The following is a 112200-nucleotide window of genomic DNA, read 5'->3' as shown; positions in this document are numbered from 1 at the left end:
GTGCGAGTTCATCGTCCCCGCCCGGCCGTCACATTGAACCGCATCCGTCGTTAACTGTACGTAGCGTGATCGTACTTGAACGTAACCGACCGCAGGCGATTGGCTGTATCCGTTGTAGTACCTCGCCCTCTAGGATCTGGGGTTTCCTTGACCACCGAGCTGCTGGCACCTCTCGATCTGGCTTTCTGGCATCTCGAAACCGCGGACCATCCCATGCACCTCGGCGCGCTCGCCGTCTTCACCGCCGCGGCCGGCACGGCGGGCGGCGCCGGTGTGCTGGAGCTGCTCGCCGCGCGCGCCGCCGCCGTTCCCCGGCTGCGGATGCGGGTACGGGACGTCCTGCTGCCCGTCGGCGGCGCCGCGTGGGCGGTGGACAAGGGCTTCGACGTACGCCGGCATGTGCGGCGGCTGCCGCTGCCCGAGGGGGACTTCGCGGCGGAGGCCGCGCGGCTGGCGGGAGAGCTGATGGAACGCCCGCTGGAACGCGGCCTACCGCCCTGGGAGATGTACGTCCTGACGCCGGGCCCGGCCGCGACGGGAGCCGGGGGAGGCCGGGGAGCCGAGGAGGGCGGCCGGCCCTTCGCCGTCCTGGTGAAACTGCACCACGCCCTGGCGGACGGAATGCGCGCCGTCGCCATCGGCGCGGGCATCTTCGACCAGATCGCCGACGCGCGGTCGGCCGGGGTCCGCAAGGTGCGTCCGGTGGCGCCCAGGTCCTGGCTGCCGGGCCCCTGGCAGGTGGCCGGCCTGGCCAGGGGCCGGATCGAGGAACTGGGCCGGGCGGTCGGCATCGGTGCCTCGGTCGTCCGGGCCAGCCGGCTCGACCCGCGCGGGACGCCCGCCCTCACCGCCGGATCCAGCGGGACACGGCGCCTCGCGACCGCCACGCTCGATCTGGAGGACGTCCAGCGGATCCGCCGGGCCACGGGCGGTACGGCCAACGACGTCCTGCTCGCCACGGTGGCCGGCGCGCTGCGGCGCTGGATGCTCGAACGGGGTGAGCGGCTGCCTGCCGTCCCGCCACGCGCCCTGGTGCCGGTCTCCCGCCGCCGGCCCGGCAGTCAGCCCGGTTCCGGCAACAAGCTCTCCGCCTATCTGCTCGCTCTGCCGGTCGCCGAGGCCGACCCCCGGGCCCGGCTCGCCGCCGTCCGCGAGGGCATGGACCGTAACAAGTCGGACGGCCCCTGGCGCGGCGCCGGCGCCGTCGCCCTGCTCGCGGACCAACTGCCGGCGCTCGCCCACCGGCTCGGGGCGCCACTGGCCGGCAACGCGGCCAGGATGCTCTTCGACATTCTCGTGACGAGCGTGCCGCTGCCGCGCTCGAGGCTCTCGCTGGGCGGCTGCCCGCTGCGCGAGGTGTATCCGATGGCGCCGCTGGCGCGCGGACAGTCCCTGGCCGTGGCGCTGTCCACGTACGGCGGCCGGGTGCATGTGGGGCTCGTCGCCGACGGCAAGGCCGTCCCCGACCTCGAACAGCTCGCGCGCGGCATGACCGACGAACTGGAGGAGCTGCTGCGGGTCATCGGATAGCCGCGGGTCAATGGCTGCGGGTCAGCCGATAGATCGGACAGCTCTTCGCGAATGAACCACAGAGAGCTGCCTCAGAGGTGTTGACGGCACCCAGTCATCCGATGAATATTCGTCGTGATCGGCGCCGCGACTTTCGGCGACGGATGACCTCGGGAGGCGGCAGCGGTATGCGGCACACCACGCTCGGACACAGTGCGGTCAGCGTGACCGGACTGTCCTTCGGGGCGGCCGGGATCGGCAATCTGTACACCCCGGTCGGACCGGAGCAGGCCGCGGCCGCGGTCGACGCCGCCTGGGACGCGGGCATCAGGTACTTCGACACCGCACCGCACTACGGTCTCGGGCTGTCCGAGCGGCGGCTCGGCGAGGCGCTGCGCAGCAGGGAGCGGAGCACGTACTCGCTCTCCACCAAAGTGGGCAGGCTGCTCGAACCCGTCCCCGGCGGTCCCGCCGGGGACGACCTGGCCAACGGCTTCGCCGTACCGGCCACGCACCGCCGCGTCTGGGACTTCAGCGCGGACGGGGTGCGCCGCAGTATCGAGGACAGCCTCGGGCGGCTCGGCCTCGACCGGATCGACATCGCCTATCTGCACGATCCGGACGGCCACGCGGAAGAAGCCTTCCAGCAGGGCTATCCGGCCCTGGAGCGGCTGCGCGCCGAAGGCGTCGTCGGCGCGATCGGCGCCGGGATGAACCAGACCGCGATGCTCACCCGCTTTCTCCGGGACACCGACGTCGATGTCGTCCTGTGCGCCGGCCGCTTCACCCTCCTCGACCAGTCGGCCCTCACCGCCCTGCTGCCCGAGGCCGCCGCGCGCGGCAAGAGCGTCGTCGTCGGCGGGGTCTTCAACTCCGGGCTGCTCGCCGACCCGCGCCCCGGCGCGATGTACGACTACGCCGCCGCGCCGCCCGCCCTGCTCGACCGGGCCCTGCGCATGGACGCCGTCACCCGGCGCCACGACATCCCCCTGCGCGCCGCGGCCCTGCACTATCCGCTCCGTCACCCGGCCGTCGCCAGTGTGCTGGTCGGCACCAGATCCGCCGCGGAGGTACAGGACGCGGCCGAACTGGCCGGGCGCACCGTCCCCGACGACCTCTGGGCCGAGCTGCGCGCCGAAGGACTGCTGACCGAGGACGGAGCCCTGTCATGAGAGTCGCCCTGCACACCACGGTCCGCGCCGACCGCGTCGAGGAGTACGAGGCCGCGCACCGCGAGGTGCCCGCCGAACTCACCGCCGCGATCCGCGCGGCGGGCGCCACCTCCTGGACGATCTGGCGCAGCGGCACCGACCTCTTCCATCTGCTGGAGTGCGAGGACTACGGCCGTCTGCTCGCCGAACTGGACCAGCTCCCGGTCAACCTCGGCTGGCAGGCGCGGATGGCGGAGCTGCTCGATGTCGTGCACGACTACTCCGCGGGCGGCGCGGACGCCGGACTGCCCGTCGTCTGGGAGCTCTGAGGCATGATGCGACAGCCGAGCGCACCGCCGACCGTCGTCGACGCCCACCATCACCTCTGGGACCTGTCCGTGCGTGACCAGGACTGGATCACCGGTTCCGCGATGGCGCCCATCCGCCGGAATTTCACCCTCGACGATCTGGAGCCGGAGGCGCGCGCCGCCGGCGTGGCGGCGACCGTTCTCGTCCAGACCATCGGCGTCGCCGAGGAGACCCCCGAATTCCTGGCGGCGGCCGCCGGCAGCGATCTCGTCGCGGGCGTCGTCGGCTGGACCGATCTCACCGCACCCGGGATCGCGGAGACGCTCGCCGCGCTGCGCGCACTGCCCGGCGGCGAGAAGCTCGTGGGGATCCGCCACCAGGTGCAGGGCGAGGCCGACCCGGAGTGGCTGCTGCGTCCGGAGGTACGGCGCGGTCTCGCCGCCGTCGCCGCGGCGGGACTCCCGTACGACCTCGTCGTCCTGCCCCACCAGCTGCCCGCCGCGGCCAGGGCGGCGGAGCTGCTGCCGGAGCTGACCTTCGTCCTCGACCATCTGGGCAAGCCGCCGATCGCCACGGGCGGGATGGAGCCCTGGGCCGGCCACGTCAGGACCCTGGCCGCCCGACCCAACACCGTCTGCAAACTCTCCGGGATGGTCACCGAGGCCGCCTGGGACTCCTGGACGGCCAACGGGCTGCGTCCGTACGCCGGCGTCGTGCTCGACGCCTTCGGGCCCGAGCGGCTGATGTTCGGCTCCGACTGGCCGGTGTGCCGGCTGGCCGCCACCTACGAGGAGGTGCTCGACGCCGCCCGTACCGTGACGGACGAACTGAGCGGCGACGAACGCGACGCGGTCTTCGGCACCACCGCGCGGCGCGTCTACGCCTTGTGAACCGGGCTCTTCCCCTGGTCCCCACCCGCCAGGAAAGCCTGTCCCACCACGCCGGGAAACGGGTCCATGCCCAGCATGGCGGTGACCGAGCCGGTGGCCAGTGAGTGCCAGGTGCCGGCCCGGCGCAGCATCGCGTGATCGCCGCCGGACAGCAGTACGGCACAGGCCTCGGCGCCCGCGGCGCGGGCGCGGGCGGCAAGATCGGTACTGCCGTGCGGGTCCGTCACCCGGTCACGGTCGCCGTGCAGGAGCACCACACGACGGCCGGCCAGCTGGTCGACCGGCTCGCCCCTCGGGCACCAGGGGGCGAGCCCCACCACCCCGCTGACCAGGCCGTGTCCGGCCACGGCCAGGGCGGCGCGGCCGCCCATCGAGTGCCCCACGAGGACCACGGGGACGGCTCCGGCCAGCTGCTCCAGCTCGTCGAGCGCCCGGCGCGCGTCGCGGGCCGCGTCGGCGCGGCTGCCGTTCCAGCCCCGGCGCCGGTAGCGCGCCCGGCCCACCACCACGTCCTGCCCTTCGGTGGCCCGGAGCACCGCCCGGGTGAACGGCCACATCCGCGCGCCCGGCAGATTGAGCCGGCTCGGCGGCGCCTCGCCCTCCGAGCGTCCGCCGTGCAGCAGCAGGACGGCGGCGCGTGGCCGCGCGGCGGTCCTGTCGAGGACCAGGGCGGGCTGGACGGCGGCTCGGCGGTCTCGTACGGGCACGTGGGGGCTTCCTTCCGACGGGGTTCGGGGGTGAGGTGTACGGCACGTCACAGTGACACCTCTCTCCCAGATGATTCGTAGCCACGGCGGCCGCGGATGCCTCATCCGGCGCACCGGTTCACCGGGCGGCCGTACGGGGCCTGCGGCACGCTGGACGCATGCCGGAAGTACCCGAAGTCGAAGCGCTGCGCGAGTTCCTCGACGGCCAGCTGGTGGGCAAGGAGATCGTCCGCGTCCTGCCCCTGACGGTCAATGCCCTCAAGACCTACGATCCGCCGCTCTCCGCACTGGAGGGCGCGACCGTCACCGGCATCGGCCGGCACGGCAAGTATCTCGACATCGTCGCGGGCGAGGCCGGGCTGCACCTCGCCATCCATCTCGCCCGCGCGGGCTGGCTCCGCTGGAAGGACTCGTTCCCGGAGGCGCCGCCGCGCCCCGGCAAGGGACCGCTCGCCCTGCGGGTCGTCCTCGCCGAGGGCGACGGGTTCGATCTGACCGAGGCGGGCACCACCAAGCGGCTCGCCGTCCATCTCGTACGCGACCCGGCGGACGTCCCCGGCATCGAGCGGCTCGGCCCCGATCCGCTCGACGCCGCCTTCGACCGCGCCGCGCTCGCCCGGCTGCTCGCCGGTGAACGGCGGCAGATCAAGGGCGCCCTGCGGGACCAGCGGCTGATCGCGGGGATCGGCAACGCGTACAGCGACGAGATCCTGCACGCCGCGAAGATGTCGCCGTTCAAGCCGGTGAAGAACCTCTCCGAGGACGAGATCACGGTCCTCTACGAGGCGATGCGCTCCACGCTGCACGAGGCCGTCGAGCGCTCCCGCGGGGTGGCCGCCGGGCGGCTCAAGGCGGAGAAGAAGAGCGGGCTGCGGGTGCACGGCCGCACCGGGGAGGCCTGCCCGGTCTGCGGTGACACCATCCGGGAGGTCTCGTTCAGCGACTCCTCGCTCCAGTACTGCCCCACCTGCCAGACGGGTGGCAAACCGCTCGCCGACCGCAGGATGTCCCGGCTGCTCAAGTAGCGGCGCAGCGCCGGCCGGGGACGCGCCGGTCAGTCGCCGCCGGTCAGCCGCCGATCGTCACCAGCCGGCGGCCGTCGGCGGCTCGTACCTCGAAGTGGTCGATCTGGTCGGGACGCAGCGCCGCCCCACCACGGGTGACCAGCGGCGAACCGTCCCCGGCGCGCGCCGCCCAGGTCGTCACGGTCTCGCGCGAGCCGTCCCGGCCCACCGCGATCAGCGCGCACACCCCGGAGGCGCCGGGACGGATCAGCTCCAGGCCGACATCCGTCCCCCAGGCCTTCTCCGCGGCCGTCACGACGGCAGCCGTCCCCGTCGCCCGGTCCGACGCGGTCCAGCGCGCGGTCACCCCGGCCCCCGGTCCTGGCCCCGGTCCTGGCCCCGGGCCGGGAGCCGCGCCGAGGACGGCGAGCGGACCGCCCACCACGAGCACCGCCACCGCGGCCACCAGCGCGAGCCGCCGCCTGCGGCTCCCGCGCCGCCAGGCCGACCTGCGGTCGAGCATCCCGGCCAGCAGCTCCGGGCTCGTCGCCGCGAACGGCGCCACCTCGGCGGGGGTCCGCCGCGCGTACTCGTCGAGCTGCGCCCGCACCCCGCCGAACTCCGCCAGCAGCAGCGCGCACCGCGGGCAGTCCATGAGGTGCTCCTCGAAGCGGAAGGCGTCCGTGGCGTCGAGTACGCCCAGTGCGTAGGCGCCGGCATCGCGATGGAGTTCCAAGGTCCGCATGGTGTCTGGTACGCGGCGGAGCGCCGAATCACTCAAGCCGGGCACGATCCGGGAGACACCGCCTACACTCCGGCGTCATGCTGCGCGTACTGGCCGTGGACGACGAAGAACCAGCCCTCGAAGAACTGCTCTATCTGCTCCGGGCCGACCCCCGGGTCCGTGGAGCCGAGGGTGCCACGAGCGCGACCGAGGCCCTGCGCCGCATCGGCGCCGCGCTCGACGCGGGTCCTGACGACTCCGCGGCCATCGATGTGGTCTTCCTCGACATCCATATGGCCGGGCTGACCGGCCTCGACGTCGCCAAGCTGCTCGCCGGCTTCGCCGAGCCCCCGCTGATCGTCTTCGTCACCGCGCACGAGGGCTTCGCCGTGCAGGCCTTCGATCTGAAGGCCGTCGACTATGTGCTCAAACCGGTCCGCAGGGAGCGGCTCGCCGAAGCCGTCCGCCGGGTCGCCGAACTGGTGGGGGAGCGGCCCGCCGTGCTCGACACCGCCGCCGACCAGATACCCGTCGAGCTGGGCGGGGTGATCCGCTTCGTCGCCGTCGACGACATCGCCTATGCCGAGGCGCAGGGCGACTACGCCAGGCTGTACACCGACACCGCGAGCCATCTGGTACGGATCCCCCTCACCACCCTGGAGGAGCGCTGGCGGGCCCGCGGATTCGTCCGTATCCACCGCCGCCATCTCGTCGCCCTGGCCCGGATCGACGAACTGCGGCTGGACGCGGGCGCGATGAGCGTGCGCGTCGGCGATGCCGAGCTGGCCGTGAGCCGGCGTCACGCCCGCGCGCTGCGTGATCTGCTGATGCGGCAGACCGGGCGCTGACCAGGCCCTTCCCGCCGGACAGCCCGGCTGCGTACACTCCGGCGCGGGCACCGGGCGGGACGGCGCCGGCCCGACGGCGAGGAGGCACCATGACCGGGGAGTCCGGCTCACGGCAGCCCGCGCCCCGGGCGGGCGCCTCCCGGCAGCCGGCGCCACGGCGCGAGGTCGTCACCGGCGAACCGCGCCGCGTACGGCCCCTGCCCCGCTTCCGCGCCCAGGCGGAGATCGACGAACAGACCGCCCTCGGCGACGCCTATGTCCGTTCTCTGATGCGCAGTCAACTCCGGGCCGGTCTCACCGCGTTCGGCGGGCTCGCGCTGGTCGTCGGCACCCTGCCGCTGGCCTTCGCCACCCTGCGCGACGCGACAGCCGTCTGGCTCGTGCTCGGCTTCGCCGCCTATCCGCTGCTGACGCTCCTCGCCTGGTGGTACGTACGGCGCGCGGAGCGCAACGAGCGCGACTTCGCCCGGCTCGTGGAAGGCCGGCCCGTTCCGTGAGCCAGAGCTACACGGTCACGGCCGTCACCCTCGTCGTGTTCGCCACCGTGCTCGTCGGCGCCTTCGGGCTGCGGATATCCCGGACCACCTCCGACTTCTACGTCGCCTCCCGTACGGTCAGACCCGGGCTCAACGCCGCCGCGATCAGCGGCGAGTACCTCTCCGCCGCCTCCTTCCTCGGCGTCGCCGGACTGGTGCTGCTGCACGGCCCGGACATGCTCTGGTACCCCGTCGGCTACACCGCCGGCTATCTGGTGCTGCTGGTCTTCGTCGCCGCCCCGCTGCGCCGCTCGGGGGCGTACACCCTCCCCGACTTCGCCGAGGGACGGCTCGAATCCCGTGCGGTGCGGCGGCTCGTGAGCGTCTTCGTGGTCGGGGCCGGCTGGCTCTATCTCGTGCCCCAGCTCCAGGGCGCGGGGCTGACCCTGAAGACCCTCACCGGGGCGCCCGACTGGTTCGGCGGGGTGCTCGTCGCGCTGGTCGTGGTGGTGGCCGTGGCGGCGGGCGGCATGCGCAGCATCACCTTCGTCCAGGCCTTCCAGTACTGGCTGAAGCTGACCGCGCTGCTCGTCCCCGCGATCTTCCTGCTGCTCGCCTGGCAGGGTGACGGCCGGCCGCGCGTCGACCTCGGCCTGGCGGCCGCGGTCGGGGGCCGCGGCGACCATCCGCTGTACGCGACCTACGGACTGATCGTGGCGACCTTCCTCGGGACGATGGGCCTGCCCCATGTCGTCGTCCGCTTCTACACCAGCCCCAACGGCCGGGCCGCCCGGCGTACCACCGTGGTCGTCCTGGCGCTGATCGGCGCGTTCTATCTGCTGCCGCCGGTCTACGGCGCGCTGGGCAGGCTGTACGTACCCGAACTCCCCTACGGCACGGACGCCGACGCCGCCGTCCTGCTGCTGCCGGAACGGGCGATCGGCGGACTCGGCGGGGATCTGCTCGGCGCGCTCGTCGCGGGCGGTGCCTTCGCCGCGTTCCTCTCCACCGCCTCCGGACTGACCATGGCCGTCGCGGGAGTGCTCACGCAGGATGTCCTCCCGTCGCGCGGCGTACGGCACTTCCGGCTGGCCACCCCGCTCGCCATGGCCGTACCGCTCGGCGGCTCACTGCTGGTGAGCGGGAGGATGCCGGTGGCCGACTCCGTCGGCATGGCCTTCGCGGTCTCCGCCTCCTCCTTCTGCCCGCTGCTCGTGCTGGGCATCTGGTGGCGGCGGCTCACCCCGCCCGGTGCCATCGCCGGACTGCTGCTCGGCGGCGGTCTCACGTTCGTGGCCACGGTGATCACGGTGAGCGGGGCGGTACGGTCCGGCTGGCCGCACGCGCTGCTCGCCTGGCCCGCCGTCTGGTCCGTCCCGGTCGGCTTTCTCGCGATGATCCTGGTCTCCCTGGCCACGCAGAGCCGGATACCGCCCGGCACCAACGCCGCGATGACCCGCTTCCATCTGCCGGAGGCCCTGATGCCGGGCGCCCGCGGCGGTACCGGGGGCACGCGATGAGCGGAGCTGCCCTCGCCGTACTGATCGTCCTCGGTCCGCTGCTGCTCGCGGGCGGCTTTCTGCTCGGCCGGCGCACCGCGGGCCCCGAGCGGACCAGCGATGTAGGCACCCCCGTGGAGCACGCCACCTTCGAGACCCTGCACACCGCCTCACTCGCCACCCCTCCGCTGCGGGCCGGCCTCACGGAAGAGAGCGCGCGCAAGGCGGCCCGCCGACTGCGCTCCCTGCTCGGCACCGACGCGCTCTGCCTCACCGACCGGGAGCGGGTGCTCGCCTGGGACGGTCTCGGCGAGCACCACGGCAAGCATGTGATGGACCATGTCGAGCAGCTGCTCGCCAGCGGACGCGGTACGGCCTTCGCCAGCGGCTGCCGCGATCTCGACTGCCCGCTGCGCTGGGGCGTGGCGGCCCCGCTGACCGTCGACCACCGGGTGCTCGGCACCCTCGTCGCCTACGCGCCGCGCGAGTCTGCGGTGCTGGCCAGGGCGGCCGGCGAGGTCGCCCGCTGGGTCTCCGTACAGCTGGAACTGGCCGAGCTCGACCGCTCCCGCACCCGGCTGATCGAGGCCGAGATCAGAGCCCTGCGTGCCCAGATCTCCCCGCACTTCATCTTCAACTCGCTGGCCGCCATCGCCTCGTTCGTCCGCACCGATCCCAGCCGGGCCCGTGAACTCCTGCTGGAATTCGCCGACTTCACCCGCTACTCGTTCCGCAGCCATGGCGACTTCACCACCCTCGCCGACGAACTGCACTCGATCGACCAGTATCTGGCCCTCGTCCGGGCCCGCTTCGGCGAGCGGCTCTCGGTCACTCTTCAGGTCGCCCCGGAGGTCCTTCCCGTCGCCATGCCCTTCCTGTGTCTGCAACCGCTCGTCGAGAACGCCGTCAAGCACGGCCTCGAAGGAGCGGTCACCACGAGCCGGATCACCATCAGCGCGCTCGACGCGGGCGCCGAGGCCGAAGTGGTGATCGAGGACGACGGGGTCGGTATGGAGCCGGACCGGCTGCGGCAGATCCTGCGCGGCGAGGGAGGTGCGTCCACCGGAATCGGACTGCTCAATGTGGACGAACGGCTGCGCCAGGTCTACGGGGACGCGTACGGCCTGGTCATCGAGACCGGGGTCGACGCGGGAATGAAGATCACGGTACGGATTCCCAAGTACCGCGCGGGCGTGCACGGCACCTGACAACGCCCCCTGGAAGGGGGCCGGTGCCCACGGTGTCTACGCGCGTCAGAACAGATGGATCGCCAGATGCCCCAGCGGCAGCCCCAGCTGCCAGGCCGGGGTCCACACGTGCGGACCCTCCTCCCCGCCGGCCGTGAACGGATCGTCGCCCGCCGGGCCCATGGCATCGAGGTCGGGCGCCAGCAGCTCCGTCTCCTCCAGCCACCGCCAGGCGGCGCCGGCCAGCGCCAGGTCCGGATCGCGGGTGGGCGCGTCGGCCTCGAAGGCGACCGCCTCCCGCCGGTCCAGCCGCCCGCAGACCCACTCCCGCCAGCACGTCCCGTACGCGGTGAGCGAGCGCCACTCCTCGATCCTGGCCACCACCCGCGGGCCGCCCGCCGAGTCGTCGGAGAGGAAGATGGTCAGGGCCAGGGCGTCCCGGCCCGCCCGGTACTCGAGCGTCGTCGGCGGCATCAGATCGCCGGTACGCAGCAGTTCGTCGGCGATGTACTCGGCGTACATCCACGCCATCGGCACCCGTAGGCCTCCGCCACCGGACCCTTCGGTAGATTCCGGACGCATCCTTATCCGCCTTCCTTCCCTTCCCCGAAGCCCCCTTCAGGGAGCATTGAACCGGCGGCGGCCGCCCCGCGTGGCCAGAAGGGCAGGATCGGGCGGCGGACGGGAGAGGATTGTGACGGGTGGGGCCGACGGTGCCGCGGCCGACGATGGAACAGCCGATTCCGGCGCGCATGTGCGGTCGCTGCTCGGCGCCTACGTGCTGGACGCGCTCGCCCCCGAGGAGGACCGGCGGGTCGCGGACCACCTGGCCGGCTGCGACCCGTGCGGCGCCGCCTACCTGGAGGTGGCCGACGCGCCGTCGCTGCTCGCCCTCCTGGACGAGGACGACCTGCTGTAGCCGGGCAGTGAGCGGCCCAGCGCGCGCAGGGCGTAGTACGAACGGGACTTGACCGTACCCGGCGGAATCCCCAGCACCTGCGCCGTCTCGCTCACGCTCAGCCCGCGGAAGTAGATCTGCACGAGCACCGCGCGGTGCTCGCGGCTCAGCGCCTTCACGGCCTTCCGTACATCGAGCGCGGCGACCGTGCTCTCCGTGGCGTCGTGCGGTTCTGGCGTGGCGGCGAGGACCCGGTCGCTGACCTCCGGCGGCCGCGACATCCGGCACCTGCGGGCGTCGATCGCCAGCCGGCGGCCCACGGTGAACAGCCATGGCCGCATGGAGTCGAAGGGCCCCTCGAACGCCTCCGGATGCTGCCAGGCGCGTACCAGCGTCTCCTGGAGCAGGTCCTCGGCCCGGTGCCGGTCGCCATAGGTCAGACCGAGCAGGAAGTTCAGCAGGGCGGGTCCGTGGTCGCGCTGAAGCTCCGTCAGTGCCCGTTCGCCGGTCGTCTCCGTGGCCGTGGCGGTGGTCATCGTGAACGCCCTTTCTCGCCGGGGTCGCTGTCGTGCGGTGTCGCTGCCGCCTGGCGTATCCGAGCGCATGGCGGCGCCGAGGGACAGACAGCGCGCACAGGTGTGCGACGAGCGGTCGCTCACTGCGGCGAGTGGTGCGGTGAACGGTCCGGCGGAGGCGTTCGGCCCCTTTTGATGCTTTTGTCGGCTTGGCTCCTTGACATCCATTTATATGGCTATATGGATTCATTGCGTTGGTATCCCCGGGAAAACGGAGCCTGGCCGATGACGAAGCGCATGCGACAGGGAGCGGTGGCCACTGCGGCGCTGCTGCTCGGAACGGCGGCAGCCTGCACGGGGCCGGAGAGCACCTCCGCCCCCGACCGGCCGCCGCGCCAGGGCTCCATGGCTCCCTCGGCGGCGGGCGGGGCGCCGCCGCAGCGCGGGTTCACGCTCGTCGCCTCGGGCGACGTCCTGCCGCACGACTCCGTCATCGACCGGGCGAACGACGACGGGGGCGGCGACGACTACGACTTCCGGCCGATGTTCGCCTCCGTGAAACCGGCCGTGTCCGGCGCCGATGTGGCGATCTGTCATATGGAGACCGTGTACGCGGAGGAGGACGGTCCCTTCAGCGGCTATCCGACCTTCAACTCGCCGCCCCAGATCGCCCAGGGCCTGCGCGACACCGGCTACGACTCCTGCTCCACCGCCTCCAATCACACCCTGGACGACGGAGCCCCCGGCGTACGCCGCACACTCGACGCCCTCGACAAGGCGGGCGTCAGACACGCGGGCTCGGCCCGCTCGGCCGCCGAGGCCACGCGCCCCGCCCTGATGACGGCGGGCGGCGCCAGGATCGCCCAGCTGGCGTACACGTTCGACACCAACGGCATCCCGCTCCCCGACGGACAGCCCTGGGCGGTCGGCCTGATCGACGAGCGGAAGATCGTCGCCGATGCCCGCGCCGCCCGGAAGGCCGGCGCCGACGTCGTCGTGGTCAGCGTCCACTGGGGCACCGAGTGGGAGACGGAGCCCGACGCGGAGCAGCGCAGCCTCGGCAGGAAGCTCACCGCGTCCCGCACCGGCGGCCGTCCCGACATCGATCTGATCCTCGGCACCCACGCCCATGTCCCGCAGGCGTACGAGAAGGTCAACGGCACCTGGATCATCTACGGGATGGGCGACCAGGTCTCCGGCACCATGACCAATGACGCGGGCGAGCTGGACTCGCGCGGCAACGAGGGCTCGATCGGCCGGTTCACCTTCGCGCCGCCCGCCGTGAAGGGCGAGCGCTGGCTGGTGAAGAAGGCCGAGTTCATCCCGCAGGTGATGGACCTCGGGTCAGGACGGGTGATCAATCTGCCCGAGGCCCTGCGCCAGGACCCCGACCGGGACGACTACCGCGAGGCCCAGTCGGACATCAGCGACGCGGTCCTGGGCCGCGGCGCGGCCGAAGACGGCCTCACGATGGGCCGCTAGGCCGCTAGGTCGCTGGGCCGCTGGTCGACGGGCCGCTGGTCGACGGGGCGGTTACGGGACGACCGTCACCGGCCAGCGGCCGGCCTTGACCAGCCGTACCGCCACCGAGCCGACGATCCGGTGCCCCGCCGACTCCGAGGCACCGACCACCACGGCATCCGCCTTCAGTTCGTCGGCCGCGGTGACCAGGCCGTTGTACGGGTCTCCGTGGAACGTGTGGAACTCCCAGCGCACATCCCATATGTCCTTGACCCGCTCGGTGGACGTACGGATCTCCGCCACCAGCTCCTCGGCGATCTCCCCGGTCGTGTCCGCGACCGGGGCGCCGAGTGCGGCGCCCGCGGGCAGCACGGGCTGCACATAGACGATGGCGAGGAGCGCGTTCTGCCGCCGGGCGAGACCGCCGGCGTACGCGGCGGCGCGGAGCGAGGACTGTGATCCGTCCACGCCGGCGACGATCACCTTCGGGCCGTCGGTACCGCGTTCGAATCTGGTGGGCTGCTGCTCGGTCACGCCAGGCAGGCTATCCGTTCCCCGAGGCCGGCCGGGCGGCGGTCCGCCGGAGACTTCCCGGCTACGGTGCGCCGCGCGACGCCGCAGGCCGGCGGGGTCGGCACCGGGATAGTCCCATCGGGTGCTTTCGTCCGGATATGCGGTGTTGCTGAGGCGCGCGGAGCATGGACCGTGCGAGCCATTGGTCATGAAAAAGGATCAGTTGATTCCGGGGCGCCGTGCCGTCCTGCGGATTACCGCCTGCCTCGGCGCCGCACTCACCTGCCGCCTTCTGACCGTGGAAGGACCGGCCAAGACACCCGGCCGTGCCGCACCCGCCTCCCCGCCCCAGGCGACGGGGCTGAAGGCGGCGGGACCGCCCAAGGCGCTCGTACCCCGCAATCCCTCCGCCTACCGGCTGCGGCCCATGACGGAGAGCGCCCCGGCCGGCTTCAGCAGGGCCGCCCTCCAGGTGCGCAAGGAGCCTCTCCTGGAACTGCCCGAGCTCGGCCGCTCCATCGTGCTCACCTTTGACGACGGCCCCGACCCCAACTACACCCCGGACATCCTGCGCACGCTGCGTAAGTACGACGTACGCGCGATGTTCTTCGTCTGCGGCGAGATGGCGGACGTCAACGGCGACCTGATGCGGGAGATGGCCGACGACGGACACATCATCTGCAACCACACCTGGTCGCATCCGGAACTGCCGCTGCTGCCCCCGTCCCGGATGCGCACCCAGCTGGCACGGACCAGCGACGTGATCGAGAAGACCGTCGGCACCCCGCCGCTCTGGTACCGCGCGCCCTACGGTGCCTGGAACAAGAAACTGTTCGAGATCGGCGCCAAGTTGGACATGGAACCGCTCGCCTGGACCGTCGACAGCCTCGACTGGACCAACCCGGGCACCAACAGGATCGTCAGCGGGATTCTGGACGGTGCGGGGCCGGGGGTCGTCGTCCTCTCGCACGACGCGGGCGGCAACCGCTCGCAGAGCGTGGAGGCGCTGCGCGAGTACCTGCCCTCACTGCTGGACGAGGGATACCGCATCGCCGTGCCGTACCGGTGAGCCCCCGGCCCCGTCGGGGCCACGTCGTACGGTCAGCCCCCCGCAGCCACCCCCGCAGCCCCCCGCCCCCCCGGCTGGTCAGCGCGTGCTGACCAGCCGGGCGAAGACCACGACATTGCCGTCGTAGCCGCCCGCCTTCGAGTAGCCGCCGCCGCAGGTGATCACCCGCAGCTCCGCATGGCCGGTATCGCCGTAGACCCGGGCGCCGGGGAAGTCGTTCTTGGCGAACACCTCGACCCCGTAGATCTCGAACTCCGCGACCCGGTCGTCGTACCGGGTCACCTCGATGTGCTGGCCCTTCTCCAGCGAGCCGAGCCCGAAGAAGACCGCGGGCCCGGCTTTGTTGTCGACATGGCCGACGACCACCGAGGTGCCCCGCTGGCCGGGCGATACGCCGTTCTGGTACCAGCCGGCCAGATTGGGGTCCTGCGGTGGCGGAGCCGCGATCCAGCCGTCCTGGTCGAGTCCCACGTCCACGACCGGCGCGTCGACCTTGATCGCCCGGATCCGCAACCGGGACATCGGGGCGTACGGCAGCGGCTTGACGATCGCGACGGAGGTGGCGGCGGCCGCGGGGTCGGGCCTGCTCCGGCTGTCCAGCGAGGCGGCCTGGGCCGGCTGCGGCGGCCCCAGCGGTACGTCCACCCCGTTCCGCATCATCGCGAGGCCAGTGAGCATGACGAGTGCCAGAACGCCCCAGGGCGAGCGTTTCCTCGACTCCGGAGCGCTGTGGTACTGGCCCATGGTTCTCCCTTCGTGGGCATCTGCTGGCACGCTAAGCGCGCGAGGCGGCGGCGGCGATCACTGGAGGGCGAATGGGTGGCGGAGCCGCCCGGCGATGGTCCATCCGAGTAATCGGCATATAAAAACTTCTGACGGTCTGTGACCTGCGGCTCCGTCAGGCAGAGGCGCTCCCCGGCGGCGTGTCGCCTCACCGGGGTGGACCAGTGCCGAAATGCGGTGGATGTGCGCTCCGGTGAGGGTTCGTCATGGAGGGCGTACTCGTCGAATCTCCCGGAGCACCGCTTTGGGGCGCCTTCCACTGGAGGTTCAACGATGCGTGCTTCACGCGCTTTCGCGGTGACCGCGGCCGCCTGCGCGGCCCTGGCGCTCTCTGCCCCGCTGGCTGCCGCCGGCGGTGGTTCCAACGGCCCGACCAATGTCACCGTCAACCCGTTCTCGGTCCACCAGGGCGGCACGATCGAGATCACCGTCCAGGGTTGCGGCCAAGGTGGCACCGTCACATCCAACGCCTTTCCGAGGGCCGAGCTGTCGGACAACCGGTCGGGGCGCTCCAGGGCCACGGCGAGGATTCACGACAACGCCACCCCCGGCCGTTACAACCTGGCCGTCAGGTGCAATGACAGCAACCGGGTCGAGACCCACCAGTTCGAGGTGCTCGCGGGGCGGGGCGCGCTGGGCGGCCTCGGCGGATCCATCGGGCCCAGCTCGACGGAGCTGGGGATCGGCGCGGGGCTCGTCGCCACGGCGGCCGTCGGCGGTGCGCTGTTCGTCGCGCGCCGTCGTCGCCCCTCGCTGGCCGGCGCGCGGGTCGTCTGACCGGCCTGATCACTCTCCCTCCCGGCCGGCGCTCCGGGGGCCGGAAAGCGCCCATCACGCCCGTCGCCCCGAGTCCTGAGAGGACTCGGGGCGACGGGCGTATCGCGTGCCGGGGGCGACGGGCCGGGTGGACGGTGGCTCGGCGACGGTCAGTGCCTGCGGCTCTCCGCGCGTCGGCGTGCCACATAGATGGTGCCGGTGGCCGCTGCCACCACCAGCGCCGTACCGGCGACGATCTCGGCGGTGTTCATCCCGCCGATGCTGCCGCCCACACCGCCCTGGACACCCAAGGGCGCGTCCGAGGTCGCGCCGACCGCGGGCGTCGCCACCTGGGCCGGCGTCTGGGTCGTGGCCGCGGGCGCCGCCGGCGTCTGGGTCGGGGCGGGAGCCGGCGTCTTGGCGGCGGCGGCGATGGCGAGGTTGGTCTTCGCCGACACGCCGTTGCAGGTGAAGGTCACCTCGTACTTCGCACCGGGCTTGGCGTCCCAGTCGACAGTGGCGGCCGCCGTGCTGCCCGAGGGGATGGTGACGGTGTCGAACACCCCGGAGGAGGCGGTGGCGGGGGTGCTGCACTTGGTGACGGCGAGCAGCACCTTGCCCCCTGCCGCGACCGTGGAAGGGGTGACGGTGTACCCGAACGGCGTGGCGTTGTCCTTGACGGCGGCAGCCGACGAGGCGGTGGTCAGTGCGAATGCGGCCACTCCCAGCAGAGCGGCGGATGCGGCACGTATCGCGCGCATGTCAGTCCTCCCGGTCCCCGAGGAGCAGTTGCGGAACCGATTTCCACAATGGGCAGGAATGCACCTCGATGACCGAAACGCTAGAAGCGCCCTATCACACCCGCTATCGCTGGCGGGCGAATGGGGCACGGGTGTCCCCCGAACGGGGGACACCCGTGCCGCTCAGGGCCTGGTCCGCGGCTCAGGACCCGATGCCGGGGAACAGGTCGAGGAAGGGGCCCGCGGTCGCGGCGATCCCACGGCCGTAGGGGGCGTCGAAGTCCCAGATGAGGAAGAGCAGGAAGGCGATCAGCACGCTGAAGAGCCCTGCCAGCAGCAGTTCGCGGAAGGTCCGGCGGATCTGCAGGACGAAGATCAGCCCCACGGTGACCACGGCGCCGGTGATCAGCCCGAACCAGACGACCCCGGGCATGGTGGCTCCCGCGTTCTGCCCGCGGGCGCCTCTGGCGTCGTCCGCGGCGGCCACCTCGTCGAGGAGCGGCTGATAGGCCTGGCCCTCCAGGTCGGTGCGGGGCGCGTACAGGGTGACGTCGGTGCGGAGCTTGTCGAACAGCTGCGTGCCCTTCGCGCTCAGGGCTTCATGCTCGGCCATGTGCGGCCATTCGGTACGGACCACGTACGACACGTACGCGTCGACGTCGCCCCGGATCCGCTCGCGGACGTCGGCGGGATACACCTGGACCCGCTGCTGGACCTCGTGCAGGGCCTGGGCCTCCTGGCGGACGGATTCCTGGGCCGAGCCGCGGGCCTCCCACACGCCGGCAATGGCGAGGCCCAGCACGATCGCGTAGATCACGCCGATCATCATCGTCATGTACTCCATGACGTCGGGGCTCTCGGTGGGGTCGTCGTCCTCACCGACGCGGCGGTTGTTGATGACGACGATGGTCAGGACGACCGCGCAGGCGGCGGCCATCGCGATGCTCAGAACGAGCCATTCCGACATGGAGTCTCCGTGGATCAGCGGGAGCGGGGGCGCAGTACGGCCACGGCGAGTACGGCAGGGGCCGTGATCAGGAGCATCAGCGAGACGAGGGAGGGGCCGCTCCGGGGCTGCTTGCGGGTCGCCTTGCGATAGGCGGGCAGGGCCACCGGGGCCCGCGAGGGGGCGGCGGACGGGGTCGGTGACGGCCGGTCCTGGTTCGGACGCGGAGCGGGCGGCGGTGGCTTCGGCGCCGGTGCGGGCGGCGGCGCCGGCCGGGGTGAGCGCGGCGCCGGCCGGACGGGCGGCGCCGGAGGCTCAGGTGTGACGACCGGAGGCGGCGGTGGCGGCGTGGGTGTGGGCGGTGGTGGCGGTGGGGGCGGTGGTGGTGGAGGCGGCGGCGTGGGGGTGGGCGGTGGCGGCTCGGGCGGCGGGGTCGGCGTCGGCGTAGGCGTCGGCCAGCAGTCGTCACTGCCCGAGACGGCCACGGCCGACCCCGCGCCTCCAGGACCGGACGAGGCATAGGCGCAGCTGTCGGCCTCGGCGGGCGCGGGCACAGCCGACAGCGAGATGAGTGCGGCGGCTGCCAGCAGCCGTCCGACGAGCGATCCGTACACGGGCAGGAGCTTGTTCCCGATCTGGCGTCGGCACGCCAGAAGTCATTCGAATTAGCCCGGATAGGTGGAATAAGCGGTTACAGGTTTGCGCGCCAGAAGTTTTTTCAGCCGCGTTGAACGCGGAGCGGTCCCCGGCCCGTACTTAGGACCATGAGCGGCTCACCCAGGCCCCTCGACCCCAACTGGCTTACAGAACACGGGAGTTGACATGAACACCTGGCGGAACGCCTCGCTCGCGGTGACCGCGGTGGCCGTACTGGCCCTGACGACGGCGTGCGGTCAGGAGCAGGGCACCCAGACCAACGGCCAGTCCGTCGGAGCGGCCAAGCCGGCCGCGCAGCCGGCCGACGGCGGCTACGGCTCGGACGGTGGTTACGGCTCCGACGCGGACGCCGCGGCCGCCAAGCCGGCCGGTCAACTCGCCGTGTGGGACAGCAAGAAGCTCGGAAAGGTCGTCACCGACAGCGAGGGGTTCACGCTCTACCGCTTCGACAAGGACACGGCGAGCCCGCCCACGTCGAACTGTGAGGGCGACTGCGCCACGGCCTGGCCGATCGTGTCCCCGGACAACGCCAAGGCCGCGCCCGGCGCCGATCCCTCGCTGCTCGGCGAGATCACCCGGGCCGACGGCGCGAAGCAACTCACCATCGCCGGCTGGCCGATGTACCGGTACGCCAAGGACGCCAGCCCCGGCGACGCCAACGGCCAAGGCGTGGGCGGGAGTTGGTTCGCCGCGGCCCCCGACGGCAAGAAGGCGGCCCCGGCCGGCGCCGGCGACGCGACCGCGGCCGATCTGCCGGGACTCTCGGTGCGCAAGGATCCCACGCTCGGTGAGATCGTGGTGGATTCGCGCGGAATGACGGTCTACCGGTTCAAAAAGGACTCCGCGTGGCCGATGAAGTCGGCCTGCACCGGCGCCTGTCTCGAGAAGTGGCCGGTTGTCGCCCCTGTCGAGAAGAATGACACCGAAGGCATCATCGAGAAGGGCTTCGTGACGTTCGACCGGCCCGACGGAATCAAGCAGCAGAGCATCGACTGCTGGCCGGTCTACACCTTCAGTGGTGACACAAAGCCGGGCGATACCAATGGTCAGGGCGTTGGCGGCACCTGGTTCGCGGTTTCGCCGAATGCCAAGCTGGTCGGAGCGCCCAAGTAGTCCCCCGCCGCGCCCTCCGGCCCGTCGGCCCGCCCTCACGCCCCTCCGCGTGACGGCGGGCCGGTCGCACGTGATGGGGTGTGACCAAGAACGGACCGCTAATTTCCGTTTGGGCTCGCTCTCTTGGCGGTCGATCAGTAGCCTCGGCTCGGACAACGGCCAGGTACATGGCCGCACCCCCTGAGGCGACTTGTTGGAGACATCGATGGAGCGTCCCGCCTGGGCCCCGCAAGGTATCGACATATCGGTGCCGAGCGTTTCCCGCATTTACGACTACTATCTGGGCGGTTCGCACAATTTCGAGGTGGACAGGGACGCCGCCCGCAAGGCAATGGAGTTCATGCCGGGGCTTCCCAAGATCATGAAGGCGAACCGTGCCTTCATGCGCCGCGCGGTGAAATTCGCGCTGGACGAAGGCATCACCCAGTTCCTCGACATCGGCTCCGGCATTCCGACGTACGGCAATGTCCATGAAGTCGCCGAGGCCGCCAGCCCCGACGCCCGGGTGCTCTATGTCGACCACGACCCGGTCGCCGTCGCGCACAGCCAGGCCGTCCTCGCGGGCAATGACATCGCCGGCGTCCTGAGCGCCGATCTCCGCAAGCCCGGTCAGATCCTCAACAGCCCTGAGGCAGACCGGCTGTTGGACCTGGAACGGCCGGTGGCGCTGCTGCTCGTCGCCGTTCTGCATTTCCTGGAGGACGAGGACGAGCCGTACCGCGCGGTGGCCGAGCTGCGTGACGCGCTCGCGCCCGGCAGCCTGCTCATCCTCACCCACGCCTCGTACGACGGCATCCCGCTCACGCAGGAGCAGGCGGGTGGCACCGTGGGCGTCTACAAGAACATCCGCAATCCGCTGGTGATGCGCACCCGCGAGCAGACCGCTCAGTTCTTCGAGGGCTTCGAGATGGTCGAACCGGGTCTGGTGGCCATGCCGCAGTGGCGGCCCGACAGCCCCGCCGACCTGGAGGACCCGTACGCCTTCTCGGGCTTCGCTGGAGTGGGACGCAAGGCGTGATGCCGTCGCAGCCGGCGGGCGCCGCGGCGGACCCGGACGGCCTGGAGGACAGACTCCGGCGGTTCGCGACGATCTGGAGCCGGGCGATCTTCCCGGCAACGGCCACGTCCCTGACGCGCCCCGAATTCGAATCCCATCTGCTGCCGTTGGCAAGAGAGTTGAACGAGGCGCTGCACGCGCGCCACTTCGACTCCGGGCCCGCGCAGCGGGTCGGGGCCGCCCTCGTGGCGGCGCACTGCACCGACCCCGAGGCCCTCGGCCGTACGCTCGGCGTCGTCGACTCGTATCTGGTGCTGTACTGCGGCGCCGAGGAACTCGCCGCGGAGGACAGCCGGGCCCGCTGCGCGCGCCTTCAGCACTCCCTCGCCGCCGGCTTCGCGCAGGCGCTGCGCGAGCGCACCCTCGCCGAGCAGGAGGCCATCGCACGCTCCGCGCTCGCCGCGCGCAGCGACGCGGAGGACGCGCTGCACGCCACCGAGGCCCGCTTCCGCGCGGTGTTCGAGGGCGCGGCCATCGGCATCGGCATCGCCGACCTCGACGGCAATGTGCTGGAGGTCAACGACACCCTCACCCAGATGTTCGGCGGGCTCGAACACCATGTACGCAGCCGGAACGTGAGCGAGTGGGTGCACCCCGAGGACGTACCCCACGTCTGGCCGATGTACGGCGAGCTGGTGCGTGGCGAGCGGGAGCACTTCCGGGTCGAGAAGCCGTTCTTCCGCAACGACGGCACCGTGCTCTGGACCAATCTGACGGTCTCGCTGCTGCGGGACGCCGAGGGCGCTCCGCGCTACCAGCTGGCGCTGATGGAGGACACCACCGAGCGCAGGCTGCTCAATCTGCGGCTGCGGTACGAGGCCACACACGACGCCCTGACCGGGCTGCCCAACAGGACGCTGTTCTTCGAGCGTCTGGAGAAGACCCTGTCGGCGGGCGACGGCGCGCGCTTCGGCCTCTGCTATCTCGACCTCGACGGCTTCAAGGCGATCAACGACAGCCTCGGCCACTCGTCGGGGGACCGGCTGCTGGTGGAGGTCGCGGACCGGCTGCAGAGCTGCGCCACCGCGCCGGGCGAGATGGTGGCCAGGCTCGGCGGCGACGAGTTCGTGGCGCTCACCACCGGCCATGACTCCCAGCGGTGCGTGGCCGATCTCGCCTCCCGGATCCTCGGCGCGCTGGCCACCCCCATCCGGCTCGACGGCCGGGAGTTCACGGTCCGGGGCAGCATCGGCATCGTGGAGGGGCCCACCACCGGGCGCACCCCCGCGGAGGTGCTGCGCAGCGCGGACATCACCATGTACCGGGCCAAGGCCGCGGGCGGCAACCGCTACGAGCTGGCCGACCCGGAGGCCGACGCCCGCGCCATCACCCGGCACGGACTGACCACGGCGCTCCCCGCGGCCCTGGAGCGCGGTGAGTTCTTCATCGAGTACCAGCCGCTGGTGCATCTGGACGACGGCACGGTGCACGGCGCGGAGGCGCTGGTGCGCTGGTCCCACCCGCAGCACGGCGTCCTCGGACCCGACCGGTTCATCCCCCTCGCGGAGCACACCGGACTGATCGTGCCGCTCGGCCGCTGGGTGCTGGAAGAGTCCGTACGGCAGGCGCGGTGCTGGCAGCAGCAGCTGCCGGAGGGAGCGCTCGGCGTACCGCTGCGGATCAATGTGAATCTGTCCCCCACCCAGCTGCACCACCCCGGACTCGTCGCGGAGACGGTGGAGGTGCTGGAACGGATCGGCCTCCCGCCGGGCGCGCTCTGTCTGGAGGTCACCGAGTCCGCGCTGATCGGCGCCGACGAGGATCTGCTGAAGCCGCTGCGCCAGCTCGCCGAGATGGGCGTGGACATAGCGCTCGACGACTTCGGGACCGGCTACTCGAATCTGGCGAATCTGCGCCGGCTGCCGGTGAGCGTGCTCAAGCTGGACCGTTCCTTCACCCAGGGCATGCAGCAGCATCCGGCGGACCCGGTCGATCTGAAGATCGTCGAGGGCATCGTCTCGCTCGCGCACAGCCTGGAGCTGGCCGTGACGGTGGAGGGCGTGGAGACCGGGGCGCAGGCGGAGCATCTGCGCCGGCTCGGCTGCGACACCGCGCAGGGCTGGTACTACGCGAGGCCCGGGCCGCCCGAGCAGCTTCACATGCTGTCGCTCGCGGACGCCGTGTGAGCCGCTGACCGGGGAGCGGTCCCGGCGGGTGTCCCGGCCGCGGTCCGGGTGGACAGGAGCACCTTCTGCAGTTCGCGGGCGGCGCGCGGCGGGGCGACATCGCTGCGGTGGGCGAGCGCGATCGTACGGCGCAGTCCCGGCCTGGCCAGGGCCGTGACCCGTAGATCGCGCGCCCGCGCCGCCACCATGCTCGGCACGACTGCCACCCCGAGCCCGGCCCGTACGAAACCGAGGACGGCGTCCATCTCGCCGCCCTCCACGGTGAACGACGGCTCGAACCCCTCGGCCCGGCAGGCGGCCACGGTCAGCTCGCGCAGGTCGTAGCCGTGCCGGAACATCACCAGCGGCTCGCCCTGCAGATCGGCGATCCTGACCGGGCGCCGCGGGGCCGGGGCGGCGGCCGACGAGACCACGACCAGATCCTCGTGCAGCAGCTCGACCGTGGTCAGCGCGGGGGACGGGGCCGGCAGCGGCAGCGCCACCAGGGCGAGGTCCAGCGCCCCGCGCGCCAGTTCCCGTACGAGATCGTGCGAGCCGCTCTCCTCGATCAGCAGCTCGATGCCCGGGTGGAGATCGTGGAAGGCGCGCAGCACGTCGGGCAGCAGTCCCGTGCACAGGCTCGGCGGCGCCCCCAGTCTGACCCGGCCGCGCCGCAGCTGGACCAGCTCCTGCACCTCGTGCCGGGCCGTCTCGGCGTCGGCGAGGATGCGCCGGGCGAGGGGAAGGAGCGCCTCGCCGGCGTCGGTGAGGGCGACATTGCCCCGGGCCCGGCTGAACAGCTCGGCGCCCAGCTCCTTCTCCAGCGCCCTGATCTGCTGTGACAGGGACGGCTGAGAGACATGGACCCGTTCGGCCGCGCGGGTGAAGTGCCTGGTCTCGGCGACGGCCACGAAGTAGAGAAGCTGCTGGAACTGCATACACCCATGATAGGCGCGGCCTATGGACATGAGCTGGACCATGTCTTGGACCTCTGGCCCATGGCGATCTAGCTTCGTACACATGGCTCTGGCAACGCGGACGGACGGACGGCCGTCCATGATCCGCACCCTCTGGGGATCGACCATCGGGAAGAAAACGGTCATGGCCGTGAGCGGCCTGATCATGCTCGGGTATCTCGTCGCGCACATGTACGGGAATCTCAAGATCTTCTTCGGGCTCGACTCCTTCAACGGCTACGCGCACTGGCTGCGGACCCTGGGCGAACCCGTCCTGCACTACGAGTGGGCGCTCTGGATCGTGCGGGTGGTCCTCGTCGCCGCGGTCGTCCTGCACGGTGTCTGCGCCTACCAGCTGAGCCGCCGCGACATCGCCGCCCGCCCGAGCAAGTACGTCCACAAGCGGCCACGCGCCAGTTACGCCACCTGCACCATGCGCTGGGGCGGGATCATCCTCGCCCTGTTCATCGTCTGGCACATCCTCGACCTGACGACCGGCACCCTGCACCCCGGCGGCTTCCAGTCCGGCCGTCCGTACCAGAACGTCGTGGACACCTTCTCCACCTGGTACGGCAACGTCATCTACATCGTCGCGATGCTGGCCCTCGGACTGCACATCCAGCACGGCTTCTGGAGCGCCGCCCAGACGCTCGGGGCAGGCAGCGCCGCCCGCGACCGCGTCCTCAAGACCACGGCCAACCTGCTGGCCGTGGTGCTGACCGCCGGCTTCATCGCCGTACCCGTCGCCGTCATGACCGGAGTGGTGAACTGACATGCACGACTACGCCGAATACACCACGGGTGAGCCGGTCGCCGACACCAAGGCCCCGGACGGACCCGTCGCCGAGCGCTGGAACCGGCGCCGCTTCGAGGCCGGGCTCGTCAACCCCGCCAACCGCCGCAAGCACACCGTGATCGTCGTCGGTACCGGCCTGGCGGGCGGCGCCGCGGGCGCCACCCTCGCCGAACAGGGCTACCACGTCGTCCAGTTCTGCTACCAGGACTCCCCGCGCCGCGCCCACTCCATCGCCGCCCAGGGCGGGATCAACGCCGCCAAGAACTACCGCAACGACGGCGACTCCGTGCAGCGGCTCTTCTACGACACCGTCAAGGGCGGCGACTTCCGGGCCAGGGAGTCCAATGTCCACCGCCTCGCCGAGGTCTCGGTCGAGATCATCGACCAGTGCGTCGCCCAGGGCGTGCCCTTCGCCCGGGAGTACGGCGGACTCCTCGACACCCGCTCCTTCGGCGGCGTCCAGGTCTCCCGTACCTTCTACGCGCGCGGCCAGACGGGCCAGCAGCTGCTGCTCGGCGCCTACCAGGCGCTGTCACGGCAGATCGCGGCGGGCGCCGTCGAGATGCATCCGCGTACCGAGATGCTCGACCTGATCGTGGTCGACGGGCGGGCCCGCGGCATCGTCGCCCGCGATCTGATCACCGGCAGGGTGTCCACGTACTTCGCCGACGCGGTGGTCCTCGCGTCCGGCGGCTACGGCAATGTCTTCTACCTGTCGACCAACGCGAAGAACAGCAACGCCACCGCCGCCTGGCGGGCGCACCGGCGCGGCGCCTACTTCGCCAACCCCTGCTTCACCCAGATCCACCCCACCTGCATCCCGCGCTCCGGCGAGCACCAGTCCAAGCTGACGCTGATGAGCGAGTCGCTGCGCAACGACGGCCGCATCTGGGTGCCCGCGGCGCGCGGCGACCAGCGGCCGCCGGCCGAGATCCCCGAGGCCGAGCGCGACTACTACCTGGAGCGGATCTACCCCTCCTTCGGCAATCTCGTGCCACGCGACATCGCCTCCCGGGCCGCGAAGAACGTCTGTGACGAAGGGCGCGGGGTGGGCCCCGGCGGACAGGGCGTCTATCTCGACTTCGCCGACGCCATCGGCCGTCTGGGACGCAAGGCGGTCGAGGAGAAGTACGGCAACCTCTTCGAGATGTACGAGCGGATCACCGCCGAGAACCCGTACGAGGTGCCGATGCGCATCTACCCGGCGATCCACTACACGATGGGCGGACTCTGGGTCGACTACGACCTCCAGACCACCATTCCCGGCCTGTTCGCGATCGGCGAGGCCAACTTCTCCGACCACGGCGCCAACCGCCTCGGCGCGTCCGCGCTGATGCAGGGCCTGGCCGACGGCTACTTCGTCCTGCCGTCCACCATCAACGACTACCTCGCGCGCCACCCGCACCACGACGAGATCGACGACTCCCACCCGGAGGTCGCGGAAGCCGTCGCCGACACCGAGGACCGGCTGCGGCTGCTGCTCGCCGTCGACGGCGACCGCACGCCCGACTCCTTCCACAAGGAGATCGGCGAACTCCTCTGGGACCACTGCGGGATGGCCCGCACCGAGGAGGGCCTGCGCAAGGCGCTCGACCGGATCCCGCAGATCCGCGAGGAGTTCTGGCGCCGGATCAAGGTGCCGGGCACCGGCGAGCAGCTCAACCAGTCGCTGGAGAAGGCCAATCGCATCGTCGACTATCTGGAGCTCGCCGAGCTGATGTGCCTCGACGCCCTGCACCGCGCCGAGTCCTGCGGCGGTCACTTCCGCGAGGAGTCGCAGACCGAGGGCGGTGAAGCGGCCCGCCGCGACGGGGAGTTCTCGTACGCGGCCGCCTGGGAGTTCACCGACACCGGCGCCGCGCCCGTCCTGCACAAGGAAGACCTCGTCTTCGAGTACGTCCACCCCACCCAGCGGAGCTACGCATGAGGCTCACCCTGCGCGTCTGGCGCCAGCCGGACGCCGACGCCCCCGGCGCCATGGTCACCTACGGCATCGACGACATCTCCGAGGACATGTCGTTCCTGGAGATGCTCGACGCCCTCAACGAGGAGCTGATCCTCAAGGGCGACGAGCCGGTCGCCTTCGACCACGACTGCCGCGAGGGCATCTGCGGCGCCTGCGGTGTGGTCATCAACGGCGACGCCCACGGGCCCGAGCGCACCACCACCTGCCAGCTCCACATGCGGCACTTCGAGGACGGCGACACCATCGACGTCGAGCCCTGGCGGGCCGGCGCCTTCCCGGTGGTCAAGGACCTGGTGGTGGACCGTTCCGCGTTCGACCGGATCATCGGGGCCGGCGGCTACATCACCGCCCCCACCGGCGCGGCGCCCGAGGCACACGCCACCCTGGTCCCCAAGCCCGACGCCGACCACGCCTTCGAGAACGCCGAGTGCATCGGCTGCGGCGCCTGCGTCGCGGCCTGCCCCAACGGCTCGGCGATGCTGTTCACCTCGGCCAAGGTCAACCACCTCAATGTGCTGCCGCAGGGCGCGCCCGAGCGCGAGACCCGGGTCCTCGACATGGTCGCGACGATGGACGAGGAGGGCTTCGGCGGCTGCACGCTCGCGGGCGAGTGCGCCACCGCCTGCCCGAAGGGCATCCCGCTGCCGTCGATCGCGGCGATGAACAAGGAGTGGCTGCGAGCGACCCGCAAGGTCGCGCGTTAGGTCCTGTCCGCCGGACAGGGCCTAGCGTCCGGTGAGCCCGGTGAGCGCGGCCAGTCGCCGGTACGAGTCCAGCAGCGCGGCGCGGTCGTACGTACTCGTCGTGACCAGGTACTCGTCGGCCCCGCTGCGTGCCAGCAGCTTCTCCAGACCGGCCGCCACCTCGTCCTCGGTGCCGTACAGCTGCCCGCGCAGCGCGTCCTCGAAGAGCGCGCGCTCCCGCGCGGTCATCGCGGTGGCGAGGATCGCGTCGACGGACCTGAGCGGCGGGAAGGCGCCGTGCGTGCGTGAGTACGCCGTGGACCAGGCCTCCGGGAGCAGCAGCCTGCGGGCCTCCTCGGTGGTGGCGGCGACCGCGACCGTCCCGGACACCACCACATACGGCCGCTCACCCCAGCCGGAGGGCCGGAAGTCCCTGCGGTACCCCTCGATGGCCCGGAGCATCGCCTCCTCGCCCCGTACGGCCGCGATGACCAGCGGCAGCCCGGCCTCGGCCGCGACCCGCGCGCCCTTCCCGGTGGCCAGGACGAAGGCGGGCACCCGCAGCCCCTCGGCGGGACGGGCATGGACCTGGGGATGCGCGGTCTGCGTACCGGTGAAGTAGCCGAGGAGCTCGGCGAGCTGCCCGGGGAAGTCGTCGGCGTCCTGCTTGTCCCGGCCGAGCGCCCTGCGTATCCCGTCGGTGAACCCCACCGAGCGGCCGAGACCCATGTCGATACGGCCCGGGAAGAGCGACTCCAGCACCCCGAACTGCTCGGCGACGACCAGGGGCTGATGGTTGGGCAGCATCACCCCGCCGGTGCCGACGCGGAGGGTCGAGGTCGCGGCGGCGACGGCGGCCGCGAGCACAGCCGGCGCGGAGCCGGCCACGCCCGGCACGCTGTGGTGCTCGGAGACCCAGAAGCGGTGGTAGCCGAGCGCTTCGATCCGCCCGGCGAAGCGCACGGTGTCGCGCAGCGCCTGCGGACCGTCGTGCCCCTCGCGGATGCGGGAGCGGTCCAGTACGGAGAACGGGGTCGTCGCTGCGATGCTCACACCACGTTCAACCTCCTGGCCACGCCAGGATTCCCGCACCAGATCTAGGGTGGCCGTTGTGACAGAGAACAGCAGGCCGCTGGCCGTATTCGACCTGGACGGAACGCTCGCGGAGACCGGCCACCGCCAGCACTTCCTGGAGCGGAAGCCCCGGGACTGGAACGGCTTCTTCGGCGCCGCCGGCCAGGACACGCCGCTGGCCAAGGGCGTACGGCTGGCGGCCGAGGCCGCGCGGGAGTGCGAGGTCGTGTATCTCACCGGCCGCCCGGAGCGCTGCCGCGTCGACACCCTGGCCTGGCTGACCGCGCACGGCCTGCCCGCCGGCCGGGTCTGGATGCGCCGTAACGACGACCGGCGCCCCGCCCGTACGACCAAACTGGAGGTCCTGCGCCGACTGGCCGGGAAGCGGCAGATCCAGATGCTCGTGGACGACGACGAACTGGTGTGCGCGGCGGCCGAGCGGGCGGGATTCAGGGTCGTACGGGCGGACTGGGCAAGCACGTCAGAGGCGCTGAAGGACGCGCAGGAGCGCGAGGGCCGGACCTGACGGGCCGCTCACACCCCGTCTTCCAGGCGGAAACCGACCTTCAGCCCGACCTGGTAGTGCTCGATGTCGCCGTCGACGATATGGCCGCGGACCTCTGTCACCTCGAACCAGTCCAGACCGCGGAGCGTCTGGGAGGCGCGGCCGACGGCGTTGCGGATGGCGTCGTCGATGCCTTCGTGGGAGGTGCCGACGATCTCGGTGACCCGGTAGGTGTGGTGGGACATGGGGTGGCTCTCCTCTTCACGCGTCGCGGGTGTCGCGAGTGTCACTCCACCGTGCCCCACCGGACGCCGGTCCGCGAGACGTCAGGCGGGGGGCCCGCGCCCGCCCCGCCGGCCGCCCGTACCTGTCCCGGCCTGTCCGGCCTATCCGGCCGCGGGCGCGACGTCCGCGGTGTCCTCCGCTCCGAGGTCCGCACGGAGCGGTAGGTCACGCGGCGCCGGCTCCCCGGGATCCCGGTCGTGCGCGACGCTCCCCTCCGCCGCCCCGTCCTCGAACTGCGTGCGGTACAACTCCGCGTACCGCCCCCGCGCGGCGAGCAGCACGTCGTGCGTGCCCCGTTCCACGATCCGGCCGTCCTCGACCACGAGGATCAGATCGGCGGCCCGTACGGTGGAGAGCCGGTGCGCGATCACGACGGCGGTACGGCCTTCCAGGGCTTCGGCGAGCGCCGCCTGGACCGCCGCCTCGGAGGTGTTGTCGAGATGCGCGGTCGCCTCGTCGAGGATGACGACACGCTGACGGGCGAGCAGCAGCCGGGCGATGGTCATGCGCTGGCGTTCGCCGCCGGAGAGCCGGTAGCCGCGCTCGCCGACGACGGTGTCGAGCCCGTCGGGCAGTGACCGGACGAGAGCGTCGAGGCGGGCCCGGCGCAGGACGTCCCACAGCTCGTCGTCGGTGGCTCCGGGCCGCGCGAGCAGCAGGTTCGCGCGCACGGACTCGTGGAAGAGATGACCGTCCTGGGTGACCATGCCGAGCGTGGCCCGGAGGGACTCGGCCGACAGGTCGCGTACGTCGACACCGCCGATACGGACGGCGCCCTCGTCGGTGTCGTAGAGGCGCGGGAGGAGTTGCGCGATGGTCGACTTGCCCGCGCCTGACGAGCCCACGAGGGCGACGGTCCGGCCGGGTTCGGCGCGGAACGAGATGCCGTGCAGTACCTCGGCGCCGCCGCGGGTGTCGAGCGAGGCGACCTCTTCCAGCGAGGCGAGGGAGACCTTGTCGGCGGAGGGGTAGCCGAAGCGTACGGCGTCGAACTCGACGGAGACCGGCCCGTCGGGAACCTGCCGCGCGTCGGGCCGCTCCGCGACGAGGGGCTGGAGGCCGAGGACTTCGAAGACCCGCTCGAAGCTGACGAGGGCGCTCATCACCTCGACGCGTGCGCCGGCGAGCGCGGTCAGCGGCGCGTACAGGCGGACGAGAAGCAGGGAGAGCGCGACGACGGATCCGGGGTCGAGGCTGCCGCGCAGGGCGTAGGAGCCGCCGAGCCCGTAGACGAGCGCCAGGGCCAGGGCGGAGACGAGCGTCAGGGCGGTGATGAACGTGGACTGCGCCATGGCCGTACGGACCCCGATGTCCCGTACCCTGCGGGCCCGCGCCGCGAACTCGGCGGACTCGTCGTCGGGCCGCCCGAACAGCTTGATCAGGGTGGCGCCCGGCGCCGAGAACCGCTCGGTCATCCGGTTGCCCATCGAGGCGTTGAGGTCGGCCGCCTCCCGCTGAAGTTTCGCCATGCGGGTGCCCATCCGGCGCGCGGGCACCACGAACACGGGCAGCAGGACGAGCGCGAGGAGCGTGATCCGCCAGGAGAGTGTGAGCATCACGGCGAGGGTCAGCAGCAGGGTCACCACATTGCTGACGACACCGGAGAGCGTGTTGCTGAAGGCGCGCTGGGCGCCGATGACGTCGTTGTTGAGCCGGCTGACCAGAGCGCCGGTACGGGTACGGGTGAAGAAGGCGACGGGCATGCGCTGGACGTGGTCGAAGACCGCGATCCGCAGGTCCAGGATCAGACCCTCACCGAGGGTGGCGGAGAGCCGGCGGCCGAGGAGGCCCAGGGCTGCTTCGGCGAGGGCGATGACCGCGATGAGCAGGGCGAGCCGGACCACGAGCCGCTGGTCGCCGCCGGACACGATCGCGTCGACGACCCGGCCCGCGAGGACGGGGGTCGCCACCGCGAGCAGCGCGGTGAGGACACCGAGCAGGACGAACTGGATGATGCGGCGGCGGTGCGGCCGGGCGAAACCGGCGATTCCGCGGAGGGTGGCGCGGGCGAACGGCCGGCGCTCGGGGCGGGCGTTCATGACGTTGTGCAACTGCGTCCAGGCTGTGGACTCCATACTCATGGGAGGACCGTAGAACCTCAAGCAACCTTGAGGTCAAATCGTGTGCTCGTCGTACGGAGAACGGGCGGCGAACGGGCGGCGAACCCCCCATTCCCCGTGTGCCCGGGCATTCTCTGTGTGCCCGGGCTTGACCGGCTCTTTGGTCCATACCAAAATCCCACACACCCGTGCGAATGTTTTCGCAACCCCCACGTCGGGCTCTCTCTTCGTGCCATCACGTCCAGAAGGTTGACCTACGTGAAGAACCGCTGTCTCGCCTGCTCCGTAGCCCTGGTGTCCTCCGTCGCGCTCGGCGGCTGCGGCATGCTGCCGGGCGGAGGGGTCAACTCCACCACGGTCACCGTGTGGCTGATGAAGGACAGCGTCTCGGCCGACTTCCTCGACCGCTTCGTGAGCGACTACGAGGCGGAGCACTCCTCCATCGAGCTGGACATCAAGATCCAGGAGTGGACCGGGATCGGCCAGAAGGTGCTGGGCGCCCTGGACAGCGAGGACGCGCCCGATGTCATCGAGGTCGGCAACACCCAGGTCGCCCAGTACGCGGAGAGCCGCAATCTGCGCGATCTCACCCTGGAGTCGGTACGAGACCTGGGCAGCGAGGACTGGCTGCCGGGCCTCGCCCAGCCGGGCACCATCAACGGCGCGCAGTTCGGCATCCCCTGGTACGCGGCCAACCGCATCGTGATCTACAACAAGGATCTGTTCGCGCTCGCCGGCGTCGAGAAGCCGCCCAAGACCCGTGAGCAGTGGCTCGACGACACCGCCAAGCTGAACCAAGGCGGAAACCAGGGCATTTACCTCGCGGGACAGGACTGGTACACCCTCGCCGGATTCATCTGGGACGAGGACGGCGAGCTGGCCGTCGAAGCCGGCGGCGACTGGCAGGGCGCCATCGACTCGCCCGCCGCGCTGCGGGGCATGGACTTCTACAAGGACCTCCAGTCGCTGGGCAACGGCCCGAAGAACTCCGACGAGGCCAAGCCGCCCCAGGCCGACATCTTCGCCAAGGGCGATGTCGCGCAGATCATCGCCACCCCCAGCTCGGCCCGGATCATCGAGGAGAAGAACCCCGAACTGAAGGGCAAGCTCGGTTTCTTCCCCATCCCGGGCAAGACAGCGGCCAAGCCGGGAGCTGTCTTCACCGGCGGCTCCGACCTGATCGTGCCGAAGAACTCCAGCCACCATTCGGCCGCCGTCGACGTCGTCAAGGCGCTGGCGAGCGAGAAATGGCAGACGGATCTCGCCAGGACCATGAGCTATGTGCCGAACAAGGCGTCGCTCGCCGGTGTCATCCGCGGCGACGCGAGCACGGCCGCGATGGCCGAGGGCGCGGCGCAGGGCCGGGCCACCCCCAACTCCCCGCAGTGGGCGAGCGTCGAGGCCGACAACCCGATCAAGCCCTATATGACGGCCGTGCTCCAGGGCCAGGATCCGGAGGCGGCCGCGAAGGCGGCCTCCGAGCTCATCACCGCCGAGCTGATCTCCGGTTGAGACGCCGCCCCGCCCGCGGCACTCCCCGCCATTCAGCAGCCTCACATCCGCACTCCGCCATGCGGTCATGTCAAATCCAGTCGGTCACGGAAGAAACAAGGTGCCGGGTCGCCGCGCGAGCGGTGGGCCCCGGCCGCCTGCTTTTCCCACCGGCACTGGAGACAGTCATGTCCACCGTCGTCCCCGCTTCCCCGCTCTCCGTATCCCTCCCCGGCCCCACCGTCGTCACCACCGCTGCCGCCGAGCCCCGGTATGTGGTCTCCCTCGCCCGTGACCAGCAGGACATACGGGCCGCGCAGCGGCTGCGCCACCTGGTGTTCGCCGGCGAGCTGGGCGCCCGGCTCGACGGCCCCGAGCCCGGCCTGGACATCGACGCCTTCGACGCGTACTGCGATCATCTGCTGGTGCGCGAGGAGAACACCGGCGAGGTCGTCGGGACATACCGCCTGCTGCCGCCCGAGCGCGCCCGCGCCGCCGGACGGATCTACTCCGACAGCGAATTCGACCTCTCCCGGCTCGGCCCGATCCGGCACGACCTGGTCGAGGTGGGCCGCTCCTGCGTCCACCCCCAGCACCGCACCGGCGGCGTCATCGCCCTGATCTGGGCCGGGCTCGCCCGCTACATGACCGTCAGCGGGTACAACTGGCTGGCGGGCTGCTGCTCGATCCCGCTCGCCGACGGCGGCGCCCTGGCATCCTCGACCTGGAACACCGTGAAGGACAAGCATCTCGCGCCCGAGGAGTACTGGGTGACCCCGCACCGGCTCTGGACCCCGGCAGGCACCGCCGCCGCGGCCCCCTCCGAGCTGCCGCCGCTGCTGCGCGGCTATCTGCGGCTCGGCGCCTGGGTGTGCGGAGCGCCCGCGCACGACCCGGACTTCGGCGTCGCCGACCTGTACGTCCTGCTGTCGATGCGCCGTACCAACCCCCGCTATCTGCGCCACTTCCTCTCCCTCGCGCCCGCCGCATGAGCGCCTGGCTGCCCACCGCGCCCTGCACCCCGCAGGACTGCTCGGGCCATCACGGCCCTGCGGCCGGCCTGCCGGCCGCGGTCGGCAGGCTGCTGGCGGGGACCGCCCTCGTCCTGGCCGGGGCCCTGCTGACGCCGCTCGTCGCTCCGCTGGGCGCGGCGGTACGGGACCGGCTGACCCGGCGCTGGGCGCGCACGGTGCTCCGGGCCTTCGGGCTGCGGGTGCGCGTCGTGGGCCGGCCGGAGCCGCGGCGCGGCACCGGGGTGCTGGTCGTCGCCAACCACATCTCCTGGCTGGACATACCCCTGGTCGCCGCCGTGCTCCCCGGGCGGATGCTGGCCAAGAGCGAGATAGGGCGCTGGCCGGTCCTGGGAGCGCTGGCCGCCCGGGGCGGCACGCTCTTCGTGGAGCGCGAGCGGCTGCGGGCGCTTCCCGGCACCGTACGGACCCTCTCCGCGGCGCTCACCGCGGGCTCGCGGGTCGTCGTCTTCCCCGAGGGCTGCACCTGGTGCGGGCGCGACCAGGGCCGGTTCACCCCGGCCGTCTTCCAGGCCGCGCTGGACGCGGGCGCCGCCGTCCGGCCCGTACGGATCACCTACCGGGCGGCGGACGGACGGTTCTCCGGCGCCCCGTCGTTCGTCGGGGACGACACGATGCCGGCCTCCCTGTGGCGGGTCGTGGCGGCGGGCGGGCTCACGGCGGAGATCACGGTCCTGCCGCTGATCCCCGCCGGAACCCACACCGACCGCCGCGCGCTGGCGCGGGCGGCGCGGGCCGCTCTCGAACTCCCGGAGGGCGCGGTCGCTCGGAGCGCCGTCACCGAGAGCGCCACCACTCGCACCGCCGTCACTAGGAGCGCCACCACTCGCACCGCCTTCACCGGGACCGCCGTCGCTCAGACCGCCGTCGCTCAGACCGCCGTGGCGAGCGACAGCGCGAACCGCCCCGCCTCATCGGTCCACCAGTGCGCCAGCTCCATCCCGGCCTCCGCCAGCTCGGCCCGGACGCCGTCCTGACGGAACTTCGCCGACACCTCCGTACGTACCTCCTCGCCGGCCTCGAAGTGCACGACCAGATCCAGTTCGGGGATCTTCACGGTGAGGGCCCGCCGGGCCCGTAGCCGCATCTCGATCCACTCGTGCTCCGGATCCCAGAGCGCCACATGGCCGAAATCGGCGGGGTCGAAGTCCGCGCCGAGCTCCCGGTCGATGACCACGAGGACGTTCTTGTTGAACGCGGCTGTCACCCCGGCCGTATCGTCGTAGGCCCTGACCAGCACGGATTCGTCCTTGACCAGATCCGTACCGAGCAGCAGCGTGTCTCCGGGCGCCAGCAGCGCCCGGACCGAGGCCAGGAACGCCGCACGTTCGGCGGGCAGCAGATTGCCGATCGTGCCGCCGAGGAACGCGACCAGCCGCGGGCCCGGGGTGCCGGGCAGCGAGAGCCCGCCGGTGAAGTCGGCGATCAGCGCGTGCACATGAAGTCCAGGACGCCCGGCGAGCAGCGACTCGGCCGCCCCGGTCAGCGCGCTCTCGCTGACGTCGACCGGCACGTAGCTGTGCAGCCCGGTCAGCGCGTCGATCAGATGGCGGGTCTTCTCGGACGAGCCGGACCCCAGCTCGATCAGCGTGCGCGCTCCGGTCGCCGCCGCGATCTCCGGCGCGCGGGCGATCAGGATCTCCCGCTCCGCGCGGGTCGGATAGTACTCGGGCAGCCGGGTGATCTCCTCGAACAGTTCGCTGCCCCGGGCGTCGTAGAACCACTTGGGCGGCAGCATCTTGGGCGTACGGGTCAGCCCCTGGAGCACATCGGCGCGCAGCGCGGCGTCCGTGGCGTCCTCGGGCAGGGTGCGGGTCAGCAGGAACGGGCTCACGAGGGTGGCTCCTTGCTCACGAGGGTGGCTCCTTGAGGGGGGAGAGCAGAACGTCGGCGCGGGTCGCCACCAGCAGGGTGCGGTCCGGGACCTCGCGCCAGCGCGGATCGTCGTCGTACGGCTCCGAGGCCACCACCGCACGGCGGCCGGGCTCTGCGAGGTACCAGAGCGTGTCCCCCCAGGCGGTCGCCGCGATCCGCTCGCCGTCCGTGACCAGCAGATTGAGCCGGGACGCGGGGGCGTCCTTCGCGACATCGAGGACGGTGTCGGCCAGCGCCTGCCCGAGCTCGTCCCCGGCCCGCAGCCGGTGCAGCAGCAGGGCCCACACCAGCGCGGAGTCGTTGCGGGCCGCCAGCGAGAGCAGTTCCTCGGCGGGGAGCGAGGCGGCCAGGGCCGCGAGGCTCCCCGGCCAGCCGCCGACCGCGCCGTTGTGGCTGAACAGCCAGCGCCCGGCGGCGAACGGCGCGGCGGCCGCCTCCCCGTCGGCGCCCGGCTCGGTCGCGTCCCGCACCGCCGCGAGCAGCGCGCCGGTCCGGATCACCCGGGCCAGATCGGTGAACCCTGGATCGGCCCAGATCGGTCCCTGGCGCCGGTAGCGCGCGGGCAGCGGATCGCCCTGCGCGTACCAACCCACGCCGAAACCATCCGCGTTGACCGTCCCGTACCGCTGGCGACGAGGCTCCCAGGACTGCCGGTACAGCGCGTGAGGAGGCGCGACGAGCACCTCGCCGAGCGCCAGCGGCGTCCCCAGGTACGCGATATGACGGCACATCAGGCATCCCTGGCGGTACGGAAACCGGCGAAGATCTGGCGGCGGACCGGCAGATCCCAGTTGCGGAACGTGCCGCGGCAGGCCACCGCGTCCACCGCGAACGAGCCGCCCCGCAGCACCTTGTGGGCGCTGCCGAAGAACACCTCCGAGTACTCCCGGTACGGGAAGGCCACGAAGCCCGGGTAGGGCAGGAAGTCGCTCGACGTCCACTCCCAGACGTCCCCGAGCAACTGCCGTACACCGAGCGGCGACGCGCCCTGCGGATAGCTTCCCGCGGGGGCCGGCTGAAGATGGCGCTGGCCGAGATTGGCCCGCGCCGGGGTCGGCTCGTCGTCACCCCACGGATGGCGCAGCGACCGCCCGGAGACGGGATCGTGCCGGGCGGCCTTCTCCCACTCCTCCTCGCCGGGCAGCCGCCGCCCCGCCCAGCGGGCGTACGCGTCGGCCTCGTACCAGCTCACATGGAGCACCGGTTCGTCCGCCGGGACCGGTTCCACCGCCCCGAACCGGCGGCGCAGCCACTGCCCGCCCTCGCGCCGCCAGAACAGCGGCGCGCCGATCCCGTGCTCGCGGATCTGCGCCCATCCTTCCGGGGCCCACCACCGTTCGTCCGTGTAGCCGCCGTCCTCGATGAAGTGCTGGTAGGCGCCGTTGGTCACCGGCACGGTGTCGATGAAGAACGCGGGGACGAGCCGCTGGTGGGCCGGGCGTTCGTTGTCCAGCGCCCAGGGCTCGGTGGAGGTGCCCATCGTGAAGGGCCCCGCCGGCACGAGCACTTCGGCGGGCAGACCCGCGGTGTCCCCGGCGGGCGGCGGGGGCGCGGTCAGCGCGGCGGGCCCCCGGCGCAGCTGATGGGTGATGAGCATCGTCTCGTCGTGCTGCTGCTCATGCTGGGCGATCATGCCGAAGGCGAAGCCCGCGTCCAGCAGCGGACCGCCGTGCAGCGGGCTGCGCTCGATGACATCGAGGACCCGGCCCCGTACGTCGGAGGCGTAGGCCCGTGCCTCGGCGGGCGGCAGCAGCGGCAGCGTGGGCCGCGCCGACCGGGGATGTTCGAACGCGTCGTAGACCGAGTCGATCTCGGGGCGGAGGGCGTCGCGGCCCGCGACGGTCCGCAGCAGCCACTGCTCCTCCTGGTTGCCGATGTGCGCCAGATCCCAGACCAGCGGGGACATCAGCGGCGAGTGCTGCGCGGTCAGATCCCGGTCGTCGACACAGGAGGTCAGCAGAGCGGTACGGTCCCGGGCGGCCGTCAGCGCGACGACAGCCCGGCGCCGAAGCTGTTCGGCGGGTATGTCAACGGTCTCTGCGGGGTTGTTCATGTGCGGAGATCCTTCCCGTTCACAGGCGTGCCCAGATCGTCGGCGGGGCAGCGGCCCGGCAGGACATAGCGCTCGTTGAAGGCAGCGACGGCTTCCTGTACGGCCGGGGTGGCGCCGATGCGCGGAAGCGCCTCCAGGGCGACGGCGAAGCAGGCCGCCGCGACGGTGTGCAGCTCGGGGTCGGCCAGGCCGTGCCGCGCGGCGTTGAGCCAGAGGAGATTGCGCGGAGCGGGCCGCGAGCCCGCCGTCTCGGCGAGTGATTTGACGGTGCGGTAGGCCGTCTCCGAGGCCTCCGGATCGTCGAACAGCGCGGTGGTGACGGCGAGCGGCACCATCCAGCCGTCCTCGCCCGGCTGGGCGTCGATCATCCGCAGTTCCAGATGGCCGCGCGGCCGGATGGGCGGAAAGAGCGTGGTGAGGTGGTAGTCGAGATCGGCGCGGACCGGCGGACGCGGCAGCCCGGACCGTATCCAGTCCCGGAAGGTCAGCCTCTCGGGCACGGCCCAGGGCCCGTCGGCCGCCCGGATACACATCACCGGTGTGTCCAGCGCGTGCGCCGCCCAGGCTCCACGCGGCTCGCGCCGCACCGGGGGCGCGGTGGTGCGTGCCGGGTCCAGCTGGGTCCAGAGCGCCTGCCGGGTGGAGCGCCAGCCGGTCAGCCTGTTCTCCCGCATCGGGGAGTTGGCGAACGCGGCGACCAGCACCGCGCCCAGCAGATGGGCGAGCTGCCAGCGCCTGCCGTAGCCGAGCGGCCCCGGCTCCTCGTGGCCCGCGTCCAGACAGACCTGGATGGAGGCCGTGCTCCGCATCATGGCGCGGCCCGCGGGGCCGATCCGGTCGAGGTAGGTCTCCATCGCGTCGTAGCGCGGTTCACGCAGCATCCGCTGCGGTGAGTGCCAGGGGTCCTGTCCGAGACCCGCGAGCGCGAGTCCTGACGTACGCAGTGCCGGGCGTACGGCGTCCAGATCCGCGGCGGTGGAGGTGATGCACTCCATCAGGGACGCGGCGGGCGGCGAGCTGAGCTCCAGCTGGCCGCCGGGTTCGAAGGTGAGTGCCGATTGCAGGTGCAACGTCCGCAGGCCGTCGAATGCCTCTTCGAGACGGCGGGCCGGGACGGATCGTTCGGGGGAGTGGAGATCGTGGACGAGCCATTCCAGTTCTACGCCCACGGTGCGCGGTGGTCCCGTCTTGAAGCAGATACCGCGCAACAGATCCTCGGCGTCGTCCTCGCCGAGCGCTGGTCCTTCGTCGGTGAAACTGTCGGGTGGCATGGCCGGATCCTCCTGTCGAAGACCGTGACCGGTACTCCGCCACGGGGTCGGGGCGGAGCGCTTCGTCCAACCTAATGGCACTCTTGCCGCTTCGCACAAGAGTGCCCTCACGGTCACTGTTTCGTCGGAAATCCGGTTGCCCCGAGCGAGATCGTTCACGCAGGATTCCCCGCATGAGCGCACGGTTGCGGGGCATCGCAAAGGAAACCGAGGAGATCGTCCGAACGGGGAAATACCGCGCCCCGAACGGCCGAGAAGTACTGATCCACCCCGCGGTGCACGCCGCGCTGGAGAGCACCCGGCTGTACGGCCCCGACCCCTGGCGATAGCCGGTCCAGCGCCGGAGAACCGCCTCTCACCAGGGGTGGCGCATGTCCGGGCATGAGCACGTGACACCCTCCGCGGCCCACGCGAACAGGCGCCTGGGGCGTTCTACTGAGCGTGCTGTCGCGCTGCGAGCACTGGAATGGCGGCGATTTTTTCCGGCGTAAGGTCGCCCCACACAAGACCGCGCGGCCTGCGGGGGTTCGCGCAGGGGATCACCTCGTCGGGCGTGACGATGTAGTCGACGCTGAAATCGTGCTCCGTTTCGGGGATCTCCTCCTCGACCACTTGGAGCCCGTGAACCGGCGCGACGATCACCGTCCGATCCGTCACCAGGCCCGCCTCGATCAAGAGGGCGACTTCAAGGTCGGAGTACCCGGCGCCCTTGCCGATTCGCGCGCCCGACCGGTTGACAGCGACGCTCCCGCACACCACCAGATCGATGGGTGCCATGTCATCCACGCCGACGCGGCGAGCAACCTGGGATGCGCCCTTCTTCTCGGCAGCCTTCTCCGCCGGTAGGCCGAGCGAGTCAGGATCGAGCAGGTAGAAGGGCCGGAGTGTCGCCATCCTCGGCACAGCCATGTAGACCCGCTTGCCGTCTTTGAGGGCGCGAACGCGTACCGGTAGCTGCGCGTAGTCAGGGTTGGCCTTGATGATGGTCGCTTGTTGCCAGACGTCCAGCTCGGCCAGCACTGCCGCCGCGGCTTCGGTACCGTAGAAGCCAGGGATCTTGCCGTAGGAGTCGTTCGGTGCGCCGCCGCCGTCGATGAGACGACGCCACACCATGTCGCGAACGGCTTGCTTGGCCTGGTCGATGTTCTGCACGGACTTCACCTGTTCTAGATCGCGGCCATCAGAGCGAGAAGACGATCGTTGATGTCCTGCGCCCACGGCTCGTGCCGCCACTGCCGAAGCTCCCGACCGGCGGAGAACGCCAGATTGAGACCTCCGCCGCCGCGTGTCAGTTCCACGGCGTCAATGGTCCGGTGCATGGCGCCGGCTGCTTCGTCCAGCTTGCCTTGGCGGAGGAGCGCGAGCGTCAGGTTGCCCAGCGCGATGGCCTGGCTCTTCTTCTTGGACGCCAAGCCCCGAGTGGTCATACGGAGGATCGGCTCAGCCCGCTCGGGTAGATCGAGAAACAAGTAGCACGATCCGGCAAGGCGGTTGAACTCGTTGACGGTGTAGTACTCGGCCGCCACGTCGTCGCCGTCGACCCGGTCGAACTGAGCCTCAGCCTTCCGGAGCGCGTCCTCACACTCCTTGAGCGCGCCAGTCATGGCGTACCCCTCGGCAACATGAAGCAGACTCAGTCCAGTAAGCGAGGGGCTGGCCGACTTCGCCACCTCGGCCGCCCGCTGAGCGAGCAGCACCCCCCTGTCGGGGTTCTTTTCGCCGTAGAGAGCAACGAAGCTCATGCGCAGCGTGGCGTACGACTCGATCGAGGGATCACGGATGTGGCGCGCGGCGCTGACGGCTTCATCGAAGTACGACAGCGGCGCCTGGTGGTCGCGTCGTTGGCTGACATCCCAGACCAGTTGCCCCATGAGCGTCGCAGAGTCGGCCTCTACCTCGTAGAGCGCCCGACGTACGCGTGGGTTGGTGGCGTTCCGACGGAGGAACTTCACCTGCCCGTGAACAAGTCCGGCAGTCCCGAGCAGGCTGGTGGACGACGCTTGGTCATAGGACTCGTCGAGCTGTCGCAGCTGCTCGCGCAGGTGAGCGACAACCATCAAGTCGGCCGAAGCCGGATTTTCAAGCGCATAGTCCATACGGTCACGTGGCCGCGCTTGAATGACTGTCACATCATCGAGGGCGGCTTGCAGTTCGTCGCCGCTGATTTTGAACGCGCATGCGAGCTTCGGCCGTAACCATGCCTGCGGTTCGGTTTCAGCGCTCTCCCAGCGACCCACCGTCGAACGCTCGACGCCCAGGTGCTCGGCGAGTGTCTCTTGCGTGAAGCCCGCCGACTTGCGACGTTGAGCGAGCAGTATGCGTTTCGTGGCCATCGCTCGTCCCTCCGACTGACACGGGGCGGGAAACAGCCTAGCCAATCGAGTGACGTCTGTGCGGGCCAGACGGCCACATGCGGCATGGATGCGGCATCCGTGCCGCACTTCTGCTGTGGATTTTCCCAGGTCAAGCGGCTTATCTGGCTAGCGGGTCGATCGGTGACGGTGGACGTTGGCTCCCGCGCCGGCCGGCCCCTCCAAGCCCACCAGGAGGAACGGATGCGACCTGGAATGTACGGCTATATGCGGCTGGCCGCCATTAACCAAGAGGGCGACGAAGGCGAAGCAGTCAAGCAGGAATTGGCCGCGCACGCTGAGAGTGAAGGGTTCACGTTGGAACGGGTGTTCATCGAGCAGGTGCGCGCCAACGAACCGGCCTTTGATTGCCTGACAGACGCGCTCACGAAGAGCGGAGTCCGCCATGTGATTGTGCCCTCCCTCTGGCACTTCGCCCGGCTGCCCGGTCTGCAAAAAGCTATGCGTGACCACATCGAACAGGAAATCGGCGCCCGGATCTGGATCGTTCAGGGAGCACAGCGATGAGTAGCGTCAATAGCCTCGTCTACGGCTACCTGCGTGTTTCTTCTGGCGCTGGCGACGAAGAAGTACGCTGGCTGGAGCAGGACATGGGGGACTTCGCGAAAAGGCGCGGCCTCCAACTCGACTCGGTCTTTCATGAGTGTGTTGATGGCTCCCTGGACGCGTTCAACGAACTGGTTGAAACGCTTCGGTCCACCGGCGCGGACAAGGTGATCGTGCCGTCTCTCCGTCACTTCGGAGAGAACGACAGGCTCCAAAACGCGCTGCTCGATCACCTTGAGTTCAGTTTCTCGGCACAAGTGCATGCCCTCGACGCTGCTTCCGCCACTACAGAGATCCCGGAGTGACGCCATGTCTCGGCTCCGTGATTGGGATCGACTGACACTTGTCGCGGTGCCCGAGGCGGTGAGCTGCGCGCGGGCATACACGAAAGCCATGCTGCGTTGGTGGGGCGCCTCGCACCTGTTTGATGACGCCCTTCTCGTCGCCTCCGAACTGGTGACGAACGCCGTTCAAGCCACAGGACTCAACCACGAGCCGAAGTGGATGGACATCAAGACCGAACATGTCATCGGGTTGCAGCTCCGGATCGTCCACGACAGTTTCTACGTCGAGGTGTGGGACAACAGCTCCGATGCCCCTCTCGTGAAGAACCCCACCGCGGACGCCGAAGGTGGGCGTGGCCTCTATCTCGTCGAGGGGTTGGCCAAGCGGTGGGGCGCGTACCGGCCATCGGCCGGAGGCAAGATCGTGTGGGCCGAGTTGCCGCTTTCCCGGCGGCGGGAGTCCCTCGTTGATTCCGCGCCGCCGCCTCCGCACCGAGTACCGGGCCGTTTCCGTGTTCCGGAAGGACCGGCCAAAGAACACGTTGAAACGGCGCTCACGCAGCGTGTTCTGGACAGATTGCAGAACGCTGGAAGCGCGGAGGTTCGGGCTGCCGAAGTCTCAGACCAACTGAGCACGGCTCGCTCGGCGCGAGCGCCTTCGGCGGTGGGTCAGCGCCAGCCGTAGAGTTCCTTCAGCCGGTTGACGACCAGGTTGAAACGGCCCCGGTCCAGGGCGCAAGCCTCGCGGCGCATTCCCTTCTCGTGCACCCGCAGCACCCGGTCGACGGCGACCCAGGACTCGCGGCCCGCGCGGTCCCACGGCCCTATCCCGATCGGCACCCACTCCCGGTCGCGGTCATGGCGCTTGCTGGAGAGCTGGACGGCGAGGAGTGTGCCGGCCGCCTCACGGGCGACGACCAGCACGGGGCGGTCCTTGCCGCGCCCGTCGTTCTCCTCGAAGGGCACCCAGGTCCAGACGATCTCGCCGGGGTCGGGGTCGCCGTCGTGCTCCGGGGCGTAGGAGGTGCGGACCTGGCCCACCGCACGGGGCTTGGCCTCGGTCGTGGCGGCGGGGCCGCCACGACCGGGAGAGTCGAAATCGCGGGTGCTGTCGCCGGTGCCGGCGTCGGAGAGGGACGTCATCCGCATGACGGTAGAACCCCGCGTGCCGAGCCCGTGGGGCGGGGCGCCGTACCGGCTACCGGGATCCGCCCGTGATCAGCGGAAATGCCCCGGGTGCGAAGATCGTCACGCAGGTCATGTCCGTACGGGGGTCATATCCAGCCGTCCAGCGACGCCATGAACCCGTCGAAGTCGTCACGGTGGATGGTGTGCCCGGCGCCCTTGACCGTACGGACCTCGAAACCGCGCCGCGCCAGCTCCGCCGCGTCCGGCGGGGAGATCATGGGGCTCGGCTCCGCGAGCTGTACGAGCGAGGGGACGACGGGGCGCGCGGGCAGCAGATCGGCGCCGAACGCGGCGGCGAGACCGAACGCGCTGTTCTCGTCCCAGACCGCGAGAGTCTCCACCTCGATGCCGACGTCCACGGCCTCCCATCGCGGGTTCATGGCCGTGATCTCCTCCCGGGACAGGGTCTTGGCAGCGGCGAGCGCCTCAGGCCCCCCGAAACCCTGCTCCGGGCTGGGCAGATGCCAGGCCGGATCGGAGTAGACCGCGCGCCGCGGCGCCAGCCGTTCCACGGCGAGGGAGAGCGCGAGCCCGCCGAGGGAGTGGCCGACCGCCACCTCGGCGCCGGTGGGCAGGGTCTCCACGAGGTCGTCGGCGAACAACCGCGCGCTGTAGTCGCCACGGGCGGTCGCGCCATGACCGCGCAGATCGACGGCGATCACGCGCAGCCCCCGTGCGGCGAGCGCGGGGCCCACGCGCCGCCAGGTGCGGTGATCGGCCATGATGCCGTGGATCAGGAGCGCGACGCGGTCGCCCGCGCCCCAGGTACGGGTGTGAAGTCGCACGGTCGTCCCTTCGTCGGTGACCACGCGCGGACACGTGGTCACGCCCGGCGCAGCCCTCTGCCGCGCCGGTGCGGCAGAGGGTCAGGTCCGGACCGCCCGACCCGGTCGCCGGCCGGTCTGGAAAGATACCGGGAGCGATGAGACAGTTACCCGAGCAGTCCACCGAGCGCCGCGTTCCGACCAGTGCCGATGTGGCCCGGCTGGCCGGGGTTTCCCGGGCCACGGTCTCGTACGTGCTCAACAACACCGCGGCCGTACGGATCAGCGAGCCCACCCGGCACAAGGTGCGCGAGGCCGCCGAGCAGCTGGGCTATGTGCCGCACGCCGCCGCCCGCAGCCTGCGCGCCGGGCATACCGGGATCGTGCTGCTGCCTACGGCCCATGTCCCCGTCGGGCCGCTCTACAGCCGCTTCTTCAACGAACTCCAGTGGGCGCTGCGCCGGCTCGACTACACGGTGGTGCAGTACGGCAGCCTCGGCCTCGACGGGGACGGAGCAGCCCGCGCCTGGGCCGAGCTGCGGCCCGTCGCGGTCGTCTCCCTCGGCGAGATCGCCCTGACGCCGCACGGGGTGAACGTACTCAAACGGTCCGGTGCGAAAGCCGTGATAACGCTCGGTCCCGAGCGGGTCGAGGGCGCGCACGCGCTGGTCATGGACCAGCGCGAGATCGGCAGCAGGGCGGTGGCGCATCTGATGGAGCGCGGTTACCGCCGGATCGGTGTGGTGATGCCCGAGGAGCCCGGCCTCGGACTGTTCTCCCACCCACGCCTGGCGGGCGCCCGCGCCGCCGCGGAGGCCGGTACTGCCGGTACGGGCGACGGCAGCGGCACCGGCACCGGCGTCCGGATCGAACCGCTGTCCCTGGCGTACGAGGAGAAGTCGGCGGCCGCCCTCGCCGCCCGCTGGCGCACGCTCGGCCTGGACGCCGTCTACGCCTACAACGACGAGTACGCCATGCTCCTGATGCGGGCTCTGCAGGACGAGGGGATCGGCATCCCGGGGGAGACGGCCGTCATCGGCGCGGACGATCTGCTGCTCGGCAGGCTGCTGCGTCCCCGGCTCTCCACGGTGCGGGTCGACCTCGTGACGGGGCAGCGGCTGGCCGAACTCATCGACCGTGTCGTCCGCGATCCGGGCGGCGAGCCGGAGCGCCACGACCTGATGGGGGCATTGGCGGTCCACCGCGAGTCCAGCTGACCGGACGCGCGGTGTCCGGCTGACCGGGCGGGCGGTATCCGGCGACGTGCGCCACCGTCGCGACGTGCGCCCCCGTCGTGGGGTGGTTAGCGTCGCTTGCATGACCACCGTTCCGCAGCGCTTCGAGATCCTGCTGGTCGCCGAGTTCACCGAGAACCATGAGTCCGAGCCCACCTCGGGCCACGCCCTGCGCTCGGCCGTCGTCGAAGCCACCGGCGACACGGGGGAGTCCGGCTATCCGCGCTACGTGGGCCACGGCATGGAGGCGGACATCGACCCCGAGACCCGCACGGTGGAAGCGCTGCTGATCGACGGCGCGGAACTGGACTACGGCATGTCGGTCCGGGTGGTCGCCGTCCCGCCGGCCTGACCCGGGGAGGTCTCCGCGGCGCCGGTCGCGCGCTCCTCCAGGGCCGGTGACACCGCACGTTGACAGCGGTCGGAGTCGGGCAGAGACTCGGGCAGGATCAGGTGAACCAACGTTCACCAGGCGAACGACCGCGTCGCCGCTGTGGCAGAGAAGCCGGAGATCCGATGAGCATTCGCGACGTCCATATCGTCGACGCCGTCCGTACCCCGATCGGAAAGTTCGGGGGCGCCCTCTCCTCCGTACGTCCCGACGACCTCGCCGCCCATGTGGTGCGGTCGCTGGTGGACCGCTCCCCGGACCTCGACCCGGCCAGGATCGACGATGTGGTCTTCGGGAACGCGAACGGCGCCGGCGAGGACAACCGCGATGTGGCCCGGATGGCCGCGCTGCTCGCCGGCCTTCCGGTGTCCGTGCCGGGCGTGACCGTCAACCGGCTCTGCGGCTCCGGCCTCGAAGCCGTCATCCAGGCCGCCCGCGCCGTCGCCCTCGGCGACGCGTCGGTGGTCGTGGCGGGCGGTGTCGAGTCGATGTCCCGGGCCCCCTGGGTCCTCCAGAAGCCGGAACGGGCGTTCCCGGCGGGACATCAGCAGCTGTACTCGACCACCCTGGGCTGGCGGATGACCAACCCGAGGATGCCCGCCGAATGGACCGTCGCGCTCGGCGAGGGCGCGGAGCTGATCGCGGACAAGCACGGGATCACCCGTGAAGAACAGGACGCGTTCGCCCTCGCCAGCCACCGCAAGGCCGCCGACGCGTGGGCCGCGGGTCTGTACGACGGTGAGGTCGTCCCGTACGACGCCATAGCACTCGCACGCGACGAATGCGTCCGCGACAGCACTTCGATGGAGGCCCTCGCAAAGCTGAAGCCCTCGTTCCGCACGGACGGGTCCGGGACCGTGACGGCCGGGAACGCCTCGCCCCTCAACGACGGCGCCGCCGCGCTGCTGCTGGTCGACGAGGACGGACTGCGCGAGACCGGCCGCGAGCCGCTCGCCCGGATCAGGGCCTCCGCGGTCACCGGCGTCGAGCCGCAGCTCTTCGGCCTCGGTCCGGTCGAAGCGGTCCAGCGGGCCCTGGCCAAGGCCGGCCGTACCTTCGCCGACCTCACCACGTTCGAGCTCAATGAGGCATTCGCCGCCCAGTCGCTGGGCTGTCTCGCCGAGTGGCCCGGCCTGGACCCGGGCATCGTCAACCCGCGCGGCGGGGCCATCGCCATCGGCCACCCGCTCGGCGCCTCCGGGGCGCGCCTCGCCGGGTCCGTGGCCCATCAGCTCGCCGCGGCGGGTTCGGGTACGGGCCTCGCCGCGCTCTGCATCGGTGTGGGGCAGGGGCTCGCACTCGTCCTCGAACGCTGACGAGGTCCGCCCGGGTGACGGACACCCGGGCAACGGGCTGGGAAGCCGACAGGGGAAGCCCGGACCGAGGTCGTCAAGGACCTCGCCGGGCTTCAACCGGCCCACGGGCCAGCACTGTTGCTACGGGCGTCGGGCGTACGGGCGCGTACCGGACCGGCCCGTCAGGCCACCCCTTCGGCGCCCTGTCCCCCCTCGGCGCTCTTGGCCTTGGCGTCCGCCTCCGCGACCGACTTGCGCACCTCGTCCATGTCCAGCGCGCGGGCCTGGCCGATCACGTCCTCCAGAGCGGCCTCGGGCAGCGCGCCCGGCTGCGCGAAGACCGCGACATTGTCCCGGACGATCATGAGCGTCGGGATGGAACGGATCTCGAACGCGGCGGCCAGCTCCTGCTGTGCCTCCGTGTCGACCTTGGCGAAGACGAGGTCGTCGTGACGCTCCGATGCCTGCTCGTAGACCGGGGCGAACTGGCGGCACGGACCGCACCAGGAAGCCCAGAAATCGATCAGGATGAAGTCGTTCTCCGACACCGTCCGGTCGAAGTTCTCCTTGGTGAGTTCCAGAGTTGCCATGACCTGATACCTCTTCCTGCTCTCGGGGTGAGCCGCCTTCGACAACGGCGCGCGGCATCGCCGTATTCCAGGCCCCTGCCCGAAGATCGTGTGGCCATGCGAGGCGCCCCCCACCAGACTGGCCCCATGACGGAAGCTATGGAGTACGACGTGGTGGTGCTGGGCGCGGGACCGGTCGGGGAGAACGTCGCCGACCGCGCCAGGGCCGCCGGTCTGAGCGTGGCCGTCGTGGAGAGCGAACTGGTCGGCGGCGAGTGCTCGTACTGGGCGTGCATGCCCAGCAAGGCACTGCTGCGCCCGGTGATCGCCCGCGCCGAGGCCCGCCGGGTACCGGGACTGAGCCAGTCGGTGCGGGGACTGCTCGACACCGCGGCCGTGCTCGCCCATCGCGACGACTTCACATCGCACTGGAAGGACGACGGCCAGGTCGCGTGGCTCGAAGGCATCGGAGCCCGGCTCTACCGCGGGTTCGGCCGGCTGGAGGGGGCGAAAAGGGTCGTCGTCGCGGGCCCTGAGGGCGATGAGCAGGTACTGACCGCCCGTCACGCCGTCGCCGTGTGCACGGGCAGCCGGGCCGTCCTGCCCGACCTGCCGGGAATCGCCCGCGCCAAGCCCTGGACGAGCCGCGAGGCGACCAGCTCCCACAAGGTCCCGGGACGGCTCCTGGTCGTCGGCGGGGGAGTGGTGGGCGTGGAGATGGCCACCGCGTGGCAGGCGCTCGGTTCCGAGGTCACGCTGCTGGTCCGTGGCGACGGTCTGCTGCCCAGAATGGAGTCCTTCGCCGGTGAGCTGGTCGCCGAGGCGCTGACGGAGGCCGGGGCCACGGTCCGTACGAATGTCTCGGTCGCCGCGGTCGAGCGCGCCGGCGGAACCGGCCCGGTCACCGTGGTGCTGGCGGGCGGCGAGCGGATCGAGGGCGACGAGGTGCTCTTCGCCACCGGCCGTGCCCCGCGCACGGACGACCTCGGTCTGGAGTCGGTCGGCCTGGAGCCGGGCACCTGGCTCAAGGTCGACGACAGCTGCCGGGTCGTGGGCAGCGACTGGCTCTACGCGGTCGGGGACGCCAACCACCGCGCCCTGCTGACCCACCAGGGCAAGTACCAGGCCCGTATCGCCGGAGCCGCCATCGCGGCCAGGGCCCAGCAGGTGCCCCTGCTGGAGACCGACCCCTGGGGCGCGCACGCCGCCACCGCCGACCACGCGGCTGTCCCGCAGGTCGTCTTCACCGACCCGGAAGTGGCCTCCGTCGGTCTCACCCTCGCCGAGGCGCAGGCGGCGGGCCACCGCGTCCGCGCGGTCGACTACGACCTGGGCGCCGTAGCGGGCGCGAGCCTCTTCGCCGACGGCTACCGGGGCCGCGCCCGCATGATCGTCGACCTGGACCGCGAGATCCTCCGCGGCGTCACGTTCGCCGGCCCGGGCGTCGGGGAGTTGCTGCACTCGGCGACCATCGCGGTCGTCGGTGAGGTCCCGGTCGACCGCCTCTGGCACGCGGTTCCCGCCTACCCCACGATCAGCGAGGTGTGGCTGCGGCTGCTGGAGACGTACCGAGGCTGAGGAGCGGCCACGGTACGCGCCGGGATGCCCTGACGGACCTGCGCGCCGGGCTCGCCTGACGGACCCGGGGGAGCCCGGACCGGCCCGCACCGGCCCGGGCGCGGTGCTCCGCGTAACCGGACGGAAGGTCGGACGGAAGAGACGTCGCCCCCTTCCGCCGGGACTCACACGCCATTTGGGGGCAACGTGCCCTGCTCACGCCCAAGTTGCTGTGGCAGACTGCCCGTCATGGCGGTGGGAGCTGGGGGGTGGCGCGTGTGAGTGAGCCGAGGTCTGCCCCGACGATCGGTCAGTTGGTCCTCAGCAGGCAACTCCGCGCACTGCGCGAACAGGCGGGGCTGAGCCGCGAGCAGGCGGGCAAGCTGCTGCACATCACCGCGGCCACCATCCGGCGGATGGAGACGGCCGAGGTCGGGCTCAAGATCCCGTACGTGCAGATCCTGCTGCCCGCGTACGGCGTGTCCGACGCGGACTGCGAGGTCTTCCTGCGGCTGGCGGACGAGGCGACCGAGCCGGGCTGGTGGCAGCGTTTCCACGACATACTCCCGAACTGGTTCAGCGGCTACGTCAGCCTCGAAGAGGCCGCCACGACCATTCGTACCTACGAGCCGCACTTCGTGCCGGGGCTGCTCCAGACCGAGGACTACGCCCGCGAGGTCCTGACCACGGGCGCCGTGGGACGGACGACCGACCCCGGCAGGATCGAGCGCCATGTCGCGCTGCGCCGGGAGCGGCAGGAGCTGCTCACGCGCCCGGACGCCCCGTCCTTCTGGGCCGTGCTGGACGAGACCGTTCTGCGCCGGCCCGTCGGCTCGCCGTCCGTGATGCGCGCGCAGATAGACCGTCTGCTGGACGCGGCCGATCTGCCCAACGTGACCCTCCAGATAGCCCAGTTCGAGGCGGGCCATCACCCCGGCACCTACAGCCCGTTCGCGCTCTTCCGCTTCGATGTCCCCGAAGTGCCCGACATGGTCTACATCGAGTATCTGACCGGCGCGATCTATCTCGACGAAGCCGGCGAGGTCACCGACCACATGGAAGCGATGGACCGGATGGTGGCCCACGCGGAGTCCGCGAGCCGCACCAGACAGCTTCTCGTCGATTTCCGCAAAGAGCTCTGGAGTTCCGACTGAAGAGAGCCTGGGAGCGCCGACCGAGGAGCTGACTCCCGCCCCTCCTTCCCCCCCGTCCGTCGCAGTTCAGAAACGCAATGGAGCTCCCCCATGACCGCAGGCACGCCCAAGCCCCAGGTCGACACCAGTAAGCCCCATCCGGCGCGTGTCTACGACTACCTCCTCGGCGGCAAGGACAACTACCCGGTCGACCGGGAAGTGGGACAGCAGCTCCCCGAAATCGGAAAGCTCAGCGCCCGGCAGAACCGGGCCTTCATGCACCGTGCCTCGGCCTGGCTGGCCGGGACCGGCATCGACCAGTTCCTCGACATCGGCACCGGCATACCGACCGCGCCGAACCTGCACCAGATCGTCCAGCGGATCAGTCCGAAGGCCCGGGTCGTCTACACCGACAACGACCCCATCGTCCTGCGCCACGCGCAGGCCCTGCTGGTCAGCACACCCGACGGCGCGACCGACTACATCCAGGCGGATGTGCGCCGGCCGGAGGTGATCCTCGACCACGCCCGTACCTTCCTGGACTTCAGCCGGCCCGTCGCCATGTCCCTCATCGCCCTCATGCACTTCATCCCCGACGAGAACGACCCGTACGGCATCGTCCGCACCCTCGTCGACGCGCTCCCGCCGGGCAGCTGTCTGGTCCTCTCGCACGGCACCTTCGACTTCCACCCGCAGCTGGCGGCCCAGGTCACGGGGACATACGGCAAGGGCGGCATCAACCTGCGCTTCCGCAGCCGCACGGAGGTCGAGCTGTTCTTCGACGGACTCGACCTCGTCGAGCCCGGAGTGGTGACGGCCCCCGAGTGGTACAAGGACACGCCCCCTCCGGCGAACGAGGAAAACGCCGTCTACGCCGGAGTCGCCCGCATCCCCTAGAAGTCGCCGCCCAGTTCTCCCGCAGCAAGTGACCGCCACCACGGGCTTCCATACTGGGCGCATGTGGAAATGGTCGTTGACATCCGTAGGCGTGAACCTGCTGCTGGGACTTCCCGCTGTGGTTCCGGTATGGCTGCTGTGGTACTTCGCGGCGAACTGGCCGTTCGCCGCGCTCGGCTGGACCCAGCGGGAGCCGACGGAGAACGACGGCATGCTGCCTTGGTTCCTGTTCGGAGGGCCGGTGACGGTCGGGTTCACCCTGCTCTGGTGGCTGGCCAACCGCCCCGTGCGGCGCAGGGTTGCTGTGGCTTCCCCTTGGTACTGGCTGGCCAGTGCCTTGGTGACCTTGCTGCCGACGTTCGTGCTCGTGATCGTTCCATGAGAGAGGAACCGTAAGCGGCGAAGTACGTGCTCACCACCAGTGGCGACGCCATCGCGACGGGATGACGGTCGCTCGGGGTGTTATGGGGTCGGGACGTTGTACGACATCAGGGAGACCTCGCCGGCCGACACTCGCAACTCGGTGACCGCGCAGTTGCGGAGGCCCGGGAACACGCGTCGGTAGTCGGCTTCGGGGATGCCGAGCAGGCGGCACAGGACCAGCCGGAACAGGGTGTTGTGAGCGACCGTCAGGACGCGGCCGCCCTGGTGGGTGTCGGCCAGTCGGCGCAGGGCGGCGGCGCCCCGGGCTGCGGCCGCCGTCGGGTCCTCCCCGGCCGGCAGTGGATGGCCGGCCGGGTCGCCGCGGAACGCCTCGACCTCCAGCGGATGCGACGCCTCGAGTTCGCCGAGGGTCCGGCCCTCGGCGATCCCGAAGTCGACCTCGACCAGGTCCGGTTCGACCACGGCTTCCAGCCCCGTCGCGCGGGCCGCGGGCTCCGCAGTGCGCCGGGCGCGGGACAGGGGAGACGTCACGATCGCGTCGAGCCCGGCGCCGGAGGCCCAGGCGCCGAGCCCGTAGGCCTGCTCGACGCCCCGCGCGGTCAGGTCGATGTCACTGATACCGGCGTAGCGGTTCTCCGCGTGCCAGACGGTCTCACCGTGCCGGGCGAGGAAGAGGGTCGTCGGTGCGGGTGTCATCCGTGCTCCCGTGCGTAGGCGGCCGTCCTCGGGGGGAGCCAGCCGCGTCGTTCGAGTTCGTCGACGAGGGTGACGAAGGGCTCGGCGAAACGCCGGCTGACCTGCGGCCGCGGCTCCAGCACCGTACGGACGCGCACCATACCGCGGACGGCGGACAACGGTGTGGAGGTGATCCCGTCGGCGGGCTGAGTGGCGGGACCGGCGGCGGCCTCGGTACCGGGATCGGCGGCGGTCGCCTCGGGGGCCCCGCGCCGTGTCGCCGCGGCCCCGCGCGTCACGCCGTGCGCCGCGAGGACCGCCATGCCGAGGGCGGAGTCGGTGTGTTCGGGGATCGCGGCGGGCAGGCCCAGCACGTCCGCGCGGAGCTGGTTCCAGTAACGGCTGCGCGTGGCGCCGCCCGTGAAGGTGACCGGCGCGTCGACCGGGGCGCCCAGCAGGCGGACGTAGGCCAGGCACAGCCGTTCGACGAGCGCGACGCCCTGGAGCAGCGCGGCGTGGTGATCGGCGTCGTCGGCCGGCCGGCCGAGCACGAACGCCTCGGCGTCGGGGGCCAGGAACGGGAAGCGTTCCCCGCGTGAGACCAGGGGGTACGCGACGACGCTCGCCGGCTCCCGGTCCGAGGCGAGACGATCGAGGCGCGCGAGGTCGGCTCCGGGGAACGCCCGGGCCAGGGCGCCGGCGCCGACGCTGGACGCGCCGCCGGGGAGCCAGTGCCCGTCCGGGGAGCGATGGCTGTAGAGCACGCCCGCGGGGTCGCGGAGCGGGGCCGCGGTGACGCCCTTGAGGACGAGGGTGGTGCCGAGGACGGTGTTCCACCGCCCGATGTCCCAGGCGCCGGAGCCGAGTTGGGCGGCGCATCCGTCGGTCATGCCGGCGATGACCGGGGTGCCCTCGGCGAGGCCCGTACGGTCCGCCGCCTCGCGGCACACCGTCCCGAGCAGGGCGCCGGGGGCCACCACGGCGGGGAAGTCCAGCTCGGACAGGCCCAGTTCCTCGTGGACGCCGACGGGCCACGTACCGGTGTGCAGGTCGTAACCGGTCTTGAGGGCGTGGCTGGAGTCGGTCGGTACGGGCCGCCCGACGAGCCGGGTGGTGATGAAGTCCGCCTGGTGGCACACGCGGGCCCCCCTGAGCGCGCGGTCGCCCCCGAGCGCGCGGTCGCCCCCGCGCACCCGGGCGCCCCCGAGATCGGCCGCGACGCCGTCCCGGCCGGGACGGGTGAGCCACACGAGCTTGGCGAGGGCCCAGCTCGGCTGGATACGGTGGCCGAGGGACCGCCACACCTCGGCGCCGGTCTCCTGGGCATACCGGGCCTCGGCCCCGGCCCGGCCGTCGTCGTACATGAGCGCCGGCGTCAACGGTGCCCCGCGAGCATCGGTGAGCAGTACGGTGCCGGACGTGCCGCACACCGCCAGCCCCCGCACGCGCGCGCCGGAAAGGTGACGCAGTGTCCCGCGGATCGCGGCGACGGCGCCCGCCCACCAGTCGGCCGGAAGCTGTTCGTGACGGTCCCCGTCGCGGTGACCGGTGAGCGGGGCGGAGCCACGGCCGAGTACCCGCCCGTCATCGGTGACGGCCAGGGCGCGCACGCTCTGCGTACCGAGGTCGATCCCCATCCACACGTACTCGTGGCGTGTGCCCGTCACACGTACCCGCCTCACCTTCTCATCGCCCGTCCGGTGATCTCACGACGCTTTTCACATCGTGGTCACGCCTTCCACCGGATGGGCCGGCAAGCCACCGCCGGGCGGACATCCCGTTGTCCCACCTGGTGGGGAACGGGTCCTCGCGCCGATCGACGGGTTGACCCGGTCGCCGTCCGTGGGGAACACTGCCGAACGGTACATCACCAATCCATGTTATATCCTCAGGTCTTGATGTTACTGGTGAGGTCTCGGACGGAGGAGTGCGCGTGTCCTCACCTGTCCGTGGGCGACGGATCGGAACAGGACCGACGAATGTCACAGGACAAAAACCCCCGGGGCCCCATACAACGCCGCCGGGAGATCTCCGATCATGTGCTGACCGAGGGCTCGGCGTCGGCGTCGGACCTGGCGGAGCGGTTCGGGGTGAGTCCGATGACGATCTACCGTGACATCGACGAACTCGAACGCGAGGGCATCCTGCGGAAGTTCCGCGGTGGCGTCACCGCCCAGCCCTCCGGGGTGTTCGAGAGCAATGTCGCCTACCGCAAGCGATCCATGCGGTCGGAGAAGGAGGCCATCGCCGCCAAGGCCGTGACGATGATCGAACCCGGCATGTCCGTGATGATCGACGACTCCACCACCGCGCTGGAGCTGGCCCGGCTCCTCCCGCGCATCGAGCCGCTGACCGTCGTCACCAACTTCCTCGAAGCCCTGAACCTGCTCGCGGACGAACGCGGTCTGCATTTGATGGCCCTGGGCGGCGACTACGACCCGCTGCACGACTCCTTCCTCGGCGTGCCCTGCGTGGAAGCGGTCGAGGCCCTCCGGGTCGACCTGTGCTTCGTATCCACGTCGTCCGTCTACGGCGACTTCGCCTTCCACCAGGAACAGCGCATCGTCGCCGTCAAGCGCGCGATGCTCAAGGCCGCCGGCCGCACCGTACTCATGATCGACCACTCCAAACTCGGCCGCACCGCCCTGCACCGGCTGACCCCCCTCTCCACGTTCGACCTCGTGCTGATCGACGACCGCACACCGCCGGACGTCCTGCGCTCCCTCGACGAGCGCGGCGTCCGCTACGAGCTCGCGCCGACCTGAGAGCGCGGCAGCACGCCGCCCCGTGCTCCGATCCACCGCCAAGGAGGCCTCGACGATGAGAATCCTCGCCGCGGGTGACCACTTCGTCGCCCCCGAACTGCTCGCCAGGGAACTGACGGCCGAGATCGGCACCGGGCACACGATCGGTGAACTGCGCCTCCCCTGGCCCCTGACACCCTTCGGGCAGGTCGCCGAGGTCGACGAGGCGTCCGGCGACGAGGACACCGTCCGCGCCGCGCTGCGCGGGGCCCAGGTGTGCGTGACCCAGATGGCGCCGGTGACGCGGAAGGTCCTCGACGGCTCACCCGACCTGCGGCTGGTGGTCGTCGGCCGGGGCGGCCCCGTCAACGTCAACCTCGACGCGGCGAAGGAGCGCGGCGTCCAGGTGTGCAACACCCCCGGGCGCAACGCGGCCGCCACCGCCGAATACACGGTCGGACTGCTCCTGGCCACGATGCGCCGTATCCCGGAGACCTCGGCCGCGCTCGCCGCCGGCCGCTGGGCGGGGGAGTTCTACACGTACGACAACTGCGGCCCTGGCCTGGACGGAGCGACCGTCGGGCTGATCGGCTGCGGCGCGGTCGGCAGCCGCGTGGCACGCGCCCTCACCGCCCTCGGCGCGAACGTCTGCGTGTACGACCCCTACGCCGACCCGGACACCCTGCGCGAGGCGGGCACCCCCGTCGCCGGCCTCGACGAGCTGCTGCGCCGCTCCGATGTGGTCTCGCTGCACGCGCGGCTGACCGCCGAGACGCGCGGTCTGCTCGGCGCCCGCGAACTGGCCCTGCTTCCCGAGGGCGCGGTCGTGGTCAACTGCGCGCGCGGCGCGCTCCTGGACGAGGACGCGCTGTGCGACGCCCTGGAATCGGGGCGGCTCGGCGCGGCCGGGCTCGACGTGTTCGCCGTGGAGCCCCCGCCGCCCGGCTCCCGGCTGCGATCCGCGCCCCGGCTGGTCATGACGCCCCATCTGGCCGGTGCGAACACCTCGGTCGCGCACAACGCGGCGCGCGTCGCGGCGGCCGAGGTGGGCAGATTCGTGCGCGGTGAACCGCTCGCCCACCGCGTCGCCTGAGAGTTCACAACGTAGCCGCGCAGCAGTCGGCCCGACCCCGCGGGGGGAGGCGCCGCAGGCGGCCAGGAAGGGGAGACACGGTGTTCGTCGGACTGGACATGGGAACCTCGGTCGTCAAGGCGGTGGCCTTCGCCGAGGACGGCACGGCATTACGCGAGGAATCGACGCCGATCTCACTCGGCGGCCAGGGTGGACATGTCGAACAGGACGTGGAAGAGGTGGTCAGGGCGGCCACCGGCGTCCTGGCGGCGGTGACCGAAGGACGGACCCCGGTCCTCGTCTCCATCACCGGCCAGGGCGACGGCCTGTGGCTGGTCGACACCGAGGGACGGCCCGTACGCCCCGCCCTGTCCTGGATGGACGGCAGGGCCGGCGACCTCGTCGCGGGATGGATGGACGACGGCACCGCGGACCACCTGTACCGGCACACCGGAAACGTCCTGTTCCCCGGCTCCCCGGGACCGCTCATGGCCTGGCTCGACCGCAACGAGCCGCGGTCCCTGGACGCGGCCGCCACCGCCGCGTGCTGCAAGGACGTCATCCACCTGCGCCTCACGGGAGAGCGCGGCACCGACCTGTCCGACGCGTCGGTCCCCTTCCTCGACCCCCGCACCCGCGCCTACTCCCCGGACGTCCTCACGGCCCTCGGGCTCGGCCATCGCGCGGGCCTGTTACCCCCCATCGCGACGACCCTGCCCTACGGGGAGGCATACGGGCACACCCCGGGCCTGACGCGCGGAACCCCGGTCACCTCAGGACCGTACGATCTCCCCGCGAGCGCGATCGGCGCGGGGGTGACCGAGCCCGGTGACGGACTCCTGATCGTCGGTACGACCCTGGCGTGCCAGGTCGTCGTCGAGCGGGTCGCGTTCGAGGACGATCCCGTCGGGTTCCACCTCGCGACGGCCAGGCCCGACCGCCATATGCGGGCCCTGCCGGCGATGACGGGCACGGTCGCGCTCGACTGGGTGCTCGGCCTCACCGGCGCCACCCACGACCAGGTCTCCGGCATGCTGGACGACACCCCGCGCGGCGCCCGAGGAGTCGCCGCACTGCCGTACCTGTCACCCTCGGGCGAACGCGCCCCGTTCGTCGACCACACCGCCCGCGCGGAGTTCACCGGCCTCGATCTGCGGGCGTCACGCGCCGATCTGGTACGGGGCATGTGCGAGGCCATCGCCTTCGCCGCCCGGCACTGCCTGGAGGCCGCGGGCCTCACCGGCGAGCTGGCCGTATGCGGCGGTGGCGCGCGCAGCCTCTCCTGGCTGCGCCTCTTCGCCGACGTCCTCGGGCGCCCCCTGCGCGTCGCACGCGGACCGGAACCAGGCGCGCGCGGCGCCGTACTCGCCGCGGTCGCGGCCCATGGCCCGCGGCTCGGACGGGCGCTGGACACCGCCACCTGGACCGCCCCCGACGCCGTGGTCGACCCGGACCCCGCAGGCGTCGAATTCTACGAACAGGCCTACGCCGACTACCTGTTCCGCGTCGAAAGCGCCCGCCGCCGCTGGCGCGGCCCCGCCACCGCGCGCTGAAGTCACTGCCTGGGCCCTCTCCGGCGCCGGCCGTATTTCCTCGCTGCCCGGAGGAGGGGGCCGCTACCGTGGGTCCATGCCACACGCCTCCGCGCTTCTCGTCATCGACATGCAGAACTCCCTGGTGGCGCTCGCGTACCGGCCCGCCGAGACCCTCGCCGTGATCGCCGGGCTCCGCGAACGCGCCCGAGCCGCGGGCGTACCGGTCGTGACGATTCAGCACCGGGGCGACGGGATGGAGGCCGGTACGGACGGCTGGCGGATCGTGCCCGAACTCGCGCCCACCGCCGACGAGGCGGTCGTCCACAAGACCAGCGCGGACAGCTTCCTGGACACCGATCTCGACAAGACCCTTCAGGCGCTGGGCACCACCGAGGTGGTCATCACCGGGTTCGCGACCGAGATCTGTGTGGACACCACGGCGCGGCAGGCGCTGAGCCACCGGTACGACGTGGTGCTGGTGGCCGACGGGCACACCACCTCCGACCGGACCGACTCCGGTGAGTACGCCTCACCGGAGCGGTCGATCGCGCACCACAACGAGATCTACCGGCACCTCGACTTCCCCGGGCGGAGCATCCGTGTGCTGCCCGCGTCCGAAGTGGACTTCGCCGCGGCCCCGGCCCCGGCCCCGGCAACGGCGGCGGCGGATCAGGAGTAGAAGTTGCGCTGCCACCGGTGCTCGGCCAGTACGGCGAGCTGACCGGCGGTGAGCGGACGCCCGTCGCTCACGGCCGTGTTGCGTTCGACGTTGCGTACGGTGCGCATGCCGGGGATGACGGTGGACACCGCCGGTGAACTCAGCACGAACCGCAGCGCGTTCTCAGCGATCTCCTCGGGGGCGATGCCGAGGTCGGCGACGATCGCGGCCACCCGCTCTTCGACCTGCGCCGGGCGGTCGTCGCGGAAGTAGCGGTTGCGCCAGTCGCCCTCGGGGAACGTTGTGCCGGCGGTGATCCCACCGGTCAGACCGCCCTCGTCCAGAGCCACCCGCACGATGACCCCGACACCGTGTTCCTCGCAGGCCGGCAGCAGCGCGTCGGCGGGTGCCTGGTCGAAGAGGTTGTAGATGACCTGCACGCTGTCCACGGCGCCGCTGCGTACGAGCGCGAGTGCGCTGTCGGGCTGGTGGTCGTTGATGGAGACGCCGAAGAGCCGGATCTTTCCCTCCTGCTTCAGTTCGGCGATCGTCTCCAGCCAGTCGCCTCGGCCGAGCCAGTCATCGCTCCAGACATGGAACTGCAGTACGTCGAAGTGATCCAGGCCACTGGCGCGCAGACTGGTCTCCACGCTGGCGCGGATGTGCTCGCCCGGGAACGTCTCGGCCGGGTCCAGACCGGCGGGCGCCGGCCAGATGCCGTTCTTCGGCGGCACTTTGGTCGCGACGCCGACCTCGTCGCCGGTCCGCTCGCGGACGACCCGGCCGACGATCCGCTCACTCTCGCCGTAGCCACGGGCGGTATCGATGAAGTTCACACCGAGGTCGATGGCGCGGTGCAGCGCGCGTACGGACTCGTCCTCCGTGGCCCCCACCCAGCTGGATGCGCCGATTCCCCAGGCGCCGTAACCGATCTCGGACACGGACAGTCCACTTCGTCCCAGCTGGCGGTAGCGCACAGTCATCCTCCACGTCATGGTCCTCGTCCTGGCCCAGGTCCTTCACCAGGAATCACGCTGACCATTTTCACCACCCGCCCGGGTACATATGCAGCCGGACGGGCCCCAGCAGGCCGGTGACGCGTTGGCCCGGGAAGACGAAGTGGGTCGGGCTCGTCGCGTCCAGGTGGGGCGCGAGCGTGCCGAATACGCTGATCGCGATCGTGTGGGATCCGGGCCCGGCCAGTCCTGTCACATCGAAGACGTACGGGGAGCACACCCGTACACCGGCGGCGACGCCGTCGACCCACACCTCCGCCGTGCCGCGCACCCGCCCGAGATCGAGAGTCACCCGTCCCCCGGCGGCGTCGGCGGGCAGTGTCACCACACGGCTGTAGCGCACACCGCCGCTGTATTCGCCGAGGCCGCGTGTCTCCCAGTCCCCGACACGTGTCCGGCCGGGGCCGACCACGCAGCGCAGGGGACCGGCCAGGGCGGCGCCGCCCTGGTGACCCGGGTGGGTTTCCACACGCAGGGCGGCGGTCCGCGACCCGGAGGGGCCGTCGGCGGGCAGCTCGACGGTCACGGTGCGCGGGGCGGCGGCGCCTCTGGCGGCGCCGGTGGTCGCGACGTGCTCATGGCCGTCGACGAACACGGTCGTGTCGCCGTGTGTGTCCACCGTCAACCGGGTTGCTCCCGGCGGGAGTTCACACCAGAACCACTCCACCGCGGGCCGCCCTCCCGGGACCGCGAATCCGACCGGTACCACGGTGCCGTCGTCGGCGTCCGGGTCCAGCCAGGCGGCGCCGGGCAGCGGGTGCGGTCTGCGGCGCAGATACAGGGCGGCCGGGTCTCCCACCGGTTCGCGACGCACCACGACCGGTACCCGCTCGCCGACGCGCTCGGCCCACCACAGGGCGTCGCTGTGCACGGTCGCCAGGACGGCGGCGCTGTCGTCGTAGAGGACCGCGTCCACCAGTACGGCGGGATCGTCGCCGTCGGCCGTCTCCACCGTGATGTCGTTGTCCCCGGCGCGCAGGGCCGCCGCGATGTCGTGCCGCCGCACGCGCGGCACCGCGTGGTCGGCGTACGGATCGAAACCGCCCTGCCTGCCGACCATCTGCCCGTTGACGCGCAGGACGCACGCCCCGCGGGCGGCGACCTGGACGATCGCCCGTGTGGGGATCACCTTCAGGGCCAGGGTCGTGCCGACGGTGGCCCGGCCACCGGGCTCGTGGGGGCCGGCCGCGAGAATCCACTCCGGACGCCGGAACCGCTCCGGATCGCGGACCAGCGCACAGTGCGCCCGCAGATCCACGTCCTGATCGGGGGTCAGGTCCAGTTCGAGCAGCTGCCGGCCCGCGTCCGCACGGACCGGACCCAGGGCGAGATGGCCCCCGTCGTCCAGGGCGACGGGCACCCCGCCGAGCCGAACCGTCTTCGCCGCGGCCGCCCCGACCGCGAGAAACCCGTCGAAGGCGTGGCCGAGCAGCAGCTCGATCCGGACGCGCGCGACCGTCCCGGCGCCCGTCGGACCGATGTGCACGAACTCCTCCGGCACATGACCCTTGGGCCCCAGCACGGCACGGTGGACCGGGTCCTTGTGGATGCCCCGGGTGTCGGACCATTCGAGGGTCGAGCGAACCTCCTCGTCCGCGCCGAGCACGATCGCGCGCGGTCCGAACGTCGCGTGGACCGGTGGCCGGGCGGCGGCGTCGGCGCGGCCCGCCTCGGCCCATCCGTCGCGTACGCCGTCCTGGCCCGGCCCTTCCACCCGGTGCGCGAACGTACGGCACTCGGTTTCGGCGGGGCCGGCCGGCGGGCCGGTCGCGGGCCGCGCGAAGTCGCCCCAGGTGTTGTCGAGGGTGGGGACCAGGGTCATGTCCCAGTCGGCGTCCGCCGGGATCTCCATCGTGGTGGGGACCGAGCGCCCGGGCGGCGCGGGCGCCTCACGCCCGGGAGCCTCGGCTACCGCCCCCTTCCGCGTCCGGGCGGGAAAGACCAGTACCGCGGCGGGACCGGTGTCGAAAGGCACCTCGACATCCACCGCCCGGGCGTCGTCATCGGCCGTCCTGACCGGTACGACGCGGGGTTCGCCGCCGAAGGGGTCGAGCAGCAGGGCCGGGCCCTCGACGTCGCGTACCCGCACCCGCGCGACGCGCGCGTAGCGGCCGGGGTCGAAGTCGTAGCGGGCGTCGAGCCAGCCGAGCGCGGCGCCCCGCTCGTCGGGCGCGGCCACCGCCGCCCGGGTCGCGCGGGGGGAGGCCGCCGTCAGGAACACCACCGTGGCGTCCTCCACCCGACGCGCGAGCGCGGGGACCGATGCCCGGACGACCGGGCACGGCGCGCCCGGCGCCACGGCCAGGGCATCCGCGAGACCGGCCGCCAGGTCGTCCGTCGTGGGTACGAAGACGGCCCGGCCATCGGCGAAGCACGCGCGCAACTCGTCGCGCAGCTCGTCCAGGGCGGCGGTCCCGTCGGCTCCGTCCAGGCCGACGACCTGGTCGGGAAGGGCGCCGAGTGCGATCACCCTTCCGCCCGCCGAGGCGAACTCCACGAGCCGGCGTGCGGTGTCCCGTTCGAGGACCGTGCACGCGGACAGCAGGATCGTCGCGTACTCCTCGTCCGCGACGCTCAGCCGCACATCATCGTGGCCATCGGGCTCCCGGACACGGACACGGACGCGCGAGCGGGCGAGGGACGCGTCGTCGATCACGTCGGCGTCGAGACCCAGCCGGTCGAGCACACCAGGACGGGTCCGGAACCAGGCCATGTCCCCGACGAGTGCGAGATACGTCGCCTGGGCCGCCGCCGCCTCGGCACAGACGCCGTCGAGGGCGGTGCCCGTCTGCGCCGTGGTGGTAGGCAGCAGAACCGCGGTGTCGCACAGATGGTGACCGAGGCTCAGGATCGCGCACAGCCGGGTCACGGCGTCGGCGAAGACCCGGTGGTGCCGCCAGTAGGGCTGGCGCCAGTCGGTGCCGGGCGGCGCCCACTCCCACCAGCCGCCTTTGGTCGTGTAGTAGACGGCGTGCGGGTTGTAGAGGGTCGCGCCGGCCCGCAGCCACGGCAGGAGCCAGTCGAACGTCTCCTCCAGCGTGCCGCCCCAGCCGGTGGAGTGGAAGGCCTCGATCCAGGTGCGCGGCCGGCCGTACAGGTGCGCCAGCGAGGAGTGGATACGGGCGTCGCCGTGGTGGTCGGAGCCCGGCGCGGAGTACCAGCGGTGGGTACGGGCGTAATCGGCGTACAACGCGACGCCGGCGACGGGATGTCCGGCCCGCGCGGGGTCCTGCTGGTCGCAGCCGATGAGCAGCCCGTGCCGCTCGTGCCACGCGGCGAGGGGCCGGAAGAACGCCTCCTCGGCGAGTTCGGCGCGGGTCAGGTGGTAGTCGTGCCGTACCCGCCGGGCGTCCGGGTGCGCGCTGTCCTCGTACAGGGCGTCGAGGCACGGAGTGAGGTCGTAGCCGCGCAGCCGAAGGAAGGCATCGGCGAACTCCGTCGACCAGGTCGGCAGGGCCGGCAGTTCGTCCTGGAACGAACCGACGACGACGGTCCCGAGCCGGTCGCCGAGACGCCGCTCGAACTCCCCGTGCACCCGGTCCAGCAGCGCCGCGCACGCCCGCGCGCCCAGGTAGTCGAAGCCCACGGCCACCTGATGGTGGAGCGTCAGACGCCATCGGCCGGGCCCCGGTGCCCGTACGGCCCCGCCGTACGGGACGAGCGGGATCGCGGGGCCGACGGGCCGGTCCTCCCCGTCGACCGGTTCCGCCCGGCCCGCGACGGGCCGGCCGTGCGCGGGGCAGCGCAGCTCTCCGCCGCCGTCGACCACGGCACGTACGCGTTCGAGCCGGCGGCCGGCGTAGGCGGGCTGTTCGTCGACCAGCCGCGCCTGGAGGTCGGCGCCGGAGAAGCCGAGCTGGTCGTAGAACCAGAGGCCGACGCCGAGGTCCCGCGCGTCGTCGCACACGCCTTCGAGCAGCGCCCACCAGGCTTCGGAGAGAAACGGGGGGTCGTCGGCGTCGGAGCCGAACAGCGGTCCTGACGGGGCGAGGTTGAGCAGGACGAGGTTGAACACCCCGCCCTCCGCGAAGCGTTCGAGCTGGGCCCGCAGCCGAGCGCGGTCGAGTCGCTCCCCGCTCCACCACCAGAGGGCGGTGGGCGAGAACGCGCGCGGCGGTGCGGCCAGGACCGCCGCGATGCTCGCGGGCAGGGCGCCCGCGCCGGCGGGTGTGTACGTCATGGATCGGTCGTCTCCGTCGGTCGATGCGGGTTCCACGGCGCCGCCGGGGCGCCGGCTCTCAGCCCTTGAGCCCGCCCGCGAAGCCCTTGATCACGTAGCGCTGGAGGAGCAGGAAGACCACCAGGATGGGCAGGGCCGCCAGGACGAGACCGGCGAACACGAGGCCGTAGTCGGAGACGTACTGGCCCACGAACGAGAACACCCGTACGGGGACGGTCTCTTTGCCGGAGCCGCCCAGATACAGCAGCGGGGTGAAGAAGTCGTTCCAGATGAAGACCGCGTTGAGGATGATCACGGTGCCGGTGATGGGCCGCAGCAGCGGGAAGACGATCCGGGTGAACGCCTGGCGGTGGTCGCAGCCGTCGATGAGCGCGGCCTGCGCGTAGTCCGGCGGCAGGGCGCGGATGAATCCGGTGTAGAGGAAGACGGTGAAGGGGAGTTGGATGCCCGTGTAGAACAGGACCATGCCGTGGTAGGTGCCGAGCCAGCCGAGATCGTCGACGAGCTTGTACAGCGGGACCATCCCGAGCTGGAACGGCAGCACGATGCCCAGCAGGAACAGGATGTACAGCCCGTAGCCGAGTCCGCGGGCGCGGCGGGCCAGGTAGTAGGCGCCCGTGGAGCCGAGGACGATGAGCAGCAGCAGGCTGACGACGGTGATGATCGTGCTGTTGAGCAGGGCGGGTCCGAGGGACGCGGAGGACCAGGCGTCGCCGAAGTTGCCCAGGGTGGGCGGATCGGGTGGTGAGAGGGGCGACTCCGCGATCTGCCGCGGGTCCTTCATCGCCAGGGTGACCAGGGCGTACACCGGGAACAGGAAGACGGCCGCGGCGGCGGTCATGACCAGTTCGAGGCCGTACTGCCCGTACCCTCGCTTCGGCCTTGTGGTGGTGCTCACGCGGTGACCTCCCTGGCGCGCAGATAGCGGAGCTGGACCAGGGAGACCGCGGCGACGAACAGCGCCAGGACCAGGGCGACGGCGGTGCTGTAGCCGAACTTTCCGTAGACGAACGCCTCCTTGTACAGCACGGTCGACAGCGTCTCGCTGGAGGTACCGGGTCCGCCGTTGGTGGCGGCGTAGACCTGGTCGAAGAGTTTGAGGCCGCCGATGGTCGAGAGCATCAGGTTGATGGTCAGCGCCGGGGCGAGGAGCGGCCAGGTGACATGGCGGAAGCGCTGCCATGCTCCGGCTCCGTCGATCCGGGCGGCCTCGTGGAGTTCGGCGGGGACGCCCTGGAGACCGGCGAGGAAGACGACCATCGAGTAGCCGGCGTACTGCCACACGACCATCGCGGCGACCGACCAGAGGGCGAGCGAGGGATTGCCCAGCCAGTCCTGCCGCAGCCCGCCGAGACCGACGGCTCCCAGTACGCCATTGAGGCCGGCGCCGTTGTCGGGGTTGTAGATGTACTTCCACAGGAACGCGACCATGACGGGGCTCACGACGGCGGGGGCGAAGAAGATCACCCGCAGCAGCGACCGGGACCTGATGTTCGCCTGGACGCCGAGCGCGAGCAGCAGACCGATGCCGTTCTGGACGAGGACCACCGCGAGAGTGAGCGTCAGAGTATTGCCGACCGATTCCAGGGCACGGTTGTCGTCCAGCAGCGTGCGGAAGTTGTCCAGGCCGACGAAGGAGAAGCCGCCGACGCCGGACCAGTCGGTGAAGGCGTAGACCACCCCGGCGAGGCTGGGATAGAGAACGACGGCGGCGTACACGACGAGCGCGGGTACGACGAAGATCCACGGCGGTACGGTGAGGTCGCGGCGGAGCCGGGCCGGGCGGTTTCCTGACGCCTCCCCGGGCCGGGAGGTCACGATTTCTTTCCGTAGGCCTCGTCCATCCGCCCCAGCGCGCCGTTGACGTCCGTCTCGCCCGCGAGCAGGTCCTGTACGGCCGCGAAGTGGGCGGGCTGCACCTCGGCGTTGGGCCAGCGCTGGTCCATGAAGGGGACAGCGCGATTGCCGTCGATGACGGGCAGGAAGTCCGCCAGCACGGGATCGATCACGGTGGACGCGTCGCGCTTGAACGGGATCGCGGAGACGGCCGTCGCCCAGCGGTTGATGTTCTCCTGCTGTCCGAGGAATGCGACGAAGGCCTTGGCCCCGGCGGTGTTCTTGGCATGCGCGGCGACGCCGAGGCCGACGACGATGCCTGCCGGGATCCACTGCTTCGCGGCGTCGTCACCGCCGGGGAAGGGGAACATGCCGAGGTCGTCGGGGCCGGCGGCGGCCTGGCGGAAGGTGGCGAGGACGGCGGAGACCTGGACGGCCATGGCCGCCTTTCCGGTGGCGACCAGCGAGGTCTGCTGTTCGAAGGTGGTGCCGTTGGGGTTGTCGTTGAAGAAGCCTCGGCGCTGCAGCTCCTGGTATTTCCCCAGCGCGTCGGCCCAGCCCGAGCCGCGGAACGTCGCGCTCCCCGCGGCCATCTCCTCGTCGAAGCGGGGGTTCGCGGCATAGACGGCGTTGGGGACCAGGGCGTAGCTGATCAGCTGGGTGACCCACTGGGTCTGCGCGCCGAGGGCGATCGGCACGATGCCCTCGGCCTTCAGCCTGGCGCAGACGTCGAGTAGTTGGGCCCATGTCCTCGGAGGCTGGACGCCGGCCTTGGCGAAGACCTTCTTGTTGTAGATCGCGCCGATGACGCTGCTGCCCGCCGAGTACAGATAGGTCTTGCCCTCGCGGCGGTACGCGGCGTCGAAGTTCGACGGTATGTCGCGGGTCCACGCCTGCGCGCCGAGATCGGCGAGCAGCCCGGCCCCGGCCAGCTCGGCCATGGACATCGCGCTGCCGCTGCCGGGGAACAGCACATGCAGATCGGGTGCGTTGCCGCCGGCCAGCTGGGTGCGTACGACGGTCTGCACCTGGTCGGTGGGGGCGAAGGAGGTGGTGAAGCGGTCGTCGGGATGGCTCTTGCGGTACAGGGTCAGGAGTTCCTCGATCGGCTTCTGCTGGTCGGCGACGCCGACTATGCGTACCGTGCCGGAGCCGCCCGAGTCCGAGCACGCCGTGAGGACCGGGGGCAGCGCGGTGACAGCGGCGACGCCACCGCCGATACGGAGAAACCCTCGGCGGCTGACCCTGCCCTGGCCGGGCAGGCTGCGGGAACCCGTGGTCATGGTGTGTCCTCCTCGTGTTTCGGCGGGCGGCACGGACACGTCGGCGGTAGCCCTGGGCGGCACGTCGACGCGCGGGCGCGCCCGCTGCCGGGGGACCGGACACGGGCACGTCCTCCCTACGCGCCGCAACGGCGCATCACCGCGGTCGCCCGTCGTCACTCGTCCGGCGTGAAGACGACCACGGTGCATGTGAAATCTCACGCCAATTCTGTGGCGTGGAGACTATGAGCCCGCTACGAGGAGTGTCAAGGGTGTTACCGAGAAGCGTGATCCGCCACCGCATAACGTGATTGAACTGCCCATACTGGCGTCTGCGACAAGCATGGGGCCCCAGCGGCGGGTGCTCTTGTGACACCGGATTCGTATGTGATATTCACCGTGTGATTACCACATGAACGGACGTTAAATCACGCGTCGATCCCACCGGGCCAGGCGGGATCCCGCACGACGAACGGACCAGCATTCATGCGTAGGAACAGTGGGACCGGCGGCGCCGGACGGGTGGGCAGACGCGCGATGCTCGCCGCCTCGGGGACGGCCGCGCTGGCGCTCGCCGCGGGCGGGCTCTCGGCCGGCCGGGCCGGCGCCGACGAGCGCTTCCGTGAGGACCCCTTCACCCTGGGAATCGCGTCCGGGGATCCGTGGCCGGACGGATTCGTGCTGTGGACCCGCCTCGCACCCCGCCCCCTCGACCCCGACGGCGCCGGCGGCATGCCGCCCCACTCCGTCGGGGTCTTCTGGGAGGTCGCGGCCGACGAGCTCTTCCGGCACGTCGTGCGCCGGGGGTGGACCCGCGCGGTCGCCGAACTCGCCCACTCGGTCCACATCGAGGTGAAGGGGCTGCAGCCCGGCCGGGAGTACTTCTACCGCTTTCGCGCCGGCGGCGTGCTCAGCCCCGTCGGCCGTACCCGCACCGCGCCCTCGCCGTACAGCCGCCCCAAGGCCCTGAACTTCGCCTTCGTCTCCTGCCAGGCCTGGTTCGAAGGCTTCTACACCGCCTATCAGCACCTCGCCGAGGAGGACATCGACCTCGTCCTGCATCTCGGCGACTACATCTACGAGAACCCCATCGACGCCATGGGCGGGGTACGGAACGTGCCCGTGGCCGCCGAGCTGCGCCCCGAACCGATGAACCTGGTCCAGTACCGGAACCGGCACGCCCTCCACCGCTTCGACCCCGACCTCATCGCCGCCCACCGGGCCCATCCGTGGGCCGTCGTCTGGGACGACCACGAGGTCGAGGACAACTGGGCGCGCGACATTTCGAAGGTCGACACCGAACCCGACGGGGATCCGGCGGTCTTCCGAGAACGCGCCGCGGCGGCCTTCCAGGCGTACTACGAACACCTCCCGCTGCGCCTGCCCAACAAGCCGAGGGGCTTCGAAGCCCGGATGTACCGTGGACTGCGCTACGGCCGGATGGCCACGTTCCATATCCTCGACACCCGCCTGTTCCGTGACGACCAGCCCTGCGGCGACGGCATCAAGAGCGGCTGTGACGAACGGCTGTCACCCGGCCGCAGCCTCCTCGGCGCGGAACAGGAGCGCTGGCTCTACAACAGCCTCGGGCGGTCCGACGCGACATGGAACCTGATCCCCCAGCAGATTCCCGTGGCCCAGGTCGACACCGACCCCGGCCCGGGACAGTCCTTCGTCATGGACTTCTGGGACGGCTACGTGGCCTCGCGGCAGCGGCTGTTCCAGCAGATCGGCGACCGTAACGTGCGCAACCCCGTAGTTCTGACGGGTGATATGCACCGCCACCTCGCCGCTGACCTCAAGCAGAACTACGACGACCCGGACTCACCCACGGTCGGCGTCGAATTCGTCGGCACCTCCATCGCCACCGGGAAGGACGGCATGGACCTCGACCCCTCGGGGGCGAGCCTGCTCGCGGCCAACTCGCACATAAAGTTCACCAACTACCAGCGCGGCTACGTCCGCTGCTCACTCACGCCGGAGACCTGCCGGGCCGACTTCCGGGTCCTCCCGTACGTCACCACCCCCGGCGCCCCCGTCTCGACCCGCACCTCCTTCGTGACCGAAGCGGGCCGGCCCGGCGTGAAACCCGCCTGACTCCCGGAGCCGGACGCGTCGGACGTGCCGGTCCGCACGGACCGGCGCTCCGGCGGTTCGGACAACGTTGTCTGAATTGCCCATGAGTTGAGTAAAGGTTAAGTAATCAGGCGAAGGAGTTGTTGCCTCACAGGCGAAAAAAGGCTGGACCGGTTTATGGACAGGGCCGAGAAACGGCGTCTACGTTGAGCGCCACGCCGAGCGGGCCGCGTCAGGGCCGCCCGCACTCACTGGAGGCCACGGCACATGACCTCGCACCGGACCGCACCCCGCAGGACCGTCACCGCGCTCGCCGGCGCCCTCTCCCTGATCGCCGTGGTGAGCGGCTGTGGCAAGGGAGGCGATGGAGCGCAGAACGACCCGCGGCAGCTGACCGTGCTGTCGCAGTATCTGAAGGGCACCCCGGGCGGAAAGCTCTTCTACGACGAGGCCGCCGCCTTCACCGACGAGACCGGCATCAAGGTCAAGATCGTCGAGGCCGGCGAGGACCTGGACGAGTCCTACGAGACCTCGCTCGCCGCGGGCAAGGAAGCCGACGTCGTCTTCGTCAACGTCTATGACAAGACGCTCGGCTGGACCAAGAACGGCGCCGCCGTCCCCGTCGACCAGTACCTCGACGCATGGGGCCTGCGGGCCAAGGTCGAACCACAGGCCCTGAAGGAGTGGACGGACGCCGACGGCAAGGTCATGGGTTTCCCCTTCGCCGCGTTCTCCTGGCCGGTCTGGTACAACACCGATCTCCTCGAGCGGGCCGGCATCGGCAAGATCCCCGCCACCACCGACGAACTCATCGACGCCGCGGACAAGTTGCGCGAGGCGGGCATCGAGCCGATGGCGGTCGGCGGCAACGACTGGAGCGGCCAGAAGCTCTTCGCGCAGATCGCCCAGTCCTACTCCACACCCGAGGAGACCGAACAGCTCTACACCCAGGGCGGATTCTGCGCCTCCGACAAGGCGATGAGGGGCATCGGCCTCTTCATCACCCTGCGGGACGCCGGTGTGTTCATCGACAAGGCGCAGGGCTTCACCTTCGACGCGATGCAGAGCACGTATTTCACCGGCAAGGCCGCCATGATGTCGCAGGGCTCATGGGCCTTCTCCGAGGTCCCCGAGAAGATCCGGCAGAACACCGAACTGGCCGGTCTCCCAATGCCCTCGGGCGCCGCCTTCACCAAGCCGACCTCCTACCTCGGCTACACCAGCACCGGCTTCTGGATCAGCCCCAACGGCGACAAGAAGCAGGACGCGGTGAAGGAATTCATCAGCTACTTCTACCAGCCCGACGTCTCCGGGAAATTCCTCGCCGACGCCAGCATCTACCCGGCGCTCAGCCTCGACGCGGCCCACCGCAAGAGCGACGACCCGCTGCTCAACAGCGCGGTCAACGACGTCCCGAAGAAGTCGGTGAACGCGCTGCTGCCCGATCTGTACGTACCGGCCGCGGCGAACACCCCGCTGGTCCAGGCCACCGGTCTGGCCTTCGGCAAGGGCAATGACGCCAAGAAGATCTGTGCTGCCCTGGACCAGGCCTACTCCGGGGTCCAGTGATGTCCGCCGCGGTCACGACCGCGGGGCGCGCGACCCGTGACGACACCCCGCCCGCCGCCCCGTCCCCCCGTCGCACCGCGCGCCGGCGCGGCTGGGGACCGACGGTCTTCGCCCTGCCCGCGCTGGTCTGGTACGGCCTCTTCATGGCCGGCCCGGTCGTCGCGATGTTCGTGATCAGCCTCAACACGTGGGCCAGCCTGATCTCGCCGCACGAGTTCACCGGACTGGACAACTACCGGCGGATGTTCGACGACCCGGTCTTCTGGGAGGCCCTGCGCAACACCGGCGTACAACTCGCCGTCTCCCTCCCGCTGATGATCCCGCTCGCCTTCATGCTGGGCTACTACCTCCAGCTCAAGCCGCCGGGACACCGGACCCTGCGGGTGCTCTGCTTCACCCCGGGCCTGCTGTCGCTCTCCGCCAAGGCGATGATCTTCATGGGCATGCTCGCCCCGGAGGGCGGTGTCAACGGCCTGCTCGACAGCCTGGGCCTGCACGGGGCGACCACGCCCTGGCTGGCCGATCCCGCCACGGCGCTGGCCTCGGTCATCCTCGTCGACGTCTGGAGCGGGATCGGCTACACCGCCGTGCTCTTCGCGGCACGGCTGGCGAGTGTGCCGGACGCGGTGTACGAAGCGGCCGCCATCGACGGCGCCGGGCACTGGCGGCGGATGTGGCAGGTGGCGTTCCCGGTCTGCAAGGGATTCGTCGGCGTCGCCACGATGCTGCAGTTCCTGTGGACGCTGTTCAACTCCTCCGCGACCGTGCTGATGCTGACCAAGGGCGGCCCGGGCACCTCGTCCACCACGCTGTCGTATCTGATGTACCAGCGGGCCTTCCTCCAGCAGGACGTCGGCTACAGCCAGGCCGTCGGTGTGCTGCTGTTCGCCCTCGGGCTCGTGGGCATGGTCGTCATCCGCCGCCTGATCCGCCAGAACTACTGACCACGACGGGAGACGAGGACCAGTGATGACGTCCCGCCGCAGCGGAGGCAGGGGCCTGCTCGCCGGGCATGTCCTGGCGTGGCTGTACGCCCTGCTGCTGCTTCTGCCGCTCTACTACCTGCTGACCACCTCCCTCAAGGACAACCTGGAGGTGTTCGCCCACCCCTTCTCCCTGCCGGAGAACTGGCTGTTCGGCAACTTCGCCCGCGCCTGGGACCTGGCCTCGCTCGGGCCCGCGCTGGGCAACTCCGTACTGATCACGGCGGGTGCGGAAGCCATCAGCCTGGCCCTCGCGTTCCCCGCCGCCTACGGCCTCGCCCGCAGCGGTGGCCGGACCGCCGCCGTCATGGAGAAGATCTTCGGGCTCGGCTTCCTGATCCCCGCCTTCGCCGCGCTGGTGCCGACGGTGCTGCTCGCCATCCAGCTGGAGATGTTCCAGACCCAGGCGTTCCTGATCCTCTTCCTGCCCGCCACCGCGCTGCCGCTCTCGGTCATCCTGCTCACCCAGTTCCTGCGCACCATCCCGGCCGAGCTGGAGGAGAGCGCCATGATGGACGGCGCCGGCCGCTGGACCGTGCTCCTGCGGATCTATCTCCCGCTGTCCGCGCCCGGCGTCGTCACGGTCGTGATCCTGAACTTCCTGGGGTTCTGGAACGAGTACCTCTTCAGCCTCGTCATCCTCGGCCCCGACCCCGGCCTGCGCACCGTCCAGGTCGCTCTGCCGTCCCTCATCTCCGCGACGATGGTGCAGTACGGAATCCTCGCCTCCGCCTGCCTCATCACCCTCGCCCCCGTCTACGCCGTGTATGTCGCCCTCCAGCGCCGTATGGAGAACGCCCTGGTCGAAGGGGCCGTCAAATCGTGAATGGAGCACCGCATATGAAGGACGTCACCCCCCTGACCGAGGGCTGGACGCTGCGGCACGAAGCGGCCGCCGTGCCCGCACAGGTGCCGGGCTGCGTCCATACCGACCTGCTCGCCGCCGGTCTCATTCCCGACCCGTTCCTCGGCGCGAACGAGACCGAGGTGGCCTGGGTGGGCCGCCGCGACTGGCGGTACGACACCGTGCTCGGGCCCCGCGCCACCTCGCACGAGCGCACCGACCTGGTCTTCGACGGGCTCGACACGGTCGCCGAGATCAGCCTCGGCGAGCGGACGCTCGGCCGCACCCGCAATATGCACCGTGGCTACCGCTTCGATGTCACCGGGCCGCTCGGCGAGGCCGGCGCCCCGCTCGCGGTGCGCTTCACCTCCGCGTACACCGAGGCGGAAGCCGTACGCGCCCAGCTCGGCGACCGGCCCAACTCCTATCCGGAGCCCTTCCAGTTCATCCGCAAGATGGCCTGCTCCTTCGGCTGGGACTGGGGACCGACCCTGGTCACCGCCGGTATCTGGAAGCCGGTGCGGCTGGAGCACTGGTCCACCGCCCGCCTCGCCCTGGTCCGTCCCCTGATCACCGTCGACGGCGCCACCGGCCGCGTGGAGGTCCGCCTGGAGGTGGAACGCACCGCGTCCGGGGCAGGACGGCCGCTGACCGCCGAGGTACGGATCGGGGACCGCGCGACATCCGTACGGTTCGACGGGACGAGCGCCACGGTGACGGCGGACGTGCCGGACGCCGCCCTGTGGTGGCCGCGCGGCTACGGCGACCAGCCGCTGTACGACTGCGAGGTCACCCTCCTCGACGAGAGCGGGGCGGCGCTCGACCAGTGGTCGCGCCGCGTCGGCTTCCGGACCGTCGCACTCGACACCTCCGCCGACGAGCACGGCACCGGATTCACCCTGGTCGTCAACGGGGAGCGGATCTTCGCCCGCGGTGTCAACTGGATCCCCGACGACGTCTTCCCCTCCCGTATCACCCCCCGGCGCTACCGCGAACGCCTGACACAGGCCGCCGAGGCGGGCGTCGATCTCGTACGCGTCTGGGGCGGCGGCCTCTACGAGAGCGACGACTTCTACGACGTCTGCGACGAACTCGGCCTGATGGTCTGGCAGGACTTCCTCTTCGCCTGCGCCGCCTACCCGGAGGAGCAGCCGCTGCGGTCCGAGGTCGAGGCCGAGGCCCGCGAGAACGTCACCCGCCTCATGCCCCACGCCTCGCTGGTCCTCTGGAACGGCAACAACGAGAACCTGTGGGGCTTCCGCGACTGGCAGTGGGAGGAGCCGCTCGCGGGAGACTCCTGGGGAGAGGGCTACTACCTGGGCCTGCTGCCCCGCGTCGTCGCCGAGACCGACCCCACCCGCCCGTACTGGCCGGGCAGCCCGTGGTCCGGTTCCTGGGACCACCGCCCCAACGACCCGGCACACGGCACCGCGCACGCGTGGGAGGTGTGGAACCGCACCGACTACACCGACTACCTGACCGATGTGCCGCGCTTCGTCGCCGAGTTCGGCTGGCAGGCGCCGCCCGCGTACGCGACACTGCGCCGCGCGCTGCCCGGCGAGGAACTGGCCCCCGGCTCGCCCGGCGTCCTGCACCACCAGAAGGCCGCCGACGGCAACGGCAAACTGGACCGCGGCCTCGCCCACCACTTCGCGGTCCCACCGGACTTCGACCGCTGGCACTACCTCACCCAGGTCAACCAGGCCCGCGCCGTCGCCACCGGAGTGGAACACTGGCGCTCGCACTGGCCGGTGTGCGCGGGCACCGTCGTATGGCAGCTCAACGACTGCTGGCCGGTGACCTCCTGGGCGGCCGTCGACGGCGACGCCCGGCTCAAACCGCTCTGGTTCGAGCTGCGGCGGCTGTACGCCGACCGGCTGCTGACCGTGCAGACCCGCGACGGCGGCCCCGCCGTCGTCGCCGTCAACCAGGCCGCGGACGCGTGGCGGGCGGGCGTACGGCTGCGCCGGATGACCGCCGACGGCGAGGTGCTCGCCGAGGCCCGCGTGGACCTCGCGGCCCCCGGTCGTAGCGTCGCCCATGCCGCGGTCCCCGACGACCTGCTGCCCGACGCCGGCTCGGCCAAGGAGTTCCTCGTCGCCGACGCCGGAGACCTGCGCGCGCTGCACTTCCCCGTACGCGACCGCGAGTTCGCCTATCCCGCGCCGCGCTACGACGTGGAGCTCATCCAGCGCGGTGACCGGGTCGATGTCGTGGTGACCGCCCGCACCCTGCTGCGCGACCTGCTGCTCCAGGCCGACCGGCTCGCCCCCACGGCCGTCGCCGACCACGGCCTGCTGACCCTGCTGCCCGGCGAGCGCGTCACCATCTCCGTACGCGGCTGGGACACCCCGGACGCCGAGGCGGTCCGCGCGGCCCTCTTCACGGTGGAGCCGGCATGAGCGGAACACGGCTGACCATCAAGGACGTCGCCGCCCGGGCCGGGGTGTCGAAGGCCGCGGTGTCCCTGGCCTTCAACAACAAGCCCGGGGTGTCCGAGACCACCCGCGCCCATATCCTCGAAACCGCCCGTGGCATGGGCTGGGAACCCAACCTCTCGGCCCGTTCGCTGGCGAAGTCCGGGACCGGCACCGTGGGACTCGCCATCTGCCGGCCGTCCAGGCAACTCGGCCTCGAACCCTTCTACATGGAGTTCATCTCCGGCATTGAGAGCGTCCTCACCGAACGTTCCAGCGCCCTGCTGCTGCGCCTGGTACGTGACGTGGACGAGGAGATCGAGCTCCAGCGGCACTGGTGGAAGTCGGGCCAGATCGCCGGGTCCGTCCTGGTCGACCTCCGGGTGGACGACCCCCGAGTCTCCGCGCTCGGGCAGATCGGCCTCCCCGCCGTCGCGGTCGCCCATCCCTCGCTGACCGGTCCGTTCGCCGCCCTGTGGACGGACGACGGTACGGCCGTCACGGAGGCGGTGCGCTATCTCGCCGCGCTGGGGCACCGCGACATCGCCCGGGTGGGCGGCTCCGCCGACCTGGGCCACAGCGCCATCCGTACGGCGGCCTTCGCCTCGGCGATGACGGAACTGGGCCTGGACGGGGGACGGCAGGTGGCCACGGACTTCTCCGGCGAGGACGGCGCCCGCGCCACCCGTACGCTGCTGGCCTCCGCCACCCGGCCCACGGCCGTGCTGTACGACAACGACCTCATGGCGGTCGCCGGACTGTCCGTCGCCGCCGAGATGGGGCTCGGCGTCCCCGACGACCTGTCCCTGCTGGCCTGGGACGACTCCCAGCTCTGCAGACTGACCCATCCCACGCTCTCCGCGATGAGCCACGACATCCACGCCTTCGGCGCGGAGGTGGCACGCGCGCTCTTCGCGATCCTCAACGGCGAACGCCTCGCGTCCCGTCAGGTCCGCACCCCCGCCCTCACCCCGCGCGGCTCCACCGCACCGCCCGCACGCTGACCCGCCCGACCGAGACAGGAGACCACCATGAGATCCCGATTCACCGGATTATGCGCCGCGGTCCTGCTGGCCTGTGCCGTGGCCGCACCCGCCGGCCATGCCACCTCCGCAGACGACGTCACTCTCCCGGGCGCCACTGCCCCGGCCGCCGCGGCGGCGCCCCCGGCCGATGTCGTCGGCTATCTGCGATCTCTCTCCGGAAACCGGACCGTGACCGGCCAGCACAACCGCGAGCCCAACTCCCAGCCGTCGAAGTGGACCGCGAAGGTCCATGACATCACCGGCGTCTACCCGGGGCTGTGGGGCGGTGACTTCCTCTTCGCGTCCGACGATGTCAACAACCGTCAGACGATGGTCAACCAGGCCAGGACCGAGTGGAACAACGGCTCGCTGGTCACCCTCACCTGGCATGTCTGCCCTCCCACCCGCGGGTCCTCGTGCGGCTGGGATCCCGGGGCCGGAATCCAGGACAACCTGTCCGACGACCAGTGGAACCAGCTCATCACCGACGGCACCGCCCTCAACACCGCATGGAAACGGCGCCTGGACGAGGCGGTCCCGTATCTGCGGCAGCTGAAGGACGCCGGGGTACCCGTGCTTTTCCGCCCCGTCCACGAGATGAACGACGGCTGGTCCTGGTGGGGCGGCCGCTCCGGCGCGAACGGCAGCCGCAAGCTCTACCAGATCACCCACGACTACCTCAAGAACACCCAGAGCCTCAGCAACCTCGTGTGGGTCTGGAACGTCAAGGACCTCGACGCGGGCGGGATGGCGTCCTACTACCCCGGTGACGCGTACGTGGATGTGGTCTCGCTCGACGCCTGGAACAGCAACTTCCCGTCCGCCACCTACTACCAGACCCTCCAGTCGATCGCCGGTTCGAAGCCACTGGCGCTCGCCGAGGTCGGCAAGGTGCCCTCGCCCGCGGAGGTCGCGGGACAGCCGAAGTGGACCTACTTCATGGTCTGGGCCGAGTATCTGACCGACCCCGCGTTCAACACCGGCCAGGGCGTCAAGAACACGTACTACGACCCCCGCTTCCTGCGTCAGGGCGCCCTCGGCCGCAGAGGCTGAGCCGTGTCACTGACGCCTGCCCGGGGCCGCGTGAGCGCCGCGGCCCCGGCGCTGCGCGTGGGTGACGAGCAGGAAGACGGTGCTGAGGATGGCGACCGCCTGTCCGAGGACGGCGAGTTCCTTCTCGCGGTACCAGACCGGCTCGTACATGTTCGGGATCGGTCCCAGTTCACCGACGTTGACGTAGCGGTAGACCAGCAGGAGTGCGAGGCCCCCCGCCGCGACGAGCCAGGCGAAGGCGTCGGACGGCTTCCGGCGCCAGACCAGGACGAGCAGGGCCGCGAGTGAGGCGAGGCCGGCCTCGATACGGAAGAGCGTGCCCTGGCTGATGCTCGCGGAGACGGCGTCGTACCGGTCGGCCAGATGGGCGTGGAGATAGGCGTCCAGCGCGAGGCCGGCCGCGGCCAGCAGCCGGGCCGCGCCCCGCAGGAAGCGGAGTGCGCGTCCTTGACGGGCGGGTACGGCAGAGGTGACTGAGGACATCGCTTCTCCTGTCGCACCGGTGGCCGAGGGGGGTAGGGGTCAGTAGAGGCCGCCGGTGTCCTGTTGCGGGGTGGTGTTCTTCTTCCCGGCGGTGTCGAGGACGTACCAGTTGGCGCCGAAGTCGGTGTCGCCCTGGCCGTTGGTGTCACCGGCCTTGTGGTCGCCCACGAACGTGTACAGGGGATGGCCGTTGTAGGTGACCTGCCGGGCGCCGTCGTCGCGGGTGGTGGTGGAGAGCAGACTCTTCTTGACGCCGCCACTGCCCGCCGTCGGCTCGCCGGTGACGATCAGAGGCGGCCAGGTCTTCACACAGGCCCCCGTACACGTGGACGTGTTCTTCTTGTCCGCCTCGAAGAGGTAGAGGGTGCGGCCCTCGCCGTTGACCAGGATCTTCCCGAGCGGCCCGGTGGCGGCCGACAGCTTGCCCACATCCGCGGCGGGTGAGGACGAGCGCGCCGACGCGGAGGCCTCCGCGAGGCCGGCGGGCGGCTGCGACGTCGCCGCCGATCCGCTCCCGCCGCCGGAGCAGCCGCCGACGGCCACGGCGCACAGCAGGACCACGGCCGCGGTGGCGGCAGCGGGTGTCCTGGTGTTGCTCCTCATCGAGCCTCCTCGGATCCGGCCGTCCGGCGGGCGGCGTACCGCCCGCCAGGTCGCGGCAGTACCACCCACTACACGTCACCCCCGGAGACCGGGCCACCCGGCAGAGCCGTCCGGCGTACGGGCCCGGACGTGCCGCGGCGCCCAGGCCGGGGAGGTGGGGTAGCGTCTGCGGTCGCGAGGGGGAGTAGCCGCACTCGAAGCCCCCGCGACGCGGGAAAGCTGGACGGGTGCCGTGGTCCATTACGTGCTGCTGATCGTGTGCGCGGTGGCGATCTATCTCTCGTGCGAGTGGTTCGTCAACGCGGTGGAGTGGCTGGGCAAGCGGCTCAACGTCGCGAAGATGGCGGTCGGCACCATCCTGGCGGCCTTCGGCACGGCCCTGCCCGAATCCGTGGTGACGCTGATCGCGGTCACCACGGGTGCCAACGCCGAGGCCAAGAACATCGGCGTCGGCGCGGCGCTGGGCGGGCCGCTCGTGCTGGCCACGGTCGCGTACGGCGTCACGGGTGTCGCGCTGCTGCTCAAGCGGCGCAAGCAGAGCGGTCCCGCGCGGTCCGGCACCGGTGCGCCGCCCGGCGGTCCCGGCGGTCCGCAGCTGGGCGACGAGAAGGACATGAGACGGCTGGCGAAGGACCAGACCTGGTTCCTGCCGATCTTCATGGTGAAGGTCGCGCTCGGCCTGGTCGCTTTCGCTTTCAAGCCCGTACTGGGCGTGCTGTTCTTCGCCGCGTACGCCGTCTACTTCTGGCGGGAGACGCGCGGTGGCCAGGACGGCGAGGGTGACGACGAGGAGCTCGCGCCCCTGAAGTCGCAGCGGAGGGCGGCCTCCCCGGCGACGTGGGCCGTTGTCGCCCAGACTCTGGCCGCTCTCGCGGTAATCTTCTTCGCCTCGCAGCTGTTCGTGAAGCAGCTGGACGCCATCGGCCCCATGCTCGGGCTGTCGTCCGCTGTGACCGCACTGCTGCTCTCACCCGTCGCGACCGAACTCCCGGAGATCATGAACGCGATCATCTGGGTACGGCAGGGCAAGACGCAGCTCGCCCTGGCCAATATCTCCGGAGCCATGATGATCCAGGCCACGGTGCCCAGCGGCCTCGGGCTGCTCTTCACCGCGTGGCGTTTCGACAGCGCGCTGCTGTGGGCCGGAGTGGTCACCATGGCTTCGATCGTCTATCTGCTGCTGACGATGCGCGCACACCGGCTCACCCCCGCCCGGCTGTCCGTCGCGGCCGGTTTCTACGCCGTATTCGGTCTGGGGCTGATTCCCCTGCTCGGCTGAAGTCGGAGACCGACGTTTCCCAACGAGTTTTCCCGAGTTTTCCCATGAGCTTTCCCATGACCGGCACGCAGTGAGGAGACCGACGCGGTGAACGCAGCAGACAGGGGCCCGGCGGACCGGCCCGCCGCGGCGCCGCGCGGGTGCCGCCGCCGGCCGCCACGCCACAGGACCGGACGCTCGCTCGCCGCGACCGCCGCCTTCCTGGTGCTGGGTACGGCCGCGGCGGGCGGGTGGTTCTACACCCGGCTCAGCGGCAACATCCATGGCGCCGGGGTGGATGACGCGCTCGGCGACAACCGGCCCAGAGCCACCAAGGGCGGGGAGAACATCCTGGTCATCGGCTCCGACAGCCGTAAGGGAATGGGCGACGGCTATGGCCAGGGCCTGACCAGCATGCAGTCCGACACCCTGATGCTGCTGCACGTCGGCGGCAGCGGGAAGTGGGCCACGGTGGTCTCCTTCCCCCGTGACTCCTGGGTGCGGATCCCCGCCTGCGCCCAGGGCGACGGCACCTCCTCGACACCGCACCACTTCAAGATCAACGAGGCGTACGCGATCGGCGGCTCAGGCGGTGACACCGCCAAAGCCGCGGCCTGCGCGATCAAGACCGTCGAGCAGAACACCCGCGTCCGCGTCGATCACTTCATGACGGTCGACTTCCGCGGGTTCACCGGCATGGTGAACGCCCTCGGGGGTGTCGAGATCTGCCCGGAGCGGCCCGTACACGACGAGAAGGCCCATCTGGATCTCCGGGCGGGGTGCCAGACGGTGAAGGACGACCAGGCCCTCGGATACGTACGCGCCCGCTACAGCCTCGGCGACGGCACGGACATCGGCCGCATCGGCCGCCAGCAGGAGTTCATGAAGGCCCTCGCCACCAAGGCCAAGGCCAGGCTCTACAACCCCAGGGCCCTGTACGGATTCCTCGACTCGGCCACGAGGTCACTGACCACCGACCCCGACCTGGCGGGCCTGAAACCGCTCTACGAGCTGGCCTCCGGCGTCAAGAGCATGCCCACAGAACGGATCACCTTCCTGACGGTTCCCAACTATCCCCGGGAACGGGACGTCCCCAGCGACAAGGCGAACGTCGTCTGGAACCCGCCCGCGGCCCAGCAGTTGTTCAGCGCTCTCAGCCACGACCGGGAGATGACCAGGGCCCGGCTCGACAAGGCGGCCGGCCAGCTGCCCCCGACGGCGAGCAGCGTGGAGGTGACGGTCCTCAACGGCACGGGCATCCCCGGCCGGGCCCGGGAGATCGCGGACCGGCTGAGCGCGCTCGGCTTCCGGATCGCCGCCACCGGCAACGCGCCCGCACCGGCGGAGCGGAGCACGCTCACCTTTCCCGAAGGGCGGGCCACCCAGGCCCGGTTGCTCGCGGCGAGGTTCCCCGGCCTGGCCCCGGTCTCCTCCGCCGAGGCGGCTCCCGGCACGGTGACCCTGGTCATCGGTCCCGACCTGCCCCCGCTCGCCGGCTGAGCCGCCCGCAGGACGCGGACACCGAACCGCTCGGCCGGCCTACACATGGAAGGGCACGCTCGTCACGACGATCTTCGGCAGATGGCGGAGCGCACGCCGCAGCCGGCCGGCCAGATAGCTGTGCAGAACCCGGTGCCACCAGTGCCGTACGACGATCTCCGGCAGGATGACGGTGATGGTCAGGTCCGGGCGCTGGTGGTGCAGTGACTCGATATAGCTGATCAGCGGCGCCACGATCGCCCGGTAGGGGGAGATGACGATCCTCAGCGGGAGATGGTTGCCCCACAGGAGCCAGGCTTCGCGGAAGCGCTCGGCGTCCTCCTCGCTGGGACTGACATGCACAACGAGGACGGGCTGCTGGAGCGACGCGGCATAGGCCAGCGCGCGCATGCTCGCCTGGTGCAGCACGTCGATCGGGACGACGGAGAGATGACGGATCTCCTCGGGGGTGTCCTCGGTCTCCGCGTCCGAAGGCGTACCGGGTGAGACCCCGGAAGAGGGCGGCGGAGGTGCGGGCGGGGCCGGCGGCGGCGCCGGGGAACGGGTGTCCGGCCGGGGCGGAGTCTTCCGGCCGGGAATCTCGATCGCCTCGGGGTGAAGCCGCAGAGCCAGGCTCACCTTGTCGTAGTAGCGCCGGATCCGTGTCGTCACCAGCAGGAACACGGCGACGGCGAGGATGGCGAGCCACGCGCCCTCGGTGAACTTGGTGATGCCGGCGGTGATGAACACGACCGCGGAGAGCAGGGCGCCGGTGGCGTTGAAGCACAGGCTCTTGCGCCAGTGCCGGTCGCGCTTGCGCCACCAGTGCACCACCATTCCGCTCTGCGACAGGGTGAAGGCGAGGAACACCCCGACGGCGTACAGCGGAATCAGCGTCGCGGTCCTGCCGCCGAAGACGACATAGATCAGCGCCGCCGCCACCGAGAGCACGATGATCCCGTTGCTGAACGCCAGCCGGTCCCCGAGACGCAGAAAGATTCGCGGGGCATGGCCGTCGCGTGCCAGCAGGAACAGCACCCGGGGGAAGTCGTTGTACGCGGTGTTCGCCGCGAGCAGGAGCACCAGCGCCGTCGCCGCCTGCGTGAACACGTACATGCCGCCCGACCCGAAGCTCCGATGGGCCAGTTGGGACAGCACGGTCTCCTGCGCCTCGGGGACGACACCCTGGAGATGCACCATGGCGACCGTGCCGGCGAACAGCGCGACGAGCAGCCCGATCATCCAGGACAGTGTCGTGCGCGCGTTGCGCCACGCGACGGGCTGGAACGCCGGTACCGCGTTCGAGATCGCCTCGATACCGGTCATCGCCGTCGATCCGGAGGCGAAGGCCCGCATCACCAGCAGCACCCCGACGCCCTCGACCGCGTGCAGCGGGGGAGTCGGGGTGGGGTGGAAGTCACGGCCCGCCGCGTCGTACAGACCGACGGCCACCAGCGAGGCGATGGCGATGATGAAGGCGTACGTGGGAGCGGCGAACAACGCGCCCGCCTGCCGGACGCCCCGCAGATTCCCCGCGAGCAGCACGGCGATGACCAGCACACCGATCACCACGACGTCGTCCGCCAGCCCGGGGAGCGCCGAGGTGACCGCCGCCATCCCGGACGAGACGGAGACCGCGACGGTGAGGATGTAGTCCGTCATCAGACCGGCCGCGGCCACCAGACCCGGCACGCGCCCCAGATTGTCCGTGGCGACGATGTACGACCCGCCGCCGTGCGGATACGCCCGGATCGTCTGACGGTACGACGCCCCGACGGCCAGCATCAGGAAGACGATCGCCAGCGCCACCGGCACGGAGTACGCGAGCCCCGCCGTACCGCCGAGCACCAGGACCGCCAGCAGCGCCTCGGGGCCGTACGCCACCGACGACAGCGCGTCCGCCGAGAGGACCGGCAGCGCCACGAGCTTGCGCATACGCTCGCGGGCGATGGCCGTGCTCTTCAGCGGCGCCCCGAGGACCGCGCGCCGCAGGCGGTGCGCGAGACGGCCCGGCCGGGTCGTATCCTCCGCGCCCTCCGTGACGTCGATCGTCTCCGTGGCGATCCCCTCCGCCGCGGACGGCTGCTCGATGAGCGTGGGGACGGCTACGAATCGGCCGAAGCGGGCCGGGACGATCTCCGCGGGCTCGGGGTAGCTGCCGATATCCGGATCCACGGGCAACGCGTTGCGCCACGCGTCGGGGGCGGCGGACACCCGCCCCCACTCGCGCCCCACCAGCCGCAGCAGCATCGCCTGCTCCGCGTCGAGTTTCGGCGCGACGACCGGGGCGCCTGCGGTGTCCGCCGGGTCCTGACCGTCGCGCCCGTGTTCTCCCTGGGTATCCGTCACACCCGCGAGTCTCTTCGGCGGACCGGGCGGCCGGTCCCTCCTGCGGCGGGCGACACACGGGCGACGGCGTCGACCACCCGTTCGGACGTACGGCGGGGCCGGTGCGGGACCGGGCCGGCTACTGGTTGGTCTTCGGCAGCCCCACGGGGTTGAGCTCCGAGGACGGCACGGCCTCGTTCGCGAGGCCCCAGCGCGCCAGGACCTTCGCGTACGTCCCGTTCTCGACCAGGGTGTTGAGCGCCTCGTGCAGCGCTTTGACCAGACCGTTGTCCTTCTTGGTGGTGGCCGCGATCTTTCCCTGGACGTCGGCTCCGCCGCCCGAGTACGTACCGATGATCTCGGTCTGTCCGGTGGAGGCGGCGTGGTAGGCGGAGACCGGGTTCGGCCCGAGATAGGCGTCGAGGCGCCCGGAGCCGAGCGCCAGGTAGTAGTCGGTGGTCTGCTGGAAGTACTTGATGGCGGTGGGCTTCAGACCCTTCTTCACGTTCTGCTCGCTCCAGGTGACGAGCAGCTTCTCCTGGTTGGTGCCGGAGCTGACACCGATGGTCCTGCCCGCCACGTCCTTCGGTCCCGTCACCTTCCAGCCGGCGCCCTTCTTGGCCTCGAACGCGAGGTTGTCGAGGCGGTAGGTGGCGAAGTCGTACTTCTCCTTGCGCTCCTCGGTCACGGTGATGTTGCTGAAACCGGCGTCGTACTTGCCGCTGTCGAGACCGACGAAGATGTTCGCCCAGTCCACCGTGTTGTAGTGAAGCTTCAGTCCGAGTACGTCCGCGACCAGCGAGGCGATGTCGGGTTCCACCCCGATCACGGTCTTGTCGTCGGTGGCGTAGAAGGTCAACGGGGGCGCGGAACCGGCGGAGTTGACGACCTCCAGGGTGCCGCGCTCGCGGATCCGCGCCGGCACGAGTGCGGCGATGGAGGCCACCTCGGCCGTGCTGATCCGGTCCTGGTCGGGGCCCAGCTCGATCTGGAAACCGCCCTTGCCCGCGCCCCGGGGCGCGACCTTGTCGGTGGAGCCGTCGGCGGAGGTGCCGCAAGCGGCGGTGAGGGAGAGCGCGGTGACGAGACCGAGCAGGGCGGCGGTGGTGCGGCGGGTACGGCGGCGGGGTGGCACGGAGGACTCCTGGGAGGGAAAAGGGTGATGCGCGGGAAGGGGGACGTCAAAAGACCAAGGGGGATGTCAGAGGACCTTGGACAGGAAGGCCTTGGTGCGCTCGTACCGCGGACGGTCGAGCACCTCGGCGGGCGGGCCCTGCTCGACGATCACTCCGTCGTCCATGAAGACGACGGTGTCGGCGACCTCACGGGCGAAACCGATCTCATGGGTGACCACGATCATCGTGGTGCCCGTACGGGCGAGGTCCTTGATGACATCGAGGACCTCGCCCACCAGCTCGGGGTCGAGCGCCGAGGTGGGCTCGTCGAAGAGCAGCACCTTGGGCTCCAGCGCGAGGGCGCGGGCGATGGCCACCCGCTGCTGCTGGCCGCCGGAGAGCTGCCGCGGGTAGGCGTGGGCCTTGTCGGCGAGGCCCACCCGGGCCAGCAGCCGTTCGGCCTGTTCGACGGCGGTCCTCCGGGGCCGGCGCAGCGCCGACACCGGGGCCTCGATGATGTTCTCGACGACCGTGAGATGCGGGAAGAGATTGAAGTTCTGGAAGACGAAGCCGATGTGCAGACGCTGCTTGAGCACCTCCCTCTCCTTGAGCTCGTGCAGCGTGGAGCCGGAGCGGCGGTAGCCGATCAGCTCGCCGTCGATGCTGACGTAACCCCGGTTCAGCTTTTCGAGGTGGTTGATGCTGCGCAGCAGCGTCGACTTCCCGGAGCCGGAGGGACCGAGCACGACGGTGACGTCTCCGGCGCGGACCTGGAGGTCGACGCCGCGCAGCACTTCGAGCGCGCCGAAGTTCTTGTGGACGCCGCGTATGTCGACCATCAGGTCGCCATCGGCGATCGGGTCGGGGTGAACACTCATCGCTGGAAACCTCCGGTGGCGGCGGCGGCCCGCATCCTGCGGGTGAGGATCCGGGCACGCTGGAGCGGGCTGGGCGGCGGTGTGCGTTCGGCCCCTCGCGCGAAGCGCCGCTCCACGTAGTACTGGGCGACGGACAGCAGGGTGGTCAGCAGGATGTACCAGGCGGTCGCGACCATCAGCAGCGGTACGACGCGCCCGTTACGGCCGTAGACCACCTGCACCTGGTAGAACAGCTCCCCGATCGCCATCACGGAGACGATCGAGGTGCCCTTGAAGAGGGAGATGACCTCGTTGGCGGCATTGGGCAGGATGGAGCGCATCGCCTGCGGCAGCAGGATGCGGCGCAGTTGCCGCAGCCGGGGGATACCCAGCGCCGCGGCCGCTTCCAGCTGCCCGGCGTCGACCGAGATGACCCCGCCGCGGACTATCTCCGCGGCGTAGGCGGCCTGGTGGAGTGCGAGACCGATGACGGCGGCCGAGAGAGCACCGACCAGGTTCATCGTGTCGAAGCTCCACAGCACGGGCCCGAAGGGGATGCCGAGCCCCAACTCCTGGTACAGGTAGGCGAGGTTGAACCAGAACAGCAGCTGGACGATGAGCGGGATCGAGCGGAAGGCCCAGATGTACGTCCAGGCGACCGTCTGCAGCACGGCGCTGCGGGACAGCCGCATGAAGGCGAGGACGACACCCAGGGCGAAGCCCAGGACGGTGCCGTACGCGGTGAGCTGGAGCGTCACCCAGACGGCCTTCAGCACGGTGTCGGTGGACAGATAGAGGAAGAAGACGTCCCACTCCCAGGCCGGGTTGGTGAGCAGGCCATGGATGAACTGGGAGACGACGACCAGCGCGGCCGCGCCGGCGGCCCAGCGCCAGTAGTGGCGCGCGGGGACGACCTTCAGTCCGGCGAGGTCCTCGTGGCGGGAGACTGTCGGCACGGGTGGTTCGGGCGGTCCGGACGGCGGCGCGGCCGCCGCGGTACCGGTTGCGGTGTCCATCAGGGGGCTCCTGCCGGCTACTTCTGCTCGGGCGGGCTGATCCGGGACTCCTCGATGGCGGAGTCCTGCGTTCCCCAGGTGTCGAGGATCCGCCGGTAGGCGCCGCTGTCGATCAGTTCGGTGACAGCTGCCTGGAACGCGGTGAGCAGGGGTGAGCCCTTGGCGAAGGCGAAGCCCACGTCGAGACGGTGGAACTCGTTCAGGAACCTGACGCCGGCCGCCGGCTGAGCCGCCTGGTGGCGCAGGCCGTTGATGGTCGACATGACCACGTCGATACGGCCCTGCTGGAGGCTGGTGAGCGTGGCGCCGTTGTCGGAGTAGACCTTGACGGTGTACGGCTTCTTGCCGGCGTCTGCGCAGACGCCCTTCTGTGCGTTGAGGGTCGCCTCGAAGGTGGTGCCCGCTCCCACGCCGACGGTCTTGCCGCACAGTTGGTCGAGCCGGGTCACCTTGCCGAGGCTCCGGTCGTCCGCGCGGACCGCGAAACCCTGGCCGTCATTGATATAGGTGACGAAGTCGATCGTCTTGCGCCGCTCGTCGGTGACGCCGAAGTTGCCCGTCCCCACGTCGTACTTGCCACTGCTCAGCGCGGGGAGGATCGCCTCGAAACTCGCCTCCTCGCGCTTCAGTTCCAGCCCGAGGAGCTTGCCGACCGCATCGGCGATGTCGATGTCCAGGCCGGCCGGCTGACGGCTCGTCGCGTCGGGGAAGTAGGCGCTGGGCGGGGATCCGACGGAAGCGCCGATCCGGATCGTCCCGCGCTCGCGGACGTCCTCGGGCAGCAGCTTCGCCAGGGAGACGTTCTTCTTCAGCGAGGCGGTGACATCGTTCGACGGCGCGGGTGAGGCGGCGCCCGCCGTCTCGCGTCCGGCTGCCGCGTCCGTTCCGCAGCCGGCCAGGACGGGCAGCAGCAGGGCGGACACCAGCGCGGCGGACACCCGACGGTGTACGGACGTATGACGGCGCGCGGGCCGCCGGCGGCGCGGCGGCCGGTGACGGCTCGGGATCAGGGTGCGCACGGGGTCATACCTTTCCTTCGGCGGGGACGGTGAGGTGTTTCTCGAAGGGGAGCGGGCCGATGGTCTCCGGCGCGGCCTTCGTGTCGAACAGCGGCGTATAACCGGTCGTCAGATAGAGCCCGCGGGCCTCCGGCTGGCGCGGCCCGGTGGTGAGAAAGATCCGGCGGTAGCCGCGTACGGCGGCGATACGCTCCAGCTCCGCGACGACACGCCGGGCCAGCCCGCGCCGCCGGTGGGCGGAGTGGGTCCAGATCCGCTTGAGCTCGGCCGTGGTGGTGTCGTAGCGGCGGAACGCCCCGCCCGCGACCGGCTCGCCGTCCTCCAGCAACAGCAGCAGCACACCGTGCGGCGCGTCGAACTCCTCGGCCGGGTAGCGGGCCAGCTCGCTGTGCGCGTCCTTGCCGTAGCGGGTGGAGTACTCGTGCCCCAGTTCCCGCAGCATCGGCCGCACCAGCGGATCGGAGAGGGTGGCCCGCAGCCAGGTCGGGCCGCCGGGTTCGGCCACGGACGTCATCAGCCGGCCTCCACCAGCGAATGCGCGCCGCGCGCCGCGCGCTCGGCGTCCCGCTTGGCCACCTCTTCGCGCACCAGCGGGATGACATACCGGCCGAAGTCGATGGCGTCGTCCAGCAGGTCGTAGCCGCGGGCGGAGAGGATGTCCACGCCGAGGTCGTAGTAGTCCAGCAGCGCCTGGGCGACCGTTTCCGGCGTACCGACCAGCGCGTTCGAGTTGCCCGCGCCTCCGGTGGCGGCGGCGGTCGGAGTCCACAGCGCCCGGTCGTAGCGCTCACCGGACCGCGCGATCGAGATCAGCCGCTGCGACCCGGTGTTCTCGGGCTCGCCCCGGCGGTGATGGCGCACCACGGCCGCATCACCCTTCTCCTTACGGGCCTTGATCGCGTCCACCGTCCGGTGTGCCTTCTCCCAGGCGAGCTCCTCCGTCGGCGCGATGATCGGCCGGAAGGCCACCTGGATACGGGGCGCGGTCGTCCGGCCGGCCGCACGCGCGGCCGCCTTCACCGCCTCGATCTGCTCCGCCGTCCGCTCCAGCGGTTCGCCCCACAGGCAGTAGATGTCCGCTTCGGCGCCGCCGGCCGCGTAGGCGGCGGCCGAGGAGCCGCCGAACGAGACGTCCGGCCGGGGCTGCTGGACCGGGAAGACATCGCTGACGAAGTCGTGGAAGCGGTAGTGCTCGCCCTCGTGGTCGAACGCCTCGTGCGAGGTCCAGATCCGCTTGACGATCTCGATGTACTCGCGGGTGCGGGAGTAGCGCTGGTCCTTGGTGAGCGTGTCCCCCTCGCGGCCCTGTTCATGGTCGTTGCCGCCGGTGATGAAGTGGACCGTGAGACGGCCGTCGCTGATCCGGTCCAGCGTGGCGAAGGTCTTGGCGGCGAAGGTCGGATACGAGACGTTCGGCCGGTGCGCCAGCAGGATCTGTAGTCGGTCCAGGCGGGAGGCGATGTACGCGGCGGCCGGAGCCGGGTCGGGCGAGCCGGAACCGTACGCGAACAGCACCCGGTCCCAGCCATGGTCCTCATGGGCGCGGGCGAGCTTGAGCGTGTACTCCTTGTCGAACGCGGCGCCGGAGCGGGGATTCGTCTCCGACCCGTCGTGGGTGGCGGCGATACCGAGGAACTCCACAGGCATGGCGGACCTTTCGTGCAGGGAGAAGGAAGGGGCGCGCCGGCGGAGGGCAGCGAGAAGCGACCCTGGGCAGCCCGCGGACACGGCGGAGCGGCGGCGGAACGGAGGCAGGCGTGATGACGCGCGGTACGTCAGGGGGAAAGCGGCAGCGTGCGCCCGGTGAAGAGAGAGAACTCGGCCCGCGACGGGGTCACCGAGGGAGGGAGGGGCCGGTCAGGCGGCCCGCTGCCGGGTCAGGTGCAACAAGAGGCGGACCACACTCGACCGAAGTCGATGTGGCCGCGGGTGACCAGGGGCAGCTGCTTCTGCATGGAGCCAATTGAGCACGGGACGTTCGGTCACGTCAACAGCTGCTCGCTCTGTGGTCGGCGCCCGCGGGGCCGGTAGGGGGGCGCTCCTTGACAGGACCGCCGTTTTCGCCCGTACGATCGAGGCGCGTGCGGCCGCGGTGTGAATACCGGGTCGCACCTGCCGTGTTGAGGGACGCGGTACGCGTGATGACGTCCGGAGCACACCGACCGCCGCCGACCGCATCTCCCGCCGGAGCCCTCTCATGTCCGTACCGCCCGATGTCCTTCGCCCCGACCCCGTCCGGTCAGACCCGGCGTCCCGGAAACCGGACGCGTCCGCCCCGCCGGGGGCCGACGAGGTCTCCCGTATCGTCCCCCGTCGCCACCCCGGCCGTTGGCTCTCGGCCGTCGTGGCCCTGCTGGCCCTCGCGATGGCCGTCAACTCGGTCGTCCGCAACGAGCGCTTCCAATGGAGCGTGGTGGGCCGGTACTTCACCACGCCCGCCGTACTGGACGGACTGCTGCTCACCCTCTGGCTGACCGCGGCCGTGATGGTGCTCGGCTTTCTCATCGGCACGGTGTTCGCCGTGCTGCGGCTGTCCGCCAACCCCGTGCTGCGCACCCTGAGCTGGGGCTACGTATGGATCTTCCGGTCCACTCCGCTGCTGGTGCAGCTCCTGTTCTGGTTCAACATCGGCGCGCTGTACCCGACCCTGGGCATCGGCATCCCCTTCGGTCCCGAGTTCCTCACCTTCAAGACCGTGAACCTCTTCGGCGCGGGCCTCACCGCGCTGATCGGCCTCACCCTGCACGAGGCGGCGTACGCGGCGGAGGTGGTACGCGGCGGCATCCTGTCCGTCGACGCCGGCCAGACCGAGGCGGCGGCATCGCTGGGGCTGAGCCGATGGCGGGTGCTGCGCCGCGTCATCGTGCCGCAGGCGATGCGCTCCATCGTCCCCACCGCGGGCAATATGCTCATCGGCACCCTCAAGGGGACCAGCATCGTGAGCGTCCTCGCGGTGCAGGACCTGCTGTTCTCGGTGCAGCTGATCTACAACCGTACGTACCAGGTCATCCCGCTGCTGATGGTGGCGACGATCTGGTACATCATCGTCACCACCGTGCTCTCCGCGGGCCAGTTCTACATCGAGCGCCACTACGCCCGTGGCGCGGCACGCGAGCTGCCGCCGACCCCGGTCCAGCGCCTGCGCCGGCAGGCCGCAGCCCTGACGGTACGGCTCCGCACGGCGAGCGCGCCCGACGCGCCACCGCGCTGAGCCCCGCCCCGCGGGCGCGGGCCGGGGAACAGCGGGCACCGGGCGTCAGGGCAGGACGGCCAGCGTGAAGGAGTGCCCGGCCGGGTCCGAGTAGAGGCGTACGTCGCGCGGGCCGCCGTTGTCCTTGGTGTCCAGCGGCCTGGCCCCGAGGCCGATCGCCTCACGCTCCGCCTCGTCGATGTCGTCCTGCGACACCAGGATCCGCAGATGCGCCTGCTGGGAGCTCTCGGGGCGCGGCCAGCTCGCGGGCGCGTGGCCGTGGTCCCTGCGGATCGCCAGATGCACTCCGTTGTGGCCGACGATCTCCACGAAGTCCGGATCGACGCCGATCCGGGTCTCGGCGGCGAGGAACACCGAGTAGAACTCGGCCAGCTCCACGGGTTCGGCACAGTCCAGGACGAGAACGCTGGTCTTCGTGACGGTCATGTGACTGCGTCTACCCCCCGCACGGACCCGCACACAGCGCGTCACGTGGTTGCCCGGGCGGCGAGCGGGTACGCGCCACGCCGCGGTGGGTATCCGCCGCGCCCGACGGAAGGAGAACCGTGAGCGACCGACGGATGGAAGGCCCCGGAGAGCACGGCCCCGGCGTGCCCAGGGACATGCCCGACCAGCAGGTACAGCCCGGCCCCGATCCCCTCGACGTGCGGCCGGCGGGGGAGGACGACTCGGGCGACGAGGACCCGGACCATCGGATTCCCGACGCGGACGAGTCCGGCGCCGGCCGCCGGGGCAGCCCCCACTCGGGCGGGGTGCATCCGGAGCAGCCCGTACCGGACGAATCATCCGGTTGACCTCTCCAGTCGCACACTCGGGGCGCCGGGGCGAGCCTGGAAGCGATCACGCAATCGCCGGGATCCTCGGGGCAGTAGAGAGAGGAAAGATCCACGTGAACAGTGCGGACCATCCCGATGCGCAGGTCGCGGTGGCATTCAGCGGACAGGTGGGGGAGGACGCGCACGCGGTGTTCAGTGTGCTCCGAACGGCTTTCGCCTCCGACCGCGCCGCCGACGACGTCCCGCAGGACATGCCCGGGAAGCGCCCGACCGTGTGGACCGCGACCTTCGATGTGTCCGATGTACGCACCGAGCCCGGGCCCGCGCGGCTGTCGGCGCCCGTCACACTCAGCCTCCAGGGCGGCTACACGGCGGTGGACACCGTGCGGAAGACCCTGGCCTCCGCCTTCGCCGTCCGTGTCCTCGGCACGGCCTCCGGCGACCAGGAGGAAGAAGTCCAGTTGCGCCTGGAGAGCCGCTAGGTCCTGTCACGGAAGAGGCCTTCTCACGCCTGTGTTGCGCGTTCGGCCCAGTGGAGTCAAGCTGTTGGTGACCCAGAAGTGGCTGTTGCTCACGCTTCGTGTTCGGGGGCCGTTGGTACAACGTGGTGAAGCATGTGGGCCTCTCTGTGTGAGGAGCCTTGACCATGACAGTTCCACTCGACCGGCAGTACGTGGTGGAATTGCACGCCTCTCCGGAGCGCGTTTCGCAGATACGGCGCATCGTCGCCGCACACCTTCGGCACTGGAAACTCGAACTGCAGGTCCGGCCCGTCTGCACGGGCATCGACGAACTTCTGACCAATGTCCACCGTCATGTCGGCGACGACAACACCTGTGTGCTCGAACTCCGCTGGACCGGCCGCCATCTCACGGCGTCGGTCGAGGACAACGGCCCGCGCCTGCCCCGGCTGCGCTCCGCCGGCGGGGGAGGACTCGCCCGCGTCGCCGCGCTGAGCGACAGCTGGGGCACCTGCGCCACCGCCGGCGGCAAAGTCATCTGGTTCACCCGTGGCGTCGAGACTCCCCAGAGCGTCCCCCGGGTGCCCCGGATCCCCCTCACCGGGACCGACGCCGCGCAGAAGCAGCCCGTCCGCGCCCCTGACTCCGTACCGGCCCTTGTATGACGTCGAAGCGCCGCACACCGGGTGGGCTTTCGCCCACCTTCCGGTGTGCGGCGCTCTCGACAGCTGTACGGGGCCGCGACAGCTGTACGGGGCTCAGCCCAGCTCGTCCTCGTCCGAGAGAACGAGATGCACCGCGGCTTCCTCCGCCGACGCGGCGGCGCCGTCGATGCCGACATCGCTCGCGATCATGTCCTTCTCGGCGTCCTCGTGGGCTCCTTCGTCCGGAGCCACCAGCCGGCCCGAGCGGTCGTCGCCGACCTCGTTGTCCAGCGTCTCGCCCTCGCCGTACGGCAGGTCACCGATGCCGTCCCCGATGGGGACTTCCTGGTCAGGTACCTCCTCCGCGAGCCGCTGGTCCAGGGATTCGCCCTCGCGCTGCTCGTTGGCCGTCGTCCCGGTGTGCTCCACGGCCAAGGGGCGCTCAGGAGGGGACCAGCCCTCGTCGAAGGGGTCGGCGCCCCGGTCGATGAGCGTGTCCTCGGGGTCGAGGATGCCCTCGTCCTCGGTGACCTCGGCGTCGTCGGGCTGGTAGACCTCGTCGCCCATTGCCTCGTCGCCCCTCGTCTCGCTGCTGTCGCCGCTCACGTCGTACTCCTCGCTTCGTGCGGTCCGGCCGCCGGGCGTTGTCGCGGGCGTCGAAGTGCCGGTACCCCTCCGAAGCCCCGGCAAGCGGCGGTGTGTGGGAGACGATCCAGGATCGGGGCGGTGCTGCGTGGACTCCCTGCCCGGGGGCGGTTCATCCGCTCTGTCCACCCTCCCACCAATCACAGTCGTGTCAAACCGCAGGTGAACCCCCCTGTCACCGGGCGTAGGGGTGCGCCGCGGGGCGCCCGCGGTGTTTGTCGCCGCTGTCGGCGGGCACGTGGTCAGTCCGTCCGTACGACCCGAAATGTCACCGTCCGGAGTCGAACGTGAGCCGAGAACGCATTGTCATCGTCGGGGCCGGATTCGCCGGTTACCAGGCCGCCCGCACCCTCTCGAGGCGCGTGCGGGACGCGGCCGAGATCATCCTGCTGAATCCCACCGACTACTTCCTCTACCTCCCGCTCCTGCCCCAGGTGGCGGCGGGCATCCTGGAGCCACGCCGAGTGACGGTCTCCCTCCCCGGGACGCTGCCGCGGGTGCGCCTGGTCCTGGGCGAGGCGCACCATGTCGACCTGGAGTCGCGGCGCGTCAGCTACACCGGCCCGGAGGGCGAACGGGGTGAGCTGACGTACGACCGGCTCGTCCTCGCCGTGGGCAGTGTCAACAAACTGCTGCCGATCCCCGGGGTGGCTGAGTACGCGCACGGCTTCCGGGGGCTGCCGGAGGCGCTCTATCTGCGGGACCACGTCACCCGTCAGATCGAACTCGCGGCCACCGCCGACGACCCCGGGGAATGCGCCGCCCGCTCCACCTTCGTCGTGGTCGGCGCCGGCTACACCGGGACCGAAGTCGCGGCCCAGGGTAAACTTTTCACCGACGCACTGGTCCGTAAGCAGCGGGCCTGGAAGCAGGGGCGGCGGCCACGCTGGCTGCTCCTCGACATCGCTCCCCGCGTCCTGCCCGAGCTGGACCGCAGGCTGTCCCACACCGCGGACCGGGTGCTGCGCGCACGAGGCGTGGAGGTCAGGACCGGCACCTCCGTCAAGGAGGCGGGACGGACCGGGATCACGCTGGACGACGGCGAGTTCGTCGAGACCCACAGCCTCGTCTGGTGTGTGGGCGTCCGGCCCGATCCGCTGGTCTCCGAGCTCGGTCTGCCCGTCGAGCGGGGCCGGCTGCTGGTCGACCCGCAGCTCAACGTGCCGGGCCACCCGGAGGTGTTCGCGTGCGGTGACGCCGCCGCCGTACCGGATCTCACCAGGCCGGGGAAGTTCACCCCGATGACGGCCCAGCACGCGGGACGCCAGGGCAAGGTGGCGGGCCGCAATGTGGCCGCCTCCCTCGGCTACGGGGAGCGGGAAACCTACAAACACAATGACCTGGGATTCGTCGTGGACCTCGGCGGTGTCAAGGCGGCGGCCAACCCGCTCGGGGTGCCGCTGTCGGGACCGCTCGCGGGCGCCGTCACACGCGGCTACCACCTGGCGGCCATGCCGGGAAACCGGGTACGGGTCGCCGCCGACTGGATGCTCGACGCGATTCTGCCGCGGCAGGCCGTACAGCTCGGTCTGGTCCGTTCCTGGACGGTGCCGCTCGAATCGTCGTCCCCCGAACTCGCGAGGGTTCCCGGCGCACCCGGCAAGGAGTGACATGAACAGCGAACAACTGACAGAACTGGCACAGCAGTTGAGGGTCGACTCCGTGCGGGTCGCGGACACGGCGGGGTCGGGCCATCCGACCTCCTCGATGTCCGCCGCCGATCTCATGGCGGACCTGCTCGCCAACCATCTGCGCTACGACTTCGACCGGCCCGATGATCCGGGCAACGACCGGCTGATCTTCTCCAAGGGACATGCCTCGCCCCTGCTGTACTCCATGTATCTGGCGGCGGGCGCGATCGACGAGAAGGAATTCCTCACCTACCGCACGCTCGGCAGCCGGCTCGAAGGCCATCCGACACCGCGGCTCCCGTGGGTCGACGTCGCCACAGGATCGCTCGGCCAGGGGCTGCCCGTGGGGGTCGGTATGGCGCTCGCCGGCCAGCGGCTCGGGCCTGCCCCGTACCGCGTATGGGTGCTGTCCGGCGACAGCGAGATGGCCGAGGGCTCCATCTGGGAGGCGATCGAGCACGCCGGCGACCAGCATCTGGACTCGCTGACCCTCGTCATCGACGTCAACCGCCTCGGCCAGCGCGGACCCACCCGCCATCAGCGGGACCTGGACGCGTACGGCCGCAGGCTGCGCGCTTTCGACTGGCACACCGTCGAGATCGACGGCCATGACATGGACGCCGTCGACGCCGCCTTCAACGAGGCCCGGTCGACGGCCGGCAGGCCCACCGCGATCATCGCGGGCACCCGCAAGGGGCGCGGCGTCGCCTCCGTCGAGGACCGCGAGGGCATGCACGGCAAGCCGCTGCCCGACGCGGAGAGCGCCATCGAGGAGCTGGGCGGGCGGCGGTCGATCCGCGTACGGGTGGCGAAGCCCGCCGAGCTCGACACCCCGGCGCGCGGCGGCGGACGGGTCGCCACCATCGAACTGCCGCGCTACGACGTGGGCGACTCGGTGGCCACCCGTGACGCGTACGGCGCGGCGCTCGCGGCCCTCGGCACGGCGCGCGGCGATGTCGTCGTGCTGGACGGCGAGGTCAGCGACTCCACCCGTACCGAGGCGTTCGCCAAGGAACATCCCGAGCGGTTCTTCGAGTGCTACATCGCGGAACAGCAGATGGTGGCGGCCGCCGTCGGCATGCAGGCGATGGGCCATGTCCCGTACGCGTCGACCTTCGCGGCCTTCCTGACCCGCGCGCACGACTTCATACGGATGGCGGCGGTCAGCCGGGCCTCGGTCAACCTCGTGGGCTCGCACGCGGGTGTCGCGATCGGCCAGGACGGTCCGTCCCAGATGGGTCTGGAGGACCTCGCCATGTTCCGTGCGGTGCACGGCAGTACGGTGCTGCACCCCTGCGACGCCAATCAGACGGCGTCGCTCGTGGCGACGATGCACGAGCTGTCGGGCGTCCGCTATCTGCGCACGCTCCGGGGGAAGACGCCGGTCATCTACGGCCCCGACGAGCAGTTCCCGGTCGGCGGGAGCAAGGTGCTGCGCCACTCGGACGCGGACCGGGCGACGCTGATCGCGGCCGGTACGACGGTCCATGAGTGTCTTGAGGCGGCGGATCTGCTGGCCCAGGAGGGGATCGCCGTCCGGGTCGTCGACCTCTACTCGGTCAAGCCGGCCGACGAGCGCACGCTCCAGGCCGCGGCGTCCGACACCGACTGTCTGGTCACGGTGGAGGACCATCACCCGCAGGGCGGCATCGGGGACGCGGTGGCCGAGGTGTTCTCGGACGGCCGCCCCGCGCCGAAGCGGCTCGTACGGCTGGCTGTGGGGAACATGCCGGGCTCGGCGACGCCGGAGGAGGAACTCCGGGCGTCGGGCATCGACGCGGAGTCGATCGCGGCGGGGCTGCGGCTGCTGGTGGCACAGGTCATCCGCTGACGCACCAGAGGTACGCATCGACTCATGCATCGGACGCGTCCGATGGCCGAGGGGCGGGTGGCCGGGCATCGCGCCCAGGCTCCCGCCCCTCGGGTCGAAACGAGACAACTCCTCGATGACCGGGGCGCCCGCCGTTTCGGAGCGAGTCATCGGGTACCCGAAGGAAGAGCGCCCGCGATCGTGGGCGTACATCGCAAGACCGAGCGGAAAACCGAGCGGAAAAGGAGTCCGGCATGAGTAGGGACATCGGCCCGCGGCCCACACCGGCCGCACCGGCCGTGGCGGGAAGGTCCGCCGAGCGGGAAGGGCGGATACGCACCTGCGTCCCGGCCCGCGCCACCCGGCGCGAGACGCTGTGGAGAGACGGCCGGGAGCGGCAGGAGACGGCAGACCAGGACTGGAACGTGGTGCGGGGAGAGGACTGAATGACTGTGCGGCTGACGACAGCCCAACTGGACACCCAACTGGACATCGGCCATGACGCGGACACCTGGGAGTGGCTGCGGCAGGCGGCCTGCGCCGACGCCGACCCGGAGCTGTTCTTCCCCGTGGGGGAGTCGGGGCCCGCCGCCGAGCAGGCGGAGCGCGCCAAGGAGGTGTGCCACAGCTGCCCGGTGGAACGGCAGTGCCTCGAATGGGCGCTGGACACCGGCCGTACCTCCGGAGTGTGGGGCGGTACGGACGAGGAGGAGCGCCGGCGGCTACGGCGCAGGGCGGACCGGCGCCGCGGCGCGCAGGGTTCCCCGGCACGCGCCCGCCAGTCCTCCGCGCCCGGTCGGTCGCGGCGCCCCTGAATCGTGACGTCACCCGGCTCCGTCTGCCGGGCGCGCGGCTCCCGTGTTGCGCGTGCGGGCAGGTCACGGAAGGGTCGGACTGTCGAATCGAGGAGGAATCGCCCATGCCCATCGCGACGGTGAATCCCGCCAGCGGGGAGACGCTCAAGACCTTCGACGCGCTGGGAGCCGAGGAGATCGAGCGCCGGATCGCGGCGGCCGACAGCGCGTTCCGGCAGTACCGCACCACCGGCTTCGACGAGCGGGCGCGGCTGCTGAACCGCGCCGCCGACCTGCTGGAGGAGGACGGGCCGGAGATCGCCCGCACCATGACCACCGAGATGGGCAAGCCGGTCGCGGCCGCCCGCGCGGAGGCCGCGAAGTGCGCGAAGGCGATGCGGTGGTACGCCCAGCACGCCGAGGAGCTGCTGGCCGACGAGCACCCCTCGGACGCCGACGTGAAGGACTCCGGGGCGTCGCGGGCGCGTGTCCACTACCGCCCGCTGGGTGTGGTCCTCGCGGTGATGCCGTGGAACTTCCCGCTCTGGCAGGTCGTACGGTTCGCCGCCCCCGCGCTCATGGCCGGCAATGTCGGCCTGCTCAAGCATGCCTCGAACGTGCCGCAGACGGCGCTGTATCTGGAAGACCTCTTTCGCCGGGCCGGGTTCCCGGCCGGCTGCTTCCAGACCCTGCTGGTGGGATCCGGCGCGATCGAGGCCGTCCTGCGCGACCCGCGGGTGGCCGCCGCGACGCTCACCGGCAGCGAGCCGGCGGGCCGCTCGGTCGCCGCCATCGCGGGCGACGAGGTCAAGAGGACCGTCCTGGAACTGGGCGGCAGCGACCCGTATGTGGTGATGCCCTCGGCGGACATCGAGCGGGCGGCGAAGACCGCGGTGACGGCCCGGGTGCAGAACAACGGCCAGTCCTGCATCGCCGCCAAGCGCTTCATCGTGCACGAGGACGTCTATGACGCCTTCGCCGCGCGCTTCACCGCCGGGATGCGTGATCTGACCGTCGGCGACCCGCTGGACGAGTCCATCGACGTCGGGCCGCTCTCCAGCGAGCAGGGCCGCGCCGATCTGGAGGAGCTGGTCGAGGACGCGCTGAGCAAGGGAGCGACCGCGCTCTGCGGCGGACAGCGTCCCAAGGAGCACGAGCGTGGCTGGTTCTACGCTCCCACCGTGCTCGCCGATATCACCGACTCCATGCGGATCCACCGGGAAGAGACGTTCGGTCCGGTCGCCACGCTCTACCGGGTCTCCGGGCTGGACGAGGCGGTGGCGCTCGCCAACGACACGCCGTTCGGGCTGAGTTCCAACGTATGGACGCGCGACGAGGGGGACGTGCACCGCTTCGTACGTGACCTGGAGGCGGGCGGCATCTTCTTCAACGGCATGACGGCTTCGCATCCCGCCCTCCCCTTCGGCGGGGTGAAGCGCTCCGGTTACGGCCGTGAACTGGCGGCGCACGGCATCCGCGAGTTCTGCAATGTCACCACGGTGTGGCACGGCGCCGAGCCGGACGGCCAGGGATAGGGCCCGTCCGGGCCTACGGAGCCTACGGACCCGCAGGGAGATGAGCATGCGCGAGGCGACCACCGGAGCAGCGGCGGCCGGACTCACCGAGGGGGAGCTCGCCGCCCTCGACGCCCACTGGCGTGCCGCCAACTATCTGGCGGTCGGTCAGATCTATCTGATGGCCAACCCCTTGCTCCAGGAGCCGCTGGCGCCGGAGCACATCAAGCCCCGGCTGCTGGGCCACTGGGGGACCTCACCCGGTCTGAACCTCGTACACACCCATCTCAACCGGGTCATCAAGGCGCGGGAGATCGACGCGCTGTGCATCTGGGGCCCCGGCCACGGCGGTCCCGCCGTCCTCGCCAACTCCTGGCTGGAGGGCACGTACTCCGAGACGTATCCGGACGTGAGCCGGGACCGGGAAGGCATGGAGCGGCTGTTCAGGCAGTTCTCGTTCCCCGGCGGAGTGCCCAGCCATGTCGCCCCCGAGACCCCCGGGTCGATCCACGAGGGCGGCGAACTCGGCTACTCCCTCGCCCACGCCTACGGCGCCGCGCTGGACAATCCCGAGCTGCTGGTCACCTGCGTGATCGGTGACGGCGAGGCGGAGACAGGGCCGCTCGCCGCGTCCTGGCACTCGAACAAGTTCCTCGACCCGGTGCACGACGGCGCGGTCCTGCCGGTCCTCCATCTCAACGGCTACAAGATCGCCAACCCGGCGGTGCTCGCCCGGCTGCCGCAAGCCGAACTCGACTCGCTGCTGCGCGGCTACGGACACGAGCCCCTGCACGTCACCGGCGACGAGCCCCTGGCCGTCCACCGCGCCATGGCCGAGGCCATGGACCGCGCCCTGGACCGCATCGCCCAGATCCAGCACGACGCACGCGAGGGCCGGGTGACCGAGCGGCCGGACTGGCCCATGATCGTGCTGCGTACGCCCAAGGGCTGGACCGGCCCCCGCGAGGTCGACGGGGTGCCCGTCGAGGGAACCTGGCGTGCGCATCAGGTCCCGCTGAGCGGCGTACGGGACAACCCCGGCCATCTGCGCCAGCTGGAGACCTGGCTGCGCTCGTACGGCCCCGACGAACTGTTCGACGCGACGGGCGCGCCCCACCCCTCCGTACTCGAATGCGTCCCGGAGGGGACGCGCAGGCTGGGCGCCACCCCGCACGCCAACGGCGGTCTGCTGCTGCGGGATCTGCCGATCCCGCCGCTCGAACGCCACGCGGTGCGGGTCGACAAGCCCGGCACCGTGCTGCACGAGCCCACCCGGGTCCTCGGCTCCCTGCTGGAATCCATCATGGAAGCGACGGTGGGACGGCGGGACTTCCGGGTCGTCGGCCCCGACGAGACCGCCTCCAACCGCCTCGAAGCGCTCTACGAAGCCACCGGTAAGGCATGGCAGGCCGAAACCCTCGACACGGACGAGCATCTCGCGCGTGACGGACGCGTGATGGAAGTGCTCTCCGAGCATCTCTGCCAGGGCTGGCTGGAGGGCTATCTCCTCACCGGCCGCCATGGACTGTTCTCCAGCTACGAGGCGTTCGCCCATATCGTCGACTCCATGGTCAACCAGCACATCAAGTGGCTGAGGACCTCGCGCCGGCTGCCCTGGCGCCGCCCCATCGCCTCCCTCAACTACCTGCTGACCTCGCATGTCTGGCGTCAGGACCACAACGGTTTCTCCCACCAGGACCCGGGCTTCGTCGACCACGTCCTGAACAAGAGCCCCGAGGTCGTACGGGTCTATCTGCCGCCGGACGCCAACACCCTGCTGTCCGTAGCCGACCACGCGCTGCGCAGCCGCGACTACGTCAATGTGATCGTGGCCGGCAAGCAGCCCAGCCACGACTGGCTCACGCTCGACGAGGCCCGCGCCCACTGCGCCCGCGGCGTGGGCGCCTGGACATGGGCGGGTACCGAGGACGGCACACGGGAGCCGGACGTCGTACTGGCCTGCGCGGGTGACGTGCCCACCCTGGAGACCTTGGCCGCCGCCGATCTGCTGCGGCGGCATCTGCCGGAACTGGCCGTGCGGGTGGTCAATGTCGTCGACATGGCGCGGCTGTTGCCCCACGAGGAGCATCCGCACGGGATGACGGACTCCGAGTACGACTCCGTGTTCACCATCGACAAGCCGGTCATCTTCGCGTACCACGGCTATCCCTGGCTGATCCACCGCCTCGCCTATCGCCGGGCGGGGCATACGAATCTCCATGTCCACGGCTACAAGGAAGAGGGGACGACCACCACCCCGTTCGACATGGTCGTCCGCAATGACCTCGACCGCTACCGGCTGGTCATGGACGTGATCGACCGGGTGCCGGGACTGGGCGTCAGGGCCGTGGGGGTGCGCCAGGCGATGGCGGATGTACGCACCCGCCACCACGCCTGGATCCGCGAGTACGGCACGGACCTGCCGGAGGTGGCCGACTGGACCTGGTCCGGCTGAGGCGAACAGGGCGAACACGGGCAAGGAGAAGACCGGCGAGGAGGACGTGGGGACATGAGCGCGCGGAGCGTACGGGCCGGGCACCGGACCGTGGAGATCCACCGGCCGGAGAAAGTCCTCTTCCCCGAAGCCCGGGCCGGTCATGGGCCCGGCGCCGGCCTTACGAAGGCGGGCCTGATCGACTACTACCGGAGCGTCGCCCCCTTCATGCTGCCCGAACTCAAGGGCAGGCCGCTGATGCTGGAGCGGCACCCGGACGGACTCGGCGGCGCCCGCTTCATGCAGAAGAACACCCCGGACAGCTATCCCGGCTGGGTGCGCAGGGCCGAGCTCGCCAAGAAGGGCGGGACCGTCACCCACACCGTGTGCGACACCACCGCGACCCTGGTGTTCCTCGCCGATCAGGCGTGTCTCACCTTCCATCGCTGGCAGTCCCGTGCGGACCGGCCGGACTTCCCCGACCGGCTGGTCTTCGATCTCGACCCCGCCGAGGACGACTTCGAGCCCGTACGCCGGGCCGCGCGGCAGCTGGGGGAGCTGCTCGGCGAACTGCGGCTGCCGAGCGCCCTGTTGACGACGGGGTCCAGAGGGCTGCACGTGATCGTGCCGTTGGACGGCCGCGCCGGGTTCGACGAGGTACGCGCCTTCGCCGCCGACGTCGCACGGACCCTGGCGGCCCGCGACCCGGACCGGCTGACCACGGAGGTACGGACCGCCGCGCGCGGCGGCCGGCTCTACCTGGACATCCAGCGCAACGCCTACGCGCAGACGGCCGTGGCGCCCTTCTCCGTACGCGCCCGGGCGGAAGCCCCGGTCGCCACCCCGATCAGCTGGGACCAGCTGAAGGACCCCGACGTCACCGCCAGGCGCTGGACGGTGGCGAGCGTCCTGGACCAGGCGCGGACCCGCCCCTGGTCCGGGGTGCCGCACCGCGGACGGGCGCTCGGCCCGGCGCGCCGACGGCTCGCCGCCCTGCGGTAGGGCGGCGAGCCGGTCGTACTACGCCTGCGGAGGCCCGGTCGTCGGGAACTCCCCGGACAGCGCGGCGGCCATCCGCAGATGGGGCGCCGCCTCCGCGGCCCGGCCCTGGCGCTCCAGCGTGCGGCCCAGCATCAGCCGCGCGTACTGCTCCACCGGGTCACGCTCCACGACGATGCGGAGCTCGGCCTCCGCCTTCGCCAGCCGCGCCGAATGGTAGTAGGCGCGGGCGAGCAGCAGACGCGGGGCGACCTGCTCCGGGACCTCGTCCACCAGCCCGCCGAGGATGCGGGCGGCCGTGACGTACTCCTTGGCGTCGAAGAACAGCTGCGCGCGGTCCCAGCGCTCCGCGGCCGTTCCGAACTCGTAGTACGCGCTCTCCACGTGCCCTCCTTGTCCGCCATCTGCCTGCGGGCCGTCCTCGGATTCTCCGGGACCATGCCCTGCGTACGGTTCCAACAGCGCATGATGGTTGAACATTCCACTATCGTTCGGGTGCGGATCCCGCGTTCTGGTGTGGATCCCGCGCTCCGCCACGCGACTCAGGAATAGGTTGGGCACCATGAGCAATCTTGACCGTCAGGCATCTCTCGCCGTCTGCGGCGGCCGCGGCTTTGTCGTCGCCGAGCCGGTACGTGAGCTGCTGAGCCCACGCCGGGTCCAGCTGGGCGAGTCCACCGAGGTCCGCAGGCTGCTGCCCAACCTGGGCCGCCGCATGGTGGGCGCCTGGGCCTTTGTCGATCATTACGGCCCCGACGACATCGCCGGCGAGGCCGGCATGCAGGTACCGCCCCACCCGCACATGGGGCTCCAGACCGTCAGCTGGCTGCACGACGGCGAGGTACTGCACCGCGACAGCCTCGGCAGCCTCCAGACGGTCCGCCCGCGCGAGCTGGGGCTGATGACCTCGGGCCGGGCGATCTCCCACTCCGAGGAGAGCCCGCGCACGCACGCCCGCTTTCTGCACGGCGCCCAGCTCTGGGTCGCGCTCCCGGACGCCCACCGCGAGGTCCAGCCGCACTTCCAGCACCACGCCGATCTTCCCGTCGTCACCGCCCCCGGCCTGACCGCCACCGTCATCCTCGGCGCACTCGACGGCGCCGTCTCGCCCGGCACGACCTACAGCCCGCTCGTCGGCGCCGACCTGGCCCTCGCCCGCGGCAGCGAGGCCCGCCTCCCGCTGAACCCCGACTTCGAGTACGCCGTACTGGCGATGTCCGGCGAAGCCGAGGTCGACGGCGTACCCGTCCTCCCTGGCTCCATGCTCTACCTCGGCTGCGGCCGCACGGAACTCCCCCTGCGCGCCGACTCCGACGCGGGCCTGATGCTCCTCGGCGGCGAGCCCTTCGAGGAGGAGATCGTCATGTGGTGGAACTTCATCGGGCGGTCCAACGAGGATATCAAACAAGCTCGTTCGGACTGGATGTCCGGAACCCGCTTCGGTGCCGTGACGGGCTACGACGGCGCTCCGCTGCCCGCTCCTGAACTGCCCCCGGTGCCGCTGAAATCGCGTGGACGGGTGCGTTGAACTGGTGTTTTGCGCACAGACTGGAACGCTGTGGCTGGCGTCCGACCTCGGAGTGTCAGGCGGCCTGGAGGAGGGGCCGAGCGCTTTCCGAATCCGGCTCTGCAGGTGCGCCACGAGTCGAGGGTCTGGTCAACCGTAGTCACGTGTAGCCGGACCAATGCTGACTCAATGCTGACTTTCCTGACTACTCGTCAGCTGTGTCCTCTGCCGGCCTCTGCGCGACCGCTCCACGGTCGACGGGTCGGTCCGTTCGGGTTCTGCGACGTCTGTTGAGACCCGGCGAGGTGCTGGCGACGGTAGGTCGGGGCGAGACGAGGCACGTGGCGCGTACCCGGGCGGCTTTGCCGGCTACCTCCTGAGGCGCCCCGGAAACCCAGCCAAACCATTTCCCCCTACTACTTGCACAACCAGTGGCAGCGGATTTAAAGGGCGGGTGAGGTCGACGTCCCTGAGGGAATGGTCATCGAATTGCCTGACTCATGGCGTCCCGATCACCGATGTCGCCGAATGGATGGGACGCTCAAGCCTGGACATCACCTTCAAGATCTATAGGCATCTAATGCCTGGCTCGGTCAGCAAAGCTGCCAAGATTCTTCACGACCCAGTTCGCGGTCGGCGACGGACTCGAACTGGGGCCCTGGCTCGCGATCGTCCGGTGATTGAAAACATCAAAGGCCGGTCGAAGTCGGCTCCTTGCCGACGGGCCTGCAGGCGGCAAGGACCGTCTCCGAGATGAAGCGCGGGGCGTCTGCCTGATCCAGCCGTCCATTGGTCACGTCAGTCGCCGCGCCCTTGATGACGTGGTGCAGGACGCTGGCCAGCCAGTTCGCAGGGAGGTCTGCGCGGAAGACTCCTTCAGCCTGCCCTCGGCCAATCAGGTCGCCGACGCGCTGTGCCGGCTTGGCGTGGAGTACGCGCACCCGTTCGGCCGGCAGGATCGCCTGCGCCGCTTCGAGGACAGCGCTCGACTGGGCGATCAGTAGCCAGCTCGATTCGATCAGGGCCCGAAGCGCCTCCCGAGGGTCGCCCATGAGATCCAGTCGTCCCAGGACCTGGTCTCCTTCGGCGAGAAGTTGTTTCAGTGAGGCCTCGATCAGGGCATCCCGGGACGGGAAGTGCCCGTAAAGGGTCACCCGGCCCACCCCGGCAGCCTGTGCGATCTCGCTCACGCTCGCGTCCGGGTTCCGGCTCAGGCAGGCGACTGTCGCAGCAAGGATCTTCTCGACGTTGTACTGGGCATCGGCTCTACGTGCCGACTTGGTCACTGCGCGGGACATGCCACCCCTCAAGTTGAACAGCCGTGTATGAGTTACAGTATCCGACAGAACTCGAACACCTCTGTTTGACTTAATCCGAAGGGGTCGAACGTCATGACCGAATCCGTGGCCTCCACCAGACCGCCCCACAGCCCCGACCCACGACGCTGGAAGATCCTCGGACTCGTCGGCATCGCACAATTAATGCTGATCCTGGATGTCACTGTCGTAGCGATCGCCTTGCCCCACATGGGGGCGGAGCTCGGGCTGGAGCGCGAGACACTCACATGGGTAGTGAGTGGCTACACCCTTGCCTTCGGTGGCCTCCTCCTCCTCGGTGGTCGTGCGGCTGATCTGTTCGGTGCCCGCCGCCTCGCGCTCTTGGGGTTGGCACTGTTCGCCACTGCATCACTGATCGCGGGACTGGCCACCTCCGGACCCATGCTCTTGGGAGGTCGTGTCGCACAGGGCCTCGCCGCAGCAATCCTTTCCCCGGCAGCGCTGTCGCTGGTCGTCACCCTCTTCGAGGGCGATGAGCGGAACAAGGCGCTCGGAATCTGGTCTGCGCTCGGCGGCAGCGGCGCTGCTCTGGGAGTTCTCCTTGGCGGACTTCTCACGGCAGGACCGGGGTGGCCATGGGTCTTCTACATCAACGTCCCCGTGGGGCTCGTGGTGCTTCTGACGCTCCGTGCACAACTCCCGCCGCAGCCGCGCCCAGCCACGAGGAGTCGACTCGACATACCGGGCGCGGCATTGGTGACCGCAGCGACCGGCACTCTGACCTATGCCCTGATCAAGGCTGGGGATCAAGGGTGGGCCACCCTGACGACCGCGGCCTACTTCGTGGCTGCCGCGATCCTTTACGTAGCTTTCGTGGTTCGTCAGCGCCTGGCCGCGAGCCCCCTCATGGATCTCAGGCTGCTGATCCGTCGACCGGTAGCGGCCGGAACCCTGTTGATCCTCGTGGCCACCGCTTTGATGATCATGGTCTTTTTCCTCGGCACGTTCTATCTGCAGGACTATCGCGAGTACGGTGCGCTGGCCACTGGCCTGCTCTTCCTCCCAGTAGCCCTTTCGACGATGGCAGGGGCGAGCGCCGCGGGCCGGGTCATCGGCCGCACTGGACCTCGTACGCTCGGAGTGCTCGGACTTCTCGTCGCAGCCGTCGGCATGGCGGTCCCCGCACTCTGGGGCGGGACCACATCAATGGTGATCGGCGTCGCAGTTGCGGCCGCAGGCACCGGAGTGGTCTTTGTGGTCGCTTCCGCCACGGCATTGGGTCAGATCGAACCACACGAAGCCGGCTTGGCGTCTGGAATCGTCAGCACGTTCCATGAGTTCGGGGCCTCGCTCGGCGCCGCTGTCGTGTCGAGCATGGCCGCGGCAAGCATCGCCGGAACCGACGCCGCGGGCTTCTCGCGTGGCTTCGCGACAGGAGCGGTCGTCGCCACCGCGGCCGCTCTCCTGGCATTCTTCATCACGCCGAAGCCACGCTCCGAGTGAGCAAGTGCTGAGCATGGGCCGGTGGAAGCGTGGGCTCCCACCGGCCCCGGGTGCTCGCTCACGTGCGGCGTCATCTCCACGTTCCCGGCCACTGCTCCAGGGCCGCGCGCGTACGACACTCACGTCCAGCTCCTCGCACCATCAACTCACAGAGTCGCCTGGCGTGGCGGCACGCATCAGGACCGACAGCGGCACCTCCCACCGGTCGGTGACGACCGACAGCAGCCGCGTGAAGTCCTCAGCCCAGCGCGCGATCGTCGCCGAGTCAAAGAGGTCTGTGGAGTACTCAAAGATCATGTCGATACTTCCCTCCTGGGGCACCAGAACGATGTACAGCTCGTTGCGGGCGACATCAACGGTGGGCTCGCTCCGGATCTTCGCCGTCAGCCCGTCCATCTGGAGCGTGGGTGGCGGGGTGGTGACGACCGTGAACAGGACTGTGGGATAGAGCCTGTCCGTCTCTTGAGGCGCCAGTAGGCGGACAATTTCGTTCAATGTCAGCGCCTGATGGTCGAGGGCGTTGAAGAGGGTGTCTCCCAGGCTGTTGACGAGATCGGCGAACGTGGTGGCGTTGGAGATGCGGGCTCGTAGCAGAACGGAGTCCCCCAGCAGACCCACCACGTCCTCGTGTTCTTGGCGGCCGGCGCGGTTGGCACTTGAGGCGGCGAACACCACGTCGGAGGAGCCGTCGCGCATCCGGGCGGCCCATACCGCGAAGGTGGCTGCGAGCACGGTGTAGGGCGTGGTGCCGAGGCGCGAGGCGACCTCGGCGACGCGCCCCGTTACGGCACCTTCGACGAGCTGCTGGTGCAGGGCTCCTCTGCCGGAGAGCTCGGCTGGTCGGGGGCGGTCGGATGGCAGCTCCAGGCGCAGAGGGACATCACTGAGCTCAGCTTTCCAGAAGGCCTCGAGCTGGGCTCGGCGCGGGCCGCGGAGTTGTTCCGCCTCCCAGCGCGCGTAGTCCGTGAAGTGGGTGATGGGCGGGTCGAGGGGCTTGGCGCCCCCGTCGTTGTACAAGGCCTGAAGCTCGTTCCACAGAATGCTCATTGACCAGCCATCGCAGACCGCGTGGTGCAGAACAACCATCAGGACCCACTGGCTCTCGGCCGGCCTGCCGAGCCGGAAGCGGAACAGAGGCGCCCGGTCCATCCTGAACGGTTGCGTCGCCTCCGCCTGGCACCAGCGGTCGACAGCCGCTGCGTCGAGCCGGGTGAGGTCGTCGATGGGGACCTCGACCGGAACCTCCTGCAAGGTCTCGACCAGAAGCTCATCGTCGCGGCGCATGGCCCTGCTGCGCAAGGCACCGTGGCGTCGTACGAGTGCATCGAGCGCTCGGGTCAGGCCGGCCGGGTCCAGTTCACCTCGCAGGTCGATCCGGTGAGCGACGTTGTAAACGCTGGGGTCCGCGCGCTCGTGGTGGCGGCGCCACAGTCTGCGCAGCGTAGCGGGCATGGGGACAACATCCGCCGACAGCTCGGGGCCGGGGCCGGGGTCGATGCGGTGGGCGACGGCTCGGATCGTCGGCGCGCGGAAGAAGTCCGCCATGGACAGCGTGAAGCCCTGCTCCACGGCCAGCCTGTTCAACAACCGTACGGCGCTCAGAGAGTGGCCGCCGAGCTCAAAGAACGAGCGAGTGGCCGGCACGCTGCTCGCGTCCAATTCGGCGCACCACATTTCGTGGAGCGTCTTCTCCAATGGGGTGGACGGTCTTTCGTCCTCGTTCACCGGGCCGGCCCCTGCCTCAGGGGCGGGCAGTCGCCGACGGTCCAGTTTCCCGGCCGTGTTCACCGGCAGTCTGTCCAGCCACACCAGGTGCCTGGGCACGAGGTGGTCGGGAAGTTCGGCGGCCAAGTCGGCCCGCAGGCTTTTGGTGGGTTCCGGTCGGTCCGGAGTCGCGGGCGTGACGTACGCGACGAGTTCTGTCTCGCCGTGGCTGTCCCTGCGGGGCAGGACGACTGCGTCGCGGACGTGCGGCCGTCGTAGCAGAGCCTGCTGGACCTCGGCGGGTTCGACGCGGTGGCCTCTGACCTTGACCTGGTCGTCGATGCGTCCGAGATACTCGAGCGATCCTTCGGAGTTCCAGCGGGCCAGATCTCCGGTGCGATAGAAGAGCTCTCCCTTGCCGGTGGACCGGAAGACCGCGGCGGTCTCGTCGGGACGGCGATGGTAGCCGTACGACACTGCGGTGCCGCCCACGTAAATCTCACCTGCGACGCCCCATGGCACTTCGATGCCGGCGACGTCGAGCAACTTGATGCGCACGCCTGGAAGAGGAGTTCCGATGGGCGGGCGGGTGCCCCGGGTGGGGTCGACCCGGTGCGAGGTGGCGATGACAGAGGTCTCGGTCGGGCCGTACTGGTTGTACAGCGCACACTCCGGATGCGCGGCGAGGAACCGGAGGAACGCCGGGGTGAGTTGCAAGGCCTCTCCCGCCGAGAACAGTTCCCGAAGCGCCGGCAGGTGGGGACTGGTGTCGACCAGGTACTTCAGCGGGGTGCTGGGCATGAACATCCGCTGCACCTCGTGGCGTCGCAGCGTCTCGGCGAGTGCCACCGGATCGTGCCGCAGTTCATCGTCGACAAGCACGAGGGCCGCGCCGGATGCCAGGGTGGTGAAGATCTCCTGCACGCTCACGTCGAAGGCGGGCGATGTCCACTGGACGGTGCGCAGTGCCGGATACTGCTCGATATGCCGCAACACCAGGTTGACGGGGCCCCGGTGGGGCACAACAACACCCTTCGGGCTGCCAGTGGAACCCGAGGTGTAGATGCAGTAGGCGGGATCCTCGGCATGTACGTCATGGACTTCGGCATCCGGCGTGTGTTCCGGCTGACCCTCGCCGGAGGCCCGCTCCACCGTATGCACGCGCCACTGCTGGAGGGCGGTGTGTCTGCCTGCCGTGGCCTCATCCGTCAGCACAAGAGCGGGAAGGCCGTCGGCGAGTAAATGTTCGACGCGGGCCGATGGCAGGGACGCGTCGACCGGGAGATAGGCGGCCCCGCTCTTCAGCACCCCCAGCAGCGCCGTGATCAGTTCAGGGCCGCGCGGGAGAATCACCGCGACCCGTTCGCCGCGGCCAGCCCCTTGCGACCGCAGCCATCGCGCAAGACGGGACGCCCGCCGGTCAAGCTCGCTGTATGACACCTGCCCTGTATCGGTCAGAAGAGCTACAGCCTCCGGAGTCCGGTGCGCCTGCGCTTCGAACAATCCGTGCAGGGTCTCCTCGACGGTGGGCAGGAGCTCCAGCTGCCGGCCGAGCCGCGCCAAGCCCGTGTGATCGGCATCGGTGAGTACGGTGAGCGCGGTCAGCGGGGCTTCGGGCTCCGCGAGGGCCCGCCGCAGCACCTGCTCCATGTAGTCCACGAGCCGTCGCACGTCTCTCTCCGTGAACAGGTCCGTGTCGTACTCGGTTATGAGTCGCAGGCCCTCCCGGTGGTGCGTCAGGTAGAAGCTGAGGTCGAAGGGCGCGCGGTCAGAGGGCATGTCGACGAGCGTCGCGGCCAGCCTCGGCGGGTCGAAGTTCACCTCTCCCTCGTTCTCGTACTCCACCATCACCTGGAAGAGTGGGTTGCGGCTTGGATCCCGATGCGGATTGAGCTCGGAGACAATCTCGTCGAATGGGACGTCCCGGTGTTCGTAGGCAGCCGTGCTGCGTTCCTTCACCCGGCGCAGCAGCTCAGTGAATCCCGGGTCGCCGGTCAGATCGAGACGGAGGGCGACGGTGTCGAGGAAGAGGCCTATCTCGTCCTCAGCACCTTCCGGCCTGGCCGCCACGGCCGTTCCGACCACAATGTCCTGCTGCCCGCTGAACCGACCGAGCACGGCACCGATCGCGGCAGTCATCACCATGAAGAGAGTCGAACGCCGATCCCCGGCAAACTCCCTCAGTCGGGCAACCAATCGAGCGTCCAGCGTGTGGGTGAGGCTCCCGCCCGCGCCGGAGCGGACGGAAGCACGAGGCCGGTCCGAGGGCAGGGACACATCGGGTGCACCCTCCAGTTCGCGTCGCCAGAAGGCGAGCACTTCGGCCCTCCGGTCAGGGGCCACAACGGTTCCCCGATGTGGGACGAGCGGCGGAAGAACCGGGTTGCCGTCGAGCGAAGGACGGTAATGAGCGGCGAGCTCACGGGTGAAGACGACGGTGGACGACGAGTCGAAGACAATGTGATGGGCCAGCAGAAACAGGATGTGCCGTTCGTCCGAAAGCCGCAGAAGTCGGCAGGAGAACAGCGGTCCTGTCGTCAGGTCAAAGGCCCTGGCACCCTCGGCCCCCAAAACGGAGCGCAGCGCCTCCGCCTCGGTGGATCCCGTGTGGTCCTCCAGTGGGCAGTCGACCACAACGTCCTCGCGGGTCTCCTGGTACGGGACTCCGTCAACCGTGCCGAAGAGACAACGCAGAGCGGGTTGACGCGCGACGGTGCGCCGAACGGCCCACCGCAGCCTCGGCACATCCAACGGGCCGTCCAGCCGGATCGCCTTCGGCTCGTGGTACATGCTGGTGCCCGGGTACATCTGCTCCACAAGCCAGATCCGGCGCTGCGCGGGCAACAGGGGCCTTCGAATGGGCTCGAGGGCAGCCGCGGACGCCTGTTGTGTGCGAGCGCGGAGAGCGTCGATCGCAGGAAGCGCGGCAAGCACCTTGTCAGCGGGGATGCCAAAGTCCACGAAGCAAGCGATCTCGTCTGCCCCGGCTTGAATGAGCTGCCGTAGCGTTCCGGCCACCGACTCGGCGTCGCCGATCAGGGCACGCGAGGCGCAGTAACTCTCGTAGGCCCGGCTGAGCAGGAAGTCCACGTCCTCCTGAGGCGTGTTCTCCAAGTCGACTTCGAAGCCCAGGCTGTTGGTGACTTGGTCGAAGAGAGCCAGCGAAGAGCGCAGGTACGAGACGAAGGGCTGGTACGCCTCGGCGCGAGCGGTCTCGGCGTCCGCACCGAGATAGGTGTGTGCCAGGACTACGACCCGGCCCGCGGCGGGGTCGTGACCGTGCTCGGCTCGGGTACGCCGGTAGAGCGCGATGTTCTCGGCCAGCTGCTCGACCGACTGCGACATCAGGTTGGTGACGATGCCGAGTCCCTCGGCTGCGGCACGCCGATAGCTGTCGGGGTTGCCCACCACCGCTACGTACAGGGGTGGCATGTCCTGTACGGGGCGTGGCTGCAGTCGGATTTCGACGGGGTTGCCGTCTCCCGCGGCCATGGTGAGCGGTCGGCCCGACCAGAGCGTGCGTACCGTCTCCAGCCGCTCGTACATCGCCTCGCGATGCGCGCCGAAGATTTCCGGCGCCAGGGCGAAGTCCTTGGCGTGCCAGCCGCTCGCGAAGCAGAGGCCGACCCGGCCGCCGGAGAGGTTGTCGACGACCGACCACTCCTCCGCGACCCGCACCGGGTGGTGCAGAGGAAGGACGACTGAGCCGGCGTGCAGCCGAACCCTGCTGGTGCGGGCCGCAAGCGCGGCTGCGAGCACGGAAGGGTTGGGGAAGGGCGCACCGAACGAGTCGAAGTGCCGCTCGGGGAACCACAGGGCGTGGAAGCCGTGGCGGTCAGCGAATTCGGCGGCCTTCATGATCAGCCCGTAGGTGTCGGGTGTGCCGGTCTCGGGATAGTCACCGAAGAAGTAGAGGCTGAAGTCGCAGCCGCCGTGGTCGAGTTGGGCTGGTTCGGCCACTCGAAGCGGTGCGGGAGCCGCGGGAGGATCGTGCGGCATTGGGGCCGCGTTGGCTTGCGGGTTCCCAGCGGGGGCATGGATGCGTGGCGTGAGAACAGAGTCGGCTGGTACCGGCGTCGCCGTGGAAAGCATTTCAAGTTGACGGGACATCAGGCCCGTGACCTGGTCCATGAGCTGCCCGGCAAGCCGCAGCTGCTGCGTCACAACGTTTTGCAGGCCCGTTTCACGATCCGATTCCGGCTCCGGGATGGCATGCGGCGTCGCCTCGGGAGCTCCCGCCGGCAGCTCCTCCAACTGCAGCTCTTCGCCTTCCCTTTCCGCAGATGCCGTGTGGGGGACCGCCGGTCGCGGACCGCCGCCGAGTCGTACGACGAGTTCCGCGAGCTTGCGCGGACTGTCGGCATCGGCGAACAGCTCCCGAACGGGGATGCGCACTCCGTGGAGCCGCTGCAACTCGGTGGTCATGTTCATAAGGGTCAGAGAGTCAGCGCCCAGAGCGAAGAATGAACGGTCGGGCGCGACATCCTCCGGATCGACAGCCAGCTTCCGAGCTGTCAGCTCGCGGATATTGGCAGTGATCTCGTCCAGTGCCCCGCTGCTGACCTTCGGTGTCGGCACTGCGGCTGGTGCGGCCATTGTGAGCTCGGCT

General features: G+C 70.6%; 104 protein-coding genes and 1 pseudogene (2 of these 105 cut by a window edge). 62 read left to right on the top strand and 43 right to left on the bottom strand.

What is annotated here, in order from left to right:
- The 5 genes from ACFVWW_RS03715 to ACFVWW_RS03695 form a co-directional block, all read left to right on the top strand.
- Window positions 1–37 carry the 3' portion of a SpoIIE family protein phosphatase gene (locus ACFVWW_RS03715; RefSeq protein WP_386875727.1) on the top strand. Its footprint begins 2042 nt before the window's first position, so the window shows 37 of its 2079 coding nt (coding positions 2043–2079); its start codon lies off the left edge, out of view; the stop codon is at window positions 35–37.
- 110 nt (window positions 38–147) lie between these two features.
- Window positions 148–1530, top strand: a complete 1383-nt coding sequence (locus ACFVWW_RS03710; RefSeq protein ID WP_384190779.1) for a wax ester/triacylglycerol synthase family O-acyltransferase — start codon at window positions 148–150, stop codon at window positions 1528–1530.
- A gap of 167 nt (window positions 1531–1697) precedes the next feature.
- On the top strand, window positions 1698–2681 hold the full coding sequence (locus ACFVWW_RS03705) for an aldo/keto reductase (protein ID WP_386875724.1): 984 nt from the start codon (window positions 1698–1700) through the stop codon (window positions 2679–2681).
- Window positions 2678–2989 carry an L-rhamnose mutarotase gene (locus ACFVWW_RS03700; protein WP_384190775.1) on the top strand — a complete coding sequence of 104 codons (312 nt, stop codon included), beginning with the start codon at window positions 2678–2680 and terminating at the stop codon, window positions 2987–2989. Before ACFVWW_RS03705 ends, ACFVWW_RS03700 begins: the two co-directional genes overlap by 4 nt.
- A 3-nt stretch (window positions 2990–2992) precedes the next feature.
- Complete coding sequence (locus ACFVWW_RS03695; protein WP_386875722.1) at window positions 2993–3859, top strand: amidohydrolase family protein; 867 nt, start codon at window positions 2993–2995, stop codon at window positions 3857–3859.
- On the opposite strand, the gene ACFVWW_RS03690 is transcribed toward ACFVWW_RS03695, so the two are convergent.
- Window positions 3847–4566 carry an alpha/beta hydrolase gene (locus tag ACFVWW_RS03690; RefSeq protein WP_386875720.1) on the bottom strand — a complete coding sequence of 240 codons (720 nt, stop codon included), beginning with the start codon at window positions 4564–4566 and terminating at the stop codon, window positions 3847–3849. The genes ACFVWW_RS03695 and ACFVWW_RS03690 overlap by 13 nt on opposite strands.
- A gap of 158 nt (window positions 4567–4724) precedes the next feature.
- On the opposite strand from ACFVWW_RS03690, the gene ACFVWW_RS03685 reads away from it, so the two are divergent.
- A complete protein-coding gene (locus ACFVWW_RS03685) occupies window positions 4725–5591 on the top strand; it encodes an Fpg/Nei family DNA glycosylase (protein WP_386875718.1) in 867 nt (288 codons plus the stop codon).
- Window positions 5592–5634: 43 nt separating this feature from the next.
- Here the strand turns inward: ACFVWW_RS03685 and ACFVWW_RS03680 are convergent, their stop codons facing one another.
- Window positions 5635–6315 (bottom strand): zf-HC2 domain-containing protein, encoded by a 681-nt coding sequence (locus ACFVWW_RS03680; protein ID WP_386876724.1) that lies wholly within the window; start codon window positions 6313–6315, stop codon window positions 5635–5637.
- Window positions 6316–6392: 77 nt separating this feature from the next.
- Here ACFVWW_RS03680 and ACFVWW_RS03675 point away from each other — a divergent pair, with 77 nt between their 5' ends.
- The 4 genes from ACFVWW_RS03675 to ACFVWW_RS03660 all read left to right on the top strand — a co-directional run bounded on the left by ACFVWW_RS03675 (window position 6393) and on the right by ACFVWW_RS03660 (window position 10325).
- Window positions 6393–7142, top strand: coding sequence for a LytR/AlgR family response regulator transcription factor (locus ACFVWW_RS03675; RefSeq protein ID WP_384190763.1), 750 nt, complete (start codon window positions 6393–6395; stop codon window positions 7140–7142).
- An 89-nt stretch (window positions 7143–7231) separates the two neighbouring features.
- A complete protein-coding gene (locus ACFVWW_RS03670; protein WP_386875716.1) occupies window positions 7232–7639 on the top strand; it encodes a hypothetical protein in 408 nt (135 codons plus the stop codon).
- The gene (locus ACFVWW_RS03665) at window positions 7636–9138 is read left to right on the top strand and encodes a cation acetate symporter (protein ID WP_384190758.1); all 1503 of its coding nucleotides are present in this window, start codon (window positions 7636–7638) and stop codon (window positions 9136–9138) included. Before ACFVWW_RS03670 ends, ACFVWW_RS03665 begins: the two co-directional genes overlap by 4 nt.
- Window positions 9135–10325, top strand: coding sequence for a sensor histidine kinase (locus ACFVWW_RS03660; protein ID WP_384190755.1), 1191 nt, complete (start codon window positions 9135–9137; stop codon window positions 10323–10325). Before ACFVWW_RS03665 ends, ACFVWW_RS03660 begins: the two co-directional genes overlap by 4 nt.
- A gap of 45 nt (window positions 10326–10370) precedes the next feature.
- Here the strand turns inward: ACFVWW_RS03660 and ACFVWW_RS03655 are convergent, their stop codons facing one another.
- A complete protein-coding gene (locus ACFVWW_RS03655; protein WP_384190753.1) occupies window positions 10371–10886 on the bottom strand; it encodes a hypothetical protein in 516 nt (171 codons plus the stop codon).
- 112 nt (window positions 10887–10998) lie between these two features.
- Here ACFVWW_RS03655 and ACFVWW_RS03650 point away from each other — a divergent pair, with 112 nt between their 5' ends.
- Window positions 10999–11223, top strand: a complete 225-nt coding sequence (locus ACFVWW_RS03650) for a zf-HC2 domain-containing protein (protein WP_384190750.1) — start codon at window positions 10999–11001, stop codon at window positions 11221–11223.
- Here ACFVWW_RS03650 and ACFVWW_RS03645 read toward each other — a convergent pair.
- Entirely contained in the window at window positions 11160–11738 is a 579-nt protein-coding gene (locus tag ACFVWW_RS03645) for a sigma-70 family RNA polymerase sigma factor (protein ID WP_384190747.1), read from the bottom strand. The genes ACFVWW_RS03650 and ACFVWW_RS03645 overlap by 64 nt on opposite strands.
- Before the next feature lie 264 nt (window positions 11739–12002).
- On the opposite strand from ACFVWW_RS03645, the gene ACFVWW_RS03640 reads away from it, so the two are divergent.
- Window positions 12003–13199, top strand: a complete 1197-nt coding sequence (locus tag ACFVWW_RS03640; RefSeq protein WP_384190744.1) for a CapA family protein — start codon at window positions 12003–12005, stop codon at window positions 13197–13199.
- 51 nt (window positions 13200–13250) lie between these two features.
- On the opposite strand, the gene ACFVWW_RS03635 is transcribed toward ACFVWW_RS03640, so the two are convergent.
- Window positions 13251–13712 (bottom strand): universal stress protein, encoded by a 462-nt coding sequence (locus ACFVWW_RS03635; protein WP_384190741.1) that lies wholly within the window; start codon window positions 13710–13712, stop codon window positions 13251–13253.
- 187 nt (window positions 13713–13899) lie between these two features.
- On the opposite strand from ACFVWW_RS03635, the gene ACFVWW_RS03630 reads away from it, so the two are divergent.
- Window positions 13900–14760 (top strand): polysaccharide deacetylase family protein, encoded by an 861-nt coding sequence (locus tag ACFVWW_RS03630; RefSeq protein WP_384190738.1) that lies wholly within the window; start codon window positions 13900–13902, stop codon window positions 14758–14760.
- A gap of 78 nt (window positions 14761–14838) precedes the next feature.
- Here ACFVWW_RS03630 and ACFVWW_RS03625 read toward each other — a convergent pair whose 3' ends face one another.
- Window positions 14839–15504, bottom strand: a complete 666-nt coding sequence (locus ACFVWW_RS03625) for a class F sortase (RefSeq protein WP_384190736.1) — start codon at window positions 15502–15504, stop codon at window positions 14839–14841.
- 312 nt (window positions 15505–15816) lie between these two features.
- Between ACFVWW_RS03625 and ACFVWW_RS03620 the strand changes: the two genes are divergently transcribed.
- Complete coding sequence (locus ACFVWW_RS03620) at window positions 15817–16320, top strand: hypothetical protein (protein ID WP_384190733.1); 504 nt, start codon at window positions 15817–15819, stop codon at window positions 16318–16320.
- A 149-nt stretch (window positions 16321–16469) separates the two neighbouring features.
- On the opposite strand, the gene ACFVWW_RS03615 is transcribed toward ACFVWW_RS03620, so the two are convergent.
- The 3 genes from ACFVWW_RS03615 to ACFVWW_RS03605 form a co-directional block, all read right to left on the bottom strand.
- The gene (locus ACFVWW_RS03615; RefSeq protein WP_384187491.1) at window positions 16470–17060 is read right to left on the bottom strand and encodes a hypothetical protein; all 591 of its coding nucleotides are present in this window, start codon (window positions 17058–17060) and stop codon (window positions 16470–16472) included.
- Window positions 17061–17241: 181 nt separating this feature from the next.
- Window positions 17242–18006, bottom strand: a complete 765-nt coding sequence (locus ACFVWW_RS03610; protein ID WP_384187494.1) for a hypothetical protein — start codon at window positions 18004–18006, stop codon at window positions 17242–17244.
- 14 nt (window positions 18007–18020) lie between these two features.
- The gene (locus tag ACFVWW_RS03605; RefSeq protein WP_384333574.1) at window positions 18021–18152 is read right to left on the bottom strand and encodes a hypothetical protein; all 132 of its coding nucleotides are present in this window, start codon (window positions 18150–18152) and stop codon (window positions 18021–18023) included.
- 154 nt (window positions 18153–18306) lie between these two features.
- Between ACFVWW_RS03605 and ACFVWW_RS03600 the strand changes: the two genes are divergently transcribed.
- The 4 genes from ACFVWW_RS03600 to ACFVWW_RS03585 all read left to right on the top strand — a co-directional run bounded on the left by ACFVWW_RS03600 (window position 18307) and on the right by ACFVWW_RS03585 (window position 22938).
- Entirely contained in the window at window positions 18307–18507 is a 201-nt protein-coding gene (locus tag ACFVWW_RS03600) for a hypothetical protein (RefSeq protein ID WP_386875710.1), read from the top strand.
- 300 nt (window positions 18508–18807) lie between these two features.
- Complete coding sequence (locus tag ACFVWW_RS03595; protein ID WP_384187496.1) at window positions 18808–19755, top strand: SCO0930 family lipoprotein; 948 nt, start codon at window positions 18808–18810, stop codon at window positions 19753–19755.
- Between the two features lie 205 nt (window positions 19756–19960).
- Complete coding sequence (locus ACFVWW_RS03590) at window positions 19961–20773, top strand: SAM-dependent methyltransferase (protein ID WP_384187499.1); 813 nt, start codon at window positions 19961–19963, stop codon at window positions 20771–20773.
- Window positions 20773–22938 carry a putative bifunctional diguanylate cyclase/phosphodiesterase gene (locus ACFVWW_RS03585; RefSeq protein ID WP_384333562.1) on the top strand — a complete coding sequence of 722 codons (2166 nt, stop codon included), beginning with the start codon at window positions 20773–20775 and terminating at the stop codon, window positions 22936–22938. Before ACFVWW_RS03590 ends, ACFVWW_RS03585 begins: the two co-directional genes overlap by 1 nt.
- Here ACFVWW_RS03585 and ACFVWW_RS03580 read toward each other — a convergent pair.
- The gene (locus ACFVWW_RS03580; RefSeq protein WP_386875708.1) at window positions 22908–23855 is read right to left on the bottom strand and encodes a LysR family transcriptional regulator; all 948 of its coding nucleotides are present in this window, start codon (window positions 23853–23855) and stop codon (window positions 22908–22910) included. The genes ACFVWW_RS03585 and ACFVWW_RS03580 overlap by 31 nt on opposite strands.
- Before the next feature lie 82 nt (window positions 23856–23937).
- Here ACFVWW_RS03580 and ACFVWW_RS03575 point away from each other — a divergent pair, with 82 nt between their 5' ends.
- From ACFVWW_RS03575 to ACFVWW_RS03565, 3 genes are read left to right on the top strand one after another with little or no spacing between them, the layout of a single operon-like run.
- Window positions 23938–24645: a succinate dehydrogenase gene (locus tag ACFVWW_RS03575; RefSeq protein ID WP_386875706.1), complete on the top strand. Its 708-nt coding sequence runs from the start codon at window positions 23938–23940 to the stop codon at window positions 24643–24645.
- A gap of 1 nt (window position 24646) precedes the next feature.
- On the top strand, window positions 24647–26596 hold the full coding sequence (locus ACFVWW_RS03570; RefSeq protein WP_386875704.1) for a fumarate reductase/succinate dehydrogenase flavoprotein subunit: 1950 nt from the start codon (window positions 24647–24649) through the stop codon (window positions 26594–26596).
- Window positions 26593–27339 (top strand): succinate dehydrogenase/fumarate reductase iron-sulfur subunit, encoded by a 747-nt coding sequence (locus ACFVWW_RS03565; RefSeq protein ID WP_384187513.1) that lies wholly within the window; start codon window positions 26593–26595, stop codon window positions 27337–27339. Before ACFVWW_RS03570 ends, ACFVWW_RS03565 begins: the two co-directional genes overlap by 4 nt.
- Before the next feature lie 21 nt (window positions 27340–27360).
- On the opposite strand, the gene ACFVWW_RS03560 is transcribed toward ACFVWW_RS03565, so the two are convergent.
- Window positions 27361–28371 (bottom strand): LLM class flavin-dependent oxidoreductase, encoded by a 1011-nt coding sequence (locus tag ACFVWW_RS03560; protein ID WP_386875701.1) that lies wholly within the window; start codon window positions 28369–28371, stop codon window positions 27361–27363.
- Between the two features lie 58 nt (window positions 28372–28429).
- On the opposite strand from ACFVWW_RS03560, the gene ACFVWW_RS03555 reads away from it, so the two are divergent.
- Window positions 28430–28918: a hypothetical protein gene (locus ACFVWW_RS03555; protein ID WP_384333551.1), complete on the top strand. Its 489-nt coding sequence runs from the start codon at window positions 28430–28432 to the stop codon at window positions 28916–28918.
- A gap of 8 nt (window positions 28919–28926) precedes the next feature.
- On the opposite strand, the gene ACFVWW_RS03550 is transcribed toward ACFVWW_RS03555, so the two are convergent.
- Both ACFVWW_RS03550 and ACFVWW_RS03545 read right to left on the bottom strand, forming a co-directional pair.
- A complete protein-coding gene (locus tag ACFVWW_RS03550; protein ID WP_384187522.1) occupies window positions 28927–29142 on the bottom strand; it encodes a dodecin in 216 nt (71 codons plus the stop codon).
- A gap of 141 nt (window positions 29143–29283) precedes the next feature.
- The gene (locus ACFVWW_RS03545) at window positions 29284–31257 is read right to left on the bottom strand and encodes an ABC transporter ATP-binding protein (RefSeq protein ID WP_384187675.1); all 1974 of its coding nucleotides are present in this window, start codon (window positions 31255–31257) and stop codon (window positions 29284–29286) included.
- Between the two features lie 243 nt (window positions 31258–31500).
- Here ACFVWW_RS03545 and ACFVWW_RS03540 point away from each other — a divergent pair, with 243 nt between their 5' ends.
- The 3 genes from ACFVWW_RS03540 to ACFVWW_RS03530 all read left to right on the top strand — a co-directional run bounded on the left by ACFVWW_RS03540 (window position 31501) and on the right by ACFVWW_RS03530 (window position 34741).
- Complete coding sequence (locus tag ACFVWW_RS03540) at window positions 31501–32754, top strand: extracellular solute-binding protein (RefSeq protein ID WP_384187525.1); 1254 nt, start codon at window positions 31501–31503, stop codon at window positions 32752–32754.
- A 167-nt stretch (window positions 32755–32921) separates the two neighbouring features.
- On the top strand, window positions 32922–33725 hold the full coding sequence (locus ACFVWW_RS03535) for a GNAT family N-acetyltransferase (RefSeq protein WP_384187528.1): 804 nt from the start codon (window positions 32922–32924) through the stop codon (window positions 33723–33725).
- Window positions 33722–34741, top strand: coding sequence for a lysophospholipid acyltransferase family protein (locus tag ACFVWW_RS03530; protein ID WP_386875698.1), 1020 nt, complete (start codon window positions 33722–33724; stop codon window positions 34739–34741). The genes ACFVWW_RS03535 and ACFVWW_RS03530 overlap by 4 nt, the downstream gene beginning before the upstream one ends.
- Here the strand turns inward: ACFVWW_RS03530 and egtD are convergent.
- From egtD to egtA, 4 genes are read right to left on the bottom strand one after another with little or no spacing between them, the layout of a single operon-like run.
- A complete protein-coding gene (gene egtD / locus ACFVWW_RS03525) occupies window positions 34636–35598 on the bottom strand; it encodes an L-histidine N(alpha)-methyltransferase (protein WP_386875696.1) in 963 nt (320 codons plus the stop codon). The two genes, ACFVWW_RS03530 and egtD, sit on opposite strands and share 106 nt — an antisense overlap.
- 16 nt (window positions 35599–35614) lie before the next feature.
- Window positions 35615–36370: an ergothioneine biosynthesis protein EgtC gene (gene egtC / locus ACFVWW_RS03520; RefSeq protein WP_384333542.1), complete on the bottom strand. Its 756-nt coding sequence runs from the start codon at window positions 36368–36370 to the stop codon at window positions 35615–35617.
- Entirely contained in the window at window positions 36370–37692 is a 1323-nt protein-coding gene (gene egtB / locus ACFVWW_RS03515; protein ID WP_386875693.1) for an ergothioneine biosynthesis protein EgtB, read from the bottom strand. The genes egtC and egtB overlap by 1 nt, the downstream gene beginning before the upstream one ends.
- Entirely contained in the window at window positions 37689–38963 is a 1275-nt protein-coding gene (egtA, locus tag ACFVWW_RS03510) for an ergothioneine biosynthesis glutamate--cysteine ligase EgtA (RefSeq protein WP_386875691.1), read from the bottom strand. The genes egtB and egtA overlap by 4 nt, the downstream gene beginning before the upstream one ends.
- A 173-nt stretch (window positions 38964–39136) precedes the next feature.
- Here egtA and ACFVWW_RS03505 point away from each other — a divergent pair.
- Window positions 39137–39283 (top strand): annotated as a pseudogene (locus tag ACFVWW_RS03505) (poly(ADP-ribose) glycohydrolase domain-containing protein); the annotation flags it as partial.
- Between the two features lie 112 nt (window positions 39284–39395).
- On the opposite strand, the gene ACFVWW_RS03500 reads toward ACFVWW_RS03505, so the two are convergent.
- Entirely contained in the window at window positions 39396–40115 is a 720-nt protein-coding gene (locus tag ACFVWW_RS03500) for a 5-formyltetrahydrofolate cyclo-ligase (protein WP_384187542.1), read from the bottom strand.
- A gap of 14 nt (window positions 40116–40129) precedes the next feature.
- Window positions 40130–41296, bottom strand: a complete 1167-nt coding sequence (locus ACFVWW_RS03495) for a helix-turn-helix domain-containing protein (RefSeq protein WP_384187544.1) — start codon at window positions 41294–41296, stop codon at window positions 40130–40132.
- Between the two features lie 222 nt (window positions 41297–41518).
- Here ACFVWW_RS03495 and ACFVWW_RS03490 point away from each other — a divergent pair, with 222 nt between their 5' ends.
- From ACFVWW_RS03490 to ACFVWW_RS03480, 3 genes are read left to right on the top strand one after another with little or no spacing between them, the layout of a single operon-like run.
- Window positions 41519–41842, top strand: coding sequence for a hypothetical protein (locus ACFVWW_RS03490; protein WP_384187547.1), 324 nt, complete (start codon window positions 41519–41521; stop codon window positions 41840–41842).
- Window positions 41839–42186 carry a recombinase family protein gene (locus ACFVWW_RS03485; protein ID WP_384187549.1) on the top strand — a complete coding sequence of 116 codons (348 nt, stop codon included), beginning with the start codon at window positions 41839–41841 and terminating at the stop codon, window positions 42184–42186. The genes ACFVWW_RS03490 and ACFVWW_RS03485 overlap by 4 nt, the downstream gene beginning before the upstream one ends.
- Before the next feature lie 46 nt (window positions 42187–42232).
- On the top strand, window positions 42233–42850 hold the full coding sequence (locus ACFVWW_RS03480) for an ATP-binding protein (RefSeq protein ID WP_384187552.1): 618 nt from the start codon (window positions 42233–42235) through the stop codon (window positions 42848–42850).
- Here ACFVWW_RS03480 and ACFVWW_RS03475 read toward each other — a convergent pair.
- Window positions 42835–43308 carry a type II toxin-antitoxin system PemK/MazF family toxin gene (locus ACFVWW_RS03475; RefSeq protein ID WP_389679160.1) on the bottom strand — a complete coding sequence of 158 codons (474 nt, stop codon included), beginning with the start codon at window positions 43306–43308 and terminating at the stop codon, window positions 42835–42837. The two genes, ACFVWW_RS03480 and ACFVWW_RS03475, sit on opposite strands and share 16 nt — an antisense overlap.
- Window positions 43309–43439: 131 nt before the next feature.
- The gene (locus ACFVWW_RS03470) at window positions 43440–44138 is read right to left on the bottom strand and encodes an alpha/beta fold hydrolase (protein ID WP_386875687.1); all 699 of its coding nucleotides are present in this window, start codon (window positions 44136–44138) and stop codon (window positions 43440–43442) included.
- Between the two features lie 137 nt (window positions 44139–44275).
- Here ACFVWW_RS03470 and ACFVWW_RS03465 point away from each other — a divergent pair, with 137 nt between their 5' ends.
- The 3 genes from ACFVWW_RS03465 (at window position 44276) to ACFVWW_RS03455 (ending at window position 47059) form a co-directional block, all read left to right on the top strand.
- Window positions 44276–45334 (top strand): LacI family DNA-binding transcriptional regulator, encoded by a 1059-nt coding sequence (locus tag ACFVWW_RS03465; protein ID WP_386875685.1) that lies wholly within the window; start codon window positions 44276–44278, stop codon window positions 45332–45334.
- A 100-nt stretch (window positions 45335–45434) separates the two neighbouring features.
- Entirely contained in the window at window positions 45435–45704 is a 270-nt protein-coding gene (locus ACFVWW_RS03460) for a hypothetical protein (RefSeq protein WP_384187562.1), read from the top strand.
- Between the two features lie 164 nt (window positions 45705–45868).
- The gene (locus ACFVWW_RS03455) at window positions 45869–47059 is read left to right on the top strand and encodes a thiolase family protein (protein WP_386875683.1); all 1191 of its coding nucleotides are present in this window, start codon (window positions 45869–45871) and stop codon (window positions 47057–47059) included.
- Between the two features lie 161 nt (window positions 47060–47220).
- Here the strand turns inward: ACFVWW_RS03455 and trxA are convergent, their stop codons facing one another.
- A complete protein-coding gene (trxA, locus tag ACFVWW_RS03450) occupies window positions 47221–47628 on the bottom strand; it encodes a thioredoxin (RefSeq protein ID WP_384187568.1) in 408 nt (135 codons plus the stop codon).
- A gap of 126 nt (window positions 47629–47754) precedes the next feature.
- Between trxA and ACFVWW_RS03445 the strand changes: the two genes are divergently transcribed.
- The 4 genes from ACFVWW_RS03445 to ACFVWW_RS03430 all read left to right on the top strand — a co-directional run bounded on the left by ACFVWW_RS03445 (window position 47755) and on the right by ACFVWW_RS03430 (window position 51576).
- Window positions 47755–49185, top strand: coding sequence for a dihydrolipoyl dehydrogenase family protein (locus ACFVWW_RS03445; protein WP_386875681.1), 1431 nt, complete (start codon window positions 47755–47757; stop codon window positions 49183–49185).
- 257 nt (window positions 49186–49442) lie between these two features.
- Window positions 49443–50318, top strand: a complete 876-nt coding sequence (locus ACFVWW_RS03440; RefSeq protein WP_384187573.1) for a helix-turn-helix domain-containing protein — start codon at window positions 49443–49445, stop codon at window positions 50316–50318.
- Between the two features lie 90 nt (window positions 50319–50408).
- On the top strand, window positions 50409–51194 hold the full coding sequence (locus ACFVWW_RS03435) for an SAM-dependent methyltransferase (protein ID WP_386875679.1): 786 nt from the start codon (window positions 50409–50411) through the stop codon (window positions 51192–51194).
- Between the two features lie 91 nt (window positions 51195–51285).
- A complete protein-coding gene (locus ACFVWW_RS03430; RefSeq protein WP_384187578.1) occupies window positions 51286–51576 on the top strand; it encodes a hypothetical protein in 291 nt (96 codons plus the stop codon).
- An 80-nt stretch (window positions 51577–51656) separates the two neighbouring features.
- Here the strand turns inward: ACFVWW_RS03430 and ACFVWW_RS03425 are convergent, their stop codons facing one another.
- Together ACFVWW_RS03425 and ACFVWW_RS03420 are read right to left on the bottom strand one after the other, a co-directional pair.
- The gene (locus tag ACFVWW_RS03425) at window positions 51657–52274 is read right to left on the bottom strand and encodes a histidine phosphatase family protein (RefSeq protein WP_384187580.1); all 618 of its coding nucleotides are present in this window, start codon (window positions 52272–52274) and stop codon (window positions 51657–51659) included.
- Window positions 52271–53890 (bottom strand): FGGY-family carbohydrate kinase, encoded by a 1620-nt coding sequence (locus ACFVWW_RS03420; protein WP_386876720.1) that lies wholly within the window; start codon window positions 53888–53890, stop codon window positions 52271–52273. Before ACFVWW_RS03420 ends, ACFVWW_RS03425 begins: the two co-directional genes overlap by 4 nt.
- 342 nt (window positions 53891–54232) lie before the next feature.
- Between ACFVWW_RS03420 and ACFVWW_RS03415 the strand changes: the two genes are divergently transcribed.
- The 4 genes from ACFVWW_RS03415 to ACFVWW_RS03400 all read left to right on the top strand — a co-directional run bounded on the left by ACFVWW_RS03415 (window position 54233) and on the right by ACFVWW_RS03400 (window position 58283).
- Entirely contained in the window at window positions 54233–55018 is a 786-nt protein-coding gene (locus ACFVWW_RS03415; RefSeq protein WP_386875676.1) for a DeoR/GlpR family DNA-binding transcription regulator, read from the top strand.
- Between the two features lie 55 nt (window positions 55019–55073).
- Window positions 55074–56090 carry a 2-hydroxyacid dehydrogenase gene (locus ACFVWW_RS03410; RefSeq protein ID WP_386875674.1) on the top strand — a complete coding sequence of 339 codons (1017 nt, stop codon included), beginning with the start codon at window positions 55074–55076 and terminating at the stop codon, window positions 56088–56090.
- An 80-nt stretch (window positions 56091–56170) separates the two neighbouring features.
- The gene (locus ACFVWW_RS03405) at window positions 56171–57622 is read left to right on the top strand and encodes an FGGY family carbohydrate kinase (protein WP_386875672.1); all 1452 of its coding nucleotides are present in this window, start codon (window positions 56171–56173) and stop codon (window positions 57620–57622) included.
- 76 nt (window positions 57623–57698) lie between these two features.
- A complete protein-coding gene (locus tag ACFVWW_RS03400) occupies window positions 57699–58283 on the top strand; it encodes a cysteine hydrolase family protein (protein ID WP_386875671.1) in 585 nt (194 codons plus the stop codon).
- Here ACFVWW_RS03400 and ACFVWW_RS03395 read toward each other — a convergent pair.
- The 5 genes from ACFVWW_RS03395 to ACFVWW_RS03375 all read right to left on the bottom strand — a co-directional run bounded on the left by ACFVWW_RS03395 (window position 58274) and on the right by ACFVWW_RS03375 (window position 66577).
- Window positions 58274–59239 (bottom strand): aldo/keto reductase, encoded by a 966-nt coding sequence (locus ACFVWW_RS03395; protein ID WP_386876718.1) that lies wholly within the window; start codon window positions 59237–59239, stop codon window positions 58274–58276. The two genes, ACFVWW_RS03400 and ACFVWW_RS03395, sit on opposite strands and share 10 nt — an antisense overlap.
- 67 nt (window positions 59240–59306) lie before the next feature.
- Complete coding sequence (locus ACFVWW_RS03390) at window positions 59307–63458, bottom strand: hypothetical protein (RefSeq protein ID WP_386875669.1); 4152 nt, start codon at window positions 63456–63458, stop codon at window positions 59307–59309.
- A 58-nt stretch (window positions 63459–63516) separates the two neighbouring features.
- On the bottom strand, window positions 63517–64356 hold the full coding sequence (locus tag ACFVWW_RS03385; protein ID WP_384187595.1) for a carbohydrate ABC transporter permease: 840 nt from the start codon (window positions 64354–64356) through the stop codon (window positions 63517–63519).
- Entirely contained in the window at window positions 64353–65276 is a 924-nt protein-coding gene (locus tag ACFVWW_RS03380) for a carbohydrate ABC transporter permease (protein ID WP_384187597.1), read from the bottom strand. The genes ACFVWW_RS03385 and ACFVWW_RS03380 overlap by 4 nt, the downstream gene beginning before the upstream one ends.
- Window positions 65273–66577: an ABC transporter substrate-binding protein gene (locus tag ACFVWW_RS03375; RefSeq protein ID WP_386875666.1), complete on the bottom strand. Its 1305-nt coding sequence runs from the start codon at window positions 66575–66577 to the stop codon at window positions 65273–65275. The genes ACFVWW_RS03380 and ACFVWW_RS03375 overlap by 4 nt, the downstream gene beginning before the upstream one ends.
- Window positions 66578–67042: 465 nt before the next feature.
- Here ACFVWW_RS03375 and ACFVWW_RS03370 point away from each other — a divergent pair, with 465 nt between their 5' ends.
- The 7 genes from ACFVWW_RS03370 to ACFVWW_RS03340 all read left to right on the top strand — a co-directional run bounded on the left by ACFVWW_RS03370 (window position 67043) and on the right by ACFVWW_RS03340 (window position 76523).
- Window positions 67043–68653: an alkaline phosphatase D family protein gene (locus ACFVWW_RS03370; RefSeq protein ID WP_386875664.1), complete on the top strand. Its 1611-nt coding sequence runs from the start codon at window positions 67043–67045 to the stop codon at window positions 68651–68653.
- 246 nt (window positions 68654–68899) lie between these two features.
- On the top strand, window positions 68900–70201 hold the full coding sequence (locus tag ACFVWW_RS03365) for an ABC transporter substrate-binding protein (RefSeq protein WP_386875662.1): 1302 nt from the start codon (window positions 68900–68902) through the stop codon (window positions 70199–70201).
- Window positions 70201–71145 (top strand): carbohydrate ABC transporter permease, encoded by a 945-nt coding sequence (locus ACFVWW_RS03360; RefSeq protein WP_386875660.1) that lies wholly within the window; start codon window positions 70201–70203, stop codon window positions 71143–71145. Before ACFVWW_RS03365 ends, ACFVWW_RS03360 begins: the two co-directional genes overlap by 1 nt.
- Window positions 71146–71170: 25 nt before the next feature.
- Window positions 71171–72010, top strand: a complete 840-nt coding sequence (locus ACFVWW_RS03355) for a carbohydrate ABC transporter permease (RefSeq protein ID WP_386875658.1) — start codon at window positions 71171–71173, stop codon at window positions 72008–72010.
- A 14-nt stretch (window positions 72011–72024) separates the two neighbouring features.
- Window positions 72025–74430 carry a glycoside hydrolase family 2 protein gene (locus tag ACFVWW_RS03350; protein WP_386875656.1) on the top strand — a complete coding sequence of 802 codons (2406 nt, stop codon included), beginning with the start codon at window positions 72025–72027 and terminating at the stop codon, window positions 74428–74430.
- A complete protein-coding gene (locus tag ACFVWW_RS03345) occupies window positions 74427–75449 on the top strand; it encodes a LacI family DNA-binding transcriptional regulator (protein WP_384333474.1) in 1023 nt (340 codons plus the stop codon). Before ACFVWW_RS03350 ends, ACFVWW_RS03345 begins: the two co-directional genes overlap by 4 nt.
- Window positions 75450–75476: 27 nt before the next feature.
- Window positions 75477–76523 (top strand): glycoside hydrolase family 26 protein, encoded by a 1047-nt coding sequence (locus ACFVWW_RS03340; RefSeq protein WP_384187618.1) that lies wholly within the window; start codon window positions 75477–75479, stop codon window positions 76521–76523.
- A gap of 6 nt (window positions 76524–76529) precedes the next feature.
- Here ACFVWW_RS03340 and ACFVWW_RS03335 read toward each other — a convergent pair whose 3' ends face one another.
- Both ACFVWW_RS03335 and ACFVWW_RS03330 read right to left on the bottom strand, forming a co-directional pair.
- Window positions 76530–77006, bottom strand: a complete 477-nt coding sequence (locus ACFVWW_RS03335; RefSeq protein ID WP_386875654.1) for a hypothetical protein — start codon at window positions 77004–77006, stop codon at window positions 76530–76532.
- A gap of 39 nt (window positions 77007–77045) precedes the next feature.
- Window positions 77046–77609 carry a hypothetical protein gene (locus tag ACFVWW_RS03330; protein ID WP_384187622.1) on the bottom strand — a complete coding sequence of 188 codons (564 nt, stop codon included), beginning with the start codon at window positions 77607–77609 and terminating at the stop codon, window positions 77046–77048.
- A 232-nt stretch (window positions 77610–77841) separates the two neighbouring features.
- Here ACFVWW_RS03330 and ACFVWW_RS03325 point away from each other — a divergent pair, with 232 nt between their 5' ends.
- The gene (locus ACFVWW_RS03325; protein ID WP_386875653.1) at window positions 77842–78888 is read left to right on the top strand and encodes a sodium:calcium antiporter; all 1047 of its coding nucleotides are present in this window, start codon (window positions 77842–77844) and stop codon (window positions 78886–78888) included.
- Between the two features lie 87 nt (window positions 78889–78975).
- The gene (locus tag ACFVWW_RS03320; RefSeq protein WP_386875651.1) at window positions 78976–80367 is read left to right on the top strand and encodes an LCP family protein; all 1392 of its coding nucleotides are present in this window, start codon (window positions 78976–78978) and stop codon (window positions 80365–80367) included.
- Between the two features lie 39 nt (window positions 80368–80406).
- Here the strand turns inward: ACFVWW_RS03320 and ACFVWW_RS03315 are convergent, their stop codons facing one another.
- The 7 genes from ACFVWW_RS03315 to ACFVWW_RS03285 all read right to left on the bottom strand — a co-directional run bounded on the left by ACFVWW_RS03315 (window position 80407) and on the right by ACFVWW_RS03285 (window position 88328).
- The gene (locus ACFVWW_RS03315; RefSeq protein WP_384187681.1) at window positions 80407–82281 is read right to left on the bottom strand and encodes an APC family permease; all 1875 of its coding nucleotides are present in this window, start codon (window positions 82279–82281) and stop codon (window positions 80407–80409) included.
- A 532-nt stretch (window positions 82282–82813) separates the two neighbouring features.
- A complete protein-coding gene (locus ACFVWW_RS03310; RefSeq protein ID WP_386875649.1) occupies window positions 82814–83809 on the bottom strand; it encodes an ABC transporter substrate-binding protein in 996 nt (331 codons plus the stop codon).
- A gap of 66 nt (window positions 83810–83875) precedes the next feature.
- The gene (locus ACFVWW_RS03305; RefSeq protein WP_386875647.1) at window positions 83876–84667 is read right to left on the bottom strand and encodes an amino acid ABC transporter ATP-binding protein; all 792 of its coding nucleotides are present in this window, start codon (window positions 84665–84667) and stop codon (window positions 83876–83878) included.
- Window positions 84664–85662: an amino acid ABC transporter permease gene (locus ACFVWW_RS03300; protein ID WP_386875645.1), complete on the bottom strand. Its 999-nt coding sequence runs from the start codon at window positions 85660–85662 to the stop codon at window positions 84664–84666. Before ACFVWW_RS03300 ends, ACFVWW_RS03305 begins: the two co-directional genes overlap by 4 nt.
- A 17-nt stretch (window positions 85663–85679) precedes the next feature.
- Entirely contained in the window at window positions 85680–86672 is a 993-nt protein-coding gene (locus tag ACFVWW_RS03295) for an ABC transporter substrate-binding protein (RefSeq protein ID WP_386876715.1), read from the bottom strand.
- Between the two features lie 13 nt (window positions 86673–86685).
- Window positions 86686–87195: a GNAT family N-acetyltransferase gene (locus tag ACFVWW_RS03290; RefSeq protein WP_384187640.1), complete on the bottom strand. Its 510-nt coding sequence runs from the start codon at window positions 87193–87195 to the stop codon at window positions 86686–86688.
- Entirely contained in the window at window positions 87195–88328 is a 1134-nt protein-coding gene (locus tag ACFVWW_RS03285) for an LLM class flavin-dependent oxidoreductase (protein WP_384333450.1), read from the bottom strand. The genes ACFVWW_RS03290 and ACFVWW_RS03285 overlap by 1 nt, the downstream gene beginning before the upstream one ends.
- Window positions 88329–88878: 550 nt before the next feature.
- Here ACFVWW_RS03285 and ACFVWW_RS03280 point away from each other — a divergent pair.
- Window positions 88879–89892 carry an amino acid ABC transporter permease gene (locus ACFVWW_RS03280; RefSeq protein WP_384333447.1) on the top strand — a complete coding sequence of 338 codons (1014 nt, stop codon included), beginning with the start codon at window positions 88879–88881 and terminating at the stop codon, window positions 89890–89892.
- 45 nt (window positions 89893–89937) lie between these two features.
- Here the strand turns inward: ACFVWW_RS03280 and ACFVWW_RS03275 are convergent, their stop codons facing one another.
- Window positions 89938–90318, bottom strand: a complete 381-nt coding sequence (locus ACFVWW_RS03275; protein WP_384333444.1) for a VOC family protein — start codon at window positions 90316–90318, stop codon at window positions 89938–89940.
- Between the two features lie 119 nt (window positions 90319–90437).
- On the opposite strand from ACFVWW_RS03275, the gene ACFVWW_RS03270 reads away from it, so the two are divergent.
- From ACFVWW_RS03270 to ACFVWW_RS03260, 3 genes are all read left to right on the top strand, one after another.
- Window positions 90438–90686 carry a hypothetical protein gene (locus ACFVWW_RS03270; protein WP_384187650.1) on the top strand — a complete coding sequence of 83 codons (249 nt, stop codon included), beginning with the start codon at window positions 90438–90440 and terminating at the stop codon, window positions 90684–90686.
- A 95-nt stretch (window positions 90687–90781) separates the two neighbouring features.
- Window positions 90782–91150: a hypothetical protein gene (locus ACFVWW_RS03265; RefSeq protein ID WP_384187653.1), complete on the top strand. Its 369-nt coding sequence runs from the start codon at window positions 90782–90784 to the stop codon at window positions 91148–91150.
- Window positions 91151–91314: 164 nt separating this feature from the next.
- The gene (locus tag ACFVWW_RS03260; protein WP_386875641.1) at window positions 91315–91794 is read left to right on the top strand and encodes an ATP-binding protein; all 480 of its coding nucleotides are present in this window, start codon (window positions 91315–91317) and stop codon (window positions 91792–91794) included.
- Window positions 91795–91887: 93 nt separating this feature from the next.
- Here the strand turns inward: ACFVWW_RS03260 and ACFVWW_RS03255 are convergent, their stop codons facing one another.
- Complete coding sequence (locus ACFVWW_RS03255; protein WP_386876713.1) at window positions 91888–92340, bottom strand: DUF5709 domain-containing protein; 453 nt, start codon at window positions 92338–92340, stop codon at window positions 91888–91890.
- Window positions 92341–92705: 365 nt separating this feature from the next.
- Here ACFVWW_RS03255 and ACFVWW_RS03250 point away from each other — a divergent pair, with 365 nt between their 5' ends.
- The 7 genes from ACFVWW_RS03250 to ligD all read left to right on the top strand — a co-directional run bounded on the left by ACFVWW_RS03250 (window position 92706) and on the right by ligD (window position 101603).
- On the top strand, window positions 92706–94028 hold the full coding sequence (locus tag ACFVWW_RS03250; RefSeq protein WP_384187657.1) for an NAD(P)/FAD-dependent oxidoreductase: 1323 nt from the start codon (window positions 92706–92708) through the stop codon (window positions 94026–94028).
- A gap of 1 nt (window position 94029) precedes the next feature.
- Window positions 94030–95880 carry a transketolase gene (locus ACFVWW_RS03245; protein ID WP_384187660.1) on the top strand — a complete coding sequence of 617 codons (1851 nt, stop codon included), beginning with the start codon at window positions 94030–94032 and terminating at the stop codon, window positions 95878–95880.
- 233 nt (window positions 95881–96113) lie between these two features.
- Entirely contained in the window at window positions 96114–96305 is a 192-nt protein-coding gene (locus ACFVWW_RS03240; RefSeq protein WP_384333429.1) for a hypothetical protein, read from the top strand.
- Window positions 96306–96674 (top strand): WhiB family transcriptional regulator, encoded by a 369-nt coding sequence (locus tag ACFVWW_RS03235; protein WP_384187665.1) that lies wholly within the window; start codon window positions 96306–96308, stop codon window positions 96672–96674.
- A gap of 104 nt (window positions 96675–96778) precedes the next feature.
- Complete coding sequence (locus ACFVWW_RS03230) at window positions 96779–98188, top strand: NADP-dependent succinic semialdehyde dehydrogenase (protein ID WP_386875638.1); 1410 nt, start codon at window positions 96779–96781, stop codon at window positions 98186–98188.
- A gap of 46 nt (window positions 98189–98234) precedes the next feature.
- Window positions 98235–100622, top strand: coding sequence for a phosphoketolase (locus ACFVWW_RS03225; protein ID WP_386875637.1), 2388 nt, complete (start codon window positions 98235–98237; stop codon window positions 100620–100622).
- Window positions 100623–100676: 54 nt separating this feature from the next.
- Entirely contained in the window at window positions 100677–101603 is a 927-nt protein-coding gene (ligD, locus tag ACFVWW_RS03220; RefSeq protein ID WP_386875635.1) for a non-homologous end-joining DNA ligase, read from the top strand.
- 18 nt (window positions 101604–101621) lie between these two features.
- On the opposite strand, the gene ACFVWW_RS03215 is transcribed toward ligD, so the two are convergent.
- Window positions 101622–101984, bottom strand: a complete 363-nt coding sequence (locus ACFVWW_RS03215) for a tetratricopeptide repeat protein (RefSeq protein ID WP_386875633.1) — start codon at window positions 101982–101984, stop codon at window positions 101622–101624.
- A 178-nt stretch (window positions 101985–102162) separates the two neighbouring features.
- Here ACFVWW_RS03215 and ACFVWW_RS03210 point away from each other — a divergent pair, with 178 nt between their 5' ends.
- Window positions 102163–103128 (top strand): pirin family protein, encoded by a 966-nt coding sequence (locus ACFVWW_RS03210; RefSeq protein ID WP_386875631.1) that lies wholly within the window; start codon window positions 102163–102165, stop codon window positions 103126–103128.
- 668 nt (window positions 103129–103796) lie between these two features.
- Here ACFVWW_RS03210 and ACFVWW_RS03205 read toward each other — a convergent pair.
- Window positions 103797–104405 (bottom strand): TetR/AcrR family transcriptional regulator, encoded by a 609-nt coding sequence (locus ACFVWW_RS03205; protein ID WP_386875629.1) that lies wholly within the window; start codon window positions 104403–104405, stop codon window positions 103797–103799.
- Between the two features lie 93 nt (window positions 104406–104498).
- Here ACFVWW_RS03205 and ACFVWW_RS03200 point away from each other — a divergent pair, with 93 nt between their 5' ends.
- Window positions 104499–105887: an MFS transporter gene (locus ACFVWW_RS03200; RefSeq protein WP_386875627.1), complete on the top strand. Its 1389-nt coding sequence runs from the start codon at window positions 104499–104501 to the stop codon at window positions 105885–105887.
- A gap of 141 nt (window positions 105888–106028) precedes the next feature.
- Here the strand turns inward: ACFVWW_RS03200 and ACFVWW_RS03195 are convergent, their stop codons facing one another.
- Window positions 106029–112200 carry the 3' portion of an amino acid adenylation domain-containing protein gene (locus ACFVWW_RS03195; protein WP_386875625.1) on the bottom strand. Its footprint extends 4628 nt past the window's final position, so 6172 of the gene's 10800 nt are visible here — the last part of the coding sequence; its start codon lies off the right edge, out of view; its stop codon occupies window positions 106029–106031.

The organism is Streptomyces sp. NPDC058198 (assembly GCF_042882605.1).
GTDB lineage: Bacteria > Actinomycetota > Actinomycetes > Streptomycetales > Streptomycetaceae > Streptomyces.
Note: the sequence above shows the minus strand (reverse complement) of the source record. Positions and strands in the feature narration are given on the sequence as shown.

Excerpts from the sequence above, each read along its gene's own strand:
- ACFVWW_RS03705 (WP_386875724.1), top strand. The coding sequence starts at position 1,698 with ATGCGGCACACCACGCTCGGACACAGTGCGGTCAGCGTGACCGGACTG.
- ACFVWW_RS03700 (WP_384190775.1), top strand. The coding sequence starts at position 2,678 with ATGAGAGTCGCCCTGCACACCACGGTCCGCGCCGACCGCGTCGAGGAG.
- ACFVWW_RS03695 (WP_386875722.1), top strand. The coding sequence starts at position 2,993 with ATGATGCGACAGCCGAGCGCACCGCCGACCGTCGTCGACGCCCACCAT.
- ACFVWW_RS03685 (WP_386875718.1), top strand. The coding sequence starts at position 4,725 with ATGCCGGAAGTACCCGAAGTCGAAGCGCTGCGCGAGTTCCTCGACGGC.
- ACFVWW_RS03680 (WP_386876724.1), bottom strand. The coding sequence starts at position 6,315 with ATGCGGACCTTGGAACTCCATCGCGATGCCGGCGCCTACGCACTGGGC.
- ACFVWW_RS03675 (WP_384190763.1), top strand. The coding sequence starts at position 6,393 with ATGCTGCGCGTACTGGCCGTGGACGACGAAGAACCAGCCCTCGAAGAA.
- ACFVWW_RS03670 (WP_386875716.1), top strand. The coding sequence starts at position 7,232 with ATGACCGGGGAGTCCGGCTCACGGCAGCCCGCGCCCCGGGCGGGCGCC.
- ACFVWW_RS03660 (WP_384190755.1), top strand. The coding sequence starts at position 9,135 with ATGAGCGGAGCTGCCCTCGCCGTACTGATCGTCCTCGGTCCGCTGCTG.
- ACFVWW_RS03655 (WP_384190753.1), bottom strand. The coding sequence starts at position 10,886 with ATGCGTCCGGAATCTACCGAAGGGTCCGGTGGCGGAGGCCTACGGGTG.
- ACFVWW_RS03645 (WP_384190747.1), bottom strand. The coding sequence starts at position 11,738 with ATGACCACCGCCACGGCCACGGAGACGACCGGCGAACGGGCACTGACG.
- ACFVWW_RS03640 (WP_384190744.1), top strand. The coding sequence starts at position 12,003 with ATGACGAAGCGCATGCGACAGGGAGCGGTGGCCACTGCGGCGCTGCTG.
- ACFVWW_RS03630 (WP_384190738.1), top strand. The coding sequence starts at position 13,900 with ATGAAAAAGGATCAGTTGATTCCGGGGCGCCGTGCCGTCCTGCGGATT.
- ACFVWW_RS03625 (WP_384190736.1), bottom strand. The coding sequence starts at position 15,504 with ATGGGCCAGTACCACAGCGCTCCGGAGTCGAGGAAACGCTCGCCCTGG.
- ACFVWW_RS03620 (WP_384190733.1), top strand. The coding sequence starts at position 15,817 with ATGCGTGCTTCACGCGCTTTCGCGGTGACCGCGGCCGCCTGCGCGGCC.
- ACFVWW_RS03615 (WP_384187491.1), bottom strand. The coding sequence starts at position 17,060 with ATGCGCGCGATACGTGCCGCATCCGCCGCTCTGCTGGGAGTGGCCGCA.
- ACFVWW_RS03610 (WP_384187494.1), bottom strand. The coding sequence starts at position 18,006 with ATGTCGGAATGGCTCGTTCTGAGCATCGCGATGGCCGCCGCCTGCGCG.
- ACFVWW_RS03595 (WP_384187496.1), top strand. The coding sequence starts at position 18,808 with ATGAACACCTGGCGGAACGCCTCGCTCGCGGTGACCGCGGTGGCCGTA.
- ACFVWW_RS03590 (WP_384187499.1), top strand. The coding sequence starts at position 19,961 with ATGGAGCGTCCCGCCTGGGCCCCGCAAGGTATCGACATATCGGTGCCG.
- ACFVWW_RS03585 (WP_384333562.1), top strand. The coding sequence starts at position 20,773 with ATGCCGTCGCAGCCGGCGGGCGCCGCGGCGGACCCGGACGGCCTGGAG.
- ACFVWW_RS03580 (WP_386875708.1), bottom strand. The coding sequence starts at position 23,855 with ATGCAGTTCCAGCAGCTTCTCTACTTCGTGGCCGTCGCCGAGACCAGG.
- ACFVWW_RS03575 (WP_386875706.1), top strand. The coding sequence starts at position 23,938 with ATGGCTCTGGCAACGCGGACGGACGGACGGCCGTCCATGATCCGCACC.
- ACFVWW_RS03570 (WP_386875704.1), top strand. The coding sequence starts at position 24,647 with ATGCACGACTACGCCGAATACACCACGGGTGAGCCGGTCGCCGACACC.
- ACFVWW_RS03565 (WP_384187513.1), top strand. The coding sequence starts at position 26,593 with ATGAGGCTCACCCTGCGCGTCTGGCGCCAGCCGGACGCCGACGCCCCC.
- ACFVWW_RS03550 (WP_384187522.1), bottom strand. The coding sequence starts at position 29,142 with ATGTCCCACCACACCTACCGGGTCACCGAGATCGTCGGCACCTCCCAC.
- ACFVWW_RS03545 (WP_384187675.1), bottom strand. The coding sequence starts at position 31,257 with ATGGAGTCCACAGCCTGGACGCAGTTGCACAACGTCATGAACGCCCGC.
- ACFVWW_RS03535 (WP_384187528.1), top strand. The coding sequence starts at position 32,922 with ATGTCCACCGTCGTCCCCGCTTCCCCGCTCTCCGTATCCCTCCCCGGC.
- ACFVWW_RS03530 (WP_386875698.1), top strand. The coding sequence starts at position 33,722 with ATGAGCGCCTGGCTGCCCACCGCGCCCTGCACCCCGCAGGACTGCTCG.
- egtC (WP_384333542.1), bottom strand. The coding sequence starts at position 36,370 with ATGTGCCGTCATATCGCGTACCTGGGGACGCCGCTGGCGCTCGGCGAG.
- egtB (WP_386875693.1), bottom strand. The coding sequence starts at position 37,692 with ATGAACAACCCCGCAGAGACCGTTGACATACCCGCCGAACAGCTTCGG.
- egtA (WP_386875691.1), bottom strand. The coding sequence starts at position 38,963 with ATGCCACCCGACAGTTTCACCGACGAAGGACCAGCGCTCGGCGAGGAC.
- ACFVWW_RS03495 (WP_384187544.1), bottom strand. The coding sequence starts at position 41,296 with ATGGCCACGAAACGCATACTGCTCGCTCAACGTCGCAAGTCGGCGGGC.
- ACFVWW_RS03490 (WP_384187547.1), top strand. The coding sequence starts at position 41,519 with ATGCGACCTGGAATGTACGGCTATATGCGGCTGGCCGCCATTAACCAA.
- ACFVWW_RS03485 (WP_384187549.1), top strand. The coding sequence starts at position 41,839 with ATGAGTAGCGTCAATAGCCTCGTCTACGGCTACCTGCGTGTTTCTTCT.
- ACFVWW_RS03475 (WP_389679160.1), bottom strand. The coding sequence starts at position 43,308 with ATGACGTCCCTCTCCGACGCCGGCACCGGCGACAGCACCCGCGATTTC.
- ACFVWW_RS03465 (WP_386875685.1), top strand. The coding sequence starts at position 44,276 with ATGAGACAGTTACCCGAGCAGTCCACCGAGCGCCGCGTTCCGACCAGT.
- ACFVWW_RS03460 (WP_384187562.1), top strand. The coding sequence starts at position 45,435 with ATGACCACCGTTCCGCAGCGCTTCGAGATCCTGCTGGTCGCCGAGTTC.
- ACFVWW_RS03455 (WP_386875683.1), top strand. The coding sequence starts at position 45,869 with ATGAGCATTCGCGACGTCCATATCGTCGACGCCGTCCGTACCCCGATC.
- trxA (WP_384187568.1), bottom strand. The coding sequence starts at position 47,628 with ATGGCAACTCTGGAACTCACCAAGGAGAACTTCGACCGGACGGTGTCG.
- ACFVWW_RS03445 (WP_386875681.1), top strand. The coding sequence starts at position 47,755 with ATGACGGAAGCTATGGAGTACGACGTGGTGGTGCTGGGCGCGGGACCG.
- ACFVWW_RS03435 (WP_386875679.1), top strand. The coding sequence starts at position 50,409 with ATGACCGCAGGCACGCCCAAGCCCCAGGTCGACACCAGTAAGCCCCAT.
- ACFVWW_RS03425 (WP_384187580.1), bottom strand. The coding sequence starts at position 52,274 with ATGACACCCGCACCGACGACCCTCTTCCTCGCCCGGCACGGTGAGACC.
- ACFVWW_RS03420 (WP_386876720.1), bottom strand. The coding sequence starts at position 53,890 with ATGGGGATCGACCTCGGTACGCAGAGCGTGCGCGCCCTGGCCGTCACC.
- ACFVWW_RS03415 (WP_386875676.1), top strand. The coding sequence starts at position 54,233 with ATGTCACAGGACAAAAACCCCCGGGGCCCCATACAACGCCGCCGGGAG.
- ACFVWW_RS03410 (WP_386875674.1), top strand. The coding sequence starts at position 55,074 with ATGAGAATCCTCGCCGCGGGTGACCACTTCGTCGCCCCCGAACTGCTC.
- ACFVWW_RS03400 (WP_386875671.1), top strand. The coding sequence starts at position 57,699 with ATGCCACACGCCTCCGCGCTTCTCGTCATCGACATGCAGAACTCCCTG.
- ACFVWW_RS03390 (WP_386875669.1), bottom strand. The coding sequence starts at position 63,458 with ATGACGTACACACCCGCCGGCGCGGGCGCCCTGCCCGCGAGCATCGCG.
- ACFVWW_RS03375 (WP_386875666.1), bottom strand. The coding sequence starts at position 66,577 with ATGACCACGGGTTCCCGCAGCCTGCCCGGCCAGGGCAGGGTCAGCCGC.
- ACFVWW_RS03370 (WP_386875664.1), top strand. The coding sequence starts at position 67,043 with ATGCGTAGGAACAGTGGGACCGGCGGCGCCGGACGGGTGGGCAGACGC.
- ACFVWW_RS03365 (WP_386875662.1), top strand. The coding sequence starts at position 68,900 with ATGACCTCGCACCGGACCGCACCCCGCAGGACCGTCACCGCGCTCGCC.
- ACFVWW_RS03360 (WP_386875660.1), top strand. The coding sequence starts at position 70,201 with ATGTCCGCCGCGGTCACGACCGCGGGGCGCGCGACCCGTGACGACACC.
- ACFVWW_RS03355 (WP_386875658.1), top strand. The coding sequence starts at position 71,171 with ATGACGTCCCGCCGCAGCGGAGGCAGGGGCCTGCTCGCCGGGCATGTC.
- ACFVWW_RS03350 (WP_386875656.1), top strand. The coding sequence starts at position 72,025 with ATGAAGGACGTCACCCCCCTGACCGAGGGCTGGACGCTGCGGCACGAA.
- ACFVWW_RS03345 (WP_384333474.1), top strand. The coding sequence starts at position 74,427 with ATGAGCGGAACACGGCTGACCATCAAGGACGTCGCCGCCCGGGCCGGG.
- ACFVWW_RS03340 (WP_384187618.1), top strand. The coding sequence starts at position 75,477 with ATGAGATCCCGATTCACCGGATTATGCGCCGCGGTCCTGCTGGCCTGT.
- ACFVWW_RS03335 (WP_386875654.1), bottom strand. The coding sequence starts at position 77,006 with ATGTCCTCAGTCACCTCTGCCGTACCCGCCCGTCAAGGACGCGCACTC.
- ACFVWW_RS03330 (WP_384187622.1), bottom strand. The coding sequence starts at position 77,609 with ATGAGGAGCAACACCAGGACACCCGCTGCCGCCACCGCGGCCGTGGTC.
- ACFVWW_RS03315 (WP_384187681.1), bottom strand. The coding sequence starts at position 82,281 with ATGCGCAAGCTCGTGGCGCTGCCGGTCCTCTCGGCGGACGCGCTGTCG.
- ACFVWW_RS03305 (WP_386875647.1), bottom strand. The coding sequence starts at position 84,667 with ATGAGTGTTCACCCCGACCCGATCGCCGATGGCGACCTGATGGTCGAC.
- ACFVWW_RS03300 (WP_386875645.1), bottom strand. The coding sequence starts at position 85,662 with ATGGACACCGCAACCGGTACCGCGGCGGCCGCGCCGCCGTCCGGACCG.
- ACFVWW_RS03290 (WP_384187640.1), bottom strand. The coding sequence starts at position 87,195 with ATGACGTCCGTGGCCGAACCCGGCGGCCCGACCTGGCTGCGGGCCACC.
- ACFVWW_RS03285 (WP_384333450.1), bottom strand. The coding sequence starts at position 88,328 with ATGCCTGTGGAGTTCCTCGGTATCGCCGCCACCCACGACGGGTCGGAG.
- ACFVWW_RS03280 (WP_384333447.1), top strand. The coding sequence starts at position 88,879 with ATGTCCGTACCGCCCGATGTCCTTCGCCCCGACCCCGTCCGGTCAGAC.
- ACFVWW_RS03275 (WP_384333444.1), bottom strand. The coding sequence starts at position 90,318 with ATGACCGTCACGAAGACCAGCGTTCTCGTCCTGGACTGTGCCGAACCC.
- ACFVWW_RS03260 (WP_386875641.1), top strand. The coding sequence starts at position 91,315 with ATGACAGTTCCACTCGACCGGCAGTACGTGGTGGAATTGCACGCCTCT.
- ACFVWW_RS03255 (WP_386876713.1), bottom strand. The coding sequence starts at position 92,340 with ATGGGCGACGAGGTCTACCAGCCCGACGACGCCGAGGTCACCGAGGAC.
- ACFVWW_RS03245 (WP_384187660.1), top strand. The coding sequence starts at position 94,030 with ATGAACAGCGAACAACTGACAGAACTGGCACAGCAGTTGAGGGTCGAC.
- ACFVWW_RS03240 (WP_384333429.1), top strand. The coding sequence starts at position 96,114 with ATGAGTAGGGACATCGGCCCGCGGCCCACACCGGCCGCACCGGCCGTG.
- ACFVWW_RS03235 (WP_384187665.1), top strand. The coding sequence starts at position 96,306 with ATGACTGTGCGGCTGACGACAGCCCAACTGGACACCCAACTGGACATC.
- ACFVWW_RS03230 (WP_386875638.1), top strand. The coding sequence starts at position 96,779 with ATGCCCATCGCGACGGTGAATCCCGCCAGCGGGGAGACGCTCAAGACC.
- ACFVWW_RS03225 (WP_386875637.1), top strand. The coding sequence starts at position 98,235 with ATGCGCGAGGCGACCACCGGAGCAGCGGCGGCCGGACTCACCGAGGGG.
- ligD (WP_386875635.1), top strand. The coding sequence starts at position 100,677 with ATGAGCGCGCGGAGCGTACGGGCCGGGCACCGGACCGTGGAGATCCAC.
- ACFVWW_RS03210 (WP_386875631.1), top strand. The coding sequence starts at position 102,163 with ATGAGCAATCTTGACCGTCAGGCATCTCTCGCCGTCTGCGGCGGCCGC.
- ACFVWW_RS03205 (WP_386875629.1), bottom strand. The coding sequence starts at position 104,405 with ATGTCCCGCGCAGTGACCAAGTCGGCACGTAGAGCCGATGCCCAGTAC.
- ACFVWW_RS03200 (WP_386875627.1), top strand. The coding sequence starts at position 104,499 with ATGACCGAATCCGTGGCCTCCACCAGACCGCCCCACAGCCCCGACCCA.